The 110,112-nt window shown below is 61.2% G+C and carries 108 protein-coding genes, 1 tRNA gene and 13 pseudogenes (2 of these 122 running past the window's edge); 74 read left to right on the top strand and 48 right to left on the bottom strand.

From position 1 onward, the window contains the following. From ACVDG8_RS02330 to ACVDG8_RS02315, 4 genes are all read right to left on the bottom strand, one after another. On the bottom strand, positions 1–743 hold the 5' portion of the coding sequence (locus tag ACVDG8_RS02330) for a DMT family transporter (protein WP_447253236.1). Its footprint begins 154 nt before the window's first position; only the first 743 of its 897 coding nucleotides appear in the window; its start codon is at positions 741–743; the stop codon falls past the left edge of the window. Positions 744–964: 221 nt separating this feature from the next. After that, entirely contained in the window at positions 965–1,729 is a 765-nt protein-coding gene (locus ACVDG8_RS02325) for an arginyltransferase (protein WP_371012273.1), read from the bottom strand. Positions 1,730–1,979: 250 nt separating this feature from the next. Further along, positions 1,980–2,450: an RDD family protein gene (locus tag ACVDG8_RS02320; protein ID WP_447253234.1), complete on the bottom strand. Its 471-nt coding sequence runs from the start codon at positions 2,448–2,450 to the stop codon at positions 1,980–1,982. A gap of 104 nt (positions 2,451–2,554) precedes the next feature. Beyond that, entirely contained in the window at positions 2,555–3,163 is a 609-nt protein-coding gene (locus ACVDG8_RS02315; RefSeq protein ID WP_447253233.1) for a methyltransferase family protein, read from the bottom strand. Between the two features lie 257 nt (positions 3,164–3,420). Here ACVDG8_RS02315 and sthA point away from each other — a divergent pair, with 257 nt between their 5' ends. Beyond that, positions 3,421–4,809 (top strand): Si-specific NAD(P)(+) transhydrogenase, encoded by a 1,389-nt coding sequence (gene sthA / locus ACVDG8_RS02310; protein WP_447253232.1) that lies wholly within the window; start codon positions 3,421–3,423, stop codon positions 4,807–4,809. Between the two features lie 6 nt (positions 4,810–4,815). Here sthA and ACVDG8_RS02305 read toward each other — a convergent pair whose 3' ends face one another. Further along, positions 4,816–5,088: a DUF4242 domain-containing protein gene (locus ACVDG8_RS02305; RefSeq protein ID WP_447253231.1), complete on the bottom strand. Its 273-nt coding sequence runs from the start codon at positions 5,086–5,088 to the stop codon at positions 4,816–4,818. A gap of 100 nt (positions 5,089–5,188) precedes the next feature. Here ACVDG8_RS02305 and ACVDG8_RS02300 point away from each other — a divergent pair, with 100 nt between their 5' ends. From ACVDG8_RS02300 to ACVDG8_RS02290, 3 genes and pseudogenes are all read left to right on the top strand, one after another. Next, positions 5,189–5,632, top strand: coding sequence for a cupin domain-containing protein (locus ACVDG8_RS02300; protein WP_455707511.1), 444 nt, complete (start codon positions 5,189–5,191; stop codon positions 5,630–5,632). Beyond that, on the top strand, positions 5,629–5,877 hold the full coding sequence (locus ACVDG8_RS02295; RefSeq protein WP_455707882.1) for a cupin domain-containing protein: 249 nt from the start codon (positions 5,629–5,631) through the stop codon (positions 5,875–5,877). The genes ACVDG8_RS02300 and ACVDG8_RS02295 overlap by 4 nt, the downstream gene beginning before the upstream one ends. After that, a pseudogene (locus ACVDG8_RS02290) lies at positions 5,874–6,128 on the top strand (helix-turn-helix transcriptional regulator); the annotation flags it as partial. The gene ACVDG8_RS02295 and the pseudogene ACVDG8_RS02290, both read left to right, overlap by 4 nt. Positions 6,129–6,216: 88 nt before the next feature. Here the strand turns inward: ACVDG8_RS02290 and ACVDG8_RS02285 are convergent. The 5 genes and pseudogenes from ACVDG8_RS02285 to ACVDG8_RS02265 all read right to left on the bottom strand — a co-directional run bounded on the left by ACVDG8_RS02285 (position 6,217) and on the right by ACVDG8_RS02265 (position 11,436). Next, positions 6,217–7,322: pseudogene (locus tag ACVDG8_RS02285) on the bottom strand (hypothetical protein). Further along, the gene (locus ACVDG8_RS02280; RefSeq protein ID WP_447253228.1) at positions 7,322–7,939 is read right to left on the bottom strand and encodes a 5-bromo-4-chloroindolyl phosphate hydrolysis family protein; all 618 of its coding nucleotides are present in this window, start codon (positions 7,937–7,939) and stop codon (positions 7,322–7,324) included. The pseudogene ACVDG8_RS02285 and the gene ACVDG8_RS02280 overlap by 1 nt, the downstream one beginning before the upstream one ends. Before the next feature lie 7 nt (positions 7,940–7,946). Then, positions 7,947–9,517, bottom strand: a pseudogene (locus tag ACVDG8_RS02275) (substrate-binding domain-containing protein). A gap of 10 nt (positions 9,518–9,527) precedes the next feature. Further along, the gene (locus tag ACVDG8_RS02270) at positions 9,528–10,607 is read right to left on the bottom strand and encodes a toxic anion resistance protein (RefSeq protein ID WP_447253226.1); all 1,080 of its coding nucleotides are present in this window, start codon (positions 10,605–10,607) and stop codon (positions 9,528–9,530) included. A gap of 169 nt (positions 10,608–10,776) precedes the next feature. After that, positions 10,777–11,436, bottom strand: coding sequence for an alpha/beta hydrolase (locus ACVDG8_RS02265; RefSeq protein ID WP_447253225.1), 660 nt, complete (start codon positions 11,434–11,436; stop codon positions 10,777–10,779). 202 nt (positions 11,437–11,638) lie between these two features. Between ACVDG8_RS02265 and ACVDG8_RS02260 the strand changes: the two genes are divergently transcribed. After that, positions 11,639–12,832 carry an OpgC family protein gene (locus ACVDG8_RS02260; RefSeq protein WP_447253224.1) on the top strand — a complete coding sequence of 398 codons (1,194 nt, stop codon included), beginning with the start codon at positions 11,639–11,641 and terminating at the stop codon, positions 12,830–12,832. 6 nt (positions 12,833–12,838) lie between these two features. On the opposite strand, the pseudogene ACVDG8_RS02255 reads toward ACVDG8_RS02260, so the two are convergent. Beyond that, positions 12,839–13,917: pseudogene (locus ACVDG8_RS02255) on the bottom strand (LacI family DNA-binding transcriptional regulator). Between the two features lie 175 nt (positions 13,918–14,092). Between ACVDG8_RS02255 and ACVDG8_RS02250 the strand changes: the two are divergent. After that, positions 14,093–14,236, top strand: coding sequence for a hypothetical protein (locus ACVDG8_RS02250; RefSeq protein ID WP_447253222.1), 144 nt, complete (start codon positions 14,093–14,095; stop codon positions 14,234–14,236). A 59-nt stretch (positions 14,237–14,295) separates the two neighbouring features. Beyond that, positions 14,296–14,427: a hypothetical protein gene (locus tag ACVDG8_RS02245; RefSeq protein WP_447253221.1), complete on the top strand. Its 132-nt coding sequence runs from the start codon at positions 14,296–14,298 to the stop codon at positions 14,425–14,427. Between the two features lie 11 nt (positions 14,428–14,438). Here ACVDG8_RS02245 and ACVDG8_RS02240 read toward each other — a convergent pair whose 3' ends face one another. Both ACVDG8_RS02240 and ACVDG8_RS02235 read right to left on the bottom strand, forming a co-directional pair. Next, positions 14,439–14,813 (bottom strand): DUF423 domain-containing protein, encoded by a 375-nt coding sequence (locus ACVDG8_RS02240; protein ID WP_447253220.1) that lies wholly within the window; start codon positions 14,811–14,813, stop codon positions 14,439–14,441. Positions 14,814–14,850: 37 nt separating this feature from the next. Next, positions 14,851–16,097 (bottom strand): annotated as a pseudogene (locus ACVDG8_RS02235) (MFS transporter). 116 nt (positions 16,098–16,213) lie between these two features. On the opposite strand from ACVDG8_RS02235, the gene ACVDG8_RS02230 reads away from it, so the two are divergent. Together ACVDG8_RS02230 and ACVDG8_RS02225 are read left to right on the top strand one after the other, a co-directional pair. Then, the gene (locus tag ACVDG8_RS02230) at positions 16,214–16,879 is read left to right on the top strand and encodes a GntR family transcriptional regulator (RefSeq protein ID WP_447257207.1); all 666 of its coding nucleotides are present in this window, start codon (positions 16,214–16,216) and stop codon (positions 16,877–16,879) included. A 121-nt stretch (positions 16,880–17,000) separates the two neighbouring features. Then, positions 17,001–17,972, top strand: a complete 972-nt coding sequence (locus ACVDG8_RS02225) for a glycosyl transferase family 90 (protein WP_447253218.1) — start codon at positions 17,001–17,003, stop codon at positions 17,970–17,972. Between the two features lie 9 nt (positions 17,973–17,981). Here the strand turns inward: ACVDG8_RS02225 and ACVDG8_RS02220 are convergent, their stop codons facing one another. Beyond that, the gene (locus tag ACVDG8_RS02220; RefSeq protein WP_447253217.1) at positions 17,982–19,025 is read right to left on the bottom strand and encodes an aldo/keto reductase; all 1,044 of its coding nucleotides are present in this window, start codon (positions 19,023–19,025) and stop codon (positions 17,982–17,984) included. Positions 19,026–19,289: 264 nt separating this feature from the next. Between ACVDG8_RS02220 and ppk2 the strand changes: the two genes are divergently transcribed. Continuing rightward, positions 19,290–20,210 (top strand): polyphosphate kinase 2, encoded by a 921-nt coding sequence (ppk2, locus tag ACVDG8_RS02215; RefSeq protein WP_447253216.1) that lies wholly within the window; start codon positions 19,290–19,292, stop codon positions 20,208–20,210. 54 nt (positions 20,211–20,264) lie between these two features. Here the strand turns inward: ppk2 and ACVDG8_RS02210 are convergent. From ACVDG8_RS02210 to ACVDG8_RS02195, 4 genes and pseudogenes are all read right to left on the bottom strand, one after another. Next, positions 20,265–21,427, bottom strand: a pseudogene (locus ACVDG8_RS02210) (IS4 family transposase). A 295-nt stretch (positions 21,428–21,722) separates the two neighbouring features. Beyond that, positions 21,723–22,370, bottom strand: a complete 648-nt coding sequence (locus ACVDG8_RS02205) for a dihydrofolate reductase family protein (protein WP_447253214.1) — start codon at positions 22,368–22,370, stop codon at positions 21,723–21,725. 206 nt (positions 22,371–22,576) lie between these two features. Continuing rightward, positions 22,577–23,608 carry a porphobilinogen synthase gene (gene hemB / locus ACVDG8_RS02200; RefSeq protein ID WP_447253213.1) on the bottom strand — a complete coding sequence of 344 codons (1,032 nt, stop codon included), beginning with the start codon at positions 23,606–23,608 and terminating at the stop codon, positions 22,577–22,579. Between the two features lie 148 nt (positions 23,609–23,756). Beyond that, a complete protein-coding gene (locus tag ACVDG8_RS02195) occupies positions 23,757–24,575 on the bottom strand; it encodes a DUF2066 domain-containing protein (RefSeq protein ID WP_447253212.1) in 819 nt (272 codons plus the stop codon). Between the two features lie 90 nt (positions 24,576–24,665). Between ACVDG8_RS02195 and ACVDG8_RS02190 the strand changes: the two genes are divergently transcribed. The 5 genes and pseudogenes from ACVDG8_RS02190 (at position 24,666) to ACVDG8_RS02170 (ending at position 29,295) form a co-directional block, all read left to right on the top strand. After that, on the top strand, positions 24,666–25,220 hold the full coding sequence (locus ACVDG8_RS02190) for a methyltransferase family protein (protein WP_447253211.1): 555 nt from the start codon (positions 24,666–24,668) through the stop codon (positions 25,218–25,220). A gap of 109 nt (positions 25,221–25,329) precedes the next feature. Then, positions 25,330–26,369 (top strand): annotated as a pseudogene (locus ACVDG8_RS02185) (enoyl-CoA hydratase/isomerase family protein). Beyond that, a complete protein-coding gene (locus tag ACVDG8_RS02180) occupies positions 26,366–26,788 on the top strand; it encodes a DUF6163 family protein (protein WP_447253209.1) in 423 nt (140 codons plus the stop codon). The pseudogene ACVDG8_RS02185 and the gene ACVDG8_RS02180 overlap by 4 nt, the downstream one beginning before the upstream one ends. A gap of 299 nt (positions 26,789–27,087) precedes the next feature. After that, on the top strand, positions 27,088–27,603 hold the full coding sequence (gene ldtR / locus ACVDG8_RS02175; RefSeq protein WP_013896002.1) for a transcriptional regulator LdtR: 516 nt from the start codon (positions 27,088–27,090) through the stop codon (positions 27,601–27,603). A 439-nt stretch (positions 27,604–28,042) separates the two neighbouring features. Beyond that, positions 28,043–29,295 (top strand): annotated as a pseudogene (locus ACVDG8_RS02170) (L,D-transpeptidase family protein). A 159-nt stretch (positions 29,296–29,454) separates the two neighbouring features. Here ACVDG8_RS02170 and ACVDG8_RS02165 read toward each other — a convergent pair. Continuing rightward, positions 29,455–30,825 carry an IS1182 family transposase gene (locus ACVDG8_RS02165; protein ID WP_447252026.1) on the bottom strand — a complete coding sequence of 457 codons (1,371 nt, stop codon included), beginning with the start codon at positions 30,823–30,825 and terminating at the stop codon, positions 29,455–29,457. A gap of 247 nt (positions 30,826–31,072) precedes the next feature. Beyond that, complete coding sequence (locus tag ACVDG8_RS02160; RefSeq protein WP_447253208.1) at positions 31,073–32,005, bottom strand: hypothetical protein; 933 nt, start codon at positions 32,003–32,005, stop codon at positions 31,073–31,075. 60 nt (positions 32,006–32,065) lie between these two features. Between ACVDG8_RS02160 and ACVDG8_RS02155 the strand changes: the two genes are divergently transcribed. From ACVDG8_RS02155 to ACVDG8_RS02065, 19 genes and pseudogenes are all read left to right on the top strand, one after another. Continuing rightward, entirely contained in the window at positions 32,066–32,380 is a 315-nt protein-coding gene (locus tag ACVDG8_RS02155; RefSeq protein WP_447253207.1) for a hypothetical protein, read from the top strand. A 28-nt stretch (positions 32,381–32,408) separates the two neighbouring features. Further along, entirely contained in the window at positions 32,409–32,648 is a 240-nt protein-coding gene (locus ACVDG8_RS02150) for a hypothetical protein (protein ID WP_447253206.1), read from the top strand. 32 nt (positions 32,649–32,680) lie between these two features. Further along, positions 32,681–32,980, top strand: a complete 300-nt coding sequence (locus tag ACVDG8_RS02145) for a hypothetical protein (RefSeq protein ID WP_455707510.1) — start codon at positions 32,681–32,683, stop codon at positions 32,978–32,980. A gap of 82 nt (positions 32,981–33,062) precedes the next feature. Next, positions 33,063–34,700 (top strand): Na+/H+ antiporter, encoded by a 1,638-nt coding sequence (locus ACVDG8_RS02140; RefSeq protein WP_447253204.1) that lies wholly within the window; start codon positions 33,063–33,065, stop codon positions 34,698–34,700. Positions 34,701–34,830: 130 nt separating this feature from the next. Then, positions 34,831–36,144, top strand: a complete 1,314-nt coding sequence (gene glyA, locus ACVDG8_RS02135; RefSeq protein WP_447253203.1) for a serine hydroxymethyltransferase — start codon at positions 34,831–34,833, stop codon at positions 36,142–36,144. 108 nt (positions 36,145–36,252) lie between these two features. Then, positions 36,253–36,843, top strand: coding sequence for a hypothetical protein (locus ACVDG8_RS02130; protein ID WP_447257206.1), 591 nt, complete (start codon positions 36,253–36,255; stop codon positions 36,841–36,843). 142 nt (positions 36,844–36,985) lie between these two features. Continuing rightward, positions 36,986–37,465, top strand: coding sequence for a transcriptional regulator NrdR (gene nrdR, locus ACVDG8_RS02125; protein WP_447253202.1), 480 nt, complete (start codon positions 36,986–36,988; stop codon positions 37,463–37,465). 2 nt (positions 37,466–37,467) lie between these two features. Then, positions 37,468–38,598, top strand: coding sequence for a bifunctional diaminohydroxyphosphoribosylaminopyrimidine deaminase/5-amino-6-(5-phosphoribosylamino)uracil reductase RibD (gene ribD, locus ACVDG8_RS02120; protein WP_447253201.1), 1,131 nt, complete (start codon positions 37,468–37,470; stop codon positions 38,596–38,598). Beyond that, positions 38,598–39,215: a riboflavin synthase gene (locus tag ACVDG8_RS02115; RefSeq protein ID WP_447253200.1), complete on the top strand. Its 618-nt coding sequence runs from the start codon at positions 38,598–38,600 to the stop codon at positions 39,213–39,215. Before ribD ends, ACVDG8_RS02115 begins: the two co-directional genes overlap by 1 nt. Before the next feature lie 71 nt (positions 39,216–39,286). Further along, complete coding sequence (locus ACVDG8_RS02110; RefSeq protein WP_447253199.1) at positions 39,287–39,547, top strand: CopG family ribbon-helix-helix protein; 261 nt, start codon at positions 39,287–39,289, stop codon at positions 39,545–39,547. Further along, complete coding sequence (locus tag ACVDG8_RS02105) at positions 39,547–39,822, top strand: type II toxin-antitoxin system RelE/ParE family toxin (protein WP_447253198.1); 276 nt, start codon at positions 39,547–39,549, stop codon at positions 39,820–39,822. Before ACVDG8_RS02110 ends, ACVDG8_RS02105 begins: the two co-directional genes overlap by 1 nt. Positions 39,823–39,897: 75 nt before the next feature. Next, the gene (gene ribH / locus ACVDG8_RS02100; protein WP_447253197.1) at positions 39,898–40,392 is read left to right on the top strand and encodes a 6,7-dimethyl-8-ribityllumazine synthase; all 495 of its coding nucleotides are present in this window, start codon (positions 39,898–39,900) and stop codon (positions 40,390–40,392) included. Beyond that, positions 40,389–40,883: a transcription antitermination factor NusB gene (gene nusB, locus ACVDG8_RS02095; protein WP_447253196.1), complete on the top strand. Its 495-nt coding sequence runs from the start codon at positions 40,389–40,391 to the stop codon at positions 40,881–40,883. Before ribH ends, nusB begins: the two co-directional genes overlap by 4 nt. Beyond that, positions 40,880–42,100 (top strand): MFS transporter, encoded by a 1,221-nt coding sequence (locus tag ACVDG8_RS02090; RefSeq protein ID WP_447253195.1) that lies wholly within the window; start codon positions 40,880–40,882, stop codon positions 42,098–42,100. Before nusB ends, ACVDG8_RS02090 begins: the two co-directional genes overlap by 4 nt. A gap of 158 nt (positions 42,101–42,258) precedes the next feature. After that, a pseudogene (gene osmF, locus ACVDG8_RS02085) lies at positions 42,259–43,169 on the top strand (glycine betaine ABC transporter substrate-binding protein OsmF). A 209-nt stretch (positions 43,170–43,378) separates the two neighbouring features. After that, a pseudogene (locus ACVDG8_RS02080) lies at positions 43,379–44,541 on the top strand (ABC transporter permease). Then, on the top strand, positions 44,538–45,476 hold the full coding sequence (locus ACVDG8_RS02075; RefSeq protein WP_447253192.1) for an ABC transporter ATP-binding protein: 939 nt from the start codon (positions 44,538–44,540) through the stop codon (positions 45,474–45,476). Before ACVDG8_RS02080 ends, ACVDG8_RS02075 begins: the two are co-directional and overlap by 4 nt. Further along, positions 45,473–46,222, top strand: coding sequence for an ABC transporter permease (locus ACVDG8_RS02070; RefSeq protein ID WP_447253191.1), 750 nt, complete (start codon positions 45,473–45,475; stop codon positions 46,220–46,222). The genes ACVDG8_RS02075 and ACVDG8_RS02070 overlap by 4 nt, the downstream gene beginning before the upstream one ends. Before the next feature lie 266 nt (positions 46,223–46,488). Continuing rightward, positions 46,489–48,630 (top strand): sodium-translocating pyrophosphatase, encoded by a 2,142-nt coding sequence (locus ACVDG8_RS02065; protein ID WP_447253190.1) that lies wholly within the window; start codon positions 46,489–46,491, stop codon positions 48,628–48,630. A gap of 91 nt (positions 48,631–48,721) precedes the next feature. Here ACVDG8_RS02065 and ACVDG8_RS02060 read toward each other — a convergent pair whose 3' ends face one another. The 4 genes from ACVDG8_RS02060 to ACVDG8_RS02045 form a co-directional block, all read right to left on the bottom strand. After that, positions 48,722–49,105 carry a hypothetical protein gene (locus tag ACVDG8_RS02060; RefSeq protein ID WP_455707509.1) on the bottom strand — a complete coding sequence of 128 codons (384 nt, stop codon included), beginning with the start codon at positions 49,103–49,105 and terminating at the stop codon, positions 48,722–48,724. Positions 49,106–49,160: 55 nt separating this feature from the next. After that, positions 49,161–49,718 (bottom strand): glycosyltransferase family 2 protein, encoded by a 558-nt coding sequence (locus ACVDG8_RS02055; protein ID WP_455707508.1) that lies wholly within the window; start codon positions 49,716–49,718, stop codon positions 49,161–49,163. 1 nt (position 49,719) lies between these two features. After that, a complete protein-coding gene (locus tag ACVDG8_RS02050; protein WP_447253188.1) occupies positions 49,720–50,265 on the bottom strand; it encodes a dTDP-4-dehydrorhamnose 3,5-epimerase family protein in 546 nt (181 codons plus the stop codon). 203 nt (positions 50,266–50,468) lie between these two features. Beyond that, on the bottom strand, positions 50,469–50,984 hold the full coding sequence (locus ACVDG8_RS02045) for an outer membrane protein assembly factor BamE (RefSeq protein ID WP_371012228.1): 516 nt from the start codon (positions 50,982–50,984) through the stop codon (positions 50,469–50,471). A 117-nt stretch (positions 50,985–51,101) separates the two neighbouring features. Here ACVDG8_RS02045 and ACVDG8_RS02040 point away from each other — a divergent pair, with 117 nt between their 5' ends. The 7 genes from ACVDG8_RS02040 to ACVDG8_RS02010 all read left to right on the top strand — a co-directional run bounded on the left by ACVDG8_RS02040 (position 51,102) and on the right by ACVDG8_RS02010 (position 55,882). After that, a complete protein-coding gene (locus ACVDG8_RS02040; RefSeq protein ID WP_447253187.1) occupies positions 51,102–51,644 on the top strand; it encodes a ubiquinol-cytochrome C chaperone family protein in 543 nt (180 codons plus the stop codon). A 9-nt stretch (positions 51,645–51,653) separates the two neighbouring features. Next, entirely contained in the window at positions 51,654–52,202 is a 549-nt protein-coding gene (locus ACVDG8_RS02035) for a YceD family protein (protein WP_447257205.1), read from the top strand. A 130-nt stretch (positions 52,203–52,332) separates the two neighbouring features. Then, on the top strand, positions 52,333–53,403 hold the full coding sequence (gene plsX / locus ACVDG8_RS02030; protein WP_447253186.1) for a phosphate acyltransferase PlsX: 1,071 nt from the start codon (positions 52,333–52,335) through the stop codon (positions 53,401–53,403). A 9-nt stretch (positions 53,404–53,412) separates the two neighbouring features. Further along, on the top strand, positions 53,413–54,384 hold the full coding sequence (locus tag ACVDG8_RS02025; RefSeq protein ID WP_447253185.1) for a beta-ketoacyl-ACP synthase III: 972 nt from the start codon (positions 53,413–53,415) through the stop codon (positions 54,382–54,384). A 105-nt stretch (positions 54,385–54,489) separates the two neighbouring features. Next, positions 54,490–54,813 carry an integration host factor subunit alpha gene (locus ACVDG8_RS02020; RefSeq protein ID WP_140820159.1) on the top strand — a complete coding sequence of 108 codons (324 nt, stop codon included), beginning with the start codon at positions 54,490–54,492 and terminating at the stop codon, positions 54,811–54,813. 132 nt (positions 54,814–54,945) lie between these two features. Continuing rightward, on the top strand, positions 54,946–55,485 hold the full coding sequence (locus ACVDG8_RS02015) for a MerR family transcriptional regulator (RefSeq protein ID WP_447253184.1): 540 nt from the start codon (positions 54,946–54,948) through the stop codon (positions 55,483–55,485). Positions 55,486–55,579: 94 nt separating this feature from the next. Beyond that, positions 55,580–55,882 carry a hypothetical protein gene (locus ACVDG8_RS02010; RefSeq protein ID WP_447253183.1) on the top strand — a complete coding sequence of 101 codons (303 nt, stop codon included), beginning with the start codon at positions 55,580–55,582 and terminating at the stop codon, positions 55,880–55,882. A gap of 342 nt (positions 55,883–56,224) precedes the next feature. Here ACVDG8_RS02010 and ACVDG8_RS02005 read toward each other — a convergent pair whose 3' ends face one another. Both ACVDG8_RS02005 and ACVDG8_RS02000 read right to left on the bottom strand, forming a co-directional pair. Beyond that, positions 56,225–56,410, bottom strand: a complete 186-nt coding sequence (locus tag ACVDG8_RS02005; protein ID WP_447253182.1) for a hypothetical protein — start codon at positions 56,408–56,410, stop codon at positions 56,225–56,227. A gap of 208 nt (positions 56,411–56,618) precedes the next feature. Further along, complete coding sequence (locus ACVDG8_RS02000; RefSeq protein WP_447253181.1) at positions 56,619–57,224, bottom strand: hypothetical protein; 606 nt, start codon at positions 57,222–57,224, stop codon at positions 56,619–56,621. Positions 57,225–57,523: 299 nt separating this feature from the next. Here ACVDG8_RS02000 and ACVDG8_RS01995 point away from each other — a divergent pair, with 299 nt between their 5' ends. From ACVDG8_RS01995 to ACVDG8_RS01965, 7 genes and pseudogenes are all read left to right on the top strand, one after another. Beyond that, the gene (locus ACVDG8_RS01995) at positions 57,524–57,790 is read left to right on the top strand and encodes a helix-turn-helix domain-containing protein (RefSeq protein WP_447253180.1); all 267 of its coding nucleotides are present in this window, start codon (positions 57,524–57,526) and stop codon (positions 57,788–57,790) included. A gap of 148 nt (positions 57,791–57,938) precedes the next feature. Further along, a complete protein-coding gene (locus ACVDG8_RS01990; protein ID WP_447253179.1) occupies positions 57,939–58,397 on the top strand; it encodes a YbaK/EbsC family protein in 459 nt (152 codons plus the stop codon). Positions 58,398–58,655: 258 nt separating this feature from the next. Further along, entirely contained in the window at positions 58,656–59,984 is a 1,329-nt protein-coding gene (locus ACVDG8_RS01985; protein ID WP_447253178.1) for an NAD(P)H-dependent oxidoreductase, read from the top strand. Between the two features lie 2 nt (positions 59,985–59,986). Beyond that, entirely contained in the window at positions 59,987–61,015 is a 1,029-nt protein-coding gene (locus ACVDG8_RS01980; RefSeq protein ID WP_447253177.1) for a thiamine pyrophosphate-dependent dehydrogenase E1 component subunit alpha, read from the top strand. Then, entirely contained in the window at positions 61,015–62,013 is a 999-nt protein-coding gene (locus ACVDG8_RS01975; protein ID WP_447253176.1) for an alpha-ketoacid dehydrogenase subunit beta, read from the top strand. The genes ACVDG8_RS01980 and ACVDG8_RS01975 overlap by 1 nt, the downstream gene beginning before the upstream one ends. Before the next feature lie 3 nt (positions 62,014–62,016). Next, positions 62,017–63,420: pseudogene (locus ACVDG8_RS01970) on the top strand (pyruvate dehydrogenase complex dihydrolipoamide acetyltransferase). Between the two features lie 137 nt (positions 63,421–63,557). Then, the gene (locus ACVDG8_RS01965) at positions 63,558–64,721 is read left to right on the top strand and encodes a DUF930 domain-containing protein (RefSeq protein ID WP_447253175.1); all 1,164 of its coding nucleotides are present in this window, start codon (positions 63,558–63,560) and stop codon (positions 64,719–64,721) included. 1 nt (position 64,722) lies between these two features. On the opposite strand, the gene ACVDG8_RS01960 is transcribed toward ACVDG8_RS01965, so the two are convergent. Together ACVDG8_RS01960 and ACVDG8_RS01955 are read right to left on the bottom strand one after the other, a co-directional pair. Further along, the gene (locus tag ACVDG8_RS01960) at positions 64,723–65,397 is read right to left on the bottom strand and encodes an HAD family hydrolase (protein ID WP_447253174.1); all 675 of its coding nucleotides are present in this window, start codon (positions 65,395–65,397) and stop codon (positions 64,723–64,725) included. 81 nt (positions 65,398–65,478) lie between these two features. Beyond that, positions 65,479–66,120 carry a hypothetical protein gene (locus ACVDG8_RS01955; protein WP_447253173.1) on the bottom strand — a complete coding sequence of 214 codons (642 nt, stop codon included), beginning with the start codon at positions 66,118–66,120 and terminating at the stop codon, positions 65,479–65,481. Between the two features lie 189 nt (positions 66,121–66,309). Here ACVDG8_RS01955 and ACVDG8_RS01950 point away from each other — a divergent pair, with 189 nt between their 5' ends. The 5 genes and pseudogenes from ACVDG8_RS01950 (at position 66,310) to ptsP (ending at position 71,118) form a co-directional block, all read left to right on the top strand. Beyond that, positions 66,310–66,747: a transcriptional regulator GutM gene (locus ACVDG8_RS01950; RefSeq protein ID WP_447253172.1), complete on the top strand. Its 438-nt coding sequence runs from the start codon at positions 66,310–66,312 to the stop codon at positions 66,745–66,747. 52 nt (positions 66,748–66,799) lie between these two features. Next, the gene (gene srlA / locus ACVDG8_RS01945; RefSeq protein WP_447253171.1) at positions 66,800–67,567 is read left to right on the top strand and encodes a PTS glucitol/sorbitol transporter subunit IIC; all 768 of its coding nucleotides are present in this window, start codon (positions 66,800–66,802) and stop codon (positions 67,565–67,567) included. A 17-nt stretch (positions 67,568–67,584) separates the two neighbouring features. Next, positions 67,585–68,586 (top strand): PTS glucitol/sorbitol transporter subunit IIB, encoded by a 1,002-nt coding sequence (gene srlE, locus ACVDG8_RS01940; RefSeq protein ID WP_447253170.1) that lies wholly within the window; start codon positions 67,585–67,587, stop codon positions 68,584–68,586. A gap of 23 nt (positions 68,587–68,609) precedes the next feature. After that, a complete protein-coding gene (locus ACVDG8_RS01935; protein WP_447253169.1) occupies positions 68,610–68,990 on the top strand; it encodes a PTS glucitol/sorbitol transporter subunit IIA in 381 nt (126 codons plus the stop codon). 147 nt (positions 68,991–69,137) lie between these two features. After that, positions 69,138–71,118 (top strand): annotated as a pseudogene (gene ptsP, locus ACVDG8_RS01930) (phosphoenolpyruvate--protein phosphotransferase). 19 nt (positions 71,119–71,137) lie between these two features. Here the strand turns inward: ptsP and ACVDG8_RS01925 are convergent. Then, complete coding sequence (locus tag ACVDG8_RS01925; RefSeq protein WP_447253167.1) at positions 71,138–71,902, bottom strand: hypothetical protein; 765 nt, start codon at positions 71,900–71,902, stop codon at positions 71,138–71,140. 153 nt (positions 71,903–72,055) lie between these two features. Between ACVDG8_RS01925 and ACVDG8_RS01920 the strand changes: the two genes are divergently transcribed. Further along, positions 72,056–73,063 (top strand): sugar-binding transcriptional regulator, encoded by a 1,008-nt coding sequence (locus ACVDG8_RS01920; protein WP_447253166.1) that lies wholly within the window; start codon positions 72,056–72,058, stop codon positions 73,061–73,063. Positions 73,064–73,129: 66 nt separating this feature from the next. Here ACVDG8_RS01920 and ACVDG8_RS01915 read toward each other — a convergent pair. Both ACVDG8_RS01915 and ACVDG8_RS01910 read right to left on the bottom strand, forming a co-directional pair. Further along, a tRNA-Pro gene (locus tag ACVDG8_RS01915) sits at positions 73,130–73,206 on the bottom strand. Positions 73,207–73,460: 254 nt separating this feature from the next. Further along, positions 73,461–73,946 carry a hypothetical protein gene (locus tag ACVDG8_RS01910; protein ID WP_455707507.1) on the bottom strand — a complete coding sequence of 162 codons (486 nt, stop codon included), beginning with the start codon at positions 73,944–73,946 and terminating at the stop codon, positions 73,461–73,463. Positions 73,947–75,089: 1,143 nt separating this feature from the next. Between ACVDG8_RS01910 and ACVDG8_RS01905 the strand changes: the two genes are divergently transcribed. Then, complete coding sequence (locus ACVDG8_RS01905) at positions 75,090–75,341, top strand: hypothetical protein (protein WP_447253165.1); 252 nt, start codon at positions 75,090–75,092, stop codon at positions 75,339–75,341. A gap of 94 nt (positions 75,342–75,435) precedes the next feature. Then, positions 75,436–75,690, top strand: a complete 255-nt coding sequence (locus ACVDG8_RS01900; protein ID WP_447253164.1) for a DUF6894 family protein — start codon at positions 75,436–75,438, stop codon at positions 75,688–75,690. Positions 75,691–76,588: 898 nt separating this feature from the next. Here ACVDG8_RS01900 and ACVDG8_RS01895 read toward each other — a convergent pair. Both ACVDG8_RS01895 and ACVDG8_RS01890 read right to left on the bottom strand, forming a co-directional pair. Beyond that, positions 76,589–76,801: a hypothetical protein gene (locus ACVDG8_RS01895; RefSeq protein WP_447253163.1), complete on the bottom strand. Its 213-nt coding sequence runs from the start codon at positions 76,799–76,801 to the stop codon at positions 76,589–76,591. A 15-nt stretch (positions 76,802–76,816) separates the two neighbouring features. Next, positions 76,817–77,122 (bottom strand): hypothetical protein, encoded by a 306-nt coding sequence (locus ACVDG8_RS01890; RefSeq protein ID WP_447253162.1) that lies wholly within the window; start codon positions 77,120–77,122, stop codon positions 76,817–76,819. Positions 77,123–77,249: 127 nt separating this feature from the next. On the opposite strand from ACVDG8_RS01890, the gene ACVDG8_RS01885 reads away from it, so the two are divergent. Further along, a complete protein-coding gene (locus ACVDG8_RS01885) occupies positions 77,250–77,534 on the top strand; it encodes a hypothetical protein (protein ID WP_447253161.1) in 285 nt (94 codons plus the stop codon). A gap of 255 nt (positions 77,535–77,789) precedes the next feature. Here the strand turns inward: ACVDG8_RS01885 and ACVDG8_RS01880 are convergent, their stop codons facing one another. The 6 genes from ACVDG8_RS01880 to ACVDG8_RS01855 all read right to left on the bottom strand — a co-directional run bounded on the left by ACVDG8_RS01880 (position 77,790) and on the right by ACVDG8_RS01855 (position 81,618). After that, entirely contained in the window at positions 77,790–78,029 is a 240-nt protein-coding gene (locus ACVDG8_RS01880) for a hypothetical protein (RefSeq protein ID WP_447253160.1), read from the bottom strand. Between the two features lie 322 nt (positions 78,030–78,351). Next, a complete protein-coding gene (locus ACVDG8_RS01875) occupies positions 78,352–79,038 on the bottom strand; it encodes an outer membrane protein (RefSeq protein ID WP_447253159.1) in 687 nt (228 codons plus the stop codon). A gap of 341 nt (positions 79,039–79,379) precedes the next feature. Continuing rightward, the gene (locus ACVDG8_RS01870; protein ID WP_447253158.1) at positions 79,380–79,589 is read right to left on the bottom strand and encodes a hypothetical protein; all 210 of its coding nucleotides are present in this window, start codon (positions 79,587–79,589) and stop codon (positions 79,380–79,382) included. Positions 79,590–79,771: 182 nt separating this feature from the next. Then, positions 79,772–80,464 (bottom strand): SOS response-associated peptidase, encoded by a 693-nt coding sequence (locus ACVDG8_RS01865; protein WP_447253157.1) that lies wholly within the window; start codon positions 80,462–80,464, stop codon positions 79,772–79,774. A 9-nt stretch (positions 80,465–80,473) separates the two neighbouring features. Continuing rightward, a complete protein-coding gene (locus ACVDG8_RS01860; protein WP_447253156.1) occupies positions 80,474–80,803 on the bottom strand; it encodes a hypothetical protein in 330 nt (109 codons plus the stop codon). Positions 80,804–80,847: 44 nt separating this feature from the next. Next, positions 80,848–81,618: a hypothetical protein gene (locus ACVDG8_RS01855; protein WP_447253155.1), complete on the bottom strand. Its 771-nt coding sequence runs from the start codon at positions 81,616–81,618 to the stop codon at positions 80,848–80,850. Here ACVDG8_RS01855 and ACVDG8_RS01850 point away from each other — a divergent pair. Together ACVDG8_RS01850 and ACVDG8_RS01845 are read left to right on the top strand one after the other, a co-directional pair. Next, positions 81,599–82,036 carry a hypothetical protein gene (locus ACVDG8_RS01850; protein ID WP_447253154.1) on the top strand — a complete coding sequence of 146 codons (438 nt, stop codon included), beginning with the start codon at positions 81,599–81,601 and terminating at the stop codon, positions 82,034–82,036. The genes ACVDG8_RS01855 and ACVDG8_RS01850 overlap by 20 nt on opposite strands. Positions 82,037–82,102: 66 nt before the next feature. After that, entirely contained in the window at positions 82,103–82,468 is a 366-nt protein-coding gene (locus tag ACVDG8_RS01845) for a YybH family protein (protein WP_447253153.1), read from the top strand. A gap of 21 nt (positions 82,469–82,489) precedes the next feature. On the opposite strand, the gene ACVDG8_RS01840 is transcribed toward ACVDG8_RS01845, so the two are convergent. Further along, the gene (locus ACVDG8_RS01840; RefSeq protein WP_447253152.1) at positions 82,490–82,939 is read right to left on the bottom strand and encodes a MucR family transcriptional regulator; all 450 of its coding nucleotides are present in this window, start codon (positions 82,937–82,939) and stop codon (positions 82,490–82,492) included. 487 nt (positions 82,940–83,426) lie between these two features. Between ACVDG8_RS01840 and ACVDG8_RS01835 the strand changes: the two genes are divergently transcribed. The 5 genes and pseudogenes from ACVDG8_RS01835 (at position 83,427) to ACVDG8_RS01815 (ending at position 90,827) form a co-directional block, all read left to right on the top strand. After that, on the top strand, positions 83,427–83,804 hold the full coding sequence (locus ACVDG8_RS01835; protein WP_447253151.1) for an XRE family transcriptional regulator: 378 nt from the start codon (positions 83,427–83,429) through the stop codon (positions 83,802–83,804). An 893-nt stretch (positions 83,805–84,697) separates the two neighbouring features. Next, on the top strand, positions 84,698–87,148 hold the full coding sequence (gene hsdR / locus ACVDG8_RS01830; protein WP_447253150.1) for an EcoAI/FtnUII family type I restriction enzme subunit R: 2,451 nt from the start codon (positions 84,698–84,700) through the stop codon (positions 87,146–87,148). Between the two features lie 4 nt (positions 87,149–87,152). Further along, positions 87,153–87,680: a hypothetical protein gene (locus ACVDG8_RS01825; protein ID WP_447253149.1), complete on the top strand. Its 528-nt coding sequence runs from the start codon at positions 87,153–87,155 to the stop codon at positions 87,678–87,680. A gap of 5 nt (positions 87,681–87,685) precedes the next feature. After that, a pseudogene (locus ACVDG8_RS01820) lies at positions 87,686–89,139 on the top strand (N-6 DNA methylase). Continuing rightward, positions 89,136–90,827: a restriction endonuclease subunit S gene (locus ACVDG8_RS01815; RefSeq protein ID WP_447253147.1), complete on the top strand. Its 1,692-nt coding sequence runs from the start codon at positions 89,136–89,138 to the stop codon at positions 90,825–90,827. Before ACVDG8_RS01820 ends, ACVDG8_RS01815 begins: the two are co-directional and overlap by 4 nt. 769 nt (positions 90,828–91,596) lie before the next feature. On the opposite strand, the gene ACVDG8_RS01810 is transcribed toward ACVDG8_RS01815, so the two are convergent. Both ACVDG8_RS01810 and ACVDG8_RS01805 read right to left on the bottom strand, forming a co-directional pair. Then, entirely contained in the window at positions 91,597–92,760 is a 1,164-nt protein-coding gene (locus ACVDG8_RS01810) for a hypothetical protein (RefSeq protein ID WP_447253146.1), read from the bottom strand. A gap of 216 nt (positions 92,761–92,976) precedes the next feature. Beyond that, positions 92,977–93,390: a DUF4160 domain-containing protein gene (locus ACVDG8_RS01805; protein ID WP_447253145.1), complete on the bottom strand. Its 414-nt coding sequence runs from the start codon at positions 93,388–93,390 to the stop codon at positions 92,977–92,979. 1,304 nt (positions 93,391–94,694) lie between these two features. On the opposite strand from ACVDG8_RS01805, the gene ACVDG8_RS01800 reads away from it, so the two are divergent. After that, positions 94,695–95,216 (top strand): hypothetical protein, encoded by a 522-nt coding sequence (locus tag ACVDG8_RS01800; RefSeq protein WP_447253144.1) that lies wholly within the window; start codon positions 94,695–94,697, stop codon positions 95,214–95,216. A gap of 117 nt (positions 95,217–95,333) precedes the next feature. Beyond that, positions 95,334–95,876, top strand: a complete 543-nt coding sequence (locus tag ACVDG8_RS01795; protein WP_455707506.1) for a hypothetical protein — start codon at positions 95,334–95,336, stop codon at positions 95,874–95,876. 360 nt (positions 95,877–96,236) lie between these two features. On the opposite strand, the gene ACVDG8_RS01790 is transcribed toward ACVDG8_RS01795, so the two are convergent. Further along, positions 96,237–96,389, bottom strand: coding sequence for an OST-HTH/LOTUS domain-containing protein (locus ACVDG8_RS01790; protein WP_447257204.1), 153 nt, complete (start codon positions 96,387–96,389; stop codon positions 96,237–96,239). 752 nt (positions 96,390–97,141) lie between these two features. On the opposite strand from ACVDG8_RS01790, the gene ACVDG8_RS01785 reads away from it, so the two are divergent. The 3 genes from ACVDG8_RS01785 to ACVDG8_RS01775 all read left to right on the top strand — a co-directional run bounded on the left by ACVDG8_RS01785 (position 97,142) and on the right by ACVDG8_RS01775 (position 98,775). After that, positions 97,142–97,642, top strand: a complete 501-nt coding sequence (locus tag ACVDG8_RS01785; RefSeq protein ID WP_447253142.1) for a hypothetical protein — start codon at positions 97,142–97,144, stop codon at positions 97,640–97,642. 476 nt (positions 97,643–98,118) lie between these two features. After that, positions 98,119–98,457: a hypothetical protein gene (locus ACVDG8_RS01780; RefSeq protein ID WP_455707505.1), complete on the top strand. Its 339-nt coding sequence runs from the start codon at positions 98,119–98,121 to the stop codon at positions 98,455–98,457. 24 nt (positions 98,458–98,481) lie between these two features. Continuing rightward, positions 98,482–98,775, top strand: coding sequence for a DUF2293 domain-containing protein (locus ACVDG8_RS01775; protein WP_455707504.1), 294 nt, complete (start codon positions 98,482–98,484; stop codon positions 98,773–98,775). Between the two features lie 543 nt (positions 98,776–99,318). On the opposite strand, the gene ACVDG8_RS01770 is transcribed toward ACVDG8_RS01775, so the two are convergent. Together ACVDG8_RS01770 and ACVDG8_RS01765 are read right to left on the bottom strand one after the other, a co-directional pair. Then, positions 99,319–102,342 (bottom strand): DUF3320 domain-containing protein, encoded by a 3,024-nt coding sequence (locus ACVDG8_RS01770; protein WP_455707503.1) that lies wholly within the window; start codon positions 102,340–102,342, stop codon positions 99,319–99,321. Positions 102,343–102,533: 191 nt separating this feature from the next. Then, positions 102,534–103,919: a DUF4011 domain-containing protein gene (locus tag ACVDG8_RS01765; protein WP_455707502.1), complete on the bottom strand. Its 1,386-nt coding sequence runs from the start codon at positions 103,917–103,919 to the stop codon at positions 102,534–102,536. A gap of 1,100 nt (positions 103,920–105,019) precedes the next feature. Here ACVDG8_RS01765 and ACVDG8_RS01760 point away from each other — a divergent pair. After that, positions 105,020–105,277, top strand: a complete 258-nt coding sequence (locus ACVDG8_RS01760) for a hypothetical protein (protein ID WP_447253140.1) — start codon at positions 105,020–105,022, stop codon at positions 105,275–105,277. A gap of 128 nt (positions 105,278–105,405) precedes the next feature. Here ACVDG8_RS01760 and ACVDG8_RS01755 read toward each other — a convergent pair whose 3' ends face one another. Together ACVDG8_RS01755 and ACVDG8_RS01750 are read right to left on the bottom strand one after the other, a co-directional pair. Then, positions 105,406–106,215, bottom strand: a complete 810-nt coding sequence (locus ACVDG8_RS01755; RefSeq protein WP_447253139.1) for a hypothetical protein — start codon at positions 106,213–106,215, stop codon at positions 105,406–105,408. Between the two features lie 38 nt (positions 106,216–106,253). Next, the gene (locus ACVDG8_RS01750) at positions 106,254–106,634 is read right to left on the bottom strand and encodes a hypothetical protein (RefSeq protein ID WP_447253138.1); all 381 of its coding nucleotides are present in this window, start codon (positions 106,632–106,634) and stop codon (positions 106,254–106,256) included. A 694-nt stretch (positions 106,635–107,328) separates the two neighbouring features. On the opposite strand from ACVDG8_RS01750, the gene ACVDG8_RS01745 reads away from it, so the two are divergent. From ACVDG8_RS01745 to ACVDG8_RS01735, 3 genes are read left to right on the top strand one after another with little or no spacing between them, the layout of a single operon-like run. Further along, positions 107,329–107,748: a hypothetical protein gene (locus tag ACVDG8_RS01745; RefSeq protein WP_447253137.1), complete on the top strand. Its 420-nt coding sequence runs from the start codon at positions 107,329–107,331 to the stop codon at positions 107,746–107,748. Then, a complete protein-coding gene (locus tag ACVDG8_RS01740) occupies positions 107,745–107,969 on the top strand; it encodes a hypothetical protein (protein WP_447253136.1) in 225 nt (74 codons plus the stop codon). Before ACVDG8_RS01745 ends, ACVDG8_RS01740 begins: the two co-directional genes overlap by 4 nt. A gap of 10 nt (positions 107,970–107,979) precedes the next feature. Then, positions 107,980–108,165 (top strand): hypothetical protein, encoded by a 186-nt coding sequence (locus ACVDG8_RS01735; RefSeq protein WP_447253135.1) that lies wholly within the window; start codon positions 107,980–107,982, stop codon positions 108,163–108,165. A 158-nt stretch (positions 108,166–108,323) separates the two neighbouring features. Here the strand turns inward: ACVDG8_RS01735 and ACVDG8_RS01730 are convergent, their stop codons facing one another. Beyond that, positions 108,324–108,770, bottom strand: coding sequence for a hypothetical protein (locus ACVDG8_RS01730; protein ID WP_447253134.1), 447 nt, complete (start codon positions 108,768–108,770; stop codon positions 108,324–108,326). 1,329 nt (positions 108,771–110,099) lie between these two features. Between ACVDG8_RS01730 and ACVDG8_RS01725 the strand changes: the two genes are divergently transcribed. After that, a protein-coding gene (locus ACVDG8_RS01725; protein WP_455707501.1) for a hypothetical protein crosses the window boundary here: on the top strand, positions 110,100–110,112 show its beginning. Its footprint extends 257 nt past the window's final position; the window shows 13 of its 270 coding nt (coding positions 1–13); the start codon lies at positions 110,100–110,102; the stop codon falls past the right edge of the window.

Raw genomic sequence — 110,112 nt, 5'->3', positions numbered from 1 at the left:
GGCGCCAGCACCGTTTCCAGCAGATAGAACATCGCCACTTCAGGGCCCGAAATGTATTTCGGTCCATTGGCGAGGCAGAAAAACGAGATCGGCATGATCACGGCGCCGTTGAAGATGATCCACCATGGCGCGTTGACGTGAAAACCTTCGCCGGAGACCATGAAGGCGGCCACAGTCAGCGGCAGCACGACACCGACCAGCGCGGTGAAGCCCATATCCTTGCCGCTGGCGCGCGAAATGGTGATGGCCAAAGCCACGAAGAAGGCCGAGCACAGCGCCATGAAATCACCGAACAGATGGCCGGTGCCGACCGAGCCGCCGACGATGATCAGCACGCCAAGGATCATCACCAGCATGGCGGCGATCGTGACCAGTCCGGGCCGCTCGCGCAGGAACAGCCAGGACAGCACCGCCGCAAACACCGTGTTGAAGGCCAGAATGAAGACCAGATCCGCGGTCGAGGTGTGAAAGACCGCAGTGACGAACGTCACCCCGGTCAGGCCGTAGCATGCCGCCACGGCCAGCCCCGACCATCCCGGGATCAGTTGCGGCGCGTTCCTGCTCAGCCTGCGCCAGACCGCCCAGATCAGCAGGGCGGCGACAAAGGTCGTGCCGGTGCGCAGCAGCATGATGGTCCATGGGCTGCCGTCGGCCAGCCGGATCAGAGGAATGTCGACGGTCAGCGTCAGTCCGCCGAGCGCGGTGAGCAGGAGCCCCTTGGTATGAGTGTCATGGGAAGACATAGTCCGCTTTCGCAATGATGAGGCCGGTGGCCGGTTCGCGCGATCACGCATTCTCTCGCGGCTAGAGCATGATCCCGAAAAGTGGGAACCGGTTTTCGGAAAAGATCATGCTCCAACAAGATCCGGATCAGGATGCCAGTTCAACCAAATGTCATCCTGATCCAGGCCCGAGGACCAGCATCCTCTCTCTGAAATAGTTTAATGGTGGAGCTTGAAAAAAATCAGCGACTGACCGCTTCATGGTCGTAGCGTTCCCAGCCCTTCGGGCCGAGATGCTCCTGCGGCATGAAGCGCATCTTATAGCTCATCTTGCGCGAGCCATTGACCCAGTAGCCGAGATAGACGTGGGGCAGTCCCATCGCCTTGGCGCGGGCAATGTGGTCGAGGATCATGAAGGTGCCGAGCGAGCGGTCCTCGAAGTCGGGATTGAAGTAGGAATAGACCATCGACAGGCCGTCGGCCATCTTGTCGGTCAGCGCCACCGCGATCAGCTCGCCCTGGCCCTTGCCGGTAATGAACGTGTCGGGGCCACGGCGCCGGTATTCGATGATCTTGGTGTCGACATGCGTGTCCTCGACCATCATCGCGTAGTCGAGCACAGTCATGTCCGACATGCCGCCGCGACGGTGGCGGGCATCGAGGTAAGCACGAAACAGCGAATATTGTTCGGTCGAGGGCTGCGCGTCATGCATGGCGCCGACGAGATCGGCATTGTGCTGGGAGACGCGGCGCATGTTGCGGCTGGGCTCGAATTCCTGGGCTAGGATACGCACCGACACACAGGCGCGGCAGGATTCGCAGGCGGGTCGGTAAGCGATGTTTTGCGAGCGCCGGAAGCCGCCTTGCGTCAACAGGTCGTTCATCTCCGGCGCCTTGTCGCCGACCAGGTGCGTGAACACCTTGCGCTCGAACTGGCCCTCCAGGTAGGGGCAGGGCGACGGCGCGGTCAGGAAGAACTGCGGCGACTGGGTCGGATGCTGCGTCATCTAATCTTGGAAAGGCTCCTGCGAATCGCCCTACCTTTGGCCCGGTCGGCGAAAAATTCAACAGGATTGTGTCGCCCTAGAGCAATTCCAGGAAAAGTGTGAAGCGGTTTTCCGTCCGGAATTGCGTCGAAACAAATAGACAGAGCGGGTCGCCGTTTCCGCGAAACGGTGAACCGCTCTGACCGGCGCGAGGCAATCATATTTACGCGCGACCGGTGGGACGTATCGGCGACGGCGGTCGCGGACATGGTCAGATATCGGTACGTGTGACGACCGTTCCCAAGAGCAGGTCGTGCAGCGTGCGCTTGCGGTCCGAGAACAAAGTGACCAGCAGCACCAGCGGCGTCAGGATGACGTTGCCGGCCCAGAACAGGACCGAGTGCACCACCGCCGTCATGCCGTCGATACGGCTGCCGTCGAGCTTTTCCAGCCGGATACCCATGATCCTCATGCCGGTCGTCGCCTGGTCTCTGCTGCCCAGCGTGTTCCAGATATAAAGGATCGCCACCATCGGCACGAGCACGGAGAACAATGCCCAGCCGAGACCGAGGGTCAAAAGCCCGAGAATGGCGACCAGTATGGCAAACGGGATTGTGAGCAGCGCGACGAAAAAATAGTCGAGCAGAAAGGCGAAGATGCGCCTTGTGCGCACACCGCGATAAGCGCGGGTGTCCTCGAACCTGGTGGCGATGATCTCGCCGTCCAAAACGCGTGCGTTCATATCCGTTCCTTCATTGGCATCCAAGGGCGATGCCGGCTGCCTTTTCAAATGGTGAGGGCAGCCTGGATTTCAAGGAACGTGCGCGCCGGCAGACCCGGCGCGGGTCAGAAGATGCCGGGGATCAGCCGGTAGCGAACCCGCCCGAGATAGTCGCGATACTCCGGCGTCAGCGCCAGGATGCGCTCTTCGCGCAGGATGCGGTGGACCTGGAACAGGGTGATGAACGCATAGACGGTGAAGTTGTAGATCGAGAAGCTCGACAGCAGGAACAGGATGTGTCCCATCAGGTAGCCGGCATAGATCGGGTGGCGCACATACTGATAGGCGCCGCCGGTGACGACGCCGCGATTGGCCGGCAGGATGGCGAAGGAGCGGCCGAGCGACATCTTTCCCCAGATTACCACCCACAGCGCCAGGAACTGCAGCGGCGCCGCAATGTACAGCGGGACGATGGCGAGACCTGGCTCCAGCGAGATCAGGCCGGAGCCGAAGCCTGCGGTCAGCGAGATGAAGACGGTGAAAGGGCTCCAGTCGCGCACCAGCGGCCGCCGCGCGAACAGCAGCCAGACGAAGGTGAGCGTCTCGGAAATCAGCAGCATCAGGACGTTGAGCCGGCCGTTGTCGATGACCAGATTGTGCACGCCGCGATAGACGAAGATGGCCGCGACGGCGAGCGCAATGAAACGGAACAGGCCTTCGCGCAGGTCGGTCACAACCGTACTAGTCTGAAGACCGGACCAAAAACCAGTCTCTGCGCCAGGCAGCGCGTCACTTTTGGAAATGGTCAACTCGAATTACCCCGGTGGTTCCCCTCGTCAGGACCATTGCATGCAAGCATTGCCGTCCGGTTAAGGTTTTGCGTGTTTTTGGTTGCATCGCGCGGATTCGCCCCGCTGCAAGCGAATGGAGCGGTTGAACATGACATTCTTCCCGGTCTAGCTTGCTGCGGCGCACAAAGGGGATCGGGGACATGGATTACGATATGCTCGTCATCGGCAGCGGGCCTTCCGGCCGTCGCGCGGCCGTGCAATCGGCGAAGCTCGGCAAGTCGGTGCTGGTGGTCGACAGAGGCAGGCGTCTGGGCGGCGTTTCGGTGCACACCGGCACCATCCCCTCGAAGACGTTGCGCGAAACGGTGCTCAATCTGTCAGGCTGGCGGGAACGCGGCTTCTACGGGCGCGGTTACCGGGTCAAGCAGGACATTTCGATTTCCGATCTGGTCGATCGCCTGCACAAGACACTCGATCATGAAGTCGAGGTGCTGCAGCATCAGTTCATGCGCAACACAGTGAGGAGCGCGCGCGCCGCGGTGAAATTCCTTGGGCCGAACAAGGCCAGCCTGACCGCCGACAATGGCGACTATAGCGAGATAGGTTTCGGCAATGCGCTTATCGCGGTCGGCACGAGACCGCATCGCCCGGCCAATGTGCCCTTCGACAAGAAGCGCATCTTCGACAGTGACGAGATGCTGGAGCTCGATCACCTGCCGCGCACGCTGACGGTGATCGGCGCCGGCGTCATCGGCGTCGAATACGCCACCATCTTTTCGGCCCTTGATGTGCCGGTGACGCTGGTCGAGCCGCGCAACACCATCCTCGATTTCATCGATCGCGAGATCGTCGACGACTTCATCCATCAGATGCGCGATCGCGGCATGACCATCCGCCTCGACAGCACCGTCAAGGAGATCGCCTCGAAACCCGACCATGCCGAGGTGACGCTGGCCGACGGCCGCACCATCCGCTCCGAGATGGTGCTCTATGCCGCCGGGCGCACCGGCAATGTCGCCAGTCTCGACCTCGAGGCGATCGGCATCGAAGCCGACGCCAGAGGCCGCATCAAGGTCAACCCGCACACATTCCAGACCAGCGTGCCCACCATCTATGCGGCCGGCGACGTCATCGGCTTCCCGAGCCTGGCCTCGACCTCGATGGAGCAGGGCCGGGTCGCCGCCTGCCATGCCTTCGGCGTCAACCTGCCGCCGCCGCCCGAGAGCTTTCCTTATGGCATCTATGCCGTGCCCGAGATTTCGACGGTCGGCCAATCGGAAGAGCAGGTGCGCGAAAGCGGCGCCGCTTATGAAATCGGCCTGGCGCGTTTCCGCGAAACCTCGCGCGGCCACATCATGGGCGTCTCGAGCGGCTTCCTGAAGCTGCTGTTCTCGGTCGAGACGCGCCGCCTGCTCGGCGCCCATATCGTCGGCGAGGGCGCCACCGAACTCATCCATATCGGCCAGGCGGTGATCAATCTCGGCGGCACGGTCGACTTCTTCGTCAACAACACCTTCAACTATCCGACGCTGGCCGAAGCCTACAAGATCGCTGGGCTCGATGCCTGGAACCGGATGGGGCAGAGGTAAGTTGATCTATTCGGCGGTTGCCGGCTCGATCACACTGCGCACCTGCGAAATCCGGTTGGCTGGGAACCCCGACATTTCCGCGTGCCGGCGCACCATCCCCTCGTCCGCCGCGTAATAGACGCAATAGATCTTGTCGTCGGTTACGTAGCTTTGGATCCACTGTATCCTTGGACCGAGCGCGTCTAGCACCTCGCATGACTTTTGCGATGCTCCGCGCAGATCAGAGGCCGAAAGCTTGCCGACCGCTGGCATGTCGCGTTCGATGACAAATTTGGGCATGAGTTCCTCCTTGCCAGGTCCTGATTGACCTGGTCGTCAGTCGGCGCGATGCTCGATCGTGCTTCGACGGGGAGACTGCGCGCAAGCGCGGTAGCGCGCCATGATCGGAATACCGGAGACACTGATCGAACAACCGGCAGATGGTCAGCTTGAAGGCAGGAAGGACCTCATTTTTGATGTTCTGTCTCAGGTCAAGCTGTCCGGGTCCGTCTTTCTGTTGGGAGAATATCGCGCGCCCTGGGCACTGGATTCGCCCGAAGCGGCCGACATGGCGAAGTTGTTGGCCACCGGCCCGAAACGCCTAATACTGTTTCACATCGTGCAGGAAGGGAGTTTCCGGATCAGTGCACGGGGCGTGCAGGTTGAAGGCCACGCGGGAGACCTGATCGTGCTGCCGCACGGTGATCGGCATCTGATGGGCAATCCTGCACTGAGTGACGCCACCCCGGCATCTGAAGTCGTTCCGCCACCGCCGTGGCGGAACTTGCCGGTCGTTCGTATTGACGGTGGAGGGAGACCACGCGGCTTGTCTGCGGCTACCTGACCTGTGAGCAACTTCTCTTCAATATCTTCCTGCAGCGCCTGCCGCCCGTCTTCCGAGTCCGCCCGCGACCCGGCGCGCCGACCGAATGGATGCAGGCCTGCTTCAGCTACGCGCTGGATGAAAGCGTCAACGCCGATCAGAGTAACAGACTGCTGATGGCGCGCCTGCCGGAACTCCTCTTTATCGAAGCGCTGCGCCTTTATTCGAGCAGAAGTCCTCGGACACAGGATGGCTGGCGGCGGTGAGCGATCCGGTCCTTGGTAGGGCGCTCAGCCTTATCCATGCCGAACCTGCAAGGAAGTGGACCAATGAAGAACTGGCACGACGCGCGGCCACGTCCCGTTCGGTGCTCGATGAGCGCTTCAGGGCGCTGCTCGGCCAATCGCCGATGCGCTACCTGACGGAATGGCGCATGCAACTGGCCGCCGATCTGCTTCGCGACCGCAAAATGAAGTTGCTCGCCGTCGCCGAGCGCTGCGGCTATGGATCGGAAGAAGCCTTCAGCCGGGCCTTCCACCGCTGTCTTGGCGTCTCTCCGGCGCAATGGCGCGAGCAGGGTTGGCTTCGTAGATCGTCGCGGAGGCTCAGACTTCCAGTTGCGACAGCAGCGACAGCATCACGTCGGCCGAAGGCATCGGCAGCACCGCTTCGATCTCGGCTGGCCGCACGCCGGCGATGGCGTCGGCGTCACCCGCCACGGTGCCGAGCGGTCCGCGAAAGCCATGCTTCGACCAGGCGAGTTGCTGCAGCTTCGGACTGGTCAGTGCTTCGAGCAACTGGTCGACCGCCGGGTCGATGACGATCAGCGGATGCGCCGAATAGACGGTCGGGCGCGGATAGAGGATTTCCGGTTTGGCGCCGGCGCCGGCCTGCACGCGCTGCCAGCGTTCCGGGTCGGCAAGCGCCCATTCGACGAGCTGGTTCTCATAGCCGATAACCATCGGCTCGGCGCCAAGGCCGCCGGCGATATACTGGTCGAACAGTTTGCCGGATGAGGACGATTTCAGCCCCATGGAGCGGAAGATCGCCTTTGCCTGTTCGCCATGCTGTGCCAGCAGTTCCGGCGTCGCCACGTCGCCACTCATCAGGCTGAGAACGAGGCCGGCGAACATGAAACCGGAATTGGAGCGATTAGGATCGGTGGAGACGATGCGGGCGCGCCCGTAAAGTTCAGAAATGCCGAGATCCGACCAGTTCTTGCCGGCGAGAATGGCGTCGAGCAGCGCCTTGAGGTCGAGCTGGTTGTAGCCGCCCTTGCGGCGACGGTCACCAGCCCGCTCTTCTTCAGCCCTTCGACCACCGGCCCCCAGGTGTAGACGACGATCGGCGAGTTGAGCACCACCTGGTCGTTGCGGATAGAGACCCCGCTCTTGCGGGCGAGGTCGACCATGATCGAGGAGGATGGCCACAGGAATTGCGGCTTCTGCGTGAGCAGCGCCGGCTCGCGCACCATCTCCACCGAGCCGGCGACGCGTGCGTCGAGCTCCAGGCCGTAGCCGCCGAGCGCGCTGACGACATCCGAATCGGCAAGGAAGGCTTGTTTCTCGCCGCCGATGAAGCCGAACAGATGCGCCCGGTTGCCGAGATAGCCGCGGAATTCCGGCCGGTCCTTCAGCGTCAGATAGCCACCCGTGCCGGCCGCGGCGGCGGCGAGCAGTCCCAGTCCGAAAGCGCGGCGTGAAAGGGCCATCAGCGACCGATATCCTCTTTCAGCGACTCCTGAATGAGTCGCAGGTCAACGTCGAGCGTGCCGAGTTCGGAGTCGGCCAGGCTGTCGGCATAGTGCACGAAAGCGTCCTGCAGCTTGGTGATCACCGCGCCGACATTGGCGAGCCGCTGCTGGCTCGGCGCGCGGCGGTCGGCGAGCGTGGCATAGCCTTCCGCGACCTCCGCCGCCTGCGGCACATAGTAGGTGAGAAAGCGCCGCACGGATGGGGCGGTGGAAGGCTTGGCCTCGACCTTGGAGATGACGTCGGCGGCGATGTCGGAGAGGTTCTTCACCTTGGCCTTCATGTCCTTGTCGGCGATCGAGCCGGCCGCGGCCGCCAGCCGGTCGGCGGCTGGTTGCGCCTGCGCCAGCAGCTCGCGAGCGAACGCCACCTGGCTGCCGCCGATCGAACGAAGGTCGAGCCCTTCGAACAGCTGACGCGGCGCCAGCACGAAAATCAGGCCGGCAAAGACCAGCACCGAGATGATAGCCGAGATCAGGAAGGGGAAATGCGTCAGCGCGCTGAGGCCGATCAGCAGCGCGGCCGACACCAGGCCCGCCACGATCCAGTTTCCGTCATTGCCGAACAAGCCGCGCATCGTTGGCCTAGTTATAGCCGCGCGCGGCGCGGAACGCACCGGCAAGATCACCGCCGCCATCGAAGACGCGCGCCGAGGTCGCTTTGGCCAGACTGTCGAGCTGGCTCTTGTCGGCATCGCCGAAAGTGATGCCGAACACCGGCACGCGCACCGCCGCCTGACGCCACTCCGCCAGGAACGGTTCGGCGCTGCCGTCGGTGCGGCCGTCGGTCATGATGATGATCGCCGGCAGGTATTTCGACAGGTCGGGCGTAGCGAGGATCTTGTGCAGCGCCTGCGAGGCGCAGGCATACATGTCGGTGCCGCCGCCGGCGCGCTGCTGGGCCACCTCGCTGAGCAATTGGCCCTGACCGGCAGCGTCGCCGGTAGCGTCGAAAATGTCGCGCACCGTGCTGTCGAAAGGCAGCACGAAGATGTGGTCGGACGGCGTCCATTGCACCAGCACCGCGCTCGCCTTTTCCGGCGTGAACAGGAATTGCGCGGCGGCCTGCAGCTGCTTTTCGCCCTTGTCCTCCATGGAGCCGGAAAAGTCGAAGCAGAGCGCCGTAAGCGACGGCTTGCGCAAGGCCTCTTGATAGAGATTGAGCGCTGTGCGGATCACCGCCGGCTCGGGCATGCGGATCGAGGTCACCAGCTTGCCCGGATCGAAATTCCAGTCGGGCTCGGCCGTCGCTTGAACGGCCGCGCTGCCAAGCGGCAACCGGCGGCCGGTGTCGGCGATGCGTTTGCGCACTGCATCGGACTGCAGATAGACGAGCAGACCGGCGAAGAATTTTTCGACATCGGCGCCCCGACCGTGGTCGATGAAGCCGAGCGGGAATCGCCGACCGCGATCCCGTCCGCCGGGTAGATCGCATAGAGCGGTTCCTTGCCCATCTGCTTCAGCTTGTCGTTGGTTTCCTTCAGCGTCGCCTCGTAGTTCCACATCGCGTCGTAGACGGTGCCCTTGCTCGCGGAATCGACATAGAGGTCGGCCAGCCAGCCTGAGGATCCCGAGGAACGCTCGACGCCTTGCAAGAGCGCGCTGACCGTGTCGTGCACGGCGGGATTGTCGAGATCGCCCGGCTCGATCACCTGCTTGCCGCCAAGCGCGCTGGAGAGCATGGCGAGATAGGCGCTGGCGCCGGAATTGGACTGCGTGGCCGAGGTCATCAGGAATTTGAGCTTGCCGTCCTTCACCGCGGCAAGGATGTCCTTCATGAACACGTCCTTGCCGATCCAGCCGAGTTCGGCCGCCTTGGACTTGCGCACGCCGAGGATGACCGGCATCTGCGCGATCGAGGTGAGGTTGCGCACCTTGCGACCGGAATCGAAAAGATCAACCCAGACGCTGGAAGCCGGCCACACCGCGTCCTGGTCGAGTCCCTCGGACTTCTGCAGGCCGAGGCCGATATCGAGCGAACCCTGATAGGTGATGGTGCAGGTTGCGCCTTGCTTGGCGCAGAACTCCTGCACGATCGGCTCCAGCACCGTGTTTTCGGAACCGGAGACGATCGAGAATTTGACGTTGCTTGAATTGCAGGCGGCCAGCAGCAGCGCCACCGCCAGCATGACAACGGACGAAAGCTTCATTTGCATCGAAGCTTCCTCAGCCCTGGGTGAGCGCTTTCTTGAGGTCGGCGGTCATCTGGTCCATCTGCTTTTCAGCATCGGCCCGCTTCTGCCGGCCTTGCTCCTGCACCTTGAGCACGCCTTGCACGGTGTCGATCAGGTCGCGATTGGCCTGCGCCAGCGTCTCGACGTCGACGATGCCGCGTTGCGCCTGCTCCTCGATCGAAATGGCCTGATCCTTCATCATCTTCGACGTCTGGCGGATCATTTCATTGGTGGCGTCGGTCACCGTCTTTTGCAGTTCGAGCGCCGACTTCTGGTTGGTGAGGCCGAGCAGGATGACCATCTTCTGCTTCCAGGCCGGCACCGTCAGCGCCGAGGTCGCCTGGAGGTTCTCGATCAGCGTTTCGTCGCCGGACTGCACGATGCGGATCTGCGGCAATTGCTGGATGCCGAGCTGGCGCGCCTGCACCAGATAGAAGATGCGCTTTTCCAACCGGTCGAGCGCCTGCACGGCGTCCTGGTAGGTTTGCGCCTCCAGCGTGCCGGCGGAATCGGCGGCCTTGGCGTCGGCCGCGGCCTTCAGCTTCGGCAGTTGATTGGTGCGGTAGTCGTCGACGAATTTCTTGCCGGCCTGGACATAGGCGTCGAGGTTGAGGATGGACTCCTTGGTCTGCTCGTGCAGGTCGTCGAGGACGGCGATGTCGCGGCGCAGCGTGTCCTTGTGGCGGTCGAGCTCGAGGCCGATGCGGTCGATCTGGCCCGCGACGTCCTCGTATTTCTCCTTGAAGCGCTCAAGCCGCGCCTTGAACGAGGAGAATAGGTTGCTCAAGAACCCTTCGTCTTTCAACGAGGCCGGATCGAGGTTCTTGGCCTTCATGATGATGTCGGTGAGCAGCGTGCCCGTATCGCCGAGGTCGCGGTTGCGGATCTGCGACAGGATCTTGTCGGCATAGTCGCTGACCGACTGCTGGGCACGGTCGCCGAAGACCGAAATCGCCGCGCGATCGCGGATATCGATGCCGCCCTCTATCCTGGCGACGTCGCCCGGACTGGCGGCAATGACTGGTAGTTTGGAAGTGTCGTCGAGCAGAGTGATGCTGTTCTCGTCGGCCATGCAGACCTCCCCCTCAGTGAACAGTATCTCGATAGACCGTCTGTAACAGACATATGTCGCCGCTGTGGACAATGGAAGGGTTGGGCGGATTTGGCAGTGAATTTGCTTACTTTTCGATGATTCTGCCCGTGGCAGGAACGCAAGCCGTTCCCTGATGCGCGCCTTTCGGTCAGGAGACGGGCACAGGCCCAGCGCACCATTGCCGCGCGATCGCGGCATCCATGTCGCCGAACTCATGCCCCGAGGCGACGATACGCGCGTCGATCTCGGCGCCGCGCTGGCTGAACAGCGTCACCAAAGCGGGCGCGTAGAGGCCATAGGTCTGGTCTCCGGCGCCGGCGATGATCAGAACACGCGTCCCGTCGAGAGCCACCGCAGGCGGATCGTCGAGCACCGGCATCGCCCGCAGCAAGGCCGCCCGCCTCACAAGCCCGGGATGAAGCAGCATCAGACTGGAGACCACATTGGCGCCATTCGAGTAGCCGAGGAATGTCGCACGCTTCAGGTCGAGCCCGTGGCGCTCCGTTGCTTCGATTACGAACTTTGCATAGGCGGCGATCTCGTTGCGGATGCTCGCCTGCTCGAAACTTGTCGGCGTGATGCGCTCGAACCAGCGGAAGCCGTCATCCTGAGGGATGCGGCCACGCGCCGCAATCAGCGTCGCGTCAGGCGCGATCCTGCTTGCCAGCGGGATGAGCGTCGTTTCGTCCACACCCGATCCGTGCAGCACAAAAAGGCATTCGCCGCTTGCCTTTGCCGGCTTCACCAGGCGGTAGCGAAAGCCAAGACCGCCGCGCAGGACACTGTTTTCGTCTGTATATTCGGACACGCTCACATCCATTTGATTCTATGAGAGATTCGTTGATTTGCCGGCTTCAAAACGGAATATTTTCCGCTCCGCGAAAGTTGATTGAACCAAGCTTATTTCAGACCGTTTCTGCGCCGATATGCTCCCGTCGGGAGGAATCGAAGCGGTGCGCCCCGGGGGTCGCATTGCTGGATACGAACACCAGCTCTGAGGCCTTTTGTCGATGACCACCCCTGTTTCCAACGATCGCGATAAGCGTATCGCCCGCGATACGCGTATCGATGTGCTGCGAGCACTCGCGCTCCTTACCATTTTCGTCGATCATGTTCCCGGCACGATCTTTGAAAGCGTGACCTACAAGAATTTCGGCTTCTCCGACGCCGCGGAGGCCTTCGTGCTGATCTCGGGTATTTCGGTCGCGCTGGCCTATGGCGGCAAGTTCAAGCCAGGCGGCCGACTGCTTTCGACCCTGAAGATGTGGCGGCGGGCCGGCGTCCTTTACGTCACCCATATCGTCATCACCATGGTGGTGATCGCGCTGTTCTGTGCCGCGGCGGTGTTGGCGCGCAGGCCGGAAATGCTGACGATGATCAACATCGAGCCGCTGATGAAAAACACGCCGCAAGTGCTGCTCGGCATCGTCACGCTCGGCCACCAGCTCGGCTACAACAACATCCTGCCGGTCTACGCGGCGCTGCTCCTGGCGGCGCCGGCATTCATCCTGTTGATCAGCTACAGGCCGGTGTTGGCGCTGACGCTGTCGGGTTTGCTGTGGCTGGTCGCCGGCATCTGGCAGATCGCGCCGCCGAATTATCCGGAGCCGGGCCTGTGGTTCCTCAACCCGTTGTCGTGGCAATTTCTGTTCAACATCGGTATTGCCGCCATGCTGCATGTCAAGCGCGGCGGCGGTATCCCGGTCAACCGCTGGCTGCTCGGCGCCGCCGGCATCTATGTGGTCGGCGCGGCGATCTGGGTGCACAGCCCGCTTTGGGGGCAGATCACTTGGTTCAACCTGCCGGTGGTGATCGGCGGCTTCGACAAGACCTTCCTGTCGCTGCCGAGGTTGGTGCACATCCTGGCGGTAAGCTACCTGATCGTTGCGTTGCCGGCAGTGTCGAAAATGTTCCGCGCCCGGCCCGACAATCCGCTGGCGATCCTCGGCAAGCGCTCGCTGCCGGTGTTCATCGCCGGCACGTTGCTCGCCATGGCCGCGCAGGTGCTGAAACTGATCAACCCCGGTGGGGTCGCCTACGACACGCTGCTGATCTCGGCCGGCATCGCCATGCAGTTCGCGCTTGCGCTCTGTCTCGAATGGCTTGCTGGTCTCAGCCCAACCCGGACCAAGCCGGTCCGCGAGGAACCCGCGCGCGCCGCGTTCGGCGCGCTGCCGGCGCCGGCTAGGGTGGGAGGCTACTGATACGACTCAGTCTTTTAAGGCAGGGCCGGTCGAGGCCCTGACGACAAGCTCAACGCCCATCGTCTCACGCCGCACCGCGCCGTCATGGTCAAGGATCATGCGGGCGGCCCGGCGGCCGATCTCGGTGATCGGCTGCGCGATCGTGGTCAGCGGCGGCGTGCACAGCGCGCCGTCCGGCACGCCGTCGAAACCGACGATGGAGACATCGCCCGGGACGTTGATGCCGCGCGCCTTCAGCCAGTTGACCGCGATCAGCGCCATCCTGTCGGACATCGCCAGGATGGCGGTCGGCGGCTCGCCGGCCGCGAAGATCGCCTCGAGACCGGCTTTCGTGCTCGTCTCCTCGTTCTCGGTCTCGTAGACCGGGATCCTCGCCGTATCGATGCCGAAGCGGGAAAGCTCCTCGAAATAGCCGGCAAGGCGGTCGCGCGTTCCCGTATAGAGCGCGCTGCGTACGATTTCGGGCGTGGCAAAGCCGGTGCGGCCGTCGGCAAAGGCCAGCGACAGCACGGCAAAGCGGCGATGGCCAAGCTCGGCCAGATGGCGCGCCGCAAGCCGCGCGCCGGCGACATTGTCGACGCCGATCGCCGAGACCGTCTCATCCTCGAAGCCGAGTTCCAGCGCCACGAAAGGCAATTTGCGCTCGCGGGTCAGGTCGACGAGGCGCGAGCCGCCTTCGATGCAGAACAGCACGAAACCGTCGACAAGCGCGCTCTGGATGTTCCAGGCGAGCTTCTCCTGGTTGGCGGCCGAGACCAGCGCAATGCCGGCGCCCGTGGCGTCGCAGGCTTCCGAAATGCCGGCCATCATGACGCGGGCGAAGGGATCGTCGAAGAAATAGGAGAGGGTTCGGTGGTTGCGACGCCGATGGCATTGACCTTGCCGGCGCGCAGCAGGCGGCCTTTCGGATCCGGCCCGGCATAGCCCATCTTCTCGGCAACCGCCTTGACCCGTTCGCGCACTTCGGCGCGCACGATCTCGGGACGGCTGAAGACATTCGAGGCTGTGCCATGCGAGACGCCCGCAGCCTTGGCGATATCCGCCAGCCGGATAGGCCTAGCGTGGCCTTCGATTAGTGACGCCATGTCTTTCCTCCGAATCCGGTCACGTCATGAACATGACCCTGGAATTGTCACCGGTCATCTAACATTTTTCTTGGATCGATTCAAATTTGCACTTGACTTCGAGATCTCTGGGTTTATGATTTGAATCGATCCAAACTCCGCCCGCGACAAGGGTGGATCAAAGAAGGAGGGTGCCATGCATCCGGTCAGCTACCTGTTCGAAGACATCTACCGCAACGATTGGGGCATCGCCTCGATTGCCATGAGCGAAAGACGCCGCGGCCGGGCGAGCCCGTGGAGGCGCGAGCCACGCCTCATCGCGGAGCGCAAGCGGGCCTAGACGGCCGCTCTCTTTTGCGTCGACAGATTGGATCGATTCAACATCTCAAGGAGGCCGCCATGCATCCGATTGGGCACCTGTTTCAGGATATCTATCGCAATTATTGGGGTATCACGCCGCCAACCGAACGGCCGGAACGCCGCCGGGCGGTGGAGACGGAGACGCGCAAGTCGCGCGTGAGCCGCAAGTAGTCTAGCACGGTCTAAGGGCGAGGGCGCCAAAGCGCCGAGACGGCGATCGCCAGCCAGCCGCCGATCAGCAGCGTGCCGCCGATTGGCGCCGACATCGGAAACAGCCGCGAGCCCAGAAAGTCGCGGGCAAGCAGGTCACCGGCGAACAGAAGCAGGCCGGCAAGCAGGACGAGACTGGCTATCCTGAGGCCGCGATTGCCGCCGGCGAGGCCGATGGCGAGAAAGACCGGTGCGTGCATCAGAAGGAAATTGGCCGCCGTGCCGGTGAAGGCGCCACCGCGATGCGCGGCCGCAGCTGACAGCGCTACACCCGCCGCGCCGACCAGACCACCGGCCAGCACAAGCAGGCGGCTGCCTCCATTTGCGGTCTTCTCTGAAAGGCTCATGGCGTGCTCCGTCGCGGCTGGCGGGGAAGGCGAGCCGTCAGGATTCGCCGGCTTCCAGCAGCATATGCCGCGCCCGCCGCGACTGGACAATCCAATTGTAGACCGCGCCAGCCGCCATCAGCACCGATGTGCCGAGAAACACCGCTCGCATGCCGAAGTGACCGCCGACGAAGCCGCCGGACAGCGGCCCCGCGACCTGGCCGACATATTGCGCCGAGATCGCCAGTCCGAGCACATTGCCGCCGACGCCATCGGGGATGTTGTGGCGGATGACGCTGGTGATGCAGGGCAACAGACCGCCTAGCGCCAGGCCCATCAGGAAGCGCAGCCCGATCAACTGCCAGCTATCGGTGACGAATGCTTGCGGAATGAGCAGCAAGGCCGATACGGCGAGCGCGCCGACCACGACGTTCCAGTGGCCGACGCGGTCGGCGAGCTTGCCCAGCCAGGACGATGACAGGATCGTGCCGAGCGCGGCCGCCGACATCACGACGCCGGCGACCATCGTCACCTTGCTCTGGTCTTCGATGAGCTGCTGCACATAGACCGTGATGATCGGCTCGATCGACATGTTGGCAAAGGCGAGCAGCATGCCGGTGGCCAGCATCGCCACGATCGGCCGTTTGTCCGGGATCTGTGACCAGCCGCTCTTCGGCTTCGTGGCCGAGACCGGCTTGGGCGCCGGCGGATTTTCCTTGATCAGGAAGGTCGTGGCTAAGAAGGCGAGGAAGATCACGCCGCCCGACAACAGGAAGGTCGCGCGGATGCCGATCAATGGCGGCAGCAGGCCGCCGAGCAGCGGCCCGACCAGCGAACCGGCCGTGATGCCGGCAGCCAATACGCCGAGCGCCCAGCCGGAGCGCTCCTTTGGCGTCTGCATCGCCACCAGGATGGTCGACCCCGACGAATAGCCGCCGGCAAAGCCGATCAGCAGACGCAGCAACACCAGTTGCAAAACGCTCTGCACCATGCCGGTCAGCGACATGCAGATCGCCATGCCGAAAGAGGCGCGCACCAGCATCACCTTGCGACCATAGCGGTCACCGAGCCGTCCCCATAAAGGGCGACCAGCGCCGCCGCAAAGAAGGTCGCGCCATAGGCGATGCCGGACCACTGCACGATCGCCGCATGGCCTTCGGCGCCGAGCTGCTCGACGTAAAGCGGCAGGAACGGCAACAGCAGCGTCATGGCTATAAGCGTGCTGAACGAGCCGGCGAAGCAGACGGCAAGGTTGCGCCGCCAATGGATGTTGTAGCCGCTCTGTTCGGAAGCTTTCTCAGTCATGTCACGCCTGCCGGATATCCGGGTTGTTGTGGATACCAATTTGGTATACCAAGTCGGTATCCGTCATGAGCCTCAAGCTGGCCGCTGTCAATGCGGCTTTGGAAAGCGGGACGACAATGTCGCAGATGCAAAGTGTCGAAAGGCAGCTTCGCGAAATGATCCTCGGGCTGGAAATCGGCCCGGGCGAGCGGCTGACCGAACGCTGGATCGAAAGCCAATTCGGCGCCTCGCGCACGCCGGTTCGGGCCGCCCTGATGCGTCTGGAGACCGAAGGGCTGGTCGGCCGCGACGGCCGCGGCTGGACGGTGGCGCCGATCAATCTCTCCGAGCTCGGACAGATCGCCGTCTATCGCGAGGCCGTCGAGGTTGCTGCGGTCCGGCTGACGGCGGCGCTCGAGGATCGCGGCGGCGTCGACGTGATTGCTGCCATGCTGGACTCCTGCGATGCCGGGACGCCTCGCGAGGAATGGCACCGCGTCGGCATGGATTTCCACATCGAGCTGGCCAGGCTTTCCGGCAATGACTTCCTGTTGCGCGCCGTGCGCGACGCGATGACCAGACTGTCGCGCGCCCGCTGGCTGGAGGTGCGTGACGAAGCCGCACTCAGCCGCGCCTGGGCGCAACACCATGCCATCCTCGCCGCCGTCAGGGCAGGCGATGCCGATGCGGCGGCAAATCTGCTGTCGGCGCATATTTCCGGCAGTCGCGACCGCCTCGTCACCTCGTTGCACGATGATCGCCGGAGCTTGCGCGCCAGGGGTTTTGCCGTGGTTGCGGCCTGAGGATGAGACCATTGCCGCGAGGTTGCGCATTAGCAGGCTTGCAACATAAGCGACACAATGCTGTAGGAGGGATTGGGGACGGGCGCTTACAGCCGTCGACTGTTTGTGTTGAACCGCACGCATGGCAACGATCTCACGCACCGCAGCAAAGCTGTTTTATTATGCACGCAATGCCGTGCGCGACGCTGCCCCTCAGGCCATGTTCCGCGGCCGTCTGGCCGCGCGGCTGGCACAAGCCAGGCTCTCGGGCGAGACGGTTCGCAAGCGGCTGAACTACTACAACAAGCTGACGACGTCCTTCGTCCCGAGCCCGGCTGCCATCCCCACCGGCAAGGTGCCGTTCTCGGCCAGCATGTATTATTACGACCTCAAGGAATTTGCCCGCTACTTCGACCCCGGCTTACGGATCGATCTCGAATTCGGCGACGTCATCGGCGTTCCGGAGATCCCAAGGATCGTCAAGGACCGGCCGATTGTCGACGGTAACGAGAATGGCGTGTTGATGAAGCTCAACAAGTTCCGCCATTTCCACATGCCGCCCGACAGCCAGCCATTTTCTGCCAAGCGTCCGATCGTGGTCTGGCGCGGTCATTTCAACAACCCGATCCGCATGCGTTTCATGGAAGCGGTGGGAAGCCTGCCGATCGTCGATGCCGGTTCGCCGAAGCCCGATGCGCCCGACCAGTACCGCAAACCATTCCTCAGCATCGACGAGCAGCGGCGCTACCGCTACATCGTCTCGCTCGAAGGCAATGATGTCGCGACCAACCTCAAATGGATCATGAGCTCGAACTCGCTCTGCCTGATGCCGCCGCCGACCTACGAAACCTGGTTCGAGGAAGCGCGGATCGAGCCCAACGTGCATTACGTGCCGCTGGCGCCGGATTTCTCCGACCTGGCGGACAAGGTGGCCTATTTCGAAAGCCACCCGTCCGAGGCGCAACGCATCACCGCCGCGGCCAACGCCTATTGCCGGCAGTTCGGTAGCGAGCGGGACGAGCAGGCGATCTCGCTGCTCGTCCTCTACAAATATTTCGTGCTCAGCGGCCAGATCGAGCCCGACCCGGAAGTCTGGCGCTACATCGCCGGCTGAGCCGCGTCTCTAGATGTCGCTGCGGTCGAGCACCAGATCGGCCGGGCTGAAACGATCCTTAGCCGTGAATTGCTGGTGCCAGTAGGGATAAAGTACGGGCGGCCGGCTGACGGCATCGAGGCGCAGGCGCTCGTCAAGCGAGAGCGTCAAGCTTGCCGCGGCGAGATTGTCCTTGAGCTGGGCCTCGTTGCGGGCGCCGATCACCAGTGAGGAGACCGCCGGGCGGCCAAGCAGCCAGGCAAGCGCCACTTGCGCGGCCGAGACGCCACGCGCCTTGCCGATCTCAACCAGCACGTCGACGATCCGCCACAGACGGTCCTCGTCGCGGATCGGCGGTTCCGACCAGCCGCCGATCTGGCGCGCGGTCGGGCTGTCGCGGTGGTATTTGCCGGAGAGCAGGCCGCCGGCCAGCGGGCTCCAGACCAGCACGCCGAGACCCTGGTCGACCGAGATCGGCAAAAGTTCATACTCGGCCTCGCGCGCTTCCAGCGTGTAATGGATCTGCTGGGTGACGAAGCGCGGCTGGTGTTGGCTGTCGCTTATGCCCAGCGCCTTCATCACCTGCCATCCGGAATAGTTGGAGCAGCCGACATAGCGGACCTTGCCCTGGGCAACCAGCGTGTCGAGCGCTGCCATGGTTTCCTCCAGCGGCGTCGTACCGTCCCATTCGTGCAGGAAATAGATGTCGATGACATCGGTCTTCAGCCGCTTCAGGCTTTTCTCGCATTCACGGATCAGATGGTGGCGCGACAGGCCTTCATCATTGGGGCCGGTGCCGATCCGCATGCGCGCCTTCGAGGCAATGAGCACGTCGTTCGGGCGCTTGCCGGCCAGCGCCTCGCCGATGATCTCTTCCGACAATCCATTGGAGTAGACATTGGCGGTGTCGATGAGGTTGATGCCGGCGTCGATGCAGGTGTCGACGATGCGCCTGGCTTCTGAAAGATCGGAATTGCCGACGGCGGCGAACGGTCCGCTGCCGCCGAAGGTCATCGTGCCGAGCGTCAATGTCGAAACTTTCAAGCCGGAACGGCCCAGCGTGCGGTATTCCATGTCGATCCTCGCAATTTTATTTTGAGAGGCGCCGTGGCGGGCGCCGGCAAAGAGGCGAGCGGATTTGTAGGACAATTCCGGCGGTTTGTCGCCCCGCTATCGATACGGGTCGATCACATTCGGCAATCAGTGCCGAATACCAGGCGCTTGCAATAAAACCGTCATTGCGCGTCTGTATCTCAGTCGGCTTACGGAGTTGCGTGTCCGGCCATGCTGGTGAGGCACCCGTAGTGAAGGCGGCTAACAGGTAGGCGGAGCAACGCGATGAACGAAGTGAAACCGAATTCCGGGGCGAAGGACTGGCTGGAAGCCGAACTCGAGGACACGCTCGACGAGGACTATGAATTGGAGATCTCCGAGCCCGCGCTCTCGCTCGAGATTTCAAAAATCTACAAGAAGTCGCATCCACCCTCCATGGAGCGCATGACCTATTTCCGCGAGCTGCTCAGGCTGCAGTCGGAATTGATCAAGCTGCAATCATGGGTCGCCTACCACAAGAAGAAGCTGGTGGTGGTCTTCGAAGGCCGCGACTCCGCCGGCAAGGGCGGCGTCATCAAGCGCATCACCCAGCGCCTCAACCCGCGCATCGCCCGTGTCGTTGCGCTGCCGGCACCGACCGAGCGCGAGAAATCGCAATGGTATTTCCAGCGCTATGTGCCGCATCTGCCGGCCGGCGGCGAGATCGTGCTCTTCGACCGCTCCTGGTACAACCGCTCCGGCGTCGAACGCGTGATGGGTTTTGCCAATCACGACCAGGTCGAGGAATTCTTCCACGACGTGCCGGAATTCGAGCGCATGCTGGTGCGCTCGGGCATCACGCTGGTGAAATACTGGTTCTCGATCACCGACGAGGAACAGCAGATGCGCTTCCTGATGCGCGTCCACGATCCGATGAAGCAGTGGAAGCTGTCGCCGATGGACCTGCAGTCGCGGGTGCGCTGGGAACAGTACACCAAGGCCAAGGAAGAAACTTTCGCGCGCACCAACATTCCTGAGGCGCCGTGGTTCATCGTCGAGGGCAATGACAAGAAGCGGGCCCGTCTGAACTGCATGGCCCATTTGTTGCAGCAACTGCCTTACGAGGAGGTGCCGCACGAGGAGATTTCGCTGCCCGAACGCGTCTTCAATCCGGAGTACGAGCGCCAGGTGCTGCCGCGCGAGTTGTATGTGCCGGAGAAGTATTGAACACCTTTTCCTTCTTTCCTTCTCCCCGTTCTACGCAGGGCTGTCCGGGGAAAGTCATGCATAGTTGAAGCACATCTGGTTTGGCGAGGCATTGGGCTTTCGTTGACTTGGGTTGACGGGCGGCGGCTTGTCGATGGCGGCGATGTTGCGGCGCTCGAAGAGACATCGGACGACCAGGTCAGTGAACCTGAGAATGGGCATTGCGATGCGGCAGGCGCGAGCAGCGATGCGCAGCAGTGCATAAGCGATCATGGCGGCGAAGAGCTGCAGGCGGATGGCATTGTCGTTGGTGCCGAGGAACTTGCGGATCTTCAGATGCTGCTTGATCCAGCGGAACAAGAGTTCGATCTGCCATCGGCCCTTGTAGAGCCGTCCGATCTCGACGGCATCTCGCTTGAGGTCGTTGGTCAAGAGCGTGATGGTGTCGCCGTCATTTCGCTCCAGGATGAGCCTGCGCAACGGGATTGCCAGTTTGGAGTTGGTTTTGCTGGCAAGACTTACCTTGGCATCCTCCAGGACAGTGAAGCCATCGCCTTGAGTTTGGGCGATGCGGCGCCGGCGCTCGACCTTAAGGCCCATATTGGATTTGGGCCGCGTGACGAAGAAAGCCTTGGCGGTGGCGATCGCTGTCCACCAGCCGTAATGGCAATAGCCCTTGTCGAACACATAGGTGGCGCCGTTCTCGATGGTGATCGTGCGGCCGATCTGGGCATCGTTGACGTTGGCATCGGTGATGTCGAGGACACGTGGGCAGTCGCTGTCGGGGTCGTAGACGACATGCATTTTCATGCCGCGGATGCGGCCGTTCGACTTGGCCCAGGTGCAGGCCTTGCCGAGCGGGATGGGGTGGAATCGATCAGCCGCACCATGGCCGTGCCCTCGCGGCGCGTCTGCCGGTCGAGCTGGCCCGCAAGCAAGGCAAACGTGTCGGCAAAGACAGCGATGGGGCGGCGGCGGTTGGCGTCCGACAAGGTCGAACGCCGCAACCGGTCGCTGCCCAGATGATAATGATGCTGGCAGTTGGCGTTCCAGCCCGCTTCCAGGCTGCGCAGGCCGTCGGCGCCACTGAGCTGCGCGTAAACCAGCACCATCAGGTGGTCCCAGCTCTTGAACGACTTGTCGTAGGCATCCCCGTCATGGCTATCCACAACCGTCTGGAAGCTGCGCCGATTGATCGGTTCAACCAGCTTACCAAGAATGCTAGGTGTAAAGCGCATGCTCCGTTCCCTTTCTGAGTCTCGACAACCAGAAGGTAGACGGAAAACCGCCGTCTTACGGGGCATGCGCATGCGGCATTTCGATTCACCAGACACTTTCCCCGGACAGCCCTGCGTTCTACGGGGAGAAGGTGCCCGTAGGGCGGATGAGGGGCGGCGCTGGCGTTGGCGATTGAGCCCTCATCCGCCATTGGCCAAAAATGTCGGTTGTAGCTTTTCGCTAATCTCCAAGGTCGCGCTGCCCCTCATTGCCCTGCCGGGCATTTCTCCCCGTGAACGGGGAAAAATGGACTAACTAGGCCCGCCCGATCATCACATGCGTCGCATCGGTCGTCGCGACCTGCTCGGTGCAGCGATAGCCGAGCTTCAGCATGTCGAGGCCGGCGAAAAGATGCTCGCCGGAGCCGAGCAGGACCGGTGAGATCGCCAGATGCATCTCGTCGATGAGCCGTTCCTGCAGATATTGCCGGATCGTGGAAACGCCGCCGCCAACCCGCACGTCCTTGACGCCGGCCGCGGCCTTCGCCTGTTCGAGCGCGGAATGGATGCCGTCGGTGACGAAGTAAAAAATCGTCCCGCCTTCCATCTCGATCGGGTCGCGCTTGTAGCGGGTGAGCACGAACGTCGGCACGTGATAGGGCGGGTTGTCGCCCCACCAGCCTTTCCAGCTCTCGTCCGGCCAGTCGCCGCGAACCGGGCCGAACATGTTGCGGCCAAGGATCCAGGCGCCGACATTCTCGAAGCTGCGCGCCGCGAACCTGTCGTCGGTGTCGGTGGTGCCACCGTCCTTGCCGATCACCATCTGGCGAAAAGTGCGGGTGCCGATCATCCATTTGTGCAGATTTTCGCCGCCGACGCCGAGTGGGGTGTTGAGGCTCTGGTCGGGGCCAGCGCCGTAGCCGTCGAGCGAGAGGGTGAATGCATTGACACGAAGTTTTGACACCATTGCCTCCTGAACCACCTGTGGTTCGCAATCAGTGGCCGTGTAACCTAACTGCTTGCAAAATACCATCGGTTTCCTGCTGTGCGTAGCAGGCTACAGAAGGCTCCTGACAGCCAGTCTGATGGCGATCGTTGAAAAGAAGATAACGGCGATGATACGCCGCATCGCTGGGCTTCGATGGCCTTCTCATTGAGGTCTAGTGAGAGCTAGTCCCTCAGCATCTCCGCCACGGTCGGCGCGAAATAGGTAAGCACGCCGTCGCAGCCGGCGCGCTTGAGCGCAAGCAGCGATTCCAGCATTGCCTTTTCGCCATCGATCCAGCCATTGGCGGCGGCGGCCTTGATCATCGAATACTCGCCCGACACCTGGTAGGCGAAGGTCGGCATCTGCAGCTCGTCCTTGAGCCGGCGGATGATGTCGAGATAGGGCAGGCCGGGCTTGACCATCAGCATGTCGGCCCCCTCGGCAATGTCCTGCTCGGCCTCGCGCACCGCCTCGTCGGAATTGGCGTGGTCGATGTAGTAGGTCTTCTTGTCGCCCTTGAGCAGGCCGGCGGTACCGACTGCCTCGCGATAGGGTCCGTAGAACGCCGAGGCGAATTTGGTCGCGTAGGACATGATCGCCACGTCCTGGAAACCGTTGGCGTCGAGCGCGTCGCGGATGGCGCCGATACGGCCATCCATCATGTCCGACGGTGCGATGATGTCGGCGCCGGCCGCCGCCTGGATGACGGCCGCGGCGGTAACCTGCTCCACCGTCTCATCGTTGACGATGACGCCGTCGCGCAGGATGCCGTCATGGCCGTGGCTGGTGAACGGGTCGAGCGCCGCATCGGTGATGATGCCGATCTCCGGCACAGCATCCTTGATGGCGCGGGTGGCGCGGTTGATGATGTTGTCGGGGTCGAGGATGTGCGATCCGGTCTGGTCGCGCAGCGCAAGCTCGACATTGGGGAAGGTGGCGATCGCCGGAATGCCGAGCTTGGCCGCGCGCTCGGCTTCCTTGACGGCAAGATCGATGGACAGTCGAAACACATCCGGCATCGCCGCAATCGGCTCGCGCGTGTTCTTGCCGTCGATGACGAAGATCGGCCAGATCAGGTCGTTGACCGAGAGCTGGTTTTCCTGCACCAGGCGGCGCGACCAGTCGGCCTTGCGCATGCGCCGCAAACGCCGGCTGCCGGTGATCTCGTCGACGCTGCGCGCGCCGGCAGGCTTTGCGGGGGTGAATTTGTTCATCGCCAAAACTCGCTTTTTCGGTGAGGCTTTTACCACGCGCCCCCGCCGCTGACCAATGCGACACGATTGTGCCAGCAGTCGCTCCGGGGCAGGGCGGGTTGAGATTCAGGCCATTTGCAGACCGGCATCACCTGAATATCAATTTGCCCTAGGGCTGCCCATTCCCCGACAGGATCTGCGCCGCGCCCCGCATGGCCACCCGAAACGCCTCGTCGAAGCTGACGCCGCGCACCTGCCAGCGATAGGTCTTGCCGCGATTGGCCAGTCGCCAGTCCGCGATCCAGCCGAGCTCCTTGTCGCTCCACACGATGTTGCCTGCGAGCGCCCGGGCGGCTCCTGCTTTCTTCGCCAACTGGTCGAGCTTCGCCATGTCTGCGGTGGCGAGCGCCTTATCATCGAGGCCGCCGATCTGGCCGGCCTTCGGAAATGTGATGCGCATCAGCAACGGAACGGAGGCGTTGGCGAAGGATTCGCGCATCGTTGCGCCCTGATCCTCATCGGTCGTCAGCACGAAATGCCGCCGGCCTTGTTCGGCAGTCATGAACACGGCAAGCAGCGGCCGTTCGCCAAGCCAGGGCTTGCTGCCAAGCTGTGCCAGAAGCTTGTCGACCACGGCCGGCTTATAGAGGCAGGTCAGGTCGTGCGGGCGGTCATGCGTGCCTTGCTCGTCATGAACCGGAATGCCTTCCAGCCTGTCATGGTAGCGGAACGATTGGACGAAATGGTCGGCCTTGTCGCGCAGCGCCAGGTTCTCCGGTTTCTGCGTCAGCCGCTGGTCGCCCGAGACCTTGACCAGCACCTTGTCCAGGCAATCGCGAAAACCGATCTGCCGGTTCACCTCACCGGTCCCGGTGACAATGGTCTGTGCCTGATAAAGCTCCGCCGGCGCGGCGTCGGCTGGCCGAGACAAGAGGCAGATTGCGATCACACCAATCGCTGCAGCCGCGAGGCGAGAAAATCCGGGCATCGCTTGCGGTCCGGTTCAAGATGCCCATTTTCTAGCACCGCTCGCGTGCGGCGGCCAAGGCGAATTGCCGGCTAATTGAAGGAGCAAGGCATGACCTTCATCTGGTTCATCTATGCCGCCTGGCTGCTGCTTATCATCTATCTGAGCGTTCAGGCGATCGGCGTGAAACGTGATGCCGAGCCGCATCTGCTGCAGAGCTTCGGTTTGATGTTTGCCATGATTGTCGCTTTCCTGCTGCCGCGCCTGCCGTTGTTCGCCTTTGTCAACTTCGCCCCTGTGAATTCGATCCTGAGCGGCATCGGCATCGGCACCGTAATCGCCATCGCCGGCATGGCGCTCCTGGTGTGGGCGCGGCAAACGCTCGGCCGCAACTGGAGCCAGACCGTCTCCGCCAAGCAGGAGCATGAGCTGGTGAGGTCCGGTCCATATCGCCGGCTGCGCCATCCCATGTACACGGGCGGTCTGCTCGCATGCATCGGCTCGGCGATTGTCGCAGGCGGCCCCTTCATCTTTCTGCTCGTCCTGCTCGGGGCGATTTTCATCTGGCGGGTCGATGCCGAGGACCGGCTGCTGGCGCGGCAATTCCCCGATGAATTCCCCGATTATACGCGCCGCACAAACGCGCTCATCCCATTTGTCTGGTAGCCTGCTCGCCGCAAGACGTTGCCTGTCCTAGCAGTCGACAATTGACGTTAGCACAGCCGCCGCTTAGCACTTCTCTCCCCTGGGAGGGCCGGGAGAGGATTCTCTGGTGATGGACTTTGGCGGAGGCGACGAAATTCGCTTCGAGAAGCTGGGCAAGGCGGGCGTCGTCACGTTGACGCGGCCGCGCGCGCTCAATTCCATCACACACATATGGTCAGGGCGCTGTCCAGGGCGCTCGATGCCTGGGAAGAGGACGCGGGCATCAACGTCGTCGTCATCAAGGCCGAGGGCAGGGCGTTCTCCGCCGGCGGCGATATCCTGCACGTCTACGAGGCCGGTCGTGCCGGCAAGCCGCCGGTCGATTTCTTCGCCGATGAATACCGGCTCAACGCCCGCATCGCCCGCTTCAAGAAACCCTATGTGTCGCTGATCGACGGCATCGTCATGGGCGGCGGCGTCGGCATTTCCTTTCATGGCTCGCATCGCGTGCTGACCGAGAACGCGCAGTTCGCCATGCCGGAGGTCGGCATCGGCTTCTTTCCAGACGTCGGCGGCAGCCACCTGCTGCCAGATCTCGGCGGCAGCTTCGGCATGTATCTCGCTTTGACCGGAAATCGCATCCGCCATGGCGATGCGCTGTGGTCGGGGCTGGCCACGCACACGATCAAGGCGCAGGACCAGGCGGGGCTGCTCGACGAACTGACGGCGAGCAATGATCCAAATGCCGAGCTGCGCGATTTCTTTGTTCCTGCCAAGCGCGAGACGGAGCGGCAAGATCTGGATTCGATCGCGCGCCATTTTTCGCAAAGCTCGCTCGCCGACATCGTCATCAGCCTGGAGGAGGCCGCCGGCGGCGATGCCTTTGCCGCAAAGACGCTGGCGACGATCAAGACCCGCTCGCCGACCAGCCTTCACGTCGCTTGGCGCGAGATCAGCGCCGGCTCGACGCTGTCGATGGACGAATGCATGAAGATGGAGTTCCGCATCCTCAACCGCATGCTCGCCGGCCATGACTTCTACGAAGGCATCCGCGCTGTGATCATCGACAAAGGCTCGAAGCCTGAGTGGCGGCCGTCCGACCTCGGGGACGTCGGCGCGGCCGACATCGACGCCTATTTCGCGCCGCTCGCGCAGGAGCTCGAATTATGAGCGAGGTGACCTCCAGGCGCGTGATGCTGCAGCCCTCGACCACCGAGGTGATCTTCGCCTGGTTCCAGCGCGTCATCGCCGGCTACTGCCTTTTGTTCGGCATCTTCTACTGGATCCGCCTGATCGGCATCTATCCGGGCGAACTGTGGCGCTTCGACCTGATGCCGGTGCACTGGCAGGTGGCGGCGGCCATGCTCGCCGTATTCTTTCCCTTCGCCGCGGCCGGCCTCTGGATGCTGGCGTCCTGGGGGCCGGTGATCTGGTTCATCTGCGCGGCGACCGAAACGGTGATGTATGCCGGTTTACCCGACCTTTTCGGCCACCGGCTGCTGATTGTCGTCTCGCATGCCTGCGTGGCCTTGCTCTACATCGTCTTTCGCGTCACCATCTGGATGCAGAAGCGCCAGCTTCGCCAATGAGCATGATGCCGAAAAGCGTGAAGCGGTTTTCGGACCACATCATGCTCCGCTCATAGAGCCGGACTTGACCGGCTTCGCGGGCCGTTTCCACCGCCCGTTTTTCCCCAAAATCCATTGGCTAAATCTTTAGGTTAATTGTTCTTGCTCGGGTGACCGATCGTTAAGCGTCTTTCGAAACCTCTTACCGGTAAGCTCTTGTTAGCCCTGGCGTTTAAGTCGAATTTTATGAGTATTCGATAGTGTCGCGATCAAGGTGAAAAACAAAAAATCACCAAGGCGACAAACGAGAGGCAAAGACAATGATCAATTCGCGTCCGGCGGCGAAGACCGCAAACGTATCCGACGATCGCCGCGAGGCAATCCGTTCGCTGTACATGGAATCGCTGCAGCTGGTGGAGCGTCTGCACCGCCGCCTGCTTGACGTGATCAAGGACGAGTTCGACCGCAACGGCCGTTCCGACATCAACGCCATCCAGGCGCTGCTGCTCTTCAACATCGGCAATTCGGAGCTGACCGCCGGCGAGTTGCGCTCGCGGGGCTATTATCTCGGCTCGAACGTCTCCTACAATCTGAAGAAGCTGGTCGACCTGGGCTTCATCAACCACCAGCGCTCGCGCATCGACCGCCGTTCGGTCCGCGTCTCGCTGACGCCGAAGGGCAACGAGGTGGCCGACGTCGTCGCTGGTCTCTATGAGCGCCATGTCGGCTCGATCGAGCAGGTCGGCGGCATCAACACCGACGAGTTCAAGCAGATGAACCGCGCGCTGCAGCGCCTGGATCGCTTCTGGAACGACACCATCGCTTACCGGATGTAAGCGGATAGAGGGTTCGAGCCGCGCCAAAGAAGCGCGGGCGGGGGGAAAGCAATAAAGGGCCGGTGCTGGAGCGCGCCGGTCCTTTTTCTTGTCTTCTTATCGCCAAAGCGCAAGCGGCGAGGGAGCTGACCGCATGCTGCGCGGGTGACAGGCAAGCGATACCGAAAAGCATCGGTTGCGGTTTTCCATCCCATCGGCATAAGCAAATCGCGGGCCAAGGCCACGTTGCCGCCATAATCACGGTCAATGCGAATGACAGGTGATGCTGCGGGCCTATGCCCTGCGCTCCTTGGAACCTGCGTGGCGGCAGCGCGTTTCTGGCGGCCGAGCGGCGTCGGGTTCATGGTTGGCGAAATGTTAAGTTTGCCAATCCTAGAGTGCGGACAATGCCGCCCGACCAGCGAATTGAGCGAGAGCGATTAAGCAAAGAATGTCTGCCATGAGAACCAGCCGCCGTTTCTTCCTCACCGGGGCCTCCGCGCTCGCTGCCGCCGTGGTCGCCGGCCATGCCAGCGCGCAGGACGTGATCGGAGACATTCTAAAATCCTCGACCCGCGGCAATTGGGATGATCAGTTCGACGCCCGCGCCAACGACACCAACAAAGTCGCCTCAACGCTGCCGATCTTCAGCCAGCAGACCGTCGCCTTCACCGAGCAGGCGGTGGCGCAGTACCAGAACATCGTCGGGCAGGGGGCTGGGAGCAGGTTCCGGCGACCAAGAAGTTGCAGCTCGGCGTCGACGATCCGGATGTCGTGCCGCTGCGCAAGCGCCTGATGGTCTCCGGTGACCTGCCGCAAAGCGCCGGCATCTCGACGGCCTTTGATTCCTATGTCGACTCGGCGGTCAAGCGTTTCCAGCTCCGTCATGGCCTGCCGGCCGACGGCTCCATGGGCAAGTACACCTATGCGGCAATGAACGTGTCGGCGCAGATCCGGCTCGGCCAGTTGCAGACCAATCTTCAGCGCCTGAAGGAAAAGGCCGGCACGCTGGGCAGCCGTTACGTGCTGGTCGACATTCCGGCGGCGCAGGTCGAAGCGGTCGAGAACGACCGCGTCGTGCTTCGCCACACCGCTATCGTCGGCAAGATCGACCGCCAGACGCCGATCGTGAACTCCAAGATCAACGAGATCATCGTCAATCCGTACTGGAACGCGCCGGTATCGATCGTGCGCAAGGACATCATTCCGCTGATGCGGAAGGACCCCAACTATCTCAAGGAAAGCCACATCCGACTGTTCGCGCCGGATGGCAGCGAGGTCGATCCGATGACCATCGACTGGTCGACGGACGATGCCGCGAAATACCGCTTCCGCCAGGATCCGGGCAGCAACAACGCGATGGCCTCGGTCAAGATCAACTTCCCGAGCCCGGATGGCGTCTACATGCACGACACGCCGCAGCAGAGCCTGTTCGGCAAGCTGATGCGCTTCGATTCCTCCGGCTGCGTGCGCGTCCAGAACGTGCGCGATCTCGTCACCTGGATCCTACGCGACACGCCCGGTTGGGACCGCCAGCATTTCGAGGCGGCGATCAAGACCGGCGACAACACGCCGATCAATGTGGTCAATCCGGTGCCGGTCCACTTTCTCTATCTCTCGGCATGGTCGACGGGTCCGGGCGTCGTCCAGTTCCGCGACGACATCTACGCCCTTGACGGCGCCACCGAGCTGCAGATCAGCTCCGCGCAGTAAGCATCTGATATTTCGAATAAAGAGGCCGCTATCAGAGCGGCCTTCAGACCGCTGACAAACCCCGTCGATTTTCGGCGGGGTTTTGTTTTTGCGGATTGATTTGGCTCAGCAAATTTGTGTCGGGAGGAGATGTCAGGAGACAGCTGGCGGCGATGGGCCTCAGGCGAGGCTCGGTTTGAGCTTTGGCCAGAGGCTGATTGCGATCTTTTTCATGTTCTGGGCGGCGGCTGCGATCAGGCACTGGCAGGCGACACGAGTTCGCCCTCGGAAGCGGGCGTAGCGGTGGCCAAAGAGCTGCTTGGCGTCGGCGAAGGAGCGCTCGACCGTCTCCTTGCGGCGCCGGTAGATGGCCTTGCCCCAAGCCGTGAGCCGGTTGGCGTCGACCCGCTCGCGGGCATCTTGCCAGACATGGCGCGTGATGGTGCGCTCGGCCTTGGCGTTTGATGTGCAGGAGGCCAGCAGCGGACAGTCGCGGCAGATGGCTGGATCGCTCCTGTAATGGCGATAGCCACTGCGTTCGGTGGTGACGTAGGTGAGCAGCTGGCCCTGCGGGCAACGATAGCCGTCCGCCTCCGGTTCATAGACGAAGTTGCTCTTTCTCATCTTGCCAGGCTTTGGCGGGGTCGGGTTGCGATAGCCGATGACGCCGCTGATGTTCCTGTCCTCCAGGCCCTTGGCGATGCCCGGCGTGGCATAGCCGGCATCCAGCCCCGCCGCCGCCACGGTGAAGCCGAAGCGCTTAACCTGACGGTCGAGCCGGCCTAGATAGACGATCGAGTCATGCACGTTGGCCGGCGTGGCGTATGTGTCGGTGATGATGCCGCAGCGCCCATCCACCGTGCGGTGATCGAGGTAGAAGAAGCCCTTCGGCTTGCCCTCGCGCACCATGTAGCCGGCATCCGGATCGGCGCGCGAGATCTTGGTCTGCTTCTGCGCAGGCTTGCGCTCCTTGGCCTTCAGCGGCTTTTGGCCATGCAGCGTCCGTTCCGCCTCGATGGCGCGGTCCAGATCGGCCCAGTAGTCGGCGCGCGACTTGGCCACCATGGCAAGGTCGTACTTGCCCTTGTTGGCGTTGGCCTTCAGATGTGTGCTGTCGGTATAGAGCACCGTCCCGTCCACCAGCCCCACCCCGATCGCCTGTTCGACGATGCGGTCGAAGATCGCTTGCGCGACCGTCTCGTCTTGATAGCGACGGCGTCGGTTCTGCGACAGCGTCGAGGCATCGAACACCTTGTCGGTCAGCTTCAGCCGCAGGAACCAGCGATAGGCGACATTGACCTCGATCTCGCGCACCAACTGCCGCTCCGAGCGCACCCCGAACAGGTAGCCGATGAACAGCGCCTTGAACATCAAGGTCGGGTCGAGCGGCGGCCGACCATTGTCGGCACAGTACAAGGGCGCTGTCAGATCGTGGATGAAGGAAAAGTCGATCGCTCGATCGATCTTGCGCAACAAGTGATCAGCCGGAACCAGCTGATCCAACGTTACCATCTCAAGCGCGGTCTGTTCAGGGGCGGGTCGCTTCAACATGACCCAGTGAATCAAAAACCCCCGGCAAATGCCAGGGGTTTGTCAGCAGTCTGAAGGCCGCTATCAGAGCGGCCTTTTTCGTTTAAGCAATTCCAGGAAAAGCGTAAGCGGTTAAGTTCGGCGACTTCGCCGTAACCCTCCGCCCAGAATTGCGTTAAAACAAAGAGTTAGAGCGCTTCGCCGTTTTCCATGAAGCGGTTAAGCCCCGCCGCAGTCGCCGTCGAGAGCTTGTCAAGTTCGCGCGCTTTTAGCCCGCGTGCTGCAGCCAATGGCGGTCAAACACGTCGAGGATGGCGCGGAATTCGGACGGCGGGATCTGGCTGACGCCCCCGTCCCCGTCGGCGCTGAGGAATTGGCCGAGCTGGCGGTCGACCGCTTCCGGGTGCTCCATGATGATGCCGAGACTTGCCAGGTCGGCGGCGATCGAGATGCCGGGCGGCAGGGGCCCGCCCCATTGTTCGGCGGCAGGCGCATCGCGCAGGCGCACCAACAGGATCCTGGTGAGCGAGGGCTGCGCTTCCGGGGCGAAGATGGCGGTGCCTACCATATAGCCGCCGAGCACACTCACCGGCTGCGTATGCGGGAACAGGCAAAGGAAGGACTGCGCCTCGCCGCCCACCTCCTTCAGATGCAGATAGAGGCTGCGCTTTGCCGGCGTGACCGGCCCGGAGAGCTGCAACTGCCCGTTCGGCAATGTTTCGCGATATATGGCGGTGAAGGCATGCGCACCCGGCCCCGCCTCGATCGCTAGGCGGCCCCTGATGAGTTGGCCGTGATAATAGGGCGACCAAGCGCGTGTATACCAGGCATAGGTCCCGGCGAGCGCCAGCCCGATGCCTTTGTCGTCATGCCCGGGCGAGGCAGCGGACTGCGCGTGGGCACGGCGTTCGAGCTCGGCCGCGTCGATGCCGTGGCGGGTCGCTATCGCGGCCGCGAAGCTCCGCAGGTCGCTCTCGGCGATCCAGGCGCCGGGCTGCTCGAGGCGCAGCACTTTCGCCCAATCCTCGTAGACGCTGTGCTCGCGAGGCTGCGCGCGCGCCTGCAGCCATTTGTCGGCGCGCCCAACATCGAAAGCCGTCTTTGGATTGACCGCCCGGAACGCCGCCGCCAGATCCTTGCGGCTGGCGGTTCCCAGCACGACCGAGGTCAGTCGTAACTTCTGAGCGATGTTCAGTGCCATCCGGCTGGACCTGTTCCATCCCGATGGAATCAGGATTGGCTTCTTGTTCGAGCGAAGACCATGCTTTCACGCTCCCCGCAGCTCACTACGCACTGCAATCCGAGCAAGCGAGCTATATCGCAGGCTCTGCGCCTGGTCGATTTATTTCTATTCGCTAATATTCCAGGAATTCCAGAGAATTCCATGCCGTTCCGCATGCAGCCCCTTTTCGCACCATCGACCAGCGCTAAGCTCGCCATGGGCAAGGGGCAGATCGTCAAGAAGAACGCGCTGAATGTGGGGCTTGAGCTCCCCTTCCTTCGTAGAGCAGTGACACGCTCGATGTCGAGCAACGGCGAAACCTGGCTTCGAAGGCCGGGAACAACCGAACTGTAATGCCACCTCATCAAGAAGGAACTATCAGATGACCTCAACCGCCTCTTCCAGACTCACCTTCATTGCATTCACCGCGGGATGCAGCGCATTGGCGCTGCTCTTCGCGTATGCGCCGGCCGGAGGGTTGCCGTCGAAATATGTCAAGGGGCCGGCGCCGCAGGCTCTCCAGCCTACGCGCATCGCCGTGGACAACGAGGCGCACGCGATACGCTTCTACATCGACGGCAAGCAGGTCGCCCTGCTCGACGCGTCCGGTTTCAAGCAATGAGGGAGCCACAGAGCCAAGAGAGGGTCGGGGCCTTGGCGCCGCCGCGGGGCAGGCGCCTGCCCGCGCGGGCCGCGACGCTACGCCGTCTCGACGAGACGTGGATCAAGACCAACATGGCCTCACCGCGGCTGAGGGCCAAGGGGACAGCGCCTGCGCGGCTTAAGATGCGGCTGGAGGGAGCGAGGCTTGGGCGCAGGGCCATCGGGGCGCATCTTCGGCTTTGCCGTGTCGGCCTTCTTTCGCTCATCATCTCCGAGGCGATGATGATGCTCGCCGACGACGAGCATATCGAGGACAAGTCGATCATGCGGCAGATCAAGTTCCAACGCTGAGGCTCGGCAGGCCGCCAACGGCGCCCGGCTGGACGCCGCGCGTCCAATTGCGCATGGTCGGCGAAAGAGCCGGAATCGCGCCATGGAAGTTGCTGTCTTCGTTCTCGTCGTGCTCGCTTTCGTGACGCTATCCGGTGCGCTGGTGCGGCTGGTGCGCGTACCGCTGCCGGTGCTGCAGATCGCCATCGGCGCCGCGCTGGCCTGGCCGGCGCGAGGTATCCATTTCGAGATCGAGCCCGAGCTTTTTCTCCTGGTGTTCATCCCGCCGTTGCTGTTTGGCGATGCTTTCTCGGCGCCAAAACGCGAGCTGATGGCGCTGCGCGGTCCGATCCTCGATCTTGCCATAGGGCTGGTCTTCTTCACCATTGTCGGCTTCGGTTATGCCTTGCACTGGCTGGTGCCGAGCATCCCGCTGGTCATCGCCTTCGCTTTGGCCGCGGTGTTGTCGCCGACCGATGCGGTCGCCGTGTCCTCGATCGTCGACCGCACGTCCGTCCCGGCGCGGCTGATGCACATTCTGGAAGGGGAATCGCTGCTCAACGATGCGTCGGGCCTGGTGATGTTCCGGTTTGCGGTCGCCGCGGCGCTGACCGGCAGCTTTTCCTTCGCGAATGCGTCGCTGAGTTTCCTTTATGCGGTGGCGATCGGCATCCTGGCCGGCGTTGCCGCGCTGTTCATCGCAGCAAAGTCGTTGCAGATCCTTGGCCGCATCACCAGCACGCCGCCGGAAGCGCAGGTGCTCGTCATCGTCCTGCTGCCCTTTGTCGCCTATCTCATCGCCGAGCATTTCGGCGCCTCGGGCATTCTGGCGGCGGTCACCGCCGGTCTTCTGACCGGATATTCCGGTATTGTGCGCTTTATGGCGGTCTCGGCGCGCATCCAGGCGTTTTCGCTGTGGTCGATATTGATCTTCATGTTCAACGGCGCGCTTTTCATCCTGCTCGGCCTGCAACTGCCCGACATCATCCGCAAGGTGCCGCCCGAGTTGACGACCCGCCACTGGCTGTTTGAACCGGCATTGACCGTGCTTTTGCTGACGCTCTGCCTGATCGGCCTGCGCTTCGTCTGGATCTGGATCGGCGACATCGGCGCCGGGCTCGCCGCGCGTCTTGGCAGCCGCAAGGCGCAGCCGTTCGGCTTTCGTGTCAGGCTTGCCGGGTCGGTAGCCGGCGTGCGCGGAGCGATAACGCTTGCCGGCATCCTGTCGCTGCCGCTTGCCTTGCAGGACGGCTCGCCCTTTCCGGCCCGCGACCTTGTGATATTCCTTGCCGCGGGCGTTATCATCTGCTCGCTGGTGATCGCCAGCCTCACCTTGCCGACCATCGCGCGCGGTCTCGTCGAACCCGGTGAGGACCCTGGCGCGGCCGAGGAACGCAAGGCGCGGGTGGGCGCCGCCAATGCAGCCATAGCCAAAGTTGAAAGCCTTGCCAGCGATGGCAGCGAAGGGGAGGTGGCCGACGCCAGGCTCGCCATTGCCGAAAGCGTCGTGTCCATTTACCGGCGCCGCATCGCCTTGTCCGACGACGGCGATGAAGCGCGCGCCGACGCCCGCGATTCCGGAAGGCTCGAGGTCGAGCTCAGGCTCGCCGGCATCGAGGCGGAACGTACCGAACTGCAGAAAATGCTCCGCCGCGGTGACATCAACGATCACACGGCGCGCAAGCTGTTTACCGAAGTCACCTTCTCCGAAGCCGTGCTGAAGGGCCGCGCACAGCAATAGTGCGCGCCGATGGCCTGTCTTGGCGCAAACCGGCCAGCAAATTTCGCGGCCCAAACGTGGCGAGCCGAAAACAATCGTGTTAATGGCCGGCAACGTTTCCCACTTGCTCGAACCTCAAGGATTTCAGGCCATGTCAAACGCCGCGGCAGCCTCCAACAAATTCGAATCCTTCTTCGAGACCACGCTTGCCGATGCCGATCCGGAAATTTTTGGCGCCATCCGCAACGAGCTCGGCCGCCAGCGCCATGAGATCGAGCTGATCGCGTCCGAGAACATCGTTTCCAGGGCCGTGCTCGAGGCGCAAGGCTCGATCATGACCAACAAATACGCCGAGGGCTATCCGGGCAAGCGCTATTATGGCGGCTGCCAGTTCGTCGACGTGGCCGAGGAACTCGCCATCGAGCGCGCCAAAAAGCTGTTCGGTTGCAATTTCGCCAACGTCCAGCCGAATTCCGGCAGCCAGATGAACCAGGCGGTGTTCCTGGCGCTGCTGCAGCCCGGCGACACCTTCATGGGCCTCGACCTGAATTCCGGTGGCCACCTCACGCACGGCTCGCCGGTCAACATGAGCGGCAAGTGGTTCAAGGTCGTCTCCTATGGCGTGCGCAAGGAAGACCATCTGCTCGACATGGACGCCATCGAGAAGACCGCGCATGAGACCAAGCCGAAGCTGATCCTGGCTGGCGGCACCGCCTATTCGCGCGTCTGGGACTGGAAGCGTTTCCGCGAGATCGCAGACGCGGTCGGCGCCTATCTGATGGTCGACATGGCGCACATCGCCGGCCTGGTTGCCGGCGGCGTGCATCCCTCGCCGCTGCCCTATGCTCATGTCGTGACCACGACCACGCACAAGTCGCTGCGCGGCCCGCGCGGCGGCATGATCCTGTGCAATGACGAGGACATCGCCAAGAAGATGAACTCGGCGGTGTTCCCCGGCCTGCAGGGCGGTCCGCTGATGCATGTCATCGCCGCCAAGGCGGTCGCCTTCGGCGAAGCGCTGAAGCCGAGCTTCAAGACCTATGCCGAAAGCATCGTCGCCAACGCCAAGGCGCTGGCCTCCAGCCTGCAGGAAACCGGCCTCGACATCGTTTCGGGCGGCACCGACAACCATCTGATGCTGGTTGATCTCAGGCCGAAGAACGCCACCGGCAAGCGCGCCGAGGCAGCCCTTGGCCGCGCCAACATCACCTGCAACAAGAACGGCATTCCCTTCGACCCGGAAAAACCCTTCGTCACCTCGGGCGTGCGTCTCGGCACGCCGGCCGGCACCACGCGCGGCTTCGGCCAGGCCGAGTTCCGCGAGATCGCCAAGCTGATCGCCGAGGTGCTGGACGGGCTGAAGGTTGCGAATTCCGACGAAGGCAACGCCGCCGTCGAGGCAGGCGTCAAGGCCAAGGTCACGGCGCTGACGGATCGCTTCCCGCTCTACCCCTATCTTGGCTGAGCCTCTGTCGCGGGTGCACCCGTCGCAGTTGACCGCACGCCGCGCGTCATCTTTTATCCAGCGCTTGCGCCGCTCCCTCGGGCGGCGCGGCTTACTGGAGATTTGATGATGCGTACGTCCCGTCTTGCCGCCGCGACTTTGTTTGGCTCACTGAGCGTTTTTGCTGCGTCCGGCGCGGTCGCCCAGGACGAAACGCAGCCGAGCACGGATCTGCCCGCCACCACGACGTTTGGCCGGTGGACCACCATCGTCGATACCCTCGACAGCGGGCAGGATGCGCATAAGACCTGCGCCGCCTCGACCGCTTTCGTCGACGGCAGCGGCAATCCGGGCACGCTGACGCTGTCGATCTCGACCGGCGATGCCTTGCCGCCCAACGCCTATCCGGCCATCCTCATCACCCTCGATACCGTGGGTCTGCCGACTGGCAAGAAGATCGCGGCGACCTTCGGCGACCCCGGTGTCAAGGTTACGGCTACCGTTTATTCCAACGACGCCGTCAACGGCCGGCCGAGCTGGACGGTCGACAACCAGGCCAAGACCAGCCTTGCCGTGCTGCGGGCCATGCGCAAGGTCACCTCGCTCGACATCAGTTTCGGCAAGCAGACGGTTGCCAGCGTGCCGATGGACGGTTTTACCAAGGCCTATCGCAATCTGGGCACTTCCTGCGGCTTCCCGACCAAGGACGTGGCGCCCTGAGGCGAAGCGTTCGGGGCAGGGCGCTGGCAATCTTGCTTGCGCCTCGCTATCTCTGAGGCAGGAAAGGTCAGCGTGCTTTGCCATCGCGGCAAAAGGCACTAAGCCTTTCCTCCACCCGAGAATCGCCAACCGAAGGCTCTCCATGCGCTGCCCCTATTGTCAGTCCGAAGATACGCAGGTGAAGGATTCTCGCCCCGCCGAGGATGGCGCGGCGATCCGCAGGCGCCGTGTCTGCCCCGATTGCGGCGGCCGCTTCACCACTTTCGAGCGCGTGCAACTGCGCGATCTCGTCGTCGTCAAGAAGTCCGGCCGCAAAGTGCCGTTCGATCGCGACAAGCTGCTGCGCTCTGTCGAGATCGCGGTGCGCAAGCGCAATGTCGATCCCGAACGCATCGACCGCGCGGTGACCGGCATCGTGCGCCAACTCGAAAGCTCCGGCGAAACCGAAGTGGCCTCGGGCGAGGTCGGCAAGCTGGTCATGGAGGCGCTGAAATCGCTCGATGACGTCGCCTATGTCCGCTTCGCCTCGGTCTACCGCAATTTTCGCGAGGCCAAGGATTTCCATGAATTGCTTGGCGAACTGAAGGGCGACGAGGAAAAAGCCGAAGAGGACGCCGGCTGAGCATGGCGGGACCGCAACTGAGCGCGGCCGAGCAAGCGGCCCTTGATCGTCGTTTCATGGCCGCCGCCATCCGACTGTCGCGCCGCAACGCCGGCCGTACCTCGACCAACCCGTCGGTCGGCACGATCCTGGTCCGCGACGATGGCGCCGGTCCGATGATCGTCGGCACCGGGGTTACCGCGGTCGGTGGCCGGCCGCATGCCGAGACCGAGGCGTTAGCCGAAGCCGGGGCGCTGGCACGCGGCGCCTCTGCCTATGTCACGCTGGAACCCTGCGCCCATCACGGTCGCACGCCGCCTTGCGCCAACGCGCTGGTCAATGCCGGCGTGACGCGGGTGGTGGGGGCGGCGAGCGATCCCGATCCGCGCGTCTCCGGCAAGGGCTACGCGATCCTGCGCGCCGCCGGTGTCGAGGTGGTCGAGAAGGTATTGGCCACCGAGGCCGCCGAGCAGATGGCGGGCTATTTGATCAGGTCGCTGAAGAAACGTCCGGAAGTCACTCTCAAACTTGCGCTTTCCAGCGACGGCAAGATCGGCCGAAAGGGCGCCGGCCAGGTTGCCATCACCGGCGAGATCGCGCGGCGCGACGTCTATCTGATGCGCGCCGAGTCCGACGCCATCCTGATCGGCATCGGCACCGCACTGGAAGACGACCCGGCGCTGACCGTGCGTCTGCCCGGACTGGAGAACCGCTCGCCGGCCCGCATCATCCTCGACCGTCAGATCCGGCTGCCGGAGACGTCGAAGCTGGTGTCCGGCGTCGACCGCGTGCCGCTCTACGTCGCTGCCTGCCTCGAAGCCGATCCGCATCGGCGGGCTGCGCTCGAACGTCAGGGCGTGCGCTTTATCGGCACCGAAACCCATGACGGCGTCGTCGCCTTGCCGGAATTGCTGGAGGACCTGGCGGCGCTCGGCATGGCAAGCGTGCTGGTCGAGGGCGGCGCCCAGGTCGCCAAGGCGTTCCTCGACGAAGACCTGGTCGACCGCATAGTCCTGTTCCGGGGACCGGAAGCGATCGGCGAGGACGGCATTGCATCGCCGGTCGATGCTGACCATATCCCCGCAGGCTTCCAAAAACTGCGCGACATGCGCTTTGGCGAGGATACCTACGCCGAGTGGACAAGGGGTTTTTGATGTTTACCGGAATTGTCACGGACGTCGGTAGTGTTGCGGCCGTCAAGCCGCTCAGCGAAGGCGTAGGCCTGCGCATCGACACCGCCTACGACCCCGACACCATCGCCATCGGCGCCTCGATTTCCTGCGGCGGCGTGTGCCTCACCGTCACCGCACTGCCCGAGCATGGCTCGAACGCGCGCTGGTTCGAGGTCGAGGCCTGGGAGGAGGCGCTGCGGCTGACCACTGCCTCGAGCTGGGCATCCGGCACCCGGATCAACCTCGAACGAGCGCTGAAGATCGGTGACGAGCTCGGCGGCCACATCGTCTCCGGTCATGTGGACGGCATGGCCGAGATCGTCGAGCGCAAGGAGGAGGGCGATGCCGTGCGCTTCACCCTCGAAGCGCCGCGCCATCTGGCGAAATTCATCGCGCCGAAAGGCTCGGTCGCGCTCGACGGCACCTCACTCACCGTCAACAAGGTCGAAGGCATCCGCTTCGACGTGCTGTTGATCCATCACTCGCTTAGCGTCACGACGTGGGGCGAGCGCCAGGCCGGCGACCGCGTCAACCTGGAGATCGACACCATGGCCCGCTACGCCGCGCGCCTGGCGGAGGCGGCGAAAGAGGGGCTTTGAGAGCAAGCCTTAAAGTCTTCCTCGACTGAATCAACTTTAATCGCTATGATTAAACCTGATTGCGAGGTTGCATGGATACTAAGGTCATCACCGCTCACGTTCCTCTACCACTTGCCGAGAAAGTGGACCAACTAGCCTCGCGTCTGGAGCGTCCACGTGGCTGGATCGTTAAACAAGCCCTTTCCGCTTGGGTCGATCTGGAGGAAGAGCGTCACAAGCTTACGCTTGAAGCACTGGCTGACGTAGACGCTGGTAGGGTCATAGACCACCAAGCTGTCCAAGCTTGGGCTGATAGCCTTGGAACTGAAAGGCCATTGCCGGTGCCGCGTTGATGGAGTTGAAGTGGACCAGCAAGGCATTGTCCGATCTGGTCAGACTTCATGATTTTCTCGCACCGGTAGATAGCCAGGCCGCTGCTCGTGTGGTGCAGTCACTCACCGCAGCGCCGAAGCGATTAGTAGAGTATCCCCGCATCGGCGAGAAGCTGGAACAGTACGATCCGCGCGAAGTGCGGCGTATCTTGGTAGGCAACTACGAAATCCGGTACGAAATTCAGAGCACGACAATTTCAGTGCTGCGTCTGTGGCATACCCGAGAGGATCGATAGGCTCGTTCCGCCAATCTTCCGCTTGCGGTCAACCCCGCTTCGGCCTAAGTCACCGGCAACCCCCCGGAGACTTTTATGGCTGGCACATCCCAACACGGCAAAGCGTTCATTCGTCCGAAGGCGAAGGCGCATCTGCTTATCGTCGAGGCGCGCTTTCACGACGATCTCGCCGACGCGCTTCTCGAAGGCGCGACCGGCGCGCTGGACGAAGCCGGCGCCAGCTATGATGTGGTGACGGTTCCCGGCTCGCTCGAAATCCCGGCCGTGATCTGCTTCGCGCTCGACGGCGCGGCCGATGGCGGCACGCATTACGACGGCTTTGTCGCGCTCGGCACTATCATCCGTGGCGACACCTATCATTTCGACATCGTCGCCAATGAGTCCAGCCGCGCCCTGATGGACCTTTCGGTGCAGGAAGCAGCCGCGATCGGCAACGGCATCCTGACCACCGAGAACGACGCCCAGGCCTGGACGCGCGCCAGGAAGACGGAAGGCGACAAGGGCGGCTTCGCCGCGCGCGCGGCGCTGACCATGATTGCGCTGAAAGAGAAATTCGGAGCCCAATCGTGACCGATCCCGCCTCGACCGGTACGGTGCGCCACGCCAACAAGCGCGGCGCTGCCCGTCTTGCCGCCGTCCAGGCGCTCTACCAGATGGATGTTTCCGGCACCGGCGTTTTCGAGATCACCGCCGAATACGAGACCTTCCGCCTCGGCAAGGAAGTCGACGGCGCGCTCTACCGCGAAGCCGATGCCCAGTGGTTCCGCGCTATCCTGACCGGGGTCGTCGAGAACCAGAAGACCATCGATCCGGTCATCCGCCAGGCGCTGACCGAGGACTGGCCGCTGTCGCGGCTGGATTCGACGCTGCGCGCCATCCTGCGCGCCGGCGTCTATGAATTGATGAAGCGCGAGGACGTGCCGGTGGCCGTCATCGTTTCGGAATATGTCGACATCGCCAAGGCCTTCTATGAGGAGGACGAGCCGAAGCTGGTCAACGCAGTGCTCGACCGGGTTTCCCGCCGGGTGCGCGGCGAGGGGCGCGGCAAGGACGGTTCATGACGGCTGCGGTGGCGGTCGCCGAACCTGGCGGCAGCGCGCGCCGCACCGCGATTCTGCTCGCGGCGGCGCAGGCGATCGTGGGCTCGGCGGCGCCCATCGCGATTTCGCTCGGCGCGCTTGCCGGCCAATATCTGCTCGGTGCCGACAAATCGTTGGCGACAGCGCCGGTCACTGGTTACAACATCGGCGTCGCGCTCGGTGCCCTGCCGGCCGCCGCGATCATCCGCCGTCTCGGCCAGCGCGGCGGTTTCATGACCGGCACCATCGCCACCGCGCTTGGTGGCCTGGTCGCAACGCTTGCGCTTTACCAGGCAAGCTTTTGGCTGTTTGCCCTGGGTCTTTGCGTGACCGGCGTCGGCGGCGCTTTCGTGCAGCAGTTCCGCTTCGCCGCCGCCGACAATGCGCCGCCTGAATTCAAGGCGCGCGCCATTTCCTTTGTGCTGGCAGGCGGCATCATCACCGCCATTCTCGGGCCGCAGATCGTCATCTATACCCGCGAGTTGCTGGCGCCGGTGATGTTTGCCGGGTCCTTCGTTTCGATCCTGCCACTGGCCGCGGTCGGTGCGCTGATCCTGTCATTCCTGCGCGTGTCCAAGCGCGTGGACGTCGTTGCCGAGACCACGGCGAACGACGCGCGCCCACTGGCGGAAATCGTGACGCAGCCACGTTTCGTCGCCGCGCTGTTTTGCGCTGTTGGCAGTTATGCGCTGATGAGCTTCGTCATGACTGGCGCGCCGCTTGCCATGGTCGGCTGCGGCCTTTCGGAAGACAATGCCGCGCTCGGTATTTCCTGGCATGTCATGGCGATGTTCGGGCCAAGCTTCTTCACCGGCTCGCTGATCCATCGCTTCGGCGCCGAACGCGTCGTCGCGACGGGCCTCGTCCTGCTCATCGGCTGCGCCGCGGTTGCGCTTTCCGGCCTGGGGCTGTGGCAGTTCTGGATGGCGCTGATCCTGCTCGGCCTCGGCTGGAATTTCAGCTTCATCGGCGCCACCGCCATGGTTGCCGCCAGCTATCGCCCCTCGGAGAAGGGCAAGGTCCAGGGCTTTCACGATTTCGTCCTGTTCGGCTCCGTCGCTTTTGCCTCGCTGATGTCGGGCGCTGTCTACAATGCCTGGGGCTGGACGATGCTGAACTGGGTGGTGTTCCCGGTCGTTGTGCTGTGCTTCCTGGCGCTTGGCACCCTGAAGCTGGCAGGCTTGCGCGCCGCCAACTGACATTACGCTGTCGGGATGGCTACGGCTCGGCATTCGCGCCGGGAACAAAAATATTGCGCTGGTCCCCTGACTTATGAAACCGTGTACCCCGACGGCGCGTTGAGGCCATGCTCATATGCAGCCACCGGGTCCTCGGTTCACAGCAAGGGATTTTCACAATGTTTTCAATTGGAAAGCTCGCAGTAGCGGCCATCGTGCTCGGCCTCTCCGCCGCCTCGGCCAATGCCCAGGTGGTCGTTTCCTCGAAGATCGACACCGAAGGTGGCGTGCTCGGCAACATCATCCAGTTGGTCCTCAACGCCAACAACATCAAGACCACGGATCGCATCCAGCTTGGCGCCACGCCCGTCGTGCGCAAGGCGATCACCGCCGGCGAGATCGACATCTACCCGGAATACACCGGCAATGCCGCCTTCTTCTTCCAGAAGGCTGACGATCCGGTCTGGAAGGATGCGGCCAAGGCTTATGAGACCGCCAAGAAGCTCGACTACGACGCCAACAAGATCGTCTGGCTGTCGCCGTCGCCGGCCAACAACACCTGGGCGATCGCGCTGCGCAAGGAAGTGGCCGACGAGAACAAGCTCGTCACGCTGACCGACTTCGGCAAATATGTCGCCGGCGGCGGCAAGGTGGTGCTGGCGGCCTCCGCCGAGTTCGTCAATTCGGCGGCAGCGCTTCCGGCGTTCCAGACCACTTACGGCTTTACGCTGAAGCCCGACCAGTTGATCACGCTCTCCGGCGGCGACACCGCTGCCACCATTGCAGCCGCCGCCAACCAGACCAACGGCGCCAACGCCGCCATGGTCTACGGCACCGACGGCGGCATCGCGCCATCCGGCCTGGTCGTGCTCGGCGACGACAAGGGCGTGCAGCCGGTCTACCAGCCGGCGCCGATCATCCGCGAACAGGTGCTGAAGCAGCATCCCGAGATCGAGGCGCTGCTGAAGCCGGTCTTCGCCAAGCTCGACCTTGTCACGCTGCAGGAGCTCAACGGTCGTGTCCAGCTTGGTGGCGAGGCTGCCAAGGCGGTTGCCGAGGACTTTTGAAGAAGAACGGGTTCTTGAAGTAGCAAGCCTGCCTCGGAAGCGCGACGTCTGTGCCAGGTCCCCCTCTCTGTCCTGCCGGACATCTCCCCTCAAGGGGGAGATTGGCTGCGGCTGCGCCCCGCCTCCTTCTCGCACCTCGATGATTGGCGAAGGCCCTCGCGGCATCTGATCTCCCCCTTGAGGGGGAGATGGCCGGCAGGCCAGAGGGGGGCGCCTCGCGCAAACCTGCATCATGACCATCCGCTTCGACAAGCTCGGCGTGGTCATCGCGGCGATCGTGGCCTATGCCGCCTTGCTCGCCCCCCTCGCCACCTTCCGCGCAAACCGCATCGTGCCTGGACAAGCGCGCTCGATCCTCGAGGCACTGCCTACAACGCTTGGCGCGCTGCTGTTCGCTATCCTCATTGCCGGCGCCATCATCGCCATGCTGAAGACCCCGCTCATCCTCAGGCTTGCCGCAAGCATCGTGGCACTTGTCGCCCTGGCATTCTTGATCGGCGTCGCCGGCGGTTTCCTGACGCCTGCCGGCAATGCTCTCGCTCGTGTTGCCCCGGCCTCCGGTTTCTGGTTGCTGATCTTCGCCTTCACGCTGCTTCTGGCCGATGTGCTGACCCGGCTGAATCTCTGCCACTGGCGCGCGTCGGGGTGCTTGCCGTCGCCGCTTTGGCTATCGCCGGGGTGCTCGTGTCCGGGAGCTTGGACAGCCTCTCCATCTTCAAGGAATACGCCAGTCACGCCGACGGTTTCTGGGCCGAGGCTACCAAGCATGTCACGCTGGCACTTGGATCGCTTGCGGCAGCGGTGATCGTCGGCCTGCCGCTCGGCATCCTGTGCCATCGCGTTGAGCGGCTGCGGGCAGGGGTGCTCAATGTGCTCAACATCATCCAGACCATCCCCTCGATCGCGCTGTTCGGTCTGCTGATCGCGCCGCTCGGTTGGGTCGCGGCGCACGTACCGGGCGCCGCGGCGATCGGCATCAGGGGCATCGGCACCGCGCCGGCTTTCGTCGCGCTGTTCCTCTATTCGCTGCTGCCGGTGGTGGCCAACACCGTGGTCGGCCTTGCCGGCGTGCCGCGCGCTGCCAATGACGCGGCCCGCGGCATGGGCATGACCGACCGCCAGCGCCTGTTCGGTGTCGAATTCCCACTCGCCTTTCCGGTGATCCTGACCGGCATCCGCATCGTTCTTGTGCAGAACATCGGCTTGGCCACCATCGCGGCGCTGATCGGCGGCGGCGGCTTCGGCGTCTTCGTCTTCCAGGGGGTCGGCCAGACAGCGATGGACCTCGTGCTGCTGGGAGCTTTGCCCACCGTGGCCCTGGCCTTCGCGGCCGCCATCATCCTCGACGCGGTCATCGAGATGACCGCCACCAAGCGCAGGGTTGAAACGGCATGATCGAGATCGAAGGCATCACCAAGCGCTATGACGCCACGACCGTGGTCGACGATGTGTCGATGGTCATCGAGCCGCGCACGATCGCAGTCATCGTCGGCACTTCCGGCTCCGGCAAGACGACGCTGCTTCGGATGATCAACCGGCTGGTCGAGCCGACTTCGGGTGTGATCAAGCTCGACGGCGCCGACAACCGCTCGGTTCCGGGCTACCGACTGCGCCGCAGCATCGGCTACGCCATCCAGGGCCATGGGCTCTTTCCGCACCGCACGGTGGCGCAGAACATCGCCACGGTGCCTTTGCTGCTCGGCTGGGACAGGGACCGCATCAAAGCGCGCGTCGATGAGTTGATGACGCTCTACCAACTCGACCCGCAGGCCTATAGCCCGCGCTATCCGCATGAGCTTTCCGGTGGCCAGCAGCAGCGCGTCGGCGTCGCCCGCGCCTTGGCCGCCGAACCGAACGTGCTCCTCATGGACGAACCTTTCGGCGCGCTCGATCCGATCATCCGCACCAAGGCGCAAGAGGATCTGCTCAAGATCCAGAAGCGTTTCGGCACCACCATCATCCTCGTCACCCATGACATGGAAGAGGCGATCCATATGGGCGACAAGATCGCCGTCATGAATGCCGGCAAGCTGGTGCAATACGCCAAGCCCGCTGAAATCCTGGTAAGGCCGGCAAGCGACTTTGTCGAGACGCTGGTCGGCGCCAGCGAACGGCCGTTCAGGCTGTTGTCGCTCGGCCATGTGCGCGATGCCGTCGAGACGGGCGGCGCGGAAGGCGAGGCGATCCCCGGGGACATCAGTCAGCGCGACGCGCTGGCCGAGCTCTTGTGGACGGGCCGCCCGGCGCTGCCGGTGAAAGACACCGACGGCAAGGCACTCGGCCGCGTCACGGTCGAAGGGCTGGTGAAGCGCGCGGCGAGGCCGCAATGAAGGCCTGGCTGCCGACGCTGCTGAGGCTCGCCTTGCTGGTGCTGCTGGTGGTCTTCATCACCAGGCCGGAATGGTTCGAGCCGCTGCTGCGGCCGCTGACCGAGAACGGCGCGCCGGCAATCTACAATCGGGGCAGTCTGCTGGTCCTGACCTTGCAGCATCTGGGAACCGTGGCGATTGCGACAGCCTGCGCCACGATCGTCGCGGTGGCGCTTGCCATCCTCGTCACCAGGCCCTTCGGCGTCGAATTCCTGCCGCTGTCGCGCAGCCTGGTCAACATCGGCCAAACCTTTCCGCCGGTCGCGGTGCTGGCGCTTGCGGTGCCGGCGGTGGGTTTCGGCGAGGAGCCGACGCTGATTGCGTTGTTCCTCTACGGCCTGCTGCCGATCTTCGAGAACGCGCTCACCGCGCTGACGACGCTGCCCGGCAATGTCACGGAAGCGGCGCGCGGCGCCGGCATGACCGGTTGGCAAAGGCTGGTGAAGGTCGAGCTGCCGCTGAGCGCCCCGGTTATCCTCGGCGGCATCCGGCTCTCGGTGGTCATCAGCCTCGCCACAGCCACCATCGGTTCGACGGTGGCTGCCAAGACGCTGGGCGAAGTCATCATCGCCGGCCTGACATCGAACAACCTTGCCTTCGTCCTGCAGGGCGGCCTGATCGTCGCCGCGCTCGCTGTCTTGATTTACGACGCTTTCTCGGCGATCGAGCGCTTTGCCGCGCGCCGCATGGGGCGGGAAGCGGAATAGGCTCTAAAAGCCGGCCGCCATGGCCGGCATGATCCGCCCGCGTCATTTCAATCGATCTAGTAAAGGGGCGGCGGTCGACAGGCGCGCTGGCTCATAAGCCTTTTGGGCGAAAGCCGGGCAAAAACCGAACAATATCTTGACGTTCCGAGCCCTGTTTCGCATACACGCCAGCGAAGGGGGCGGATTCCGATTGCCGGCAATTCGTCTCCCGTCTCAACGGCCCAGGGAGGGGTTCTTTTGGGCCATCAATCGAGGAAAATTCGGCAATGACCATACTTTACGCCGTCATCGCCTGCGGCCTGCTTTCAATCCTGTACGCCATCTGGGCGACACGTTCGGTCCTCGCGTCCGACCAGGGCAATGCACGCATGCAGGAAATCTCAGCCGCCATCCGCGAAGGCGCGCAAGCCTATCTGGCCCGCCAGTACACGACCATCGCCATTGTCGGCGTTGTCGTGCTCGTGTTGGCCTGGTGGCTGCTCTCCATCACCGCGGCGATCGGCTTCCTGATCGGCGCCGTGCTTTCGGGCGCGGCCGGCTTCATCGGCATGCATGTTTCGGTGCGCGCCAACGTGCGCACCGCGCAAGCTGCGTCCAACAGCCTGGCCGCCGGCCTCGACATCGCCTTCAAGTCGGGCGCCATCACCGGCATGCTGGTTGCGGGTCTGGCTCTGCTCGGCGTCTCGATCTACTACCTCATCCTGACCGGCCCGATGGGCCTGCAGCCCAATGATCGCATCGTCATCGACTCGCTGGTCTCGCTCGGGTTCGGAGCCTCGCTGATCTCGATCTTCGCCCGTCTCGGCGGCGGTATCTTCACCAAGGGTGCCGATGTCGGCGGCGACCTCGTCGGCAAGGTCGAGGCCGGTATTCCCGAAGACGATCCGCGCAACCCGGCTACCATCGCCGACAATGTCGGCGACAATGTCGGCGACTGCGCCGGCATGGCGGCCGACCTGTTCGAGACCTATGCCGTCACCGTCGTCGCCACCATGGTGCTGGCCGCGATCTTCTTCGGCGGCAGCGCGGTGCTGGGCAATGCGATGCTCTATCCGCTCGCCATCTGCGGTGCCTGCATCCTGACCTCGATCGTCGGCACCTTCTTCGTCAAGCTCGGCTCCAACGGCTCGATCATGGGCGCGCTCTACAAGGGCCTGATCGTCACCGGCCTGCTATCGATTGTCGGCCTGGGTGTCGCCACCTCGGCAACCGTTGGCTGGGGCGAGATCGGCACCGTCGCCGGCATGGCCATCACTGGTAAGAACCTGTTCACCTGCGGCCTGATCGGCCTGGTGGTGACCGGTCTGATCGTTGTGATCACAGAATACTACACCGGCACCAACAAGCGGCCGGTCAACTCGATCGCCCAGGCGTCGGTGACCGGCCACGGCACCAACGTCATCCAGGGCCTCGCGGTCTCGCTGGAATCGACGGCGCTGCCGGCCATCGTCATCGTCGGCGGCATCATCTCGACCTACCAGCTCGCTGGCCTGTTCGGCACGGCGATCGCCGTCACCACCATGCTCGGCCTCGCCGGCATGATCGTGGCGCTCGACGCTTTCGGCCCAGTCACCGACAATGCCGGCGGCATTGCCGAAATGGCCGGCCTGCCCAAGGAAGTGCGCCATTCGACCGACGCGCTTGATGCGGTCGGCAACACCACCAAGGCGGTGACCAAGGGCTATGCCATCGGCTCGGCCGGCCTCGGCGCGCTGGTGCTGTTTGCGGCCTATTCGAACGACCTGAAGTTCTTCGCCGCCAATGGCGACAAATATCCCTACTTCCAAGGCATGGGCGAGGTTTCCTTCGACCTCTCCAATCCTTACGTCGTCGCCGGCCTGATCTTCGGCGGCCTGATCCCCTATCTGTTCGGCGGCATTGCCATGACGGCTGTCGGGCGCGCCGCCGGCTCGATCGTCGAGGAAGTGCGCAAGCAGTTCCGCGAGGACAAAGGCATCATGGCCGGCACGTCCAAGCCGAACTATGCTCGCGCCGTCGACATCCTGACCAGGGCGGCGATCCGGGAAATGATCATTCCCTCGCTGCTGCCGGTGCTGGCGCCGCTCGTCGTCTATTTCGGCGTGCTGCTGATCTCCGGCTCCAAGGCTTCCGCCTTCGCGGCGCTCGGCGCCTCGCTGCTCGGCGTCATCGTCAACGGCCTCTTCGTCGCCATCTCGATGACCTCAGGCGGCGGCGCCTGGGACAACGCCAAGAAGTCGTTCGAGGACGGCTTTACCGACAAGGACGGCGTCAAGCACCTGAAGGGCTCCGAGGCGCATAAGGCCTCGGTCACCGGCGACACGGTCGGCGATCCCTACAAGGACACTGCCGGTCCGGCCGTGAACCCGGCGATCAAGATCACCAACATCGTCGCGCTGCTGCTGCTCGCCGTGCTCGCGCACGGCTGACAACAGCACGGTCCAACAAAAACCCGCGGGAACGATCCCGCGGGTTTTTGTTCGATTAGGTCGCCTATTCGGCCATGGTTCAGCGGAGCGCTCAGCTGGTTCCCGGCGTTTCGCCACCTTTGCCGTAGCGGTCCAGCAACTCCCGGACGCTTGGTTCGCGCTCGGGCATCGGCGAAAGGCCTCGAACTTTGCGTAACGCGTCGATATACGTTCCGCGCGCATGCTTGCGGCGGAACTCCCGAGCTCTCGGATGGACGCCGAAAGCAGCGGCAAGAAACCGGCGTTTGAAATAATTGAACGGACGCGGCGACCTCGGTTCGGTGACACTGGCCAGAAGTTCCGCACGCAAGGCATCAGGCGCTTCCATGGCGCTGACGAGTTTCTCCTGCTCCGACGCGCTGTCCTCGACGTAGCTTCGCTTGCGCGCTCCTGAATGCAGTGCGAGCACGGTTACATGCGGCAGCGTTGCGATCATCGCGCCCTTGCGCCATGCCCGGAACAACCAATCCTGCGAGCTTTCGCAGTAGCATTCACTGGCCGGGCGCCAGGGTCCGAGCCATCCCAGCGATCTCGCGCCTGACCACCTGCGCCGAACCAAATCCCTTCGTCAGCACGGGGTCGTAGCGGCCGTCCTTGCCGTATCCGAAGATCTCGTTCTTTCCACCGCCGGATTCGTATTCTGGATGAACGACCACGCCGCGCGCGATCACCGTGTCGGCGCCCGTCGCGTCGGCCCATCCGGTGGTCGCGGCGAGATGATCGGGAAACCAGAGGTCATCATGGTTCAGGATGGCGACAAACCGGCCGCGCGCCCTGGCAAAGCCGATATTGTTCGGTCCCGACTGCTCGCCGTAATTCACGGGCAGGTCGATATAGGAAATACGCGGATCGCCGAAGGCGGCGACGGCCGCCTCGGTGTCCGGCCGGCAGGCATCGCCGATGACGATGGCCTCCCAGTCTTGCAGCGTCTGGGCCACAACGCTCCTCAGTGCCTGGTGCAAGACCGCCGGGCGGTCATGCGTCGCGATGACGACCGAGACCAGCGGCTCAAGCCCTCCGGCCGAAAGGAGTTGGCCCGATTTCTCCACGCTACACCAGCTTATAGGGGATATGTTCGGTATCGGGCGGCAAGCGCCGATGATCGGGCGCGTCGTAGGCGTAGGCTTTGTCGACGAGGTTGATCAGCAACGCCGTCTCCGGCCCGAGCGAAACCACGCCATGCCATACGCCTGGCGGGATGATGACGAGGGATGGTCGCAAGGGGCCGACGATCTTGTGCCACAGCGCGCCGAAGGTCGGTGACGCTTTTCGTCCGTCATAGAGCGAGATGCGGACACTTCCGCAGGAGCAGAAAAGCCGGTCGAGTGTCCGCGTATGCGCGTGCCAACCCGTCACCGCGCCTGGATACATCGTCCGCTGAAAGACCTGGCCGACAGGCAGGTCGTCCAGGCCCCACTCGTCGCGAAATACCTCGGTAAGGTATCCGTTCGAGGTCGCGACGGGCCTGATTTCCTTGATCCTGACGCCATCGATTGCCGGCGGATCGATAGCCAGCCAGTCCGACGTCACCGTTTGTCGGTCAGGCGTCCCTGTCGCCATCCACCCATCCGGCGCGGCATGATCGTCACTGCTCATTGCCAAAGCCCCCAAAGCCTATCGGGTCTGATATGTGCTTTGCCCTGCTGGTGACAAGCTGGCCCTTCCCATGCTGAAACAAAAACCTGTGAGAGAGCCTCTCCGCAGCTCGCATTTCTCGAAGACTGATCGCTTGCCACGGGGAGAATCAAAGACCCGCCGGTGATCCGGCGGGTCTTTGATTCTCGAAAGCTTATGGAAACTTACGGCGTGCCTCCGCCGGGGATGCCGGGGGCTAGCTTGCTCGCGCCGTTGATGATCTGGCTGAGGAAGTTCTGGTCCTTGCCGCCGGTCGGCGTAGTCCGCGAGATGAAGTCGAAGACCTTGCCGTCCTTCAGGCCGTAATTGGCGATCTGCGTGACGCGTCCATCGGCGCCGAAATAGACCGCCAGCACATGCTGATCGACTATCCTTGGCTTAGCGAAGGCGACGTAGCGCTTGCGCGTCTGCGAGATGTAATAGAACGTCTCGTTGTCGAAGGTCGCCGTCGTCGACGGCGTGCCGAGCGCCAAAAGCACCTGCTCGCGGCTCGATCCCACCGGCACCGAGTCGATGGCCGCCTGGTCGATGACATAGCCCTGCGTCAGCGTCTGGCTCGGATGAAGATCACCGAACATCTTGGACGAATTGCAGGCTGAAAGCGCGGAGGCCGCCACCAGGAGAGAGGCCATTCCCGCCGGCAATGGCGTAAGAAACGACTTGAATTTCAGCGCACCCAACAACAATTCTCCATCACATCCCCGCAACTTGCGCTGGGCCGCAAAACCGGTAAACCAGCTTGCATGCCGATGCAACAAGGCCAAATCAAACAAAAGGTCCCCGGGAGACCGCCCTCAATGTTCCAGCGCCTTTTTGGTCGTGAACGCCATGCCAACCGCGCTATTACCGACGCGCTCTACGGACAAATCGTGGCGGCGGCGCGGCAAACCGTGTTTTATTCCGACTGGAATGTGCCGGATACGCCGCTCGGCCGCTTCGAGATGCTGTCGCTGCACATGTTCCTGGTTCAGCACAGGCTGCGGGGCCAGGAAGGTGCTGCCGCTGAAGTCGCGCAGGTGCTGATCGACGAGTTCTTCCTCGATGTCGAGCATTCGCTGAGAGAACTCGGCATCAGCGATGTCGGTGTGCCCAAGCGCATGAAGAAGCTGGCAAAGATGTTTTATGGCCGCACCGCGGCCTATGACGACGCCTTGCGCGAAGACGACCGCGCCGCCCTTGCCGCCGCCCTTGCCCGCAATGTCAAGCCCGAAGCAGGCGCCTGGCCCGAGGCTCCGCTGCTGGCGAACTATGTTTCCGAGGCGTCCCGGGAACTTGCTACGCAGCAGAGCGAATCGCTCGTTGCCGGCAAGGTGGCGTTTCCCGCCGCGGCGGCAGGGTAGGGCATGGAGATGAAACATGTCGAGCCGAAGAGCCCCGTCTCCTTCATCGCCAATGTGGCGCGGCTGCCGCAGAAGGGTTTGCCTGTCGTCGTCGAGGCCGACGAGCGACAGCGCGCCGCCCTTGCCACCGACCACGAGCTGCTTTCGGTCGAGACCTATCGCGCCGAGCTTCTGGTGGAGCGCTGGAAGCGCAACGGCGTCAAAGTCACCGGTCGTGTCGAGGCCGATATCACCCAGGCCTGCATCGTAACCCTTGATCCGGTGAGCGCGCATATCGACGAACCGGTCGAGGCGCTGCTTTTGCCGGAAGAGTCGAAGCTTGGACGTGAGGGCTTCGAAGGCGGCGGCGAGATCATCCTGGACGCCGATGGGCCTGACAGCCCGGAGACCTTTTCCGGTGACTTCATCGATGTCGGGGCGCTGGCCGAACAGTTTTTCGGCCTGGCGATCGACCCTTATCCGCGCAAGGCCGGGGCCGCGATCGAGGCCGCTGGCGACGATCAGCCGGAAGAAAGCGAATTCCAGAAAAAGCTGCGTTTGCTGCTCGGAAAATCCTAAGAGCGGTTCGGATTTTGGAAAAGTCGGTTGTGCGGCAGCCCAAAACAGCTATTTTCGCCAAACCTTCGCGAGCCCCCTTATTCTGGCAGGCATCCGCCGCAAGCCAGGCAAACCGTGAGAAAAGCACTACGTGATCAGAATTTCCATCGATGCCATGGGCGGCGATCACGGACCAGGTGTGGTCATCCCGGCGCTGATGACGGTCGCCATCCGCCGCCCTGACATCCGCTTCGTCATCTATGGCCGCGAGGACGCCGTGCGTCCCGAACTCGCCAAGTTCCCGAAGCTCGCCGAGGTGAGTGAATTCATCCATTGCGAGATCGCCGTGCGCATGGATGACAAGCCTAGCCAGGCGCTGCGTCATGGCCGTTGGAAGTCGTCGATGTGGAAGGCGGTCGAGGCCATCAAGAATGGCGGCGCGCAAGCCTGTATCTCGGCCGGCAACACCGGCGCGCTGATGGCGATGTCGAAATTCTGCCTGCGCACCATGGCCACCATAGATCGGCCGGCGATCGCCGCACTTTGGCCGACGACGCGCGGCGAAAGCGTGGTGCTCGACGTCGGCGCCACCATCGGCGCGGATGCGCATCAATTGGTCGATTTCGCCATCCTCGGCACCGGCATGGCGCGCTCGGTGTTCGGTATCGAGCAGCCGAGCGTCGGCCTGCTCAATGTCGGCGTCGAAGAAATCAAAGGCCAGGAAGAGGTCAAGGAGGCCGGCCGCATGCTGCGCGAGGCCAATATGGCCTCGATGAATTATCGCGGCTTCGTCGAGGGCGACGACATCGGCAGGGGCACGGTCGACGTCGTCGTCACAGAGGGCTTTGCCGGCAATATCGCGCTCAAGACAGCCGAAGGCACGGCAAGGCAGATCGCCGGCTATCTGCGCGCCGCCATGAGCCGCACGCTAATGGCCAAGATCGGCTATGTTTTCGCCAAGGGCGCCTTCGACCGGCTGCGCGAAAAGATGGATGTCGGCCGTTCCAATGGCGGCGTCTTCCTGGGTTTGAATGGTATCGTCGTGAAAAGCCATGGCGGCGCCGATTCGGACGGCTTCGCCGCGGCGATCGAGCTTGGCTACGACATGGTGCGCAACAATCTGCTTGACCGGATCGAAGCCGACCTCGATCTGTTCCATGCGCGCAACCCGAGTGCCCAGACAAACAGGAAATCCGGCGGCACCGCCGACGCCGAGGAATAGGACAGAACCTTGATCAGATCAGTCGTGCGCGGCAACGGTGCCGCGCTGCCCCGCCGCATCATGAAGAATGCCGACTTCGAAGGCATGGTCGAGACCTCGGACGAGTGGATTGTCCAGCGCACCGGCATCCGCCAGCGCCATGTCGCGGCCGACGACGAGACGACGGCTTCGCTCGGCGAGGCCGCGGCGCGCGCCGCGCTCGACAGCGCCGGTCTGACGCCTGCCGACATCGACGTGATCGTGCTGGCGACCTCGACGCCCAACAACACTTTTCCGGCAACCGCAGTCGATATCCAGAACAGGCTCGGCATGCATCACGGCTTTGCCTTCGACATGCAGGCTGTATGCTCCGGCTTCGTCTATGCGGTCACCACCGCTGATCTCTATATCCGTGGCGGGCTGGCCAAACGCGTGCTGGTGATCGGTTCCGAGACCTTCTCGCGCATCCTCGACTGGAACGATCGCTCGACCTGCGTTCTGTTCGGCGACGGCGCCGGCGCGCTGGTCCTGGAAGCGCAGGAGGGTGCTGGCGGCATCGCCGATCATGGCGTGCTGGCGGCAAGCCTGCGTTCGGATGGCGCCCACAAGGACAAGCTTTTCGTCGATGGCGGCCCTTCGACGACGGGCACCGTCGGTCATCTCAGGATGGAAGGCCGCGAAGTCTTCAAGCATGCGGTCGGCATGATCACCGATGTCATCGAGGCGACCTTTTCCCAAGCCGGCATCACAGCCGAGGACCTCGACTGGTTCGTGCCGCACCAGGCCAATAAACGAATTATTGACGCTTCCGCCAGGAAGCTCGGGATTGCCGAAGATAAAGTGGTGGTCACCGTCGATTTGCACGGTAACACCTCGGCTGCCTCGGTGCCGCTCGCGCTTTCAGTGGCCGTCGCCGACGGCCGCATCAAGAAGGGCGATCTGGTGCTTCTCGAGGCAATGGGTGGTGGTTTCACCTGGGGCGCGGTACTGCTTCGCTGGTAAGTGCCGAACAGTCCGGTTCGGTTCTTGACCTTGCCGGATCAATTACTTAGGCTCCGCCGTTGCCTGTATCGATTTACGTTTTCTGCGAACTGATGGGACGGTCGCATGGGGGGAAAGACACTGACGCGTGCCGACCTTGCCGAAGCCGTTTACCGGAAGGTCGGCTTGTCGCGCACGGAATCGGCTGAGCTCGTCGAGGCTGTGCTCGATGAGATCTGCGAAGCCATCGTTCGAGGCGAGACGGTCAAGCTGTCGTCCTTTGCCACCTTCCATGTCCGCTCCAAGAACGAGCGCATCGGCCGCAATCCGAAGACCGGCGAGGAAGTGCCGATCTTGCCGCGCCGGGTGATGACCTTCAAATCGTCGAACGTGCTCAAGAGCCGGATCCTGCGCTCGCATCAGAACAGCAAGACCAAGAGCGGCAAATAGTTCTGCCGGCGAATGCGGTTGAAAAACACTGCAGGTTTGACGTCGGGCTTGAATATCGTTTCATAAATCGCTGAAATAAAGACCGATTCGGGATCAATTGACCCGATCTCCGTCCAGCGTGAGGTTTCGCCCATGGACAAAAGCCCCGATGCGTTCCGCACCATCAGCGAGGTGGCGGAAGATCTCGATCTGCCGCAGCATGTGCTGCGTTTCTGGGAAACGCGCTTCAATCAGATCAAGCCGATGAAGCGCGGCGGCGGCCGCCGCTACTACCGGCCGCAGGATGTCGAACTGATCAAGGGCATTAGGCATATGCTCTATGACCAGGGCTACACGATCAAGGGCGTGCAGAAGCTCTTGCGCGAGAATGGCAATCATTTCCTGGTCGCCATCGGCAATGGCGACATGGCGGCCGTCGAGGCGATCGCGCAGCGCCGGCAGGCCGATCAGGTGCCGCTGACCGCCGGCGCGCAACCGCGCGGCGACGAGGACGCGTTGGTCGGCCAGCCCAAGGTGAAGCCCAGCCGCCGCTTCTTCGGCCTTGGCAAAGGCGATGAGGAAGGTCCTGTACAGCCGGATTCCTCCAAACTGTCGCGCGACAACCGCGCCTTGCTGCAGGAGGCGCTGTTCGACCTCCTGGAATGCAAGCGCTTGCTCGACCAGGTGCGCTGACACCGCTTCGTCTTTCGAAAATTGAGGCGAGGCGCCCCGGAACTGCCGCCGCGGCCATGCGTTAGGCCTTCTCTCGAAGAGAAGGACATTGCGCATGGCATCGTTTTCGACCGTCTCGGACCTCGACCTCGACAAGAAATTTGCCTCGCTTTCGCGGCAACTCGACGATCTCAGGAAGGCCTTGGCCAAGCAGGGCGATGCGTATTACGAGGACGGTCGCGAGGCGGCGTCCGATTATTATTCGCAGCTTGGCGAGCGCCTGCACGAGGCGCTGCCGGCCATCAAGCGTCGGGGCAGGGCGCTGGAGCGCACGGCCCGCGACAATCCCGCGGCCGCCGCCGCTGTCGGTCTGGTTGTCGTCGGAGTGCTTGCCGGCCTTCTTTTAAGCCGGCGCTGATTTTTGACGGATGTGAAACAGACAGGGGGCGTCCGCGACGGCCGCCCTTTCTGCGCCATCGGCTCACATCAAATCGTCTTCTCTAGGTTTTCAGCTTTTGCAGCCAGTCGACGCCTGGCGGACGCGGCCGGCATCGATCATGCATTTGGCGTGCGGCGCATTGGCATAGAAGCGTGCTAGGCCGTCGTGCCGCCGTTGCAGATAATGCGAGCGATCGAGCCGCCAGAGCCGCTCGATTTCGCTGGCGAACGCCGGGTTTGTGGTGGTGACGTAAAAAATCGGCAGGAAGGCGGCTTGGTTAGATGTCCAAAACCAGCCTTCCCGCTGCGGAAGTCAGCCGGCTCAGGCCTTCTTGGCCATCTTCTTCATGTGGTGATGATAGTGGTGGTGGTGATGGCGATGATGATGCTTGTGGTGATGATGATGGTGGTGATGCTTCTTCATCGGAGCGGCATCAGCGCTGACGATCGGCATGGTGAACGCCAGGGCCAGTCCGAGCCCGAGCGCAGAGAGGAGGGACTTCTTCATGACTTAGTTTCCTTTTTACGCGGGCGTTTCCGAGATTCACCGAACCAAATCAGTGACCCAAGCCCCGCGATGGAACTATCCTCCTGGTTTTTTTCGACAATTTTTCCCAACTGTAGATTTTTGTTTCTGGATTGTTTCTGAGAGACATTTCAACACGCGCGCCCTTGCGGGCGCGCGCCAACATCACCGGACACGGAAAGCGCCTGCCTCACATCGGCGGCGCGATGCCGTGATTGCCGACCACGACGCGGCTTGAAAGGAGCTTGCCATCGCTGTCGCGCTCGGCGTTGACGAAGACGGCAGTGCCCGGCGTCAGATCCGCCGGCGTGGCGTTCGCGAAGGTCACGATCGGTGTCGTTGGCGGGATCGCGATCTGTTTCTTCTGGCCATTGTCATAAGTCAGCGTCACCGAACGGCCGTTGATCTCGGTGACGTCGGCGACGGTGCCGTTGGTCATGCGGCTGTTGGGCTGCAGGTCCCAGTCGCGGTCACCCTCGCCGGTACCTTTGAGTGCTGCCGGGAAGACCACGACCTCCAGCGCGCCGCTGCCGCCATCGGCTTTTGAAACGGAGGCGATGCCGAGGAAATCGCCCTGCTTGATGTCGGCTGCCGATGCTTTGGCGACGCCCGAGATCTTCCAGCCATCGGCCAGCGTGATAGCATCCGTCTTGCCGTCCTGGTCTTTTACTGTCAGCGTCGAGCCGTCGAGGCCGACCACCGTGCCGCGCACGCGTATAGCGTCCGCCGCCTGCGCCTCCACGGCGCCGACAATTGAAATCGTGCCGAGCACGATCGCGAATAGTTTCAGGTTCATGGCATCCGATCCTTCCGAAAATGGCCGGCGTCATCTGTCGATCGCCGGCGACAGCACGCTAACGAGCTGGGGCGTCGCAAATTGCCGACGAATCCGATCCGGAACCTTCAAAAGAACTTGATTGGGCGCGCCGCCGCCTTACATGTACGAGGCCTGTGGACATCCGGTCCAAACGCCGCTTCACGATGGCGTTATGGCCGTGGCCCTGCTCTTGGCAAATCAATCGTTAACGAGCATTCTCCGCCCGTCTCAGGCAACGCCAAATTTCATCCGACCCTGTTTCATCTCAAGGAGTTGCCATGCCCAACACCGCACGAAACGCTGTTTCCAACGACATCATTGCCGCGCCCGGCCTCAACCCGCTGAAAGCCGCCCGCGAAACCCGGGGATACACGATCGAGGAACTCTCATTGACCTGCGGCCTGGCCGTTGGCGAGATTGTCGATATCGAGGACGGCAAGGATGCCGATCCGGCGAAGCTCCGGCGCATTGCCTTGGCATTGCAGGTGCCGGAAGAGGAATTGATCCGGGTACCGTCAACCGAAGACCGGCCCACACAGCAATAGAGACGCGGCAAGCGCCCATTTGAAAGCCCGCCGGCATCGCCAGGCGGGCTTTTCGATAAGTGCAATGCTGAACCAAGGCTCTTGCCAATGGACGCGCGGCCATGCGATTCGCCGGCTTGCAGTTCGACATGTCTGACGAGGGATCGCCATGGGCTTGGAATCGGTTCGCGCCTTTTTTGCCGAGCACGCGCCGGACGTCGAGGTCATCGTCACCGAGGCAAGTTCGGCCACGGTTGCGCTTGCCGCCGAAGCCCACGGCGTGCTGCCGGCGCAAATCGCCAAGACGATCTGCCTGCGCGTCGGTGAGGAAACCATGCTGGTGGTAACCAGCGGCATCGCCAGGCTCGACAACCGAAAGTTCAAGGACCGGATGGGCGGCAAGCCGCGTATGCTGGGCGGCGACGAGGTGCTGGCGGCCACCAGCCATCCGCCGGGCGGCGTCTGCCCGTTCGGCCTGCCGTCGCGTTTGCCGATCTATTGCGATGTCTCGCTCGAGGCCTTTGACGAGGTCGTCCCCGCCGCCGGCGCCACCAATGCAGCGGTGCGTATCGCGCCGCAGCGCATGGCCGACCTGGTTGGCGCCGAATGGGTCGACGTTTGCCAGTAACAATTGCCCCCTAGATATCTGTTGGTGATGTCCAATGCCGTCGTCGAGCGGCCGTGATGGGCTATCGATAAAGTAGCCAGGGATGGCCGCGAAATCGGTATGCGCGCTGCTGCACTGCGCCTTTCACCGTTGCGCTTGGACCAATTCGAAAAGCGGCGGCGAATGGCCGAATGATTGGACATTAGTCTTGACAGAAATACATATGTTCAATACCCGTCAAGCAACCGAACAGCATGCACTATGGGAGGAATACACGGTATGGCATCCAACATTTCGTTGACGGGCCTCGCCCGCGACCTTGAGGAACGCGCCAAGTCCGGCAAGCCCATCCGCATCGGCCTTATCGGCTCCGGCGAAATGGGCACCGACATCGTCACCCGTGTCGCCCATATGTCCGGCATCGAGATCGGCGCCATCTCCGAATTGAACCTGCCGGCGGCCAGCAAGGCCGTCGATATCGCCTTCCAGGAAACCGGGCACGCGCGTGAAGTGTCAAACGCGTCCGCGATGAATTCGGCCATCGAGGCCGGCAAGATCGCGGTGACCAACGATTCCAGCCTCGTCATCGGCAACGACCTGATCGACGTCGTCATCGACGCCACCGGCGTTCCCGCCGTCGGCGCCGAGATCGGGCTGCGCGCCATGGAGCATGGCAAGCATCTTGTGATGATGAATGTCGAAGCCGACGTCACCATCGGCGCCTATCTCAAGAGCGAGGCCGACCGGCTCGGCGTCACCTATTCGCTGGGCGCCGGCGACGAGCCTTCGTCCTGCATGGAGTTGATCGAATTCGTGTCCGCCATGGGCCACCCGATCGTCGCCGCCGGCAAAGGCAAGAACAATCCGCTCAACATCGACGCCACGCCTCCGGACTATGAGGAGGAAGCCAAGCGCCGGCACATGAATGTGCGCATGCTGGTCGAATTCGTCGACGGCTCGAAAACCATGGTCGAGATGGCGGCGATCGCCAACGCGACAGGACTGGTTCCCGACAAGCCGGGCATGCATGGTCCTGCCGCGACGCTCGGCGAATTGTCGAAGGTGCTGGTGCCGAAGAAGGATGGCGGCGTGCTGTCCAGGGTCGGCGTCGTCGACTATTCGATCGGCAAGGGCGTTGCTCCGGGCGTCTTCGTCGTCGCCGACATGTCGCATCCACGCATTTCGGAGCGCATGGAGGATCTGAAGATGGGCAAGGGCCCGTATTTCACCTTCCATCGTCCGTATCACCTGACCTCGCTCGAAGTGCCGCTGACCTGCGCACGCGTCGTGCTCTACGGCAAGGCCGACATGGTGCCGCTGGCCAAGCCCGTGGCCGAGGTCTGCGCCGTCGCCAAGAAGGATCTGAAGCCCGGCGACAAGCTCGACGCCATCGGCGAATACTGCTACCGCGCCTGGATCATGACGGCGCCCGAAGCACATGCGGCCCGGGCCATTCCGTGCGGCCTGCTGCAGGGCGGCTCGGTGACCGCGCCGATCAAGAAGGGCGAGCTCATCACCTATGCCAATGCGGCGCCCGCACCGGGCTCCAGGATCGCCGAGCTGCGCGCCCGCCAGGACAAGCTCGTTTACGGCGCCGTGGAGGCGTGATCATGGCCACAGCCAGCAAAGCCGTCGTCGATAGCCGCGCCAATCTGCCTTTCGTCTACCGCCAGTACAGCGCCGAGCAGCTCAAGCAGGTGCTCTACAAGATGTATCTCATCCGCCGCTTCGAAGAGGGCGCGGAAGAGTGCTACACGCGCGGCCTTATCCACGGCACCATGCATCTCTCGATCGGCCAGGAAGCGAGCGCCATGGGCATCTGCATGCCGCTCGCCGAGGATGACCAGATTACGTCCACGCATCGCGGCCATGGCCACTGCATCGCCAAGGGCGCCGAGGTCAGCCGCATGTTCGCCGAGTTCTTCGGCAAGACCACCGGCTATTGCAAGGGCCGCGGCGGCTCGATGCACATCGCCGACGTCGCCAAGGGCAATCTCGGCGCCAACGGCATCGTTGCCGGCGGCATCCCGATTGCGGTCGGTGCTGCCCTTTCCTCCAAGAGGATGAAGACCGGCAAGGTCGTGGTCTCTTTCTTCGGCGACGGCGCCAACAATGAAGGCGCTTTCCACGAGGCGCTGAACATGGCGGCGATCTGGAAGCTGCCGGTGATCTTCGTGTGCGAGAACAATGGTTACGGCATGTCGACCTCGACGGCGCGTTCGACAGCCGTGAAGAATATCGCCGACCGCGCGGCCGCCTATTCGATGCCGGGCGTCATTGTCAACGGCAACATCTTCTCCGAGGTTGCCGAGGCATCCTTCAAGGCGATTGAGCGGGCGCGCGCCGGCGAGGGGCCGACGCTGATCGAATCGAAAACCTATCGCCACCGCGGCCACTCCAAGAGCGACCGCAACCGCTATCGCACCAAGGAAGAGATCGAGGATTGGATGGCGAACCGCGATCCGATCACGCTGTTCGAAAGCGAGCTGCGCGATTTCGGCTTCATCGACGACAAAGGTATCGAGGCGATCCGCGGCGCGGTGGCGCAGGAGATCGCCGACGCCATCGAGTTCGCCAAGGCTAGCCCGGCGCCCGACATCGCCACGCTTGCGGATTATGTTTACACGGAGCATGCGTGATGGACGCCGCGGTGCGTGAACTGAGCTACGCCCAGGCGATCCAGGAGGCCATGGCGATCGCCATGGACATGGACGAGCGCGTCTTCCTGATGGGCGAGGACATCGGCGTCTATGGCGGCGCCTTCCAGGTCACGGGCGACCTTGTCGAGCGCTACGGCACGGACCGCGTGATCGACACGCCGATCTCGGAGTTGGGCGGCGCGGGCGTTGCGGTGGGTGCGGCCGTCACCGGCATGCGGCCGATCTTCGAATTCCAGTTCTCGGATTTCGCCACGCTTGGCATGGAGCAGATCGTCAACCAGGCGGCCAAGATGCGCTTCATGCTAGGCGGCGAGGTTTCCGTGCCGCTGGTGATGCGTTTTCCGGCCGGCTCCGGCACCGGTGCTGCTGCGCAGCACAGCCAGAGCCTCGAGGCCTGGCTCGGTCACGTGCCTGGGCTGAAGGTGATCCAGCCGGCAACGCCGCACGACGCCAAAGGCATGCTGCTTGCAGCGGTCGCCGATCCGGACCCGGTCATGATCTTCGAGCACAAGCTGCTCTACAAGATGAAGGGCCCTGTGCCGGAAGGCCACTACACGGTGCCGATCGGCAAAGCCGATATCCGCCGGCAAGGCCGCGACCTGACCATCGTCGCGACATCGATCATGGTGCACAAGGCGCTCGACGCCGCGGCAGCACTTGAAGGCGAGGGCATCGACATCGAGGTGGTCGACCTGCGCACGATCCGGCCGCTCGACCGGCAGACCGTCATCGACAGCGTCAAGAAGACGTCGCGCCTGCTTTGCGTCTACGAAGCGGTGAAGACGCTCGGCATCGGAGCGGAAGTGAGCGCGTTGGTGGCCGAGAGCGAGGCCTTCGATTATCTCGACGCGCCGATCGTGCGCCTGGGCGGCGCCGAGACGCCGATTCCCTACAATCCAGACCTGGAAAAGGCCACCGTGCCGCAGGTTCCCGACATCATCGCCGCCGCGCGCGACCTCGTGAAAGGGGTCCGCTGAGCGATGCCGACAGAGGTCATTCTTCCCAAGGTCGACATGGACATGGCGACCGGCCAGATCTCGCGCTGGTTCGCCGAGGAGGGGGCCAAGGTCAAGAAGGGCGATGTGCTCTTCGAGATCGAGACCGACAAGGCCGCGATGGAGATCGATGCGCCGGCCAGCGGCACACTGCGGGATGTCACCGGCAAGGAGCGGGTGGATATTCCAGTCGGTGCGCCGGTTGCGTGGATTTATGCCGACGACGAGGTTTACGGAGCTGAGACGCCGCTTTCCTCCCCCTTGAGGGGGAGGTGCCCGCGAAGCGGGCGGAGGGGGTCGCCTCAGAAGGCACCTCCATTGCGTCGAGCCCGGCCGAACCGACCCCACCCGACCGGCCTGCGGCCGGCCACCCTCCCCTCGAGGGGGAGGGGAAAACCCGAGCGACACCACTGGCGCGCCGATTGGCTCGTGAGGCAGGGCTGAACCTGTCAGCCTTAACAGGCACAGGCCCATACGGTCGTGTTGTAAAAGCCGATATCGACGCCGCGCTTTCCTCCCCCTTGAGGGGGAGGTGTCCGCGAAGCGGACGGAGGGGGTCGCCTCAGAAGGCACCTCCCTTGCGCCGAGCCCAGTCGAGCCGGCCCCATCCGACCGGCCTTCGGCCGGCAACCCTTACCTCAAGGGGAGGGGGACGTGCTCCGCTTGTTCGAGCAGGGCTCCTACGAACTTGTCCCGCACGACAATATGCGCAAGACCATCGCGCGCCGCCTGGTCGAGGCCAAGTCCACCATCCCGCATTTCTACCTGACGCTCGATTGCGAGCTCGACGCGCTTTTGGCGCTGCGCACGCAGTTGAATGCGGCGGCCCCGACGAAGAAGACCGACAAGGGCGAAGCTCCGGTCTACAAGCTCTCAGTCAACGATATGGTCATCAAAGCGATGGCGATGGCCTTGAAGGCTGTGCCGGATGCCAACGCCTCCTGGACCGAAAGCGCCATGGTCAAGCACCGGCATGCCGATGTCGGTGTTGCCGTCTCGATCCCCGGCGGCCTGATCACGCCGATCATCCGCCATGCCGATGAAAAGACGCTGTCGACCATCTCCAACGAGATGAAGGACCTCGCCAGCCGCGCCAGGAGCCGCAAGCTGAAGCCGGAAGAATATCAGGGCGGCACGACGGCGGTGTCGAATCTCGGCATGTTCGGCATCAAGGACTTTGCCGCCGTCATCAACCCGCCGCATGCGACGATTTTGGCGGTCGGTGCCGGCGAGGAGCGGGCGGTGGTCAAGAACGGCGAGATCAGAATAGCCACCGTGATGTCGGTGACGCTGTCGACCGATCACCGCGCCGTCGACGGCGCGCTCGGCGCCGAACTGCTCGGCGCCTTCAAGCGCATGATCGAAAACCCGATGAGCATGCTGGTGTAAACCAATTCTGTAGGGCCCGAATCCGGCTTGCTTCTATGGCCCGGGCCATCCGATCACCGACTTGTCAGGCGGTAACTTCGCACCGATCCGATTCCAATGCTTGAAGCCGCCGTTATTTCGTTCCACATCGGGGCGCAATGAACGGCAAGATACGAGAATGGTTTCGGAATTGGCGCTGGGCCCTGGCCGCGTCTCTGATCCTGCACGTCCTGATCGTGGCGTTCTTGTTGTTTGGCCTGCCGAGACCCGAGCAACAGCCGGATCAGCAGGAACAGCCGGTCAATGTCGCGATCGTACCGCCGCCTGAGCAGCCGAAGCCTAAACCTGTTCCAAAGCCACCGGAGCCGAAACCTGAAAAGAAGGCTGAAAAGCCGCCTGAACAAAAACCGCCTCCGGAACCGCCGAAAGTGCCGGACGACCAGGTTCTGAAGCGCGTTTTCCAATACGGCCAAAAAGATACCGGACCGGTGAAATCTCTCGACGGAGGCAGCGCTCAACCCAATGCGCCGTCTCCGGCGAAGGATGAGGCCGCCAAGCCACCGGTTGAACCGAAGCCCGCGCCGAGTCAGCCCGCCCCCGCTGCAACGCCGCAGCAGCAGACGCAGCCCAGCAAACCTGAAGAGAAGCCGGCACCCGCCGCGCCGGACGAAAAACCCGCGTCAAGCGAGGACAAGCAGGCGACCGAGGACACCGATAAACAGCAGCCGGACAAGCAGGAGCCAGCGCCGCAAACCGACGAGAAGCCGGCGGTCGTGGCACCAAAGCCGTTGGCGGCCGAGTCCGGCGGCAAACCTGCGCCCCCATCCTCGACCGAAAAGCCAAAGCCTAAACCTGCAAAGCCGATGAAGTTCAAATCCGCAAGAGCCCTGAAAGCCCCAGGCGGGGGCGCAACGCAGTCAAATCCCAGCAACAACGAGATTGCGGGATCGCCGATCTATTCCGGCCTTCCGGGCGTCAGAAAGCTCTATTCACAAGGCGCAACCGGCAATACGTTCGCCACAAGCTCCATGGAGAACGTGCCGCGCGATCAGCGCATTGCCAACCTTTGCGCCAACGTTCTGAACCAGGAGCTGCAAAGTGCCGACTATTCTCCCAAATGGCTGCCAACCATTCCGCTGAAAACAGGCAATGTTCTCGACCCCACGGAAGCCGCCTTCAGCACGACAACCCAATGGTACGATCTGAGCTTCCGCTGCGAGGTCGATGCCGACGCCACGAGGGTTCTGTCCTTCAATTTCCGTGTCGGGGGATTGGTCCCGCCCGGCGAATGGGTCCGGCGTAAATTCCCCAGCCTTCGCTAGATTAGGCCGGCACGCCGAGTCCGGCCAATTGCCGGCTGACTTCGTGCCAGTCCGCGCAGACGAAATCGGCGCCGGCGGCTGTCAGGCGCGCGCCATGTTCGGGATAGGTGTGGCCGCCGCCGGTGTAGCCGATTGCGATCATGCCGGCCGCGACCGCGCCCTGGATGCCGAAGGGAGAATCCTCGATGACGATGCAGTCGGCGGGCTTTGCGCCCATTTTTGCGGCCGCGTGGAGGAAGATGTCTGGCGCCGGCTTGCCGTTCTTCACCATCGAGGAGGAGTAGATCGCATCGCCGAAGAAATGCGCCAGTCCGGTGACGGCAAGGCTGTGGTTGATGCGTTCGACCGACGATGACGAGGCAACGCAGCGGTCGCCCTCGATCCTGTCCAGAAATGCGGTGATCCCCGGGGTCGGCTTCAGTTCCTGCGAGAACAGGATTTTGGTCTCGGCCCAGATGTCGCCGTCGGCGGCGAGCGGGAACTGGTGACCGGTCAATTCCGTGATCCTGGCGATGATGTCGGACTGCTTCATGCCCACGCACTGGGCGATGATGCCGCCGTGAACGCCGGGCATGCCGTGCTTTTCATAGACACGCTCATAGGCCTTGGCGGCCAGCGGCTCGCTGTCGACGAGAACGCCGTCGCAGTCGAAGATCATCAGTCTGGATCGCGCCACGCGCCTCTCCCGCTTCGATAACAATGCGCACATCGCTATCGATAAAAAGTCAGATGTTCAATAGCGGGGGTGTCCAGCGCATCACAGCTGGCGAAGCGCCTCGCCCACCGGCGAGCCGCCAAGCGCGCGTTGCATGGCCTGGCGCGACTGGGCGCGGTCGGGCGTGATCCAGTTCGGCTCGGCGCCGAGGAACCGGTCGAGGAACGCCACGGCATAGGCGGGCATCTCGGTCGCGTTCTCGCGGTAGGACCACCAGGTGCGCAGGTCGTCGGCGCACTTGTCGATGCTGGGCGCGTTGCCGAATTCCTGCTCGTGCACCGCCAGGATCGCCGACACGCAATAGTTCGTATAGAGGAAGCCCTCCGGCCAGAAGCGCACGATTTCCGCCGTGCCGGCGTTCTCCTCTATCTCGATCATGTTGCCAAGGCCCGAGATTTCGCGCGCTGGCGCCTGCCGGATCAGTTCGCGCAGCACCAGCCCGGCCGAAAAGACGATGAAGTCCGCCCGGTCGACAGCGGCGAATCGCTTCTGCGCTTCCATGACCTCGATCCAGTCGAGAAAGGCGCGCGTCAGCTTGGCCTCGTCGATCTCGAAACGCACGCCGAACGTCTCCGACACCACCTTGGCGCTGCTGCGGAACGTGGCGCGGAACCAGCGCAACTGCCGCAGCCGGTGACGCAGGTCCGGCATAAGCGCGAGTTCATGCCTGAAGGGCAGATCCATGTCTCATTTCCCGTTTGCCGTCAGGCTAGCACAGGGGCCGCCAATGCCGAAATCGGCCCGCCGCCTGTGGAGCGTTATGGCGGCTAATATAATACATGTTGACATTCCAGGAAACAAATGTTCTCACTTTCGGGTCATCTCGTCTCCGTTCAATATGCGCCGGAGAAAGAGACTCGGGAGGAAACCGAAATGGCGATCTGGCAGTGGGCGCTGCTTATGCTGTTTGTCGTCTGGGCGCTGCAATCGCTCGGCGTATGGCTGCAGATGCGGCATTATTCGGACGTCTTCAAAGGCGTCACCAATCAGTACAAGGACGGCTTCGTCGGCGCCGGCAATTTCCGCGGCCGGCTCGCGAAAGGCACCATTGCGCTGGTCGTCGTGACGCCGGATCTCATCGTGCGCCGCATGATGGTCATGAGCGGCCGCTCGGTGCTCACCAAGTTCAAACGACATGAAGAATTCGAGGGCGTTCCCCTCGATAGACTCCGGTCCAACCCTGCGATCATGGGGGAGGGGGAACCCGGTGTGGCCGAGGCCGTGAAACGCGCGATCGAACAGATCGACAAAACGCGGTCGGAGCCGGGGAAGAAGCCGGGCCTGTCCGGCTTGAACGTAGCAAGGGCTTAAGCGACGCCGTCAGCCGGCTGGGAATGACCGGCAAGGGTCATAAGGAGGAGAAATGTCTGTAATATCGTTATTGGCGCAGCATGCCGACCTGGCGGTGCACAATCTGCATGTCGCAGGCACCATGGTCTCGGATGCTGCCTGGCACGGCAAGCTTGGCGTCGAGCACGCCACCGACCATCTCGTGGTCCTGGCGCAGGCGACGACCGACAACGCGCCGGTCACCGCCGATCAGCTGAAGGAACAGTTGAAAAACGTCCAGCAGGAAGAGCAGCTTGGCTGGCTGACCGCCATCGGCAAATACTTCATCGGCATCTTCCAGAAGGGCGGCGAAGTGTTCGCCGGCTTCGTCACCGGCATCATCCCGACCCTGGTCGTGCTGATGACGGCCTTCTATGCCATCACCGAACTGGTCGGCGAAGAGCGCGTTCACGGTCTGGCGCGCGGCGCCGGGCGCATCGCGCTGACCCGCTATACCGTGCTGCCGGTGCTGTCGGTGTTCTTCCTCACCAACCCGATGGCTTACACCTTCGGCTCGTTCCTGGAAGAAAAGCACAAGCCCGCCTTCTACGACGCGGCCGTCTCCTACGTGCATCCGCCGCTCGGCCTCTTTCCGCATATCAACCCCGGCGAATATTTCGTCTGGGGCGGCATGCTGGTAGCACTCCTCGATCTCGAGAAGCGTGGCGTCATCGCCGCTGGCTATCACGTCAAGGTGGCCATCTGGTACGCCCTTGTCGGTCTGGTCGTCATCCTGCTGAAAGGCATGCTGACCGAGCGCATCACGGCCATCATGGCGCGCCGCCAGGGCGTCGAGCTCTGAGCGCGGGGGAGGACACCATGGCCAAGACATACAAAGCCGTAAAGATCTCCAGGGGCAACACCGGTTGGGGTGGCCCGCTGGTCATCGAACCGACCGAGCAGCGCAGCAAGGTCGTGTCGGTGACTGGCGGCGGCATTCATCCGGTGGCGCAGTTGATCGCCGACATGACCGGCGCCGAGGCCGTCGACGGCTTCCGGGCGCCGCCGATCGAAAGCGAGATGGCGGTCGTCGTCGTCGACTGCGGGGGCACCGCGCGCTGCGGCGTCTATCCGCGCAAGCGCATCCCGACCGTCAATCTGACGCCGGTCGGCCAGGCTGGGCCGCTCGCCCAGTTCATCACGGAAGACATCTACGTTTCGGGCGTGAAGCCGGCCAACGTCACAATGGCGGATGGATCCGAAGCGGTCACCACTGCGGGGGGAGCAGCATCGATGAGTTCAAGCAACACCACGGCCGCGGCGCCACAGCCGCTGCCCAGCGAAGGCGGGATGATCGGCCTGATCAGCTCGATCGGCCGCGTCATGGGCCGCGTGGTCGGCATCTTCTTCAACGCCGGCCGCCGCACCATCGACCAGGTCATCCGCAACGTGCTGCCGTTCATGGCCTTCGTGACCATGCTGATCGGTCTGATCCTCTATACCGGCATCGGTGACGTGCTGGCGCAGCCGATGGGCCCCTTGGCCAACAACATCGTCGGCCTGCTGGTGATCTCAGCCATCTGCGGCCTGCCGTTCCTGTCGCCCATCCTGGGACCAGGCGCGGTCATCGCGCAGGTCATCGGCGTCGCCATTATCGGCCCGCAGATCGCCAACGGCACCATCTCGCCGGCCATGGCCCTGCCAGCGCTGTTTGCCTACAACACCCAGGTGGGCTGCGACTTCGTTCCTGTCGGTCTGGCGCTTGGTGAGGCCAAGCCGAAGACGATCGAAATCGGCGTGCCGGCGGTGCTTATCAGCCGCCAGATCATGGGCCCGGTCTCCGTGCTGATCGCATGGGTCGTCTCCCTGATCGTGTTCTAAGAAACCAAAACGAGGTTCGCCATATGTCGGTTCTTCTCAAGACACGGGTCACAGCGATCGGACCCGAAGTGGCGGACCTCGCCGAGGGTGGCGTGGTCATTCTTTTCGCGGATGGCTCGCCCCCTGAACTGGCCGAGGTTTCCGTGCTCCATCTGACGGAGCAAGGGCCAAGCGACGACGCGCCGCAAAAAGGCGCATCGATCACCCTCGGCCCGGTTTCGGCGACGATTACCGCAGTAGGCGAAACAGCCTGGAGCAAGGTCCGCGAAATGGGCCATGTCGTGATCTCCTTCAACGGCGCCACCGAGGCCGAAAGGCCAGGCGAAGTCTGCGCGTCCCAGGTCGACACCGGGGCCCTCGTGGCCGCGCTCACACCAGGCGCTGTGATCACCATCGCCGCCTGACAGGATTTGCCGTCCACAGACGGCGCCATAAGCTAGAGCAATTCCAGGAAAAGTGTGAAGCGGTTTTCCGTCCGGAATTGCGTCAAAACAAAGGGATAGAGCGGCTCGCCGTTTCTCTGAAACGGTGAGATGCTCTAGAGTATTGCCATGGAACGCTCGACCATCGTCAGAGTGCATGAAGGTTTGCACGCCCGTCCCGCCACGCGGTTCGTCAAACTCGCCAAGGGTTTTGAATCCGATGTCGAACTGGTCAAGGACGGCAAGGCGGTCAGCGCCAAAAGCTCGGTCAAGCTGATGCTGCTGGCGGTCAAGGAAAACCAGGAAGTCATCGTACGGGCCAACGGCGCCGACGCGATCGAGGCGATCGAGGCGCTGATCGGCTATCTCGAAAACCCGCATGCCGGCCTCGACAGCGACAACGAGGCAGGCGCCCCCGCGCCCGAAGCGCCGGCTTCGGTTGCTCCCCAGGCCACTTCGCCAAGTGCAGCGCCTACGGATGGGGCCGCAATACTCCAAGGCGTTGCCGCCAGCGAGGGCGTGGCCATCGGGCCGGCTTTCGCGCATTTTCCGGCCGAGATCGAAGGTCCAGGCAGGCGGCTGCAGGCCGACGAGATCGATGGCGAGATCGAGCGGTTTCGCGGCGCCGTCGCAGCCGTTCAGGCGCGCATGGATCGGACCCTTGCCGACGACAATCTCTCGGCCGGCGACCGCGGCATTGTCGCTGCCTTGCGCGACATTGCCGCCGACGACAGCCTGACCGGCGAGGTGGAAAAATTCATCAGGGACGGCGACGACGCGGTGTCGGCCGTGATCGGCGCGGCCTCGACCATCGCCGCCGATTTCAGCGCCGTCGACGACCATTACCTCAACGCCCGCGCCGACGACGTCCACGCCGTCGGCCGGCAGATCTGCCTGGTCCTGCTCGGCCAGGACGAGGTCAGCCTGGAGACCATCCCGCAAGGTTCGATCCTGATCGCCGATGACATCGGCGCCTGGGATTTGGCGCGCGCCGCTGAAGCGCATCGGCGGCGTCGTCTGCGGTCATGGCGGCGCCACCTCGCATATCGCCATCATCGCCCGCTCGCATGGCATTCCCGCGGTGCTGGGGCTCGGCGACAAGGTCAATGCGCTGCGCACCGCCAACCAAGTAGCGATCGACGGCAATGCCGGGCATGTGATCGTCGATCCGGACGGGGCCACGCGGACCGACTTTGCCGAGCGTGTCGAGGCGGCAGCGCAGGAGCGTGCCGGGCTCACGGTATTCAAGAGCGTGACGCCAAAACGCGCGGACGGCACGGTGATCGAGGTCGCGGCCAATATCGGCTCGCTGGAGGAGATCGAGGCCGCGCAGGAGGCCGGCGCGATGGGCGTCGGGTTGTTCCGCACCGAGCTGCTCTTCATGCGCCACATGCACCTGCCGTCGGAAGACATGCAGGCCGAAACCTACAGCGCGCTCGCCAAGGCCTTCGCGCCGCATGCGGTCATCGTGCGCACGCTCGACATCGGCGGCGACAAGCCGATCGCCGGCATCGAGTTCCCGGACGAGGAAAACCCATTCCTGGGCTGGCGCGGCATCCGCATGTGCCTCGACCGTCCCGACATCTTCAAGAAGCAGCTGCGAGCCCTGCTCAGGGCCGCCGTCCACGGCAACATCAAGGTGATGCTGCCGATGGTTGCGGAGATTGCCGAGGTCACGCGCACCCGCGCGCTGGTCGAGGAATGCGCCGCCGAACTGAAGGCCGAAGGCGTGCCGCATGCCGCCTTTGACCTCGGCGTCATGATCGAGACGCCGGCCGCCGTGCTGATCGCACCGGCGCTGGCTAAGGAAGTGGCGTTCTTTTCGATCGGCACCAACGACCTCACCCAATACATCATGGCCGCCGACCGCCTCAACCCGACGGTCGCCAAGCTCAACGACGTCACCAATCCGGCGGTGATGGCGGCAATCGAGCTGACGGCCAGAGCGGGTGTCGCAGCCGGCATCATGGTAGGCATGTGCGGTGAGGCCGCCGGCCGACCGGACTTGATCCCTGTCTTCATCAAGATGGGCCTGACCGAGCTCAGCATGAGCCCGGCCTCGATCCAGCGCGCCAAGAAGACCATCGCCGCCATGACAGCCGAAAACTAGCCAGCTTGCAGACGAGCGGTTACGTCAGATGCGCAAGCAGCGTGGCAAAAACCGGGGTCAGCTCCTGAACCGCATTGGCTTGGGCGCAAGCCAGGCGAATCCGATCCTCCCGCACTTCGGCCGCCAGCACCGCGATCTCGAGGATGTCCGGCTCGGGCGCGCCCTCGGCCTTGCTCGCCAGTCCGCAGGCAAGCACGACCGGCGCGAGATATCTGACGTCGAGCGAGCGGTCAGCGGCTGCGCCCTCGCCAGACTGCACGGGGTGGTGATTGAGGCATTCGATGAGCAGGGCGGAACAGGCCGCGGCGACTTGATCGTTCGAGGCGGTTTCCGCCGTCGCGGCGGCCAGAAGATCCGGGTGGTGCTTGCGCATCGCTGCATGGATCGCCGAAAAGCCCGCCTCGTGCACCCGGGGATTGTCGATGCCTTGGCCGGCAAGCACCGCGCGGCTCAGATAATACATATCGCGCCGGAACTGGCGTTCTCCGTCGATCTGGCGGTCCTCATTGCCTTCCGGAAAATAGAGGCTCAGGCTTTTGACCGTCGTGCCGTCGACCTTGAGCGGCCGGGAATGCGGAACGAAGGATTCGGCGATCGTCAGCGCCTCATCGACGGCGCTCGCGGCATGGCCAAGCAGGCTCTTGCCCGGGAACGGCGGCAGATTGGCTATTTCGCGCGGCGGCTCACCGGCGCTGTCGTGCCGGCTCTGGCGGATAACGTCGCGCAGTTCCCGAAGCCGGTCCTTCAGGTTGACGCGCACATCTTCGGAAATCTGTCGCAGCATCGGCAATGGCCTCGAAAATGCGGAAGCCGGTCACGGCTCGGGGTGTCAGCCACCCTCTCTAGATTGTTCCTGTCGATTGGTAGATCAATAGACGATATTTAACCAGCATGCAGAATCGGCGAGGACAATGTCATCGCCGGGCTTGAGGGGAAATTGGGCAGGCGACGTCGGGGCGAAACCGAAAACGGCAGGGCGGAAGCGTCCGAGCAGATCGTCAATGAAAGCCGGACCGATCGCCTCAGAATCCGCGCCGCCTGGATGTATTTCGTCGAGCAGATGACACAGAACGAGATCGCCGACGTGCTCGGCGTTGGCCGCGTCACCATCGTGCGCATGCTGGCGGACGCACGGTCGCGCAACGAGGTGAAGATCACCATCGAGAGCGAGCTGTTGGAGATCGTGCGGCTGGAGCGCGCGCTGGAAAAGACCTTCGGCCTGCAGCAGGCGCTGGTGGCGCCGCTGAGCGACCCGAACGCCGATCCGATCCCGGCCATCGCGGCCAAGACCGGCATGTTCCTGTCCGACGCGATGAAATCCGGCATGCGGGTCGGCGTCGGGTGGGGCGTGACGCTCTTCCACACTTTGCCTTTTATCAGCGCCAAATCGCTGAGCGATTTCAGCGTGATCTCGCTGCTTGGCGGCGTCGGCGTCGCGCGCCGGGTCAACCCGGCCGAGTTTGCCTGGCGCTTCGCCCAGATTTTCCAGGGTGACGGCTATCTGATGCCGACGCCTGCCGTCGTCGACAGCGTCGAGACCAAGATCGCGCTGGTCGAGCGGTGCGGCTTGCAGGAGATTTTTGAAATGGCGGATGCGCTCGATGCCGTTTTGCTGAGTGTCGGCGGCATCGCCTCGGCCACCACCTTCTCGCGCGGCGGCTTCCTCAAGGAAGCGGACCGCGAGGCCCTGCTGGCGCGTGGCGCCGTCGGCGACCTTCTGTTCCATTTCTTCGACCGCAACGGCGATCTGGTCGACCATCCCGTCAACAGCCATGTCATGTCGGTGGATGTCGACCGCCTGCGCAAGGCACCGATCCGCATCCTGACTTCCGGCGGCGCAGAGAAAACCGAGGCGCTGCTCGGCGCGATGAACCTCATTGCGCCGACCGTCTTGATCACCGACGAGGAAAGCGCGCGCCGCATGCTGGCAGCGCATGGGGCTTAGGCGGCGAATATGCAGCAGGCGGCGCAAGGCACCTCTGCAATACGCTAGGGATATCAAGGATTAAAATGGTCGGAGTGGCCGGATTCGAACCGACGACCCCTTGACCCCCAGTCAAGTGCGCTACCGGGCTGCGCTACACTCCGGACCGCGCAAAGCCCTATATTCTCAAGGGGTTTAGCGCAAGAGCCGACTCGCAACAAAATCGAGGGAATTAGAACAAAGGGTGTCCTGGTGTGCCTTTCGTGACCAAAAAGCACACCGGAAAGCACACCGGAGGTTCTCTCTATGTTCGGCGGCGCCGCGACTGACTCCAGAGCGTGCTCAGCTATGTCGGGAGTGCGTCCGTCAGAGAGTCTCCTAGACGGGGAGGCTGCGTATAAATTCGCCTTGCTCTATCTCAGACTTCTCCGAAATATCTCGCACGAGCTCGTTCATCTGAGGGCGCCTCTGGCCCGAAGCCGATTGTGTCTGGGACACGCGTCGGGTCCTTGGCAAAAAGAGAAAACGCATGTTCGCGTCGCCGCTCGGCCTCATCGCCGCGTTCGAACAGCAAACTAGTCTCCATGGCTTCCAATCGGCGCATCCGAGCGTAGAAATCACTGTGGTCACGTGCATATGCCTCGGCAGCCGAGCGCCAGTCTGCGCCCTCTAGAAATCGATCGCGCAGCAGCCTGACATCGCGAAGCGTCCGAGATAGTCCTCGTCCCCAAGCTGGATCGGTCGCGGCTGCGGTGTCGCCGATCAGAACGACACCGTTGTGGTAGGGGTTGTCGACCCACCGATGTGAACCGTCGAAGGTAGCGAACGGGCCGGCCTGTCGCGCTCGGTCAAACCAATGCCTGGGTGCGCCGGTCGCCTGAAGCTGGCGTATCATCTCGTCCACCGAATCACGTCCGCCAGGCCAATGGCCAACGAACTCCCTGCGAGACCGCCACCGACTATGATAAGGTCGTAGTCTGCGCCAGCATCGTTGGGCAACCGTTCCCCGGCTTTTTTCTCCGCAGTTATCATCACGCTGACGAGTATTTCAATCGGCTAATATACTGGACTCTACCCACCACCGAGTCAAAGGCCTGCGACAGAAATGCGGTCAGGGCGAACACGACGTCAGCGACCATCAGCGATACGCCGCCGAAACAGAGTCCGACTACTGCGAGCGCTGACCGCGGGCACCGCCGGGTAGTGTCTCAGTTCGAAATTGAACCCGTTGTTCGCGGTGCAAAGAAGCATGTCCATCTCATTCGATACCTGCCCACGCGAAATGTCGGGTAGAGATTTTCGCAGATATGATACCGGTCGTCCGGCGCCGCCTGCACGCGATCCCACGGAACAAACCACTCACCGGTAGGCGGGTCATTCCGAGAATAGGGCTGAGGTTGCTTAACGTAATAGCCCTGCCTGGTCGATCTGACATCGCTTGACGCGATAGGGTGGCAGTCCTGATCGCCGCAACATTTGAGATTCAGAACAGGATCAGACTTGTGAATACCAGTCATGGGCGTCGGCATCGCCAGCCAAGACAAGCCAAATTAAGGCTATGCGCCCTTGCATTGAATTAGCCTCTCGCATTGAGGCCATATCATATTAGTAATATCTAATCCATAGTAGCATTGGCCGGCTCATTGGCCCGACCGAATGCCGTTACTGGGAATCCGCTTTTTTGTAATGGTCGCGCTGCTCAAGACCGTCGGCTTCGGTCGACAGGCTTTTCCTTGGAACATTAGGCAGGTGAAGCCAGTTCGGATCGCGCGGCATCCTGCTTCCCTCCCAAGACGCCGCAATCAGAGCCGCTTGTGCTCCGAGACAGGCCTGCCCGACCCCGGGGCGGGCCTGTTTCGTTTTGACCGCCCAACTCCAGCGGTCGTGATCCGGCTGCTCATGCCCCATTACCTGCCGCAGGCCCGCTTTTTTGGCGCGCGCTCGGGGGCAATTCGCAAGGATGCGCCTCACTTACGATTCTACCCACGGCGCTGGAACATCCTGTGCATGCAAAGATTAGGAGGTGCTAAACGATGAGGAGCGCGCGATGAGGTTCGTCGCCATGCTGGACCCGGCCGACCAATGGCTGGTCTATGACCGATCGACTGATCTGCCCGCCGAGACAAGAGACGGATTGCTGATTGGGCTTTCGCAAGCAGAAGCTGAACGGCTTGCACATGAGGCCAACATCCAACAGATGTTGCTACGCCGGGTAGTGCAATCGCTCCTTCGTCCCGGAATTAAGAGTGACCAATCTCACGCGAGGAGAGTTGAGCCTGACGTGATCACCCCATCGTAGGCAGCGACGCGCCTTCGGCGCGAAACGGCGAAAGGTTCTCAAATTTAAATGCGAGCGCCTCTGAAGCGGCTCAAAATGAGCCATGGCGCGATACGTGTTCGAAGTTTTCCGAAACGGGCAAAGCTTGGGTGATGCCTCAGTCGATCTTGACAGCCTTAGCAAAATGCGCCGAGAGGCGCTCAACGCCCTGCACGACATCGCTATCGACGAAATGGCCGCTAGCGATCTGGACGAATCCCTGACCGTCTCCGTTCACGACGAAGGTGGCAGGAGAGTCTACTTTGCAACCCTGACTGTCTCGCAGTCGCTTGCCTTCGATGCCCAATGGGGGTCAGCGGCCGGGAGATAATCGTCGAGCGCTAGGAACATTAGCGCTCGCTTACGGTTGCTCAGGGAATCCGCAACAGCGTGGTGGAACCATGGCCGTGTTGACATCCGCCTTCGTCAATTTCTCCGGCCTGACCGGACATGACATCCTAGGTGCCGTGGTATCTCTTATAGCGGGGCTGCTTCTCTACAACGTCATGAGTGAGGACCAGCCAAACAGATAGCCATCTGCGCAGGTGGCGATCAAAATTGGCCAGGTCAATCCCAAACCGCTCGCAATGCATGCCAGCCGGAAACATCGGCCGGCGAACAAGCCTTTAATGCAGAGCTTGCGGTCGAGCGATCAGCTCAGGGTTGCGCAGGCAGCAAACGGATGTTCTGCAAGTCACATCAAGGCAGGCAAGCCGGCTCCCAAGCTGGATTGCAAATCCACCGGCACAGTCGCGCAATCACCGGACGGTTCCGCAAATGCGGTGGCACCGAGGCTGGGATATGACACCACTCCGTGGTTCGTTCCCACGAGCTTTTAGACGCTCGGACAGAGGGGCTTAAGGCGGCCGCGGCCTCACGCTGGCGGAAATTTTTGTGCTGCTTCGGGCACTCGCCTCAATGAGTGGCGGCGGCTAGGTCTCGGAAGACTGCGCCCCAGAAACGGTAATCGTCCGTCCGACCGTCAAAGTGAGCGTCCAAGGCACAGTAGGCCACTGCGGTCTGGGCGTGCGGGCCATAGAGTTCGATTGCGGCCTTTACGGCATCGCCGGGATCGACAAAATCTGAAATCCGCAGCCCAGCGCCATTGTCTGTCGGAAGCATCGATCAACCTTCCTCGGTGTCTTGATACTACATCCTTGGCCTGGACTAACCAGCTATCGCCATTCCAAGTCCAACCCCCAAGCCGATGTCAAGGTTTCCACATTGGTTTACGTCGGTGGATTGCGCACGCGATCTTCCAGATCGCGCTGCTTTTCTTCGTTCGAGGCCAGCCAGTTGAAGGCGTATTCGGCAAGCATGGAGCCAGCGAAGAGGATCAGGAGCGGCACGGTCCACGTCCAGAAGGAATGCAAGGCGAAAAAGGCCAGGCCGGCGACTGCGGCCGAAACCGCAAAGATCGCGAACCGAATCGTCTGGGCCATCTTATTTCCCTGTTTTCATGTCGGTTTGTCGACCAGCGGCTTCTTTCTCGTCGGCGCCACATAGCTCGTCACCAGTCTGACGGTCGCGATGTCCACCGTCACCGGCGGCGAAAGGTTCACCGTCACTGTATGATCGTCGACTCGAAGCACGTCGCCGATAAGCTCGATCGGCTGGCCTTTTTTCAGTGACGATGTCCGGTCAATGATCGAGTGCGGAAACCCATAGTTGGGGATAGAGACGCTGACGCGGTCCTCTGTCACGCGCTTGCGCACCGTCGCCGTGATCGCCACCTCGTCGCCGACTTTGATGCCCTTCGCCATGCCGTGACTCTGGCGCTGCAACCGGCCTCGTCAAGAGGTTGCTAATGGAATGCCTGTTTGTTCCATCTTCGTTCTTGGCGATTGTCAGGAGCTGATCTATATCCGAAGCCGGATGGGGCGACCTCTGTTGGAGATCGCCGTGGGCAAAGAATACCCTTTCGTTGAAAACACGCTCGGCAAGAAGCTGGAGGCCCGCTCTGGCCTGTCAGTCTATTGCGGGACGTGCAAGCGCAGCGCTGTGCTCGACGTCGCCGCGCTTGTCAAACGTTTCGGACCGGACCAGGGCTGCATGCACTGGGATCTGATTAAAGTCATCTATTGCCACGAGTGCCGCGGCTCCGGCCGAGACGATCGGAACCTTCAGTTCACGAACCATGCAATGACGCCGGAGAAGCGGAAGCGAGATGTTTGACGGCGATCGGGCATTAGGATCGCTTGCGCGAAGGAGGCTTCCTGCGGCCCGACAGTCCGTTGGGGTAAGTTTGACTGACCGTCGGGCCTAACCGACTCGGGTAAGCCGGCTGGTGCGACCGTAATATTAGCAAATCTGCAACAAAACCCAGCCCGGGCGGTTTTCCCCCGATTTGTCCCATTTCGGGACGGCGAAGCTGTCACTGCTTTTGCGTCTAAGTGCCGGCGGACCCCGGCCCTGGTCGCGCAACTCTGATCAGGTTGTAGGCTCGCCGGGCTTGAGGCTGTTGGGGTTCTCGCCCAGCGGGTTTATCGCTAATCGGCCGTGTTGCCTGAGAGGTTTTAAACCCTGCGCAGCTTTGATCACCGTCTCGCGGCTGTTGCCGTGTTTTAGAATCAACTCCCAGACCAGGTCCGCAGTTAAACCGTTCTCCGAAGCGAAACATTCGACCTCATGGTCGTGAATAGCATCATGCCAGGCCTTATTGCCGCCCATTTGGGCCTCCGCACTAGGCGCCGCGTGCAAAGATATGAGCCACTGCTAATATAGGCGATACATGCGAACGAAGGACGTAAGGCCCTGGCGATGCCCGACAATCATGCAACAACCTACATCGTCAGCGTCTTCGATAAGCCCCATTGGCGGACGATCCTGACCACAGGGGCCACAGCCGAAGCCAAGGCGCTTGAACAAGGCGATAGTCCAGGACGGAGTTAAGGTTCGGATTGAGGAGATTACTCCTCAGGCGAAGCGGTAGGGAGCATTTTGCACCTCAGTCCGGCCGGCCAGACACGCCGATGGGCATCAGGGTCGCGAACTAGAAGTGGTAGTTTAGGCCCACCCGGACCGTATCAAATTCAACACGATCAACAGACGGGAACGGGGGGTTTAGGGTAGCGATGCTGGGTGTTCCCAAGTCCACGTGGAGGTATTCGGCCTTAAAAGAGAGGCGCTGATTGTAGGCCCATTCCACGCCGGCGCCCGCTGCCCAGCCCCACCGGGTGTCGCTATAACCGCAGGTTGGAGTGAAACCGCACGCCCCGAGATCGGCCGATCCTTTGACGTGGCCGACTGCAAAGCCGCCGGTCGCATAGGGTAGAAAATTCTCGAACGCATATCCAACTCGCGCACGGCCGGTGCCGAACCAATTGATCTCGGCACTGCAGCCCTCGATGTAGCATGGCGTCACGCCGACGGGTTTGACCACACTGCCCTTCATGTCGGCGTAGGATATGTCCCCCTCGATACCGATCACCCATTGTCCACGCTGCCAATTGTAGCCTGCCGTGGCACCACCAACGAACCCATTAGCGTCGAAGTCCACCGAGGAACCGAAATAATTGGACGTGTTTCTGTTCCAGCCATAGCCAGCGACCCCGCCGATATAGGCGCCGGACCAATTGAAATTTGTCGGTGCAACGTCCATCGATACAGCGTCGGCGGCGAATGCTGCACCGGCAACGAGCGACAGAAGCCCTGCGAACAGAAGGGACAGGATGCGCATCGAAAATATCCCCAAGGCGAGCAATATTCTTCAAACGCCTATAAGATCAGCAATTGCTCAAATAATCTGTGCTGTTCCTGTAACACTTCGGAAATATCTATAACTTCCGCAGCCTTACCCCAGCACCGCCGCCATTCTCGGGAATGAACTCAACGCCGGATTCGAGAGCGCGGACTAGCGCCTCCTTGTCAGCAAGCGCGGTTCACGGGCATGCGCGACCAATCTACTAAGGCGCGCGCCGCGCGGTTTGGGCTTCGACGGCGTGCTGCTCGGCAACTGCCGGCGCCGGTGGGCGAGAAGCTGGAAGCTGAGTTGGAGGAAAGTGCGATAAGCAAGCCGGACTAGCCTTTCGCATCTTTGTCCACTCGGTCAACAAATGCCTGCAGGCCTTGAATCAGCAGCCTTGCGCCTTCGGCATGCAAGGTGAACGACTTCACGCCCTCGACGGTGCGCAGTCCGACCAGGCAATAAGTCGGCTTGTTCTTGTCGTCGAGGTCCAGTTGCACGCCAGTGAGCGCCGGAAGCATCTCATCCTTCGGTTTCTTTCCCATATGACCTCACAAATACCGCTCACCTTCGCTGCGGTGCTCGTAGCAAAACCAATGCGACGCCTGCCGTGGGCGGGCAAAGCCCCAGCCTGCATCCCTGCCGCAACCAGCATGTTCGCATACATGCCCAAGCTGCCCACGCTCGCGTGTCTGCGTGGCCTCGCCGGCGCCTGTCGGTTCGTCGCTCATAGCGAGTTCATCGGACCGATCAGCCCGGAATGGTCGTTGGGCTGCTTGTTGATGGCGGACGTGTTCACTTCGCGGCCGACCCGATTGAACTGGAGCTGCCCGTCCATATCGTCCGAAAGCAATTGCTTGACGTCGCCGGCAGGCGTGTCGGGATTTAACCAAGCGTCATAGTAGGCGGGATCGACGATCACCGGTTGCCGATCGTGGAGCTGCCGCATCGGTTCGTCGGCAGGCTCGGTGATGATCGTGCAGCTCGTCACGTCCAGCGTCTTGTTGTAGGCCCAAAGACCGGCGAATGAGAAAGGCGCGTGGCCCGGCAGGAAAATGTGCCATGGGTCTTTGCCGCCGTCGGCCGGGCTCTTGGTCCATTCATAGAATCCATCGGCGGGCACCAGGCAGCGCTTCGACTTAAAGGCATCGCGGAAGGCCGGCGTTCTGTCGACGGTCTCAATGCGGGCATTGAACATCGGCGCCTTGGGCATCTCCTTCGCCCAGAACGGCACCAACCACCAGCGGCCTGAGCGGACCTTATGATTGCCGTCATCGGCGGCCGTGATGAATGGCACCTCGTCAGTCGGGGCGATGTTGTAGCGCGGCGCATCGTTGCGGCCGATGTCCGAGGGTGACGTCAGCCGGTAAAGCCGGTGGATTTCCGACCACGGCAGGTATCTAGTGTAGCGTCCACACATGTCCCGACCTCAATTGCGCAGGATGTCTGGCACGCTGAGCGGGCCAAGCTCCAGAATGCGCTGATAGGCGCCCTTTCGCCGCCACGCGCCGTGAACGTTCCCGTTCTCCCGGTCGCGCTTCGGATCGAACATCACGCCGCCGAAGTGGTCAAGGAAGGCGGCGGCCGCCTCGTTGTCGGCGAAGCAATGCAACCGCCATAGTTCCTGCTTGCCGTCCTCCCATATCGCCGTCACCCCTCTCGTCCTGCATGTCAGGCCTCGCTCCTGTAGGAACCGCCCGATCAGCGCGAAATTGCGATCGGTGCAGATGTCGTCGGGCAGGGCGACCTGTTGCGGCATGTCGCAATCGATGGTCGAAGGCGGCGGTATACTGCGGCTGCGCCTTACCATGCGGTTGGCAGAAAACTGTCGGCCTGCAGGCGCACCGCCGCCAGGGTGAGCGCAATTGCGGTGTTGGCCGGTGGCTTCTCCATATGGGTCCGGTCGTCGCAATAACGCCAAGCGGCCACGCTGAGATCGTCGTAGTCGCCATCATAATCGCCGTCTTCTTTGTCGCGCTCTGGCTGAATAATGCGGGCATCGCATGGGCTCTGATCGATCTCGATCTTCCAGCCCTCCAGAGATTTGCGAGTGATCTCGGCCACCTCGGCCAGATCGGCGGTAAGATAGGGCAGGCCGATCTCGGCGGCATCTTCCGGCGTGCCCGGCTCATTCACCCAGCCCATGCCATAACAGATGTCGATGTCGAGCTGGCGGTCGGGACCGGTGGCCGTTTCCAGCCGTTCTATGATTTCCCGGTAGCGCTTCTGCCTGTCCGGCCATGTCGCCAGATTGGCTGTCTTCACCTTCGGTTCCACCGGGCCAATCCCCAGAACCCTGTGAGGTCGAACGACTTTGTCCCCGGGCCATCCGGCGCAGCAGGCTTCGCAGGCGACCCGCTCGGCCTCGAGCCATACGCTGGCGGCTGCTTCTTGTTCTTTGCTAGGTTCTGGAAGGTCGGGAAATTTCTCCTTCATCCAAGGATCGGCCGCCAACATGCCGCCCATGGCATCCTCAACGGAAACTCCGGAGCGGGCAAAAACCGCCTCCGCGGCGGCAACGCCGCGGCAAAGCTCTTCCCATGTCGCGTTTTCAATGACCAATCGAAGCGGCATTTCTGCCTCCTGTGGCTATCCTGCTAGCAGTGAACAAAATGAGAACAAAAGAGTCAAGAGCCCCTTGACTGGTGAGGAATATGTTCCTCATTTCAGCAGAATGCCGGAGCAACCTGAAAAGTGGCAGAGAGGGGCCGCCTGGACCCTGACGCACGCCCATGACGCCGGGCAGGTGGCCGGCATACGCTGCGGAAAGTGCAATCTAAAACGCTTCTACAAGCCGCTTGAGCTCGGGGAAGTCATCGGCAATGTCACGATCGACCAGGTTCGTGACAAGGTGCGCTGCCAACAATGCGGCAGCCGGGAGTGGATGGATGCCGAACTGTTCCACCCGACCGGCGAACAGGCCCACACCATCAGATATCGGCGTCTGGTGCAGATCTGCTGGGAGAAGCGTGTCATCTGGCGGGACGAATAAGCGATTGGCAAAATAATATGCGCTACTGCTAATATGGCTGAAGCGCAAAGGACGAAGGGGCCACCGATGTCCATCCAAGGTGAATTGCAGAGCTTTTGGACCGCCTATGCCACGGCCTATTCCGCTAGCGACGCTGCTGCTTGCGGCGCCATGTTTACGACCGACGCGGAATTGCACTCACCCTATGCACCCCCGGCTGTTGGCCGCGACGCTATCGAGGCTCTTCACGCAGTTTGGACACAGGGCCACGGCGAGGCGGCAGAGAAGAAGATGAGAGTGATCCACGCCGGGAGATCGGGTCATCTCGCCTGGTGCTTGGCGACCTATACGGAAGGATTGGACGTCGGCAACGGCACGTCCGTCAGCATCTTCGACCGGCAAGCAGACGGGTCGTGGTTAATACGCATGTGCAGCCTCAACAGCACCGACTGAGACCGGCGCGGACCGCAAGGTTCATCGTGCCGAACGTGTTTTGGCAGTCTTTGCTGGCTTCGCCGGCGCCTTCCGCCCGAGTCCGCTCGCCTTCGCCAACTCCGACCGTTGGGCCGCATAGTTCGGCGCCACCATCGGATAATCGCGCGCCAGGCCCCACTTCTCCCGATATTCCTCAGGTGTGAGATTGTAGTGGGTCATCAGGTGCCGCTTCAGCGACTTGAATTTCTTCCCATCCTCGAGGCAGATGATGTAGTCGGCAAACACCGATCGCTTCGGGTTCACAGCAGGCGCCTGAGCAACCGTTTCGGGCTCGGCCCGCTGTCCAATGTTTGTCAGCGACGAATTCACGCTCGCGATCAGGTCCGAAAGAGATGCAACCGGCACCGGGTTGTTGCTGACGTATGCCGACACGATCTCGGCAGTGAGCTCAATCAGAAAGGGCGTTGGCTGCTGTGTCTCGTCCGGCACTAAAATCTCCTGCATCTAGGTCGAGCGGGGATACTTATCCGCTTTGCAAACAAACGCCAAGACGGCACCGGAAACCTAGCTGTGAGCAGACCCAATCCAGTTAGGACTAAGCCATCTGGCCAGGCACCGAATCTCTCATCGGGGCAATTTGATCTCGTTCTTTCGCGCATTTTCGCGGTCCGACGCTTCCCATCGACCTCCGAGGCCGGCCGCCGCGGCGCCGAAGGGCTGAACATGGCGGTGTCGAGCCAAAGCGCAGGTCAGAAAACAGAAGTTGCTATCGACCAGGTTTGGGATCCACGGGTGGAACGTAGACGAAATGGCGCCTGCACAAACATTTCTCCAACGTTGTTAAATGAGCATCTGGTAAATACCCATTTTATTCTCGCTATATCTTAGATGTAGATGAAATAGTGCAGAGAAAGTGAGAAGAGACATGCATATCCCTCAGCGAACGAAGAGACTGAGATCGGAAATATCTACGTTCGTGGACGAGCGAATCAATCAGTTGGCGGAAAGAAAGCGCCCAGCAGATGTCGCCGAAGAGACCGGGTTTGCGAGCGTCAGCCTCCTATTGAAAATCAGGGAAGGCACTATCAAGGTTCCTCTCGACCGGGTTCCCGGGCTTGCGCGAGCGCTTGAATGCGATCCTCGGAAGCTGTTCCTCCTCGCGCTCGGGCAGTATCTCGACGAGCAAGCGTTGGTAACCATCAAACAGATCATAGGGCCTAGCATGAGCCAGAACGAGGTCGCTTGGGTAGAGGCCCTTCGCAGTGCCTCAGACAACGCTGATCCTCCCTTGACGACCAAACGTGCAATGATCATTCGCGCGATGTTCGGGAAAATCGGGCGACAGCCAGTTTAGCAACTGTGGCGGGCGGAAACGGATAGCAAGTCTGGGCGTGGGCATGTCTGTCCACGTTCGATCCGCGCGAGATAGTCGGCGACCCCGGGCTACTTCGAGCGATGCTGACCCGAGGTCGGTGTGGACTTGGGGTATTTAGGAACCAATGGAGATTAGTTGTGAGAGGGGATGCCCCACATAGATGGAAGTCCTAGGAATGCCATGGTGTGCGGTGGGGATGCTTCCTGTTGCGGCAGACAAAAAACCGGCAATGCTCCACTTTCAGTGGGAGGGTAGAGTGGCGAACCCGCAAGCAACAGTCTTCTACCGGCTAAAGGTGCGTTGACAAAGACCGACTTGCTGAGATGAGCAGGCGTTTATCGGAATGTGACCGATCCTTCCCGTGAGCAATGTGAACGCCCTGTCGCTTGAGGAGCGGAGCGACGCGAAGCGCTCCAACAGCTGCCGCCAAGCGGTGGTCGCCGATCTTGTCCGCCCATACGGGAGCGCGAATTGCGCGAGATCGCTCAGCTTCGGAAACAGGATTTTCGCTACGAGAAGGCGTGCCGGTGGTTCGCATCGCGCCGGATTCAGGTTCCGTCAAGGAGGGCAAACATCGCAATGTTCCCTCGCGCGGGTAATCGACTTGGGCTTTATGGATTTCGGCCATGCGGGACGGACTGCTTGCGTGGGGACGTGACCATCTCTGCGAGGGCTGCAGCGATTGCGCGACTGCCGCGGTATGAATTTTGAAGTCAGAATGAGTTCCATAATTTGTCGTGACACCCGAGATGGAACTCATGCTCGTTGAGTAATTTTCGCTGCGCCATTCAATCGCTATTATCTTCTAGCGGCGCACCAGTCTTGATCGAAGTGGGGTTACCCCATAAACCCTCGGTTGGGGGATCTCAATCGTGGACAAACGAAGCCTAACCGAACGCGATATTTGCACGAAGTTCATTCTACCGGCCGTCAAGCGCGCCGGGTGGGACGATATGGTGCAGGTTCGGGAGGAGGTCTATTTCACCAAGGGCCGGATCATCGTGCGTGGCAAGCTGGTGACCCGCGGCAAGGCCAAGAAGGCTGACTTTGTTCTCTACTACAAACCCAACATTCCGATCGCGCTGATCGAGGCGAAGGACAACAATCACAGCGTCGGCGACGGTATCCAGCAGGGTCTTGACTACGCTGCGACGTTGGACGTTCCCTTCGTATTTTCGTCGAACGGCGATGGCTTTGTGTTTTATGACCGCACTGGCCGGAGCGTCCCTATCGAAGCGAACCTTGGCCTAGACGCCTTCCCGTCGCCTTCCGACCTGTGGGCGCGCTATCGCACATGGAAGGGCCTTGACCCGGAGGCCGAGCAGATCGTCCTGGAGGACTACTACGACGATGGAAGTGGCGAGCAGAAGCGCTACTATCAAGTTGTTGCAGTCAATCGCGCTGTCGAGGCAATTGCCAAGGGGAAGACCCGCGTGCTGCTTGTTATGGCAACCGGCAGCGGCAAAACTCGGACTGCCTTTCAGATCATTTGGAGGTTGTGGAAGTCTCGACAGTGGAATCCGGAGGGCAAGAAGCGGATCCTGTTCCTCGCCGACCGAAACGTGTTGATTGACCAGACCATGGTGAACGACTTTCGCCCATTCGGAGCGGCAATGGCGAAACTTTCGACCAACGCCAAAACTATCGAGAGGCAGGACGGCACCACGCTTGATTTGGCGCTAGCGCTCGACAAAAGGCGACGGATCGACACCGCCTTCGAGGTCTATCTCGGGCTTTACCAGGCGATCACAGGGCCTGAAGATCGGCAGAAGCTCTATCGCGAGTTCTCGCCTGGCTTCTTCGACCTGATAGTGATCGACGAATGCCATCGCGGCAGCGCGGCCGAGGATTCTGCATGGCGGGAAATCCTTGACCATTTTTCCGGCGCGACGCAGATCGGCCTCACTGCGACTCCGAAGGAAACCGAATATGTGTCCAACATGGACTATTTCGGCGAGCCGGTCTTTACCTATTCGCTGAAGCAGGGAATCAGCGATGGCTTCCTCGCCCCTTACAAGGTTATCAAGGTTCACATTGACCGCGACGTCGAGGGCTATCGCCCAGAATTCGGCCAGCTCGACCGCGACGGCAACAAGGTCGAGGACCGCATCTACAACGCCAAGGATTTCGACCGGCACATCGTGCTCGATGATCGCACGGTGCTCACCGCCAAGAAAATCACGGAGTTCCTCAAGGAAAGTGGCGACCGCTTCCAGAAGACAATCGTGTTCTGCGTCGATGAGGAACACGCGGCGCGGATGCGGCAGGCGCTTGTCAACGAGAACGCCGATCTGGTTGCCGAGAACCAACGCTATGTCATGCGCATCACCGGCAGCGACAAGGAAGGCCAAGACCAGCTTGGCAACTTCATCGACCCGGAATCGAGATATCCCGTGCTGGTAACCACCTCGCGGCTTTTATCAACCGGCGTCGATGCGCAGACCTGCCGCCTGATCGTGCTCGACCGCGCGGTCGGCTCGATGACCGAGTTCAAGCAAATCGTCGGGCGCGGCACCCGAGTGCATGAGGACGCAAAGAAATTCTTCTTCACGCTGATCGACTTTCGCGGCGCAACCAGTCATTTCGCTGATCCGGATTTCGACGGCGATCCGGTGCAAATCTATGAACCCGGAGAAGGCGATCCAATCACACCGCCCGACGATGCTCCGCAAGGCAACGATGCTATCCCGCCGACACCTGGCGACGACGAAATCGTGATCGATCAACCAGGCGCGACGGTGCCTTCGGGCGGCACGACACGGAAGATCTATGTCGACGGTGTCGGCGCCCGCATCCTCGCTGAACGCGTCGAATATCTCGACGAGAACGGCAAGCTCGTCACCGAATCCCTGCGCGATTTCACTAAAACGGCACTGAAGAAGCGCTTCGCCAGTCTCGACGATTTCCTCAAACGCTGGAAGTCGGCGGAACGCAAGCAGGCGATTATCGAGGAACTGGAAGCGGAGGGCCTTCCACTCGACGCCCTCGCTGATGAGCTCGGCAAGAACCTCGATCCCTTCGATCTGATCTGCCACATCGCCTTCGACAAGAAGGCGCTCACCCGTCGGGAGCGGGCCGAGAGTGTGAAGAAGCGCGACGTGTTCACGAAGTATGGCCCGCAGGCCCGCGCCGTTCTCGATGCGCTTCTGGAAAAGTATCGCGACGAAGGCGTGCTTAATCTCGACGACGCCAACGTCCTGAAGGTCACGCCGTTCACCGCGATGGGGAGCGTCGTTCAACTCATCGGGGTGTTCGGTGGCAAGGAGGGTTTCGAAAAGGCTGTCCATGAGATGCAGGACGCGCTTTATCAGGAGACTGCTTAGGCAAATGCCGAATTATCAAGGACAACTTGACGGGCTCTGCGGCCCTTACGCAATAGTCAATGCATTCGAGCACTGTGGTATCGCAAGACCCGACAAGATCTTCGAGACCGCCTGCGCGGCGCTTGCACGCGGTAGGTGGCCAAAGTTGTTGTGGGACGGAACCACCATCGGCGACCTGAAGAGGATGATAAAACTCTGCCGAGAATCATTCGTCGACGCGTCAGAAGTCAAAACGAGTTATCCATTCAGCCGAAATACGCCCACGACGAACAAAGATTATTGGGACCGCTTCGATCAGTTGTTTGTCGATCGTCCTGACGTTCGCTGCGTGATCCTGGGCCTTACCCGTCCTTCAAGGCATTGGATCGTTGCGTATCGAGAGTCCGGCACGCGGATCAGCTTCGTCGATACCGATCCCCACAAACCCTTTCAGCGCAAGAACCGGACGATGCTCCATGCCGGAAGCCGAAACGGGCACCGCAATAAGTGGATCATTGATCGAAGCGAGCTGATCCTGTTTGAGAAAGAGTAAAACCCATGATCGTTCGCACCACTGTCAAATCTATCCAGGATATCATGCGCCAGGACGTCGGCGTCGATGGCGATGCGCAGCGCATTAGCCAGCTCACCTGGCTGTTCTTCCTCAAGATCATCGACGATCAGGACCAGGAACTCGAACTGACGAGGGACGGCTACCGCTCGCCGATCCCCGAGAAATTCCAGTGGCGCAACTGGGCGGCGGACCCGGAGGGCGTCACCGGGCAGGCCCTGCTCGATTTCATCAACGATGAGCTTTTCCCCGCGCTGAAGGGATTGCAGCTTTCGGCCAAGCCTGGCGACCGGCGTCGCGTGGTGCGCGACGTGTTCGAGGACGCCTACAACTACATGAAATCCGGCCAGTTGCTTCGGCAGGTGGTTAACAAGATCAACGACGTCGATTTCAACAATCTCGACGAGCGCCGGCACTTCGGCGAGTTCTACGAACAGCTGCTCAACGACCTGCAATCGGCCGGCAACGCTGGCGAATATTACACGCCGCGCGCCGTCACCGCCTTCATGGCGGACCGCATCGACCCTCACCCCGGCGAAATCCTTTTCGATCCAGCCTGCGGCACGGGGGCTTTCTTACCTGCGCCATCAACCACATGGAGAAGAAATACGTCCGGACGCCTGCGCAGCGCGAGAAGATGCAGGGGGCCCTGCGCGCGGTAGAAAAGAAGCAGCTTCCCCACATGCTCTGCGTTACCAACATGCTGCTACACGGTATCGAGGACCCTAGCTTCGTGCGGCACGATAACACGCTGGCGCGGCCCCTGATTTCATGGGGCAAGGACGAGCGGGTGGATATTGTGCTCACCAATCCCCCCTTCGGGGGGCGCGAAGAAGACGGCATCGAGAACAATTTCCCGACCTTCCGCACCAAGGAAACCGCCGATCTGTTCCTGGCTCTGATCGTGCGCCTACTGAAGCAGGCTGGTCGCGCAGCCGTGGTGCTGCCCGATGGCACGCTATTCGGCGAGGGCGTGAAGACGCGGCTCAAGGAATATCTGATGGAGGAGTGCAACCTCCACACCATCGTCCGCCTGCCCAATTCTGTCTTCAAGCCCTATGCCTCGATAGGCACGAACCTGCTGTTCTTCGAGAAGGGCTCACCGACTAAGGACATCTGGTTCTACGAGCACCGCGTGCCGGAAGGTCAGAAAGCCTATTCGATGACCAAGCCGATCCGGTTGGAGCATTTCCAGGGCTGCATCGAATGGTGGGGCGGTGCTGAGCGCAAGGGCCGTCTGGAGACGCCACAGGCGTGGCGCGTAACTGCCGAGGAGGTGAAGTCGCGCGGCTACAACCTCGACATCAAAAACCAGCACAGCGTGGCTGATGACCATGGCGACCCGCAAACGCTGCTGGCGGACCTTGCCGCCGCTGAAGGCCAGACGGCCGCCTTGCGTGACCAGTTGAAGGCGATCCTCGCCGAGGCGCTCGCCCGATGAATGCCGAACGCCTGCTGTCGCACTATCACGAAATCGCCGACGCGCCCGACGCGATTGCCCGCCTTCGCCGCTTCATTCTCGATCTGGCCGTTCGCGGCAAGCTCCTGCCGCAAGACGCGGCCGACGAACCGGCATCGGACCTTTTGAAGCGGATCACGGCCGAGAAGGCGCGGCTGGTGAAGGCGGGCGAGATCAGGCGCAATGATCTTCCAGTTGAGGTTGATCTGGATGAGTTTCCTTTAGTCCCACCTAACGGTTGGATCTTGAGCCGATTGGCTACGATTAGTCGCCGCATTCATTATGGATATACAGCTTCCGCCGACACCGCGCTGAAAGATGTGCGGATGTTGCGGATCACAGATATACATGAGAATGCTGTTGATTGGCAGTCCGTTCCTGGCTGTTTGATCGACCCGAAATCAATCGGGCAATATCGACTCGCGAAGGGTGACATTCTTATCGCCCGGACCGGAGGAACAATCGGTAAAACATTCTTGGTTGGCGAAGTTCCGGTTCTTGCCGTATTTGCCTCGTATCTGATCCGAGTGCAGGGAATGTCCAACGTCCTTGACCAATTTTTGAAATTATTTTTGGAATCCCCGCTCTATTGGACTCAACTTTACGACGGCGCGAGAGGAACCGGCCAACCCAATGTAAACGGGCAAACGTTAGGAAGATTGATCCTTCCGCTTCCACCTCTCGCCGAGCAGCACCGCATCGTCGCCAAGGTTGATGAGTTGATGGGCTTGTGCGACCGGCTTGAGGCGGCGCGTGCTAGCCGGGAGGCGGTGCGCGATCGACTGGCGGCGGCGAGCCTCGCCCGCCTAAACTCACCTAATCCCGAAACGTTCGCGGCCGACGCACGCTTCACCGTTGCCGCACTCACGGCCCTGACCACGCGCCCCGACCAGGTCAAGCAACTCCGCCAAGCCATCCTCAACCTCGCCGTGCGCGGCAAGCTCGTGCCGCAGGACCCGAAGGACGAACCCGCGAGCGTGAGGCCAGCAGATTGCGATGAACGGCCCGATGTAATCCCTTTGACGTGGCTCTACACGCGCTTGGACAATCTATTGGCGGAAGACACACGAAACGGCTACTCGCGCAAACCAGACGAAGCACTGAACGGCACTCCAATTCTGAGGATCAGCGCAGGCACTGTTAGGCGCGATGGCATTGTCGCCGAGGAGGAACACAAATTGATCAGCGGCATCGACGAACAGGCGCGCTTTCAATACGGACTGACTTCGGGCGACCTTCTTGCATGCCGGTTTAACGGCAACAAGGCATTCGTGGGACGACTTACGATCTTCAAAGACTATCTCGGCATCCAGCCCATTTATCCCGACAAGCTCATCCGAGTTCGTGTCGCGCGCAAACTCGCGGCACCAGAGTTCCTGAGGCTTGCCAGCGACACAGACCTTGTTCGATCCGAAGTCGAACTCGTGTGCGCTACCACGGTCGGCAATTGGGGGATCAGCGCTTCGAACCTGAAAGGAGTTCGATTTCCACTCCCACCCCCCACAGAGCAGCACCGCATCGTCGCGAAAGTCGATGCGCTGATGGCGCTATGCGACCAGCTGGAGGCGAGCCTCGCCGCCGCCACCACCACCCGCCGCCGCCTTCTCGACGCCCTTCTGGCCGAGGCGCTGTCGCCCGCCGAGGATCGAGAGTTGGAGGCTGCGGAATGAAGTGCTCCCTGACGGACCGCCTGCACTGGGAATAGAGATGTCAAACCTGACCGAAAAAAGACGCTCAAATCAACCAAATGGATACGCAATCACCAAGAGAAGGGCGCAACTGGTGCGCCATTGTATCTTCAACTGTTGGAGGAGCGGGCACGTCGGAGTCAGGCAAAAGGTCACCTCAGTATCGATAGGTCGCTGGAACTCCTATTCTGGGCGGCTATCGAACAACGCTGTCTCACCTATGGCGATCTCGCAAAGGCAAGCAAGGTCGAATGGAGTCAAGCCCGGCATCGGATGAGCGGTGCGAATGGGCACCTGGATCGGCTCCTTGATGTCTGTCATATGCGCGGTTTGCCGATGCTGTCCGCGATCTGCGTCAATGAGAGCGGTCGAGACACCGGAGAGCTAAAGGCAAGTGCATTGGAGGCCTTTGCCGCTGGCGCCAGACGTGTCGGGTTCGCAGTCGCAGACGCTCTCTTTCGGTCGCCAGGAGCGGGATGCCTGTTGTCTGTGGGGTAGAGAACAATTGCGAACTCAACTATGACGCCCGCCGCCCTGCCCGAAGAGGATGAACCGCGGCGTCGCGCGAGCTGGTCCCAACAAAGGTGCGTGGTCGTCCGCCGGATTCCGATTCGGTAGGTTTTTCCCACCAGAAACTCTGGCTATCGGCATATCTGGATGTCAGCGGCTGCTTTCGGCGCAAGGGTTCGACTCGATCAGAGGTTCCGGCGACCTAATAACTTGATCAAGTGTGGACCGCACTCGAGCACCTTCACCCACCCCTCCTATGCCCCAGCTTCTCCAGCGCCATCGCCGCCCGCCCGTTCAGATCTTCGTAGGCGAGGAAGCTGCCTGAAGGGCCGGTTGCGAGCCTGCTCAAAGGCCGGATCTTCTGTCGCCTGGTTCTCAGGGCCTTCCTAAGCGCCGGCCTCGCGGCCTGTCTGAACGACCGTCTTGCACCCTCCATGGCTATCAAGCCCACGATGCCGGCGTTGAGGAACCTTTTCCACCGATCCATCTCCACGGCCTTATGCGCCGCATGCTTACCTTCGAAACGGTTCTCGAACGTTGGAACCATGAACTGGAAGTATCTCCCCTGGAGCTTGGCGAAATTGAATCGCTGCAGGCCGTGGATGTAGTCGACCCCAAGGTCGATCAGTTCCTGCCGATCCAGTGTCACTTCGATCCTGGCTCGGTGCTCACCGACTGGTAGATCATCCCACGTTCCTCCTTCGATGTTCTGGTTGTCGATGGTCTTCTCCATCACACGCCAACTGACCGGTCCATTCTTTCTGCCAACCAAGAACGTAGCGTCGATAGGAGCCGGCCTATCAGCGTGAGACGAGAGCAGGTTGTCGGCCCCGATTAAGAAGGTGGGCTTCTCCTGCCGACTCCAGAGGTAGCGGGGTCTGTCGAGACCGACAGTCATGAAATCCCGGTCCGGAAACAGATGCCGCGCCAAGACGCCGACCATCCTCCCAGTCTTGTCGGCCGAAGGCGTGAGGGATTTGAAATCGACGCTGATCTCGATCGAACGAACTACGCCGTGCATCTGCAGGCCAAATTTCTTGTCTAGCAGGTCTTCACACTGGGCTAGCAACTTTAGCTGCGGTTCCTGGAAGCGTATTCGAAACTTGGTGCTGACGTTTCCAGGTTCCGGATCAAGCGGCTCTACGTGGGGCGTTCGCCCAATGATTGGCTCGACCACTTCTTGGACGAATTGAAACTGGGTCGAGCGCTCGAACCAGAAGTTGACGTCGACCCAGTCAATGACCGCTCGGCATGTGTAGTCGACTAGATCTATCACCGGGTGAACAACTGTCCTACCGGACAACCGTCGCTGCACCGACGTCGTTGGAGCTCCGCTGTATTCCAGCACGATCTGACGCGAAGGATCTTTGATGCCCTTAAGGACGACGCTGGTCGAGTAGTTCATCTGTGGCAGCCACCCATCGAGCGGCCGATCGACCACACAGGATGGCAATTATCCGAGTCGTAATGCCGACGCGACGTCTCGATCAGATATGAGCGCTTCAGATCGGCGACTTGGGTGGCCGTGCGTGAAAGTCAGTTGCCCAGCGGAATAAATTTCCCCTAACGTTCGTGCCTACGGCGAACGCTATCCAACGATCTCTGCAGATCGACGGTGACTTCACAATATGCTGCCACGTAGCTCCGCCACGATTGCATCGTCCACGCCATTGGCCCGCAAATCTCGCCACACCTGCATAAGATTCGCTTGATGTTCGGCAATCCAAGGTTTCACAACATGGTCATAGCTCCCGTCGCCCACAAGCAGTTCGCCATTGTCGATCGCATAGGACGCCATGTGCTTTGAATGGTGATAGTCAATATGTAGATGCGCGCGGCCATGGTTCCGATTGGCATCCATTCTCAACTTGAGAAGGCGATGCTCCTTGAGCAAGATTTCCAGGCCGTGTCGACCAGCGCGGCTCGGCCTTCGAAATAGGTCCTGCTCGGCCATTCGATCCTGCAGAATGCTCAAAGCGCCTTGAAGGGCAGCATCGATCCACTGCGGTTCGTCGGTATCCAGTTCGGCTGACATTCGCTTGTATCCACTCTGCTATTCGTTCCCAGGTAATGGACCTCGGGTTCTCGTGTCCAGTTTTAGGCGAGGACAACTAGCATCAATGCGGTCAGCTAGGCGTTCAGTGCTCAACCTAGAATTGGACGTCACACTTTCGAGCTGAACAGCCTGCATGGAGAGCATGTCCCGTCAGTCGGGACTCCAAACGCGACGATGCAGGCGATCGAGTGAGTTCAACAATACTGCATTTGGTGCCGGTTTATGCCGGAGGAGCTAGTGGACAACGCACGCCTTGGTTCGACCTCATTCGCTTGAGGGGATGCCCATAGAGCGAAGTCCTAGATTGCATTGGACAGCGGTGAGGATACCGTCTGTTGCGGCAGACAAAATGCCGACATTGCTCAGTTTTCGGTGGGAGGGCAGTCGGGGAGGTGGGTCGCGAAACCGCATGTCCTGGACGAATGATCGTTGAGGCCCAGTTCTTTGTTCTGAAGGAGCGGGAGGTTGACAATGTCAACTTGGAGAGTCGAAATCGACGGTTCGGGAGCCTAATTCTGTCAACCAGAATGTAGTGCGTTCTCTTAAGCCGTAAGAGCGCGCTTGACGCTAAGTTTACACTAAGTTGACAAACCGAGGCCCAAAACCACTTTCAGCCTTACGTTGACAAACGCAACCTGAAACAGCTTCCAAGGCTCAAACACCAAAACAGACAGAGAAGCTCATCAGACACCGACAGCGCCGTCAGCGCAGCCGATGCGCAAGATACATCACGGAAGCTATCTGGCCCTCACGCCTGGTTGATACAGCAAACGAGCGACAACAGCTTGACCAGCATCAGATTAATAGAACTGGCGTAGAGAGCGAATTAGCTGAAGAGGAGAGAGAGGCACGCACAGCTCCCGAAGCTGCCGACGCGTAGATCGTAGAGAGGCTGAGTGAACAGGTGTGGTGCAACGGTGAGTTGAGGTCGTTGGCTTTTCGCTTTCAATGATCGTTCTTCCGCGACCGATCCTCTCTGAGAGACCGCGGAGAAAAATCCACCTATCCGATGTGTTGGAATTAGTGATTTCGTGGGGCAAGGGCAGTGCCTTAGACCGCAATGCCCAACCCCGCGCAACGCGGTTCTGTCTTATACCGCACGCCTCCGGCTCGCCCCACCCAAGCGAACTTGCGCCGACATGATTGAAAAATCGCTCAACTGGCAGCACGCGAAGCCACTCGCGTCGCGCTGATAAAGCGATTGGCATGCCAAAACTGTTATTGACATAGTAACGGTCACCGTGTTACTAAAACCGTGACTGCCTTTGGAGAGATTCTGATCAATGGTCCTGACGCCCGCTGAAAAACAGAAGCGCTACCGCGAACGCCAAAAGGCCGCCGAGATAGCTGCGGCGAAGGCTACGCCAACGAAGCCCGGCTATTTGAAGCGCCCCTTCTCAGACTTCGTCGCGGATCGAGACTTTTCCTTTGATGCCAGCTTAGACGCCTATGGAGTCCATATTTCTGGTCCTAATTTTCTGAGAACTGAAATTCAGAAATTCAAGTCTGAGTATGATCGCGACGAGCCGGTCACGGCGCTCGAACGCGCCATAGGCATTTTGGGGGCTTGCCTCGACGCCGCCGGCGAACTGTCGGTGCTGGTCAATCAATACAAGCTTGCTGAGATAGCCAGGGCAATTGATGACGCCCTGGAGGTGAGTGCGAATCTCCCGAGAGGCGACGTCGATGGGCTCAAGGCATCTTTCGCCGAGATCGACCGCCTGAAAGCGATCCAGAGCCAATTGCGAGCGCCGACGCGGTTCATGTTCCCATCGATACAAGTGAAGGCTGAGCGTGCCGAATAGCGGCTAGAAATTCGCCGGTGCGAGATCGGGCTCAATCGAAGCTCGCCCCGGCGATGTAGAGACGGCAGGAATGACCCGGCCGTTGAAAGGCCTGTAGGCCAGAGGAGAATTTGTAGCATGACCTCTACGAAAGCAGCAAACCGTCCGGAAGTCGATCTCCACCGAATTTTTGACGATGCCAGTCACCTTGCCGATTCGTTAGAAAAGACCGTCAGCTATCTGGAGCATAGCGCCGAAAAGCACAACGCGATTGCTGAGACAGCGCGCGGCTATGCTCGCGCAACACAGAGGTCCGAACGGATCGCCAGTGATTTGCGGTCCCTTGACGAAAACAATCCCGCGCTGATGCGTTACCGGAGTGTCTATAACAATCTTGACGCGGCCCAGATCGAAGCGTTCTCCCGGATCATCGTTGACTATCAGGCCCGGATTGGTGAGGGATTCGTCCCTGTCTCGACCAATGACTACTTGGCGGACCTGACATCAATCGCTTTCACGTTGGAGGCAATTCAAGATCCGGCCTGCTTGGTCGGCGTCGGTGGTGGCCTTGTGCCGCGCTTCAAGAGGGGCAAGGAGGCGCGATCATTGAGATCCCGACAGCCGCGACCGTCAAGCGTGAGCCGGCGCGCGGGATCATTCCGCTTAAGTGGCATGAAATAGATAAACGCAACCCCTTGGCTTTCGACATTGCCAATATAATTAGCGAGGCGCTCAGAGGGCCGGCTATCGGCGTGTTGGAGATTGCCGAAGTGATCACGGCGAGGGTGGAGGAGGGCGATTGCGAGTAGCCCACAGGCAGCCACTGACACATGCGAGGGGCGCGGGACACACCGCGCCCTTGGTTACTGAAGGCATGTCAGGGGCGGGAGAGCGACGCAGTGTGCAGCGCCGTAGTTTGATGCTCGAGCTCACTAGAGGCGTCGCCTGAGCGCACATCGTGCATCGCAACGAGAATCCTGCCGCCCTGCAAACGGCGATCTAGACGTATGGCTGTCGTTCTCGATACACCGGAGGTAGGTTTCAAGCGCGCACGGGGTGGCCGGTCTCTGACTGGCCCACATCCAACGTTTCAATCTTGCGAACAAGATCGCTGAGCTTTTTGGAACCGTAGGTTCGAGGGTCAAAATCGGGTGCAAGATTGGCGAGGAGGTTTCCAAGCTGTCCGAGGGAGATCCACCCGTCTTCTCATCTCCAATGCATTGTTGCCAATGCCAGCCCTGAAGGTGGGATAGCGTCCACGATGATCGGGAAAATGACTCGAGTAGGCAACCTGCGACAGCCGCGCTCGTCAAATGGCAAGGGCCCAGGAAGCTGGCCATCCTGAGCCCTTTAAAGTCCGTAGTCTTGGAGGTAACGCTATGTGGTAGTCACGGAAAACGAACATAGCATTTTTTAGGTGCAAGTCAATTGCAGAGAGCGGCGACTCCGATAAGGATAGTAATGAAAAAACAATGGATGAAGCTGATCGGCTAGAGGCTTGCAGAGAAGGCTATTTGCGGTGAATCGATGCTTAAGTCTAACTAAGTAATCTATGACTTATGACCGATGTATCGCTCTGGTTCAAAGCAGTTCTGCTCGACTGCCATCGGTCAGGGTCGACTCGGGCGTGACCCGTTGTGGAGCACCCTTAGCGATGTCCGTGCTCCGGCCACCCAATCGCGATTGATACGATGTCGGACAGCGACGGGTCGACGTCCCCACCCATTGGTCGCACTTTCCTTCGATGTTTTGATGCGACATTTGCGCATTCATCATCCCGGTTGCATAGCTCTCGCATACGATGTCTGTGGCACGAAGACTACGAGAGGTCGATCAATATAGTAAATGAAATAGTAAAGAAACTTGATCTTCGAGTGCAAATATTTCAAAAAAAATCATTACATAAATATCTAAATAGCTAAGAAGGTAAATAGCTAAGAATAATTTTGTTTTTTGCCACTTTGCAATGGAGACTGCTTACTGATATTGTTATTATTATTATGTCAAATATTCAGGAGGATGTCATGGCGCTGGAAACAAGAGCGACGCCTATATCGATCTTCATTGAGGGCAGATTGAAAGAATTGGACCTAAATTATCGAGACGTTGCGCTAATGACTGGGTTCTCCAACGAGCACGCAGTTTATTTGATGATGCGCGGAGAGGCGAAAGTTCCCATCGATTGCGTTCCTGCACTAGCGGAAGTTCTCTGCAGCGATGCGGCCGGCCTCCTCGACTTGGCATTGCGGCAGTTCGTTCCCTCCGAACTTTTAGAGGACCTGCGCAGGCTCAACCCGGATGCTGCTCAAGCGCCAAACGTGCAGGCGCGCATCGGTTCACTCCAGCATGCCTCTGACCAAGCCGACGCAGGGGCTACATCCGAAGGAATAGCCAGGCTTAGGCCGGCTGTTCCATGCCGTCCCCGCTTCACTCCGGAAAACGACTGATGGTCGCACTCGGTGGGTCTCTGCTGCTTGGGCATCGGGGTGGGATAGAAAAAAGCGCCACGCTTGAACCCGAAACATGCCGAGGAAAAGCGTATGAATTGAGATCTTTTAGGTCCCAAGGCGCGGTCACGGCGGCAGTTCCAGCGCCGCGGCCGCTTCCACGAAGTAGATGATGTCTCGTGCGCTCGGATGTGAAGCAATTGAGAGGCGTGGCGTTGACGATCACAGGTGCCACGGTTGGCCCGAGGCGACGCCCACCCGGTTTTGGTGCGTGATTGACAGTTGCCCACCTGCCAGTTCAATCCCCATCCTTGAGTTATCCGGAACCGCCACTGCCTGGAAGACGAAACGCAGGGCCAAATTGCTCCGATGGTTAGCGTCGCTCCGGGCGAGCCAGATGCCCGGCCGCAAGCGGGCGATCGGGACCACAGCGCCAATGCTGGTGCCCCTGCGCCCCGACGAGTGCTGAGGACTTCGTGTCGGACCAGCTCACCAACGGGCGCCGCTTCCGCATACTGGCGATCGTCGACGGCTGCACGAGAGAGCGCCTGGCCCTCATCATTGATACGTCTCTCGGGCATGCGGGTTGCCCGCGAATTGGATGGCTCATCGCCGAGCGCGGCCGGCCCAGGATGATCGTCAGCGACAATGGCAGCGAGTTCACCTCGAACGTCATCTTTCTTGGGCGGGTCAGAACCGCACTACATTGCGCCCGGCAAGCCGATGCAGAATGGACCATAGAGAGCTTCAACGGCCGACTGCGCGATGAACTGCTCATGAGACGCTGTTTACCTCGCTGGCTCAGGCGCGCGTAGCCATCGCCCTATGGCGCTGTTGTGATGCAACATATGCGCATCCATCATCCCGGTTGCCCCAAGAAGAGCTGCCTCACCATAGCTGCGCGAGTCAGTGCCAAAAACTGGAGGGGCCGGAAACTGGGTGCTGCCGTTGGCATCGAATTGCAAAAATATATCCGGCATTCCCTCACTGACTACGACGAGCTGCTCCGGTCCAAGATGATGACGCGCAATGAAGCACGATCTTACATTGCGCCGCAGGTCCAGGAGGTTCTTCGCGAGTGGCGCAAGCCCGGACTAAAACTTCGCCTGGTGCGACCGGACCGGGAAGATTGAAGACCCAATGAAGCATGCAGGTAGGGGGAAGCTATTGTTCGTAATGACCGCTCATCAGGCTGCGATCAGTTCAGCCCTCTGAGTTCACCCCATAGTTCTAGAAGTCGGCGCGGTAGTGGTCGATGCTGCGGAGGTCGGTGCCGGCGGCAGACGCTCGGTGGCCGCACCATCAGCTGCTCCAGCCCGCATGCGGCAGCGCCCTGGTTCCCGAGACATCTTGTGAGGCTCGCAATGCTAGGCTGGACCGGGGGTTCCGGTGTCCCCTTTAGTGGGGCCAATTCAGCTTTGTTCATCTAAGGCTGAGAAGCTGGATCGCTGAGGCGGATTTGGAATGGAACCAGCCTATCGCTCCTCTATTTCCAGCTCGACCTGGCCAACCGTCCATCAATTGGAGCTAGCACCAGAGTCTGATCGCCGACGAGCGGAACAGGGTCATCGCATCACGTTACCCCGCTGCGTCAGTATCCACGAGGGCATCGTTGATCACATCTGCCAAATCACTTCCAACTCGCTGAAACCCGAGGAGCCGCGCCACCGCGCGGATCAAGTCTTCGGGGGCATGTCACCACTTTCCGAACGGATCCGTTGAGCTGCGGCGGCTATTTCCATGGGTGGAAGATAGGCGGCCTTCAGCAGACTACCGGTCTCGGCAATTCGGTCCCGCAATGGCGGGTTTTGGTTTTGCCCTTCTGTCAAAAGAAACGGTCCCGCCCACTTCAGGGCGTGGTCTCTCTGCGTGGCAAGACGCGCGGCACGGCCGGCTGCTTCAACAATACGGTTGCCAGCCCGGGACTTGCCGAACGCCGATGTTATGCGCCTTGCCACCTCGTCGATGTGGATCGGCCCTTCGACCCCGACGATCTTCACGATGAGGTCGGCGAGCTGGGCAATAGGTGCCTCGTGGGGTTCGAGGCTGGACCGCACGGAAAGCTCGGCGCGGACATAAGCCGGAACCGTCAAGGTAAGGTGGTCGATTTCGATCGATTGCTCCGCAATGTCCTGCTCCAGCGGCGCAGGCCGGAAAGCCCCGTGATTTGCACCACGCACGCGAGTGCCGTCCTCAACCGCCAGCCTCGCTCGGTCAAGTGCTGCGGACAGCCGTTGAATCTCACGGGCACGATGATGGAACCAGTCGGTGCTCCAGATGCGATGGAAACCCCAACCGAGGTTCTCCAGGACATCCTGACGCAAGCGATCACGCTCACGTGCCCACAGGGCGGCATGGTAGGCGGCACCGTCGCATTCCACCGCCAACAGATATTGCCCCGGACGATCGGGATGACGCACCCCAAGGTCGATCCGGAACCCAGCTGTCCCGACCTGTGGATCGGCCAGATAGCCGAGTGAGCGGATTGCTGCGGCGACATCTTCCTCGAACGGGCTGTCTGCATCGAGCGCGCTTGCCACGCGCTCCTCCATTATTCCGGTCTTGGCAAAGTCGAGGAAGCGTTTCAAAACCCGCGGACCGTCACGTTTGCTGCGCGTCGGGTCGATAGCGCCTGGGTCGAATGAAGCGAAGACCTCGCAGCGAACTCGCGCACGGGAGAAGAGGACATTTAGTCGCCGTTCGCCACCTTCGGCATTCACTGGCCCAAAGGACATATAAGCGAGCGGCCCGTTGGGCTCCTGAGGTCCATAGCCCACTGAGATTAGGATGACGTCACGTTCGTCACCCTGAACGTTCTCAATGTTCTTAACGAACACATCCTCATGGCGACCCTCGCGCAGGAAGGCGTCCAGCACAGGATCGTGACGGCGCTCAAGTTCGAGCAACTCAGTCAACATGTCGGCCTGCGCCTTTGAGAAGGCAACGACTCCGAGAGAAAGGTCTGGCCATGCTCGAGCGTGTTCCGCCATCCCTCGCACGACCGCTTGTGCCTCGATCCGATTGGTTCCCTGGCGACCAAGTCCGCTACCGCCGCGCGCATATACGCCTGGAACGCGTCGGAACTTCAATCCGTAGTCATCGTCGAGTTGCAGCGGTGATGGTGGCAGAACAAGGTTATCGCCGTAGAATTCGGCATTCGACACCCGGATCAACGATGGATCGCGCGACCGATAGTGCCATTCCAACATTCGTGAACGCAGGCCGCGTGCCTCACACAGCGACAAGATGCTTTCCATGTCGGCTGCGGTGGCACCAAGCGGCGCATCCTCGTCCTCCTCTTCAATATCTTCAACATCGTCGACTAAACGGTCAAAGAATGAAGTTGGGGGTAGTTGCTTCTGGTCTCCCACCACCACGATCTGACGGGCACGGGCGACGACGCCCAAGGCATCTTCGGGGCGAATCTGGGATGCTTCATCAATTACAAGAAGGTCGACGGTCACACTGTTGGGTGGCAGGAACTGGGCGACCGAAATCGGGCTCATCAGCATTACCGGCTTGATGCGTTGCACCATGCTACCCGCATTCTTCATCACCCAGCGGATAGGTTTATGGCCCCGCTTGCGTCCGATTTCACCGCGGATGATACCCATCTCTCCCATCGTGCCGCGCGGCATCTGCTCAAAATGGCGTGACAAGATCAGGGTCTTGGCAGTCTCGATGCGATCTTTCTCCAGCTTCCGGAACAGGTGCACAAGGTCGTGCCGATCGAGCTGAGGTAACGTGTTCAATTGAGGTTGCGCGACACGTGCCGCGTTCCAGCGGGCTTCTGCGCAGGCATAGGCAAACTCACGTTCGGCTTCACGAGGCGTGAGACGCTTTTCGTCAACTGCGGTGACGATCGCCCCGGCTCCATTGCCGCATACCGTAGTGATGCTGCGCGCAAGTGCCGCCCAGTCTCCATAGCGTCCGGTGTCGGCCGCCATCCGGGAAAACGCGTTGGCCAGTTCGGATAGTGGAGCCGTCTCGAGCGAATTGCCGATTTCCGCCTGCGCAAGGTCGAGCCGCAATCGGGAAATCGGTGCCTCCACACTAGCGCGGCAGGCCTCGTTGCGCTCCTTGAGGTCGCTCGCCGTGCGGCGCGAATCTGGAAATGCGATAAGCCCTTCCGCCACGTTAGCTGCCTCTGTAACGGCCCCCGAATGTTTGATCCCTGCCAACCATTCGCTGACGGCAAGAAGAGCCGCGAAAGGTGTGCGCTCACCGCGCCACTCGGCTCCAAGGACCGTCTGCAGCCAGCCCTCTTCCTCAGCCAGGCGTTTGCGTCGAACCTGGACTTCTGCCAGTTCGTCAACCAGTGCCAGTCGCTCTGCGGGTGCTCTAGGCAGCGGGCTTGATAGAAGGCTCGCCAGTTCGCCCGAAGCGCGGCGATAGCGGCCGAGTAGCCGTGCAAATAAGGACCTTTGACCGCGCACGATTGCCTGCCGCATCACGCCGAGACTGGCGTTCCAAGCCGGAGTTGCAAACTTTCCAGCTGCGGCGGTTTGAGCCTCCGCCCAGCTCGCTCCAGCCTGCAGCGCCTCGCTTTGTCGAGGCTGGTCCGCATTCGGGAACAGCACAGCCGCTGATGCCGCTGCTCCAGTGGGGGCCGATCCAAACGCTTCAATCCCTGTGCTCATAGCCGAGATCTCGGCCAGGGTTCGCGGTTCAGGTTGGTGAAGTTTCTGCGCAAGATGCATCGCCACGCTGCAGAGGTCCGAGATCGCATTCGTCGCGCCGGTCAACTCGCTCCCGAGGCGCATCAAATCAGTTGGTTGCAGATCGAGCTCCATGGTTCCGCGGAATGGGTGCGCTTCTGGCGGCCCTGCCGTTTCGAGCGCCGCGACGAAGCCGGATATAGCCGCCAACGCCCGCTGGCGTGCCTCTCGTGTCAGTGTCCCCAGACCATGCTCCGAAATCGAGGGTGCGTTTGCCCCCTGGCCGATGAAGCCAATGATTTCCGAGATTGCGCGGAAGGGGCTCTCGTTGCTCGGCGGAAGAGGGTGTGCAAAAGGGTCGTGATCCGGTTCAGCTCGTCGCGAGTGAGGCGAAGCTGGGCAGGATCGGCGGCCCCCGGCAAAGCACGCGCACTGGCCATGAGCGTTCGGCCGAGTTCCTGCGCCAGAGCCTTCTTGTTGGCCGTGCGCGAATGTAGTTCAAGGCAGATGTCGCGCAGTCCTGCCTTTACCAGACGGTCATGCACGACCGAAAGCGCAGCCATTTTCTCGGCGACGAAAAGCACTGACTTTCCGTCGTGGGCCGCCGCCGCAATGATGTTGGTGATGGTCTGCGACTTACCAGTTCCCGGCGGACCTTGCACCACCAAGCTTGCACCTCTCCGGACTTCTTCGATGACCTTGGTCTGCGACGCATCGGCGTCGATCACCTGAATGATTTGGGCCGGATCAAGGTGATCGTCGAGTCTGTCCCCGGATCCAAAGAGCGGGGTATCCGCCTCGAACCCGTCTGCCAGAAGTCCGGCAAGCAAATCGTTGTCGGCGAGCGAGCCATCCGGCCAATTCGCCTGGTCTAGGTCACGGTGCATGAGGAGCTTGGCGAAGGAGAAGAAGCCGATCTGCATCCCGTCGGCATCGATTGACCAGCCCGATTGTGCTGAAACCGTTTCTCCCACAAGCGCGAAATACTGCGCCGGGCTCCATCCTTCGATCTCGTCGATCTCCGGCAGGACGATCCCGAAATCCTGCCTCAGCCGCTCCTGCAGGGGCAGGTTCGTGGTGATGTCATCGTCGCGGGACAAGATATCGAAAGTCGAGGTGCGCTCGTTGCGCACCAGCTGCACCGGCAGGAGGACCAGCGGCGCCTCACGCTGAATTTCGGATGTCGGGCTCTCGCGCCAGCGGAGGAAGCCCATGGCCAGATAAAGGATGTTGAGACCCTGTTCTTCTTCCGCCGTCTTCGCATCATGAGCCAGCCGCAGTAGACGCCGTGCCAGCGCTTCCGGCCCAAGGGGCGTCTCGATAAAATTGTCGCCATACCGTTCGGGACCGGCTTCGCGATCATCGTCGGGCGAGGCGAGCAGCATTTCGTGCCCCTCCTCCGCCTTGTCCTTGCCCATCGCCTTGAAGCGCATGCGCTTACCCTGAATGCGCAGGAGCGCGAAAATGTCGTCCGAGCGTTCGTTGATCACGTTCAGACAGTTCGCCCGCTGATTGGCCCTGTTGACGTGGATCAGCCGGTTTCGCGTTCCGGTTTCGAGGAGCTTGCGCCTGGCCGCTTCCAGAACCCTAGAAATCGCCTTTGTATTGACTTCAAGCATTAGTCTGATCGCGAAATTCAGGATTGTGGATCGAAAATATTCGGGCGCCGTCAACGGCACAGTTGTCGCCGTGCTTCGCGCGCATCATTAAGGCGTTAGCCACCCCAAGCCCCTCTTTCTTTTTGTCTGATCTAGCCTAGGTTGTCGCCACTGTTGGAATCAAGTGTTTGCTAGAATGATCACAGGTGAATTGCGTTCAGTTGCCGCCTGGAAGTCCTTTTGGGTCAGCAGAATAGCCAACCCGCGCTTCACGCCAACCGCCAGTGTTTTTCAATCGCATTAATGGGACGAACACGCCTCGGTCTGGAACAGAGCGACTTTCGGTGTCGACATCCTGGAGCACGGGATCGCCGAACGCGGGTAGGCGCCAAAAGCGTGCAATTCGAAATCCGGTGATGAGGGCGCACGTTTATGTTGCCGGGATCTCAAGCCCTTTTGGCCACTTCTGATGATCGGCCAGACCTGCCACGTCCCCCAAGAAAAAAGACGAATAGCGTCATAAGCGAATCCGACGCGATGCAAGCATCACGCAATCATTCAAGTATCAAGTGCGAGTTGAACATCCTGAACGCAGTGGCCGGTGCGCAGGATTATGAGGCGCCCCTTGACTTCGAATCATGCGCTGCGGGCTAGAGGGTCCCTTGAGAAGTGTCCTCCCAGCCTCGCTCGACTTGGATGGCCTCTATCCGAGTCGCATCAACCTAGCGACAGGCACTTCCGGGCTCGGGCCGTTTTCGTCTCGTCGGCTCGGTGTCGTCACAGATCTCCGTGCATGTGCTTCGAGCCAAGCCACAGTAAGTCATAATTCACTCATGTATATATTCGACGGAGAAATCATGTTTAGAGTGAAAATTCTACCTTGTAAGCTATATACTAAGATTAATTATCCAATGATAAGGAAGTCAACTTGGGTCGTTTGACGGGAAAATCGCAATCCGCTATCGCGGTCTGATATGGATTGCCAAATTTTTGGACAAACGCATCTATGAACTGAGCCATCGAAAGAGCCAAAGGGACATAGCCAGAGAGATCGGGCTTGTTAACGACAACGTCGTTTCGATGTTGAAAAACGGTCGATCAAGGTTCCGCTACATCGCGTTGTGAGCATCGGCAAGGCACTAGAAACCGATCATCGTGAGATGTTTGTCTTGGCGCTCACGCAGCACGGCAATGAACAGGACCGCGCAGCTTTTCGGGAAATCGTGGGTGAGTTCTCAGCAAACGAGCGGGAGATCATCGGCGTGATCCGCAAGTTCTCGAAGGGAGCGGATCCGAACTATCGGTCGTGTTTAGAAAGATACAACGCGCCCTCTTTGGTGGTGTGGGCGGCAGGAAGATTGACCAAAGATCTTGAGTAACGCCAAGGCCGAAACCCGATCAGTCTGATCCGCCGAGTTTGACCCTTCTCGGACCATGTGTCGGAGAAACCGAACGCCCACCCGACTTTAACCGGGCCTGGGCTGGCATAGCCTCACGCGGTTCAACACTATTTCGCGGCGGGTTTCATTCGGAAGATGACGTCCTGCACTGCAGCAAATGCGAGGCCTGTCACGCCGCCCACCGCTAATGCCATAGCGGGAGTCTTCTTGGCGAAATCGTTCAAAAGCATGCTGCCAAGACCAACTTGGATCGCATCATAAGCGAGCAGGAAGGCAAATATGAAAGAGATTCCGACGGTGATGAGCAGCCGCTGCCCGGGTCGCCATCGACTGGGGTCCATGTTCAACAATTGCTCGTAGGAAAGGCCGGCCTGCATTCGAAGAGCGAACTCGCCCCAGACACAAATGGCAGCGCCCGCTGGGATCCAGAAAGCAGCGAGGATCCAAGCGAAGAGCGGATCATAGGGTTGGCCAGTAGCTGGCCGACTGAGCCAGCCAAAAGCGCTCGTGAGAAACACAACTGCACCGACAATCAAAGGGATTACTCCGAAAACTACGAGCAGTAATGTGTATTCTCTTAAACGCTTACTTCGAATATTGTGAGCGTAGTCCAAAATCGTCTCTCGTGCCTCGACGAGGTTAGCTCGTCCGTCTTCAATACTAAACGTTGTCCCGCGCATGCCGCGGTCAGCTGCTTCGTGGAGCAGCAAGAATATATCTTTTCGTTCCCTTTCATCATCCTCAAATAATACCGAAACAACACGCGCAGTGCGTTCATAATCCTGTCGCAGCAAAAGTAGTTCATCAGGCGGTTTCGGCGCGTCAAGCGCAGCAATGAAGACTAGTCGTCTTGGGTTTTCAACCGATGGGGCGAAGATGATTTCTTTGTAGAAACACGGCCTCTGTTCGGCGGCCATACTCACGTCACCTGCGTCAGGGGGTAGTGGTTCTTTTATCATCGCTTTTTGGGAGGTTTGTAGTCTTCATTTCGAACAATGGACTCGACGTTAAGGTCACCGCCGGCTCGCACCTTACCGACCCTCACACCACTCACCTGGCCGCTCACCATCACGTCATCGCGGAAGGACCGGGGTTCCAGCCGGAGCTTCACCTTGTGCTTCGCCTCGCCGCGCTCCTGCCAGGCGTCAGAGATGTCGAGGAACCACTTCCCCGCGCTGCCAGTCCCTTCTGTAACCTTGAACGATATGGCGAGTTCGACCTCCACGTTACCGGTAATATCGTGCTGTGTGAAAATTTCGGCCAGTTGTGAACGAAGATCACCGAACGCTTCCGCGACGGTCACATTCTTCGCCGGCACATCTTTTTTGATTGCCATCTCCCGCCTATCCTAGGGTAGAAGTAGAAAGAACGAACTGTGGCCCAGTTTATCCAAAGTTTCAAGCGCGCGCGGTATGCGGTCTCGGTTCTAGTGCTTGAAAAGGATATCCCGTATTCGATACTTTATGCGAATGAAAGGACGTTAGTGCGTCGAGCAAATGGTATCGATGGTCTCTCAGCAGATGTCTTGCTGGCACTATCTCGCGGATCCCGGAAGCAGGCGCTAACAGCAAGGTTCCACACATCTCAGCCCCTGGCGGTAGCCAGTCGGTTGAGCTTCGACCTAGGTGCGCTCAAGCGCTAGCGATCGCCAGAGCATGGTGCCTAGGTTCGGTCAATGCCGCAGGCGGGTGGGGTCGGCGACGTAAGCGCACTGCACAGAGGCATCATGACGGCAATCTGTGTCGGTCCTAGGTGCCATTGGAGGAAGCCGACGAGGATCACCTCGATTTCGGGGAACCAATCGACTTTATTCGCGAGACTGGATGAGCCCCATAGATGGAAGTCCTAGGTTTTCCATGGTTAGATCTAGGGGATGCCTTTTGTTGCCGGAGCAAAAATTTCACCAATGCACCGCTCCGTGTGGGACGCTGAACGGAAGACAAGCGCAGGGCCGTAAAATACGCGTAACGGATAACGGATAACGGCTTCGGCGACTCGACTGAGGACGCCATCAAGAACGAGGCACTACCATGAACACCGCCATCGGCAGCGCGATCCTCAACCCGACCTCCGAGGCCGAGCAGGAGGCAATCATAATCCAGCATGCGGACGATCAGGCGATGATCCGGGCTCTCCAACACGGCTACGCCGTTGAGCAGTCGCTCGACTGGGACGTCCAGAACTGGGACAGGATCACCATGGATAAGCCCGAGCAGACGATTAAATGGCTGCAGGAGCGCAACACCAATCCCGACGTCGTGATCACGCCTTCCGACTATCGAACGCACGCCCGGCGCTTGGCTGCAAGCCTGCTTTTGATGGTCAGCAAAGACCTTTCCGTCCAGCACGATCACCGAGCCGCCAATGAGGACAAGTGGGATAAGAATCAGCGGAGCGAATACTGGCGCTGTGTGGCGATCTGTTCGAGCGCCTGGGGTGAGCAGGCATGACGCTCACAGACATCATCGATACCATGGACCGCGCCAGGCTGCCGGCCGTCCTCACCTATCCCGGCTCGGCGCACGAATGGTCGGTCACCGTGGACAATAAGGACTGGCTTGAGCTCTTCCGCACGAATGAGGCTCACCTGCGCGACGGCTGGACAAATGCTCACCCAGGAAGAAATGGCCCGCGACGACTGGCATGTGGTGTATCGATGAGCGTCTACTGATCCGACGTCTATGATCCAAGCCTCCCATCTGCGCCAGCTCCTCAAGTCCATAGATGGCATGTGGCAGCTCTCGCCCGCCGATGAGAGGGAGCGCGAGGAAATTCAGGCTGATCTGACCAAGGTGGAGGAAGAGCTCGAGAATCTTCTCGCCGGCGGTGACCCACTTCAACGCGAATTGCTGGAGCGGCAGGAATGAATCTGACGCTGGAAGTTCTGGACCGCCTGAGCAAGTTGGAGGAGCGCCGAGCTTCGGCCGGCGCGGCCTAATGTTCGTCAGGGCCGTGCGCGCGAGACACAGGAGATGCACTAAGTATAGAGCATGCTATGCCTGCGCTGCTACAATCGGCGGTGCGGTCAAAATCCGCTTCTCACGGCATTCAAGGTCCGTATCAAATCGTCCGCTTTTACGTCAGCAAGCGCCTGCTTCGCCGCAGCCTTAGTATCCGCTCCCGGAATTTTTCCTGGAGCGGGACCCTCCACGAAGGCAATCGATAGTTTATTCGTATAAACCCTGCCAATTTTACCGAATCCTCCTGGTCCACTGCCCTCTTTCATTGTCCAGGTTGGTCCGACTCCACTGAGATTCTCAGTCAGAGTAAAGGTAATCGTTTTCCCGAATTGTCCTGATGCGCCTGCCTTGCTTTTGTCAACGCTATGCAGCGGCATGTTAGCAGACACTACAGATTGTAGGTCCAGATCTCCCGCAAGGTTGCTCGTCGCTTGAGGGCAATCCAAATAGGAATCTTTATGTTTCAATGCGTCCATTGTCTCAGCAACAGAGAAGAACATGGTGGCGCTCATGTTGTCGTCTCTGCTTCCAGACAGTTCGGCGCCTATGCCAAATTTGAACAGGCGACCTGCCGTAAGCGCGTGCGTATATCCGAACGTCGGGGTCGCTCCGACTGATTGAGTTACTCCTAGGTTCAATGAAGATGCTATTTCGTAGTTGCCTGTTATGAACGAGTCTCTGTGATTATAAACCTTACCATCTTTACTTTGAGACTGATCCCGTAACATGTCAGCAATCTCGCATTGAATGCGGGTGGCGATATCGGTGAGGTCAGGCTCATTATTAGTGTATTTAACGTCGTAGTGCGGACTTGCGCACCCCGGCAGAATTGCGGCCGTAAAAGCCGCGCAACACCGCGCTATTAGCCGCATAAAATCCCTCCACGTAATGAGCGAAATCGGATCTGATCGTTATTTGAATGGCAGCACTATATGCACCTTCTAGCAAGGATTTGGGTCCCAAATGACCTTGCCGCGCGCGCCGATTGAACGCTTCATCGCTTCATATTGCTCTTTGGTCGATCTAATGCGAGAATCGGGGTCTCCTGGAATTACCACCAAGCAGCATCCCTGAGATGCCCCAGGAACAGAAAGCGCCACAGATTTGAAGGAAATGGATTCTGTCTTCCCGAAAACGTCCTCAATAAGCTGATGTAGCTTATCCCTGCTGATAGTTCGCCGCCGCGCCATGCATTCCTCCCAAAAATCTAGAGACATCACCTCGGCAATTGATACTGTTCCAAATGAACAGCAATTTATAATTTAGGCAACACTTCACGCTTTGGTAACGAAAAGTTGTTCGGTCAGATTCTGGTCCGTCCAGCGCTCAGAGTCTTAGGCCTGTAGTTGAAGGCGATACTTCATCGTGGGTTCGCATCGGAGCTGCTTGGGTGAATCGGGGCAGCAGCGTTTCGATGCGAGCCATAATGCCAAAGTTGCTGGCAACTTATCGCAGGCGGCCAAATTTCAAGTGAGCCACCACCTACGAGTTGACCGCATCGACTAAGGTCGATCATGTTAATGTGTGTGTGGGATTCTTTGTGATGGGCAAACTTTCATTTCAGCCGGGTGACTTTGTTCGAGTTCGATCGACGACGTGGATAGTGGATGCGCTCACCGAGGGCGGGCCAGTGCCGACGCCGGATCTGGTATCGGTGGAGGACGATTCTGCAGGGCAATGGGCTGCGTGTCGCGGTTAAGGCCGAGATCGACGAGGAAGCTTGGAACGGCCTCAGGCGCGTCGTCTCAAGGTTGTTCGTCAAGCCGAAAAATGGTCGCATCGCGGTGTAGATGATCACTTCACTCGGGGGACGACGTGATGAATGTGCCGGGGTGTAGATTATGAAAGAACAGG

Source organism: Mesorhizobium sp. ORM8.1, from assembly GCF_053005525.2.
This window is presented reverse-complemented; position numbering and strand designations above follow the sequence as displayed.

What these genes read in the sequence shown, in the direction of transcription:
- ACVDG8_RS01880 (WP_447253160.1), bottom strand. Translation starts at nt 78,029, where the DNA reads ATGGGCGGCAATAAGGCCTGGCATGATGCTATTCACGACCATGAGGTC.
- ACVDG8_RS02165 (WP_447252026.1), bottom strand. Translation starts at nt 30,825, where the DNA reads ATGTTGAAGCGACCCGCCCCTGAACAGACCGCGCTTGAGATGGTAACG.
- ACVDG8_RS02090 (WP_447253195.1), top strand. Translation starts at nt 40,880, where the DNA reads ATGACGGCTGCGGTGGCGGTCGCCGAACCTGGCGGCAGCGCGCGCCGC.
- ACVDG8_RS01750 (WP_447253138.1), bottom strand. Translation starts at nt 106,634, where the DNA reads ATGGCAATCAAAAAAGATGTGCCGGCGAAGAATGTGACCGTCGCGGAA.
- sthA (WP_447253232.1), top strand. Translation starts at nt 3,421, where the DNA reads ATGGATTACGATATGCTCGTCATCGGCAGCGGGCCTTCCGGCCGTCGC.
- ACVDG8_RS02190 (WP_447253211.1), top strand. Translation starts at nt 24,666, where the DNA reads ATGACCTTCATCTGGTTCATCTATGCCGCCTGGCTGCTGCTTATCATC.
- ACVDG8_RS01815 (WP_447253147.1), top strand. Translation starts at nt 89,136, where the DNA reads ATGAATGCCGAACGCCTGCTGTCGCACTATCACGAAATCGCCGACGCG.
- ACVDG8_RS02015 (WP_447253184.1), top strand. Translation starts at nt 54,946, where the DNA reads ATGGACAAAAGCCCCGATGCGTTCCGCACCATCAGCGAGGTGGCGGAA.
- ACVDG8_RS02305 (WP_447253231.1), bottom strand. Translation starts at nt 5,088, where the DNA reads ATGCCCAAATTTGTCATCGAACGCGACATGCCAGCGGTCGGCAAGCTT.
- ACVDG8_RS02230 (WP_447257207.1), top strand. Translation starts at nt 16,214, where the DNA reads ATGTCGCAGATGCAAAGTGTCGAAAGGCAGCTTCGCGAAATGATCCTC.
- ACVDG8_RS02060 (WP_455707509.1), bottom strand. Translation starts at nt 49,105, where the DNA reads ATGATCGCAACGCTGCCGCATGTAACCGTGCTCGCACTGCATTCAGGA.
- ACVDG8_RS01795 (WP_455707506.1), top strand. Translation starts at nt 95,334, where the DNA reads ATGACCTCTACGAAAGCAGCAAACCGTCCGGAAGTCGATCTCCACCGA.
- ACVDG8_RS02325 (WP_371012273.1), bottom strand. Translation starts at nt 1,729, where the DNA reads ATGACGCAGCATCCGACCCAGTCGCCGCAGTTCTTCCTGACCGCGCCG.
- ACVDG8_RS02280 (WP_447253228.1), bottom strand. Translation starts at nt 7,939, where the DNA reads ATGCGCGGCTTGTTCGGCAATGACGGAAACTGGATCGTGGCGGGCCTG.
- ACVDG8_RS01980 (WP_447253177.1), top strand. Translation starts at nt 59,987, where the DNA reads ATGGCCACAGCCAGCAAAGCCGTCGTCGATAGCCGCGCCAATCTGCCT.
- ppk2 (WP_447253216.1), top strand. Translation starts at nt 19,290, where the DNA reads ATGAACGAAGTGAAACCGAATTCCGGGGCGAAGGACTGGCTGGAAGCC.
- ACVDG8_RS02070 (WP_447253191.1), top strand. Translation starts at nt 45,473, where the DNA reads ATGAAGGCCTGGCTGCCGACGCTGCTGAGGCTCGCCTTGCTGGTGCTG.
- ACVDG8_RS01935 (WP_447253169.1), top strand. Translation starts at nt 68,610, where the DNA reads ATGTCGGTTCTTCTCAAGACACGGGTCACAGCGATCGGACCCGAAGTG.
- ACVDG8_RS01965 (WP_447253175.1), top strand. Translation starts at nt 63,558, where the DNA reads ATGAACGGCAAGATACGAGAATGGTTTCGGAATTGGCGCTGGGCCCTG.
- ACVDG8_RS02300 (WP_455707511.1), top strand. Translation starts at nt 5,189, where the DNA reads ATGATCGGAATACCGGAGACACTGATCGAACAACCGGCAGATGGTCAG.
- glyA (WP_447253203.1), top strand. Translation starts at nt 34,831, where the DNA reads ATGTCAAACGCCGCGGCAGCCTCCAACAAATTCGAATCCTTCTTCGAG.
- ACVDG8_RS02270 (WP_447253226.1), bottom strand. Translation starts at nt 10,607, where the DNA reads ATGGCCGACGAGAACAGCATCACTCTGCTCGACGACACTTCCAAACTA.
- ribD (WP_447253201.1), top strand. Translation starts at nt 37,468, where the DNA reads ATGGCGGGACCGCAACTGAGCGCGGCCGAGCAAGCGGCCCTTGATCGT.
- ACVDG8_RS02140 (WP_447253204.1), top strand. Translation starts at nt 33,063, where the DNA reads ATGGAAGTTGCTGTCTTCGTTCTCGTCGTGCTCGCTTTCGTGACGCTA.
- ACVDG8_RS01770 (WP_455707503.1), bottom strand. Translation starts at nt 102,342, where the DNA reads ATGCATCTTGCGCAGAAACTTCACCAACCTGAACCGCGAACCCTGGCC.
- ACVDG8_RS01925 (WP_447253167.1), bottom strand. Translation starts at nt 71,902, where the DNA reads ATGCTGCGACAGATTTCCGAAGATGTGCGCGTCAACCTGAAGGACCGG.
- ACVDG8_RS01905 (WP_447253165.1), top strand. Translation starts at nt 75,090, where the DNA reads ATGAGGTTCGTCGCCATGCTGGACCCGGCCGACCAATGGCTGGTCTAT.
- ACVDG8_RS01805 (WP_447253145.1), bottom strand. Translation starts at nt 93,390, where the DNA reads ATGTCAGCCGAACTGGATACCGACGAACCGCAGTGGATCGATGCTGCC.
- ACVDG8_RS01895 (WP_447253163.1), bottom strand. Translation starts at nt 76,801, where the DNA reads ATGGCCCAGACGATTCGGTTCGCGATCTTTGCGGTTTCGGCCGCAGTC.
- ACVDG8_RS01870 (WP_447253158.1), bottom strand. Translation starts at nt 79,589, where the DNA reads ATGGGAAAGAAACCGAAGGATGAGATGCTTCCGGCGCTCACTGGCGTG.
- ACVDG8_RS01810 (WP_447253146.1), bottom strand. Translation starts at nt 92,760, where the DNA reads ATGAACTACTCGACCAGCGTCGTCCTTAAGGGCATCAAAGATCCTTCG.
- ACVDG8_RS02245 (WP_447253221.1), top strand. Translation starts at nt 14,296, where the DNA reads ATGCATCCGATTGGGCACCTGTTTCAGGATATCTATCGCAATTATTGG.
- ACVDG8_RS02260 (WP_447253224.1), top strand. Translation starts at nt 11,639, where the DNA reads ATGACCACCCCTGTTTCCAACGATCGCGATAAGCGTATCGCCCGCGAT.
- ACVDG8_RS02005 (WP_447253182.1), bottom strand. Translation starts at nt 56,410, where the DNA reads ATGAAGAAGTCCCTCCTCTCTGCGCTCGGGCTCGGACTGGCCCTGGCG.
- ACVDG8_RS01975 (WP_447253176.1), top strand. Translation starts at nt 61,015, where the DNA reads ATGGACGCCGCGGTGCGTGAACTGAGCTACGCCCAGGCGATCCAGGAG.
- ACVDG8_RS02220 (WP_447253217.1), bottom strand. Translation starts at nt 19,025, where the DNA reads ATGGAATACCGCACGCTGGGCCGTTCCGGCTTGAAAGTTTCGACATTG.
- ACVDG8_RS01740 (WP_447253136.1), top strand. Translation starts at nt 107,745, where the DNA reads ATGACGCTCACAGACATCATCGATACCATGGACCGCGCCAGGCTGCCG.
- ACVDG8_RS01745 (WP_447253137.1), top strand. Translation starts at nt 107,329, where the DNA reads ATGAACACCGCCATCGGCAGCGCGATCCTCAACCCGACCTCCGAGGCC.
- ACVDG8_RS01775 (WP_455707504.1), top strand. Translation starts at nt 98,482, where the DNA reads ATGCAACATATGCGCATCCATCATCCCGGTTGCCCCAAGAAGAGCTGC.
- ACVDG8_RS02065 (WP_447253190.1), top strand. Translation starts at nt 46,489, where the DNA reads ATGACCATACTTTACGCCGTCATCGCCTGCGGCCTGCTTTCAATCCTG.
- ACVDG8_RS01735 (WP_447253135.1), top strand. Translation starts at nt 107,980, where the DNA reads ATGATCCAAGCCTCCCATCTGCGCCAGCTCCTCAAGTCCATAGATGGC.
- ACVDG8_RS02075 (WP_447253192.1), top strand. Translation starts at nt 44,538, where the DNA reads ATGATCGAGATCGAAGGCATCACCAAGCGCTATGACGCCACGACCGTG.
- ACVDG8_RS02040 (WP_447253187.1), top strand. Translation starts at nt 51,102, where the DNA reads ATGTTCCAGCGCCTTTTTGGTCGTGAACGCCATGCCAACCGCGCTATT.
- ACVDG8_RS02180 (WP_447253209.1), top strand. Translation starts at nt 26,366, where the DNA reads ATGAGCGAGGTGACCTCCAGGCGCGTGATGCTGCAGCCCTCGACCACC.
- ldtR (WP_013896002.1), top strand. Translation starts at nt 27,088, where the DNA reads ATGATCAATTCGCGTCCGGCGGCGAAGACCGCAAACGTATCCGACGAT.
- ACVDG8_RS02010 (WP_447253183.1), top strand. Translation starts at nt 55,580, where the DNA reads ATGGCATCGTTTTCGACCGTCTCGGACCTCGACCTCGACAAGAAATTT.
- ACVDG8_RS02130 (WP_447257206.1), top strand. Translation starts at nt 36,253, where the DNA reads ATGCGTACGTCCCGTCTTGCCGCCGCGACTTTGTTTGGCTCACTGAGC.
- ACVDG8_RS01730 (WP_447253134.1), bottom strand. Translation starts at nt 108,770, where the DNA reads ATGAGCGCCACCATGTTCTTCTCTGTTGCTGAGACAATGGACGCATTG.
- ACVDG8_RS02225 (WP_447253218.1), top strand. Translation starts at nt 17,001, where the DNA reads ATGGCAACGATCTCACGCACCGCAGCAAAGCTGTTTTATTATGCACGC.
- ACVDG8_RS02115 (WP_447253200.1), top strand. Translation starts at nt 38,598, where the DNA reads ATGTTTACCGGAATTGTCACGGACGTCGGTAGTGTTGCGGCCGTCAAG.
- ACVDG8_RS02250 (WP_447253222.1), top strand. Translation starts at nt 14,093, where the DNA reads ATGCATCCGGTCAGCTACCTGTTCGAAGACATCTACCGCAACGATTGG.
- nrdR (WP_447253202.1), top strand. Translation starts at nt 36,986, where the DNA reads ATGCGCTGCCCCTATTGTCAGTCCGAAGATACGCAGGTGAAGGATTCT.
- ACVDG8_RS02035 (WP_447257205.1), top strand. Translation starts at nt 51,654, where the DNA reads ATGAAACATGTCGAGCCGAAGAGCCCCGTCTCCTTCATCGCCAATGTG.
- ribH (WP_447253197.1), top strand. Translation starts at nt 39,898, where the DNA reads ATGGCTGGCACATCCCAACACGGCAAAGCGTTCATTCGTCCGAAGGCG.
- ACVDG8_RS01850 (WP_447253154.1), top strand. Translation starts at nt 81,599, where the DNA reads ATGACCAATCGAAGCGGCATTTCTGCCTCCTGTGGCTATCCTGCTAGC.
- ACVDG8_RS02160 (WP_447253208.1), bottom strand. Translation starts at nt 32,005, where the DNA reads ATGGCACTGAACATCGCTCAGAAGTTACGACTGACCTCGGTCGTGCTG.
- ACVDG8_RS01955 (WP_447253173.1), bottom strand. Translation starts at nt 66,120, where the DNA reads ATGGATCTGCCCTTCAGGCATGAACTCGCGCTTATGCCGGACCTGCGT.
- ACVDG8_RS02195 (WP_447253212.1), bottom strand. Translation starts at nt 24,575, where the DNA reads ATGCCCGGATTTTCTCGCCTCGCGGCTGCAGCGATTGGTGTGATCGCA.
- hemB (WP_447253213.1), bottom strand. Translation starts at nt 23,608, where the DNA reads ATGAACAAATTCACCCCCGCAAAGCCTGCCGGCGCGCGCAGCGTCGAC.
- ACVDG8_RS02240 (WP_447253220.1), bottom strand. Translation starts at nt 14,813, where the DNA reads ATGAGCCTTTCAGAGAAGACCGCAAATGGAGGCAGCCGCCTGCTTGTG.
- ACVDG8_RS01985 (WP_447253178.1), top strand. Translation starts at nt 58,656, where the DNA reads ATGGCATCCAACATTTCGTTGACGGGCCTCGCCCGCGACCTTGAGGAA.
- ACVDG8_RS02000 (WP_447253181.1), bottom strand. Translation starts at nt 57,224, where the DNA reads ATGAACCTGAAACTATTCGCGATCGTGCTCGGCACGATTTCAATTGTC.
- ACVDG8_RS01825 (WP_447253149.1), top strand. Translation starts at nt 87,153, where the DNA reads ATGCCGAATTATCAAGGACAACTTGACGGGCTCTGCGGCCCTTACGCA.
- ACVDG8_RS01995 (WP_447253180.1), top strand. Translation starts at nt 57,524, where the DNA reads ATGCCCAACACCGCACGAAACGCTGTTTCCAACGACATCATTGCCGCG.
- ACVDG8_RS02320 (WP_447253234.1), bottom strand. Translation starts at nt 2,450, where the DNA reads ATGAACGCACGCGTTTTGGACGGCGAGATCATCGCCACCAGGTTCGAG.
- srlE (WP_447253170.1), top strand. Translation starts at nt 67,585, where the DNA reads ATGGCCAAGACATACAAAGCCGTAAAGATCTCCAGGGGCAACACCGGT.
- ACVDG8_RS01855 (WP_447253155.1), bottom strand. Translation starts at nt 81,618, where the DNA reads ATGCCGCTTCGATTGGTCATTGAAAACGCGACATGGGAAGAGCTTTGC.
- ACVDG8_RS01765 (WP_455707502.1), bottom strand. Translation starts at nt 103,919, where the DNA reads ATGCTTGAAGTCAATACAAAGGCGATTTCTAGGGTTCTGGAAGCGGCC.
- ACVDG8_RS02105 (WP_447253198.1), top strand. Translation starts at nt 39,547, where the DNA reads ATGGAGTTGAAGTGGACCAGCAAGGCATTGTCCGATCTGGTCAGACTT.
- srlA (WP_447253171.1), top strand. Translation starts at nt 66,800, where the DNA reads ATGTCTGTAATATCGTTATTGGCGCAGCATGCCGACCTGGCGGTGCAC.
- ACVDG8_RS01845 (WP_447253153.1), top strand. Translation starts at nt 82,103, where the DNA reads ATGTCCATCCAAGGTGAATTGCAGAGCTTTTGGACCGCCTATGCCACG.
- ACVDG8_RS02155 (WP_447253207.1), top strand. Translation starts at nt 32,066, where the DNA reads ATGCTTTCACGCTCCCCGCAGCTCACTACGCACTGCAATCCGAGCAAG.
- ACVDG8_RS01755 (WP_447253139.1), bottom strand. Translation starts at nt 106,215, where the DNA reads ATGGCCGCCGAACAGAGGCCGTGTTTCTACAAAGAAATCATCTTCGCC.
- ACVDG8_RS01950 (WP_447253172.1), top strand. Translation starts at nt 66,310, where the DNA reads ATGGCGATCTGGCAGTGGGCGCTGCTTATGCTGTTTGTCGTCTGGGCG.
- ACVDG8_RS02050 (WP_447253188.1), bottom strand. Translation starts at nt 50,265, where the DNA reads ATGAGCAGTGACGATCATGCCGCGCCGGATGGGTGGATGGCGACAGGG.
- ACVDG8_RS01990 (WP_447253179.1), top strand. Translation starts at nt 57,939, where the DNA reads ATGGGCTTGGAATCGGTTCGCGCCTTTTTTGCCGAGCACGCGCCGGAC.
- ACVDG8_RS02150 (WP_447253206.1), top strand. Translation starts at nt 32,409, where the DNA reads ATGACCTCAACCGCCTCTTCCAGACTCACCTTCATTGCATTCACCGCG.
- ACVDG8_RS01875 (WP_447253159.1), bottom strand. Translation starts at nt 79,038, where the DNA reads ATGCGCATCCTGTCCCTTCTGTTCGCAGGGCTTCTGTCGCTCGTTGCC.
- ACVDG8_RS01890 (WP_447253162.1), bottom strand. Translation starts at nt 77,122, where the DNA reads ATGGCGAAGGGCATCAAAGTCGGCGACGAGGTGGCGATCACGGCGACG.
- ACVDG8_RS02110 (WP_447253199.1), top strand. Translation starts at nt 39,287, where the DNA reads ATGGATACTAAGGTCATCACCGCTCACGTTCCTCTACCACTTGCCGAG.
- ACVDG8_RS01800 (WP_447253144.1), top strand. Translation starts at nt 94,695, where the DNA reads ATGGTCCTGACGCCCGCTGAAAAACAGAAGCGCTACCGCGAACGCCAA.
- ACVDG8_RS02020 (WP_140820159.1), top strand. Translation starts at nt 54,490, where the DNA reads ATGGGGGGAAAGACACTGACGCGTGCCGACCTTGCCGAAGCCGTTTAC.
- ACVDG8_RS01865 (WP_447253157.1), bottom strand. Translation starts at nt 80,464, where the DNA reads ATGTGTGGACGCTACACTAGATACCTGCCGTGGTCGGAAATCCACCGG.
- ACVDG8_RS01860 (WP_447253156.1), bottom strand. Translation starts at nt 80,803, where the DNA reads ATGCCGCAACAGGTCGCCCTGCCCGACGACATCTGCACCGATCGCAAT.